The organism is Actinomadura sp. NPDC047616, from assembly GCF_040642915.1.
Classification (GTDB): domain Bacteria; phylum Actinomycetota; class Actinomycetes; order Streptosporangiales; family Streptosporangiaceae; genus Spirillospora; species Spirillospora miaoliensis.
The window spans coordinates 1-115343 of sequence record NZ_JBEYTB010000002.1; the positions used below are offsets into that span (position 1 = coordinate 1).

Consider the following 115343-nt stretch of genomic DNA (forward strand, 5'->3'; position numbering starts at 1 on the left):
CGAAGGGGCCTTTCCGCTCGACTTGCATGTGTTAAGCACGCCGCCAGCGTTCGTCCTGAGCCAGGATCAAACTCTCCATCAAGGTCCAACGACCCACCACACGGACGGGCCAAACCTCAGAGAAAATCCCGGCAATGCAATCCCGAAAGACTGCCTGCCTCAAAGAAATCCCCACCCCGAATCCTCACGGACCAGGGCAACGGGGGTGGCCGGACACTCACGTCCAGCCAACTAAAGGCACTGGCTTTTAACACGCTGTTGAGTTCTCAAGAAACGGACACCCACCGCGTGGTTCCCGCTTTCGCGTTTCCCGCCCCCGGGGCGACTCTTCTAATTTACCTGGCCTTTTCCTCCTGTCAAACTGACCGCTTCTGGGTCAATTCGACAATGGATGTCCAGACCAGGAGTCCCACAAATCGAACAAGAGCCTTGATCGGCTCAACTTCGACTCGTGGAGGTTGCCCACCGGGTCGGCCGCCTCACCGGCGTCCAGCACCCCGCTCGGGCTGACCAGATCAGTCTACAGCACACCGAGCGCCGCTCGGAGCCGTCTCCAGATCTGGTCCCCGGGGCCGTCCGCCTCGCGGCGTCCCGCATCCCTCAGGTGCGGAAGACTTTAGGCAGGCAAGATCGAGGCAGTCAAATCGAGGCGGCCGGGGGACGCCGGCATCTCAGTGGTCCAGGGCACGTCCGCATGAGGGTGCCGCCTGCGGAGCCCATGACAGCGACAAGGCGTGGGAGGGCATGGTCGGCGGCGTCATAGCCGTCCGTATGCGTCGATCACCGGCGTTCACGTCTGCCGTTTCGTTCCACTTGCCGAGGCGTTGCGAGTTTGCGCTGGTCAGCCAGTTTTCAGGATTGAACGATCTGATCGAGCGCTGCGGCCTCTGCAGCAGAGAGTCCAGCCGTCGTCGTGACGACGCGGTGGGAAGACATCGCCCATCTCTGTCTGGACGCGTTTGCCAGCTTCCGCGCCGGGCGATGACGGTGTGTCTCACCGTGGTGGAGCCGGTGAACGACTTCGCGTCCGCTCCGGGATGGCCGACGATCGCTGAGCCGGCCTCGCGCCTGCCGAACTCGACGGAGGGGCGGGGAGCGGGTGGCACAGGGTCCTGGTCAAAAGCGTCGGTGCAGTGCGAGGCGGCGTCGCGACGGTCAGATCGGAGGGCCGGCCGTCGCGAGCTTTGAACGCAACGGCGATGGCGGCGTTGCCGGGTGGTCTGGCTGGTGGCGGCGGTGACCGTGCTGGCTGTAGACGGGGCCGCCGCCGGAGGGCCCTGCGGCGAGCGGGCCCCGCACCGACACCGCCCGCTCGACGAGGCGCAGCAGGACGGCGCGCTGCTTGCCGACGCCGAAGGCCGCGTCAACGAGGCAACCGACAAGCTGATCGCCGAGCCGGACTTCAACGCAGTCATGACAACCCAGAGCAGCGACAGCGGACTGAGCGATGTCGCATGACCCCCGCGCGAAAGTCGATGATCGCCGCCTCCGCGCCGGTCTTCCTGACGGCCCTGGCCCTGGGCATCACCGCGCCGACCACCCGCTGCCAGCTACTCCGCTACTGCAGCAATGGCCTGTGGACGACGGCTTCGGGCTGCTGTTCAGGTCTCCCGCAGCTGCGTCGCCACCGCTTGCCCCACACCGGCTGCGGCCGAGGAAGCAGGAACCCGTCATTCGCGGCCCGTTTCATGACCGCAGCGCCCGGCCTCGACCGTCCTCGCCGACGCGGACCTGTAAACGCGTCGCCGAGCAGGCCGCACTCGGCGCGTTCGACTCCACCGGCCAGAAGTGCACGGCCACCTCACGTCTGATCACTCACACGCGAGTCAGCACAAGTGGAAGCAGCACAGCCCTGTACGACCGCCGCACGAGGCCGGCACCTGGCCCTGCTGCTCATGCGGGTCGTCGCCGTGTCGCGGGTGGAGCCGGTGCTGCGTCGGGTCGACGCCTGGATCGACGACAGGGTGCAACCGCCACGGCGTGGTTGCTGGCCATTGCGGGGTTCCTGGTGGCGCGGGACACGGGCACCGACCCCTCCGCCCCCGCTCAGGTGCCGTCCCAACGCTCCGAGGACGCGCAGACGGCAGGCGCAGTCAAAGCACCCGCCCTCTGGCGCCGTTCAGTGTTGCCCGGCATCGGCGCCGTCGGGAACGGGCTCATCCGCGCGCGTCATCCGAGTCGGCGGGCGCGCCAGTGAACGCGGCCGAGGCGGCAGTGACCGCGCGCATGCTCACCCTGACCTGGCAGTCACCGACCTTGCCCAGCGTGCCCGCGTACTGCCGGGCCGCCCTAGAGACGAGGATCCGTACCTGGGCGAAGCCGGCTTCGCCCGCCCACCGGTGTCAAGATCCCCGCGACCGCGCCACCGTCATGGTCGCCGTCGACGACTCCCTGTCGATGATGGCCCGCGACGTCACCCCCACCCGCTTCGAGGCCGCCAAGGCCGCCGCCAAGAAGTTCACCCGCGACCTGCCCGGCCGCTTCAACGGTGTCATCGACTACTCACCCGCCGGAGCGTCCACCTGGTCGATCATCGCCGCCGACCGACGCCGTACCGCAGCCAAATCCCAGGTCGAGGACGTCAGGACCTGCTGCAGCCGCTGATGATCGACGCCAAGCCGCTCCGCCATCGGCTGCATCGACTTGCGGCGCGCGTCCAGCAACAGCCCCGCGCATACGACTCGCCCGTGCGCGCTGGTCCGGCTGCGGAGACCCCGCGAACACTCCGGCGGTGTACTCCTCTAACCGCGACCGGACCGCGGCGCCTCGGCAGACCTCACAAACCACCATCGTCACCGAGATCAGAAACGTGGCGAAGCATTATTAGGGCTGTTGCGAGGTCGGATCAGATTGTTCGGCCGGCCTGGCCCGGGGCGCTCAGGTTGACGCACCGGGATTGCGGATGGGCCAAGACCGCCCGGCTCCATATCCACCAGGCGACCGCACACGGAAAGCGGGCACGCGCAACGACTCGCGCATGCCCGTTTCCCCCCTCAGCGACCAGGCGCTCAGCTATGTTTCGCCTTGAGTGGCGACGACACCTGCTGCTCCGCTCCCATTCCACCGCGGAATCGCCGGGGGACAAGCAGGGTCGCTGATTCACGCCTTGACCTTGATTGGCGACAGCTTGAGGGTTCCCTTGTTGCAGACCGGACCGAAGGTCCACTCGACCACGTTCCACTCCGGCTGGGGCTCGGCATTTCCCGGGAGGTCGACGTCCACCGCCGCCGGCTCGGGCTGGCACCGACCGTCATCGGGCTCGTCACCGGTGGGAACGACGACCCATTCCATGGGGATGACAGCCGTCTCGAACGGCTCCAGCGTCACCGGTTCCGGAGTCTCGGACGGATAGACGACACGAGTGGGGAGCTGGTTTCCTTCGGCGTCGAGCAGCCTCAAGCCCACCTTCGTGCTGACGCTGCAGTCGTTGTCTGAGTCGTTGTGGATGAGCATGTCGGCATACCGATGCCCGGTCGCCGCGCCGCCCGGCTCGATCGTCACGTTGACTTCCCAGAACTGGCACCAGCTCGGCTCCGCGGTCGCCGGGGCGTCGGCGAGCGCGGCCGTCTGCCCGGCGATCAACATGGACGCTCCCACCGCACCGCCTACGATCGCACGGCGAATACCGTTCACCACTCGCATACCGAACTCCTTGTCGAGATCCCAGTGCCACACAGGGCTGCCTCGCACCTGAGTGAAACAGGACACGGCGACCTTTCGCTTTCCTCTCGCTGACACGATGCGCACTGCGCCTTTACTCGCCCGCGAGACAGACGGCGCCCAGGACGGGGCCGATGATCGATGAGGCGTTGTCGGACTTCCGAGGCACCGTGACGTGGTCGTCGTCACCCACAACCGCCGCATGCGGCCGCGCTCGCGGCCGAGCGGCGGGCGGCCAGTGGCAGCACGACGGCGCCATGCGGGGGGGAGATGATGGAATGACAGGTGCCGTTCGCCGCGCGTGCAGGTGCGGACCAGCCCATACCCAGCAGGCTTCACCGGCTCCCACCTGACGCTGCGCGACAGGCACGTCGCCGAGTTCACCGCCGCCCCGGTGCGTCACCCCGAAATCGAGGGCGAGGCGTTCCGGTCCCCGCTGGTGCCTGGTGAAGAGAGCCACGGCCGGTTTCGCAGCGGGGGTGGACTCCACGATCGTGCGCGCCCACCAGCACACCGCAGGCGCCCGCAAAAGGGGCACGGGCGGGGACGAACCCGGCATCGCGGGCGGCCGGGCAGGCGCTCGGACGGCGTGAGCTGTCGGGGGCATCGTGGCTGGCGAGGCTGGGGAGCGGTCTCGCCGGTCGCTCCGGCAGCCGAGGCCGATCGCTGCACCCAGCGGTGTCGGCCGCTGTTGAGGGGCCGTTCGGCCGGGCAGTTCCTCGGCAGACCGCCGTGCCTCTTGCCGGTCCGCGGCCTCGAAACACCCCTCACAAACGTTCGCCGATGGGGCTCGGCGAGGGTGGTGGCGGGTCAATCCGCGCGGCCGCCGGTGCCGGTGAGCTCGGCGCGGAGGTCGGGAGCGAGGTTGGCGCCGGTGATGATCGTCGCCAGTCCGTCCCCGGAGATCCCGTGCTGGAGGGCGGCGGCGATCCCGGCGGCGCCGGCCGGCTCCACGAGCAGGCCGAGCGTGTCCCGCACCACACGGACGGCCCGGCGGATGTGCTCCTCGTCAACCAGCACGACAGCGTCCACACAGTTCAGCATCCGGTCCACGGCGATGGGGACGGGCTCGCGCACGGCGATGCCGTCGGCCGCCGTCCGGGGTGAGGAGGAGGCGACCGGCCGGCCCTGCCGCCAGCTGTCGGCCATCGCGGGCGCCCCGGCCGCGCAGACGCCGATGATCTTCGTGCCCGGCGAGACCTCCTTCAGCCAGCGGCCGACGCCGGCGATGAGCGCGCCGTTCCCGACCGGCACCAGCAACGTCCCGACGCCCAGTGGCGCCAGCTCGACTCCGATCGTGCCGGCGCCCTCGGCGATGCTCGCCTCGTCACCGTCCTCGACGAACAGCCGTGCGGGATCCTCGGCGGCATAGGCGCGGGCGGCGACCTTCGCGGCGTCGAAGTCGTCACCGGTCAGGATCACCTCGGCGCCGAGTTCCCGCATGCGCGCGACCTTGGCGGGGTTCGCGCTCGTCGCCGCGAACACGACGACCTCCACCCCGCGCGCACCGCCCGCGTACGCGATGGCCTGCCCGAAATTGCCGGCCGACGCGCAGACCACCGTCCGGCCGCCGGGCACCCGCCGCAGGTAGTAGTCCGCTCCGCGGCCCTTGAACGACCGGATGGGGTTCAGCGTTTCCACCTTGACCAGGGTGTCGCCGCCGAGGCGGCGGGACAGGGCGGCGTCGACGAACTGCGGCGTGTTCAAGAACGTGGGGTCGATGAGGCGAGCGGCCTCTTCGATGTTGCCGAGCGACAGATCGGTCATTTGCGTATCGTATACGATAGGCGAATGACGATCAGACCGACGCTTCAACTCGGCGACCCGGCGCTCCGGACACCCGCCCGGGAGATCGACCCGAAGTCGCCGGAGCTCGACGGCCTCGTCGGCGACCTGGCCGACACCCTCGCGGACTGGGTGCGGCGCACCACGTACGGACGCGGCATCGCAGCACCCCAGATCGGCGCGCCCGTCCGGCTCGTCTACATGTCCATCGACGAGCCGTGGGTGCTGGTGAACCCCCGGATCACGAACCGCTCCGCCGAGACCTGGCAGCCCTGGGACACCTGCCTCAGCTTCTCCGTCGAGTTCTTCGGCCGTGCCGAGCGCTCAACGTGGATCGACGTCTCGTGGCAGTCCCGCGACGGAGAGCACCACGCCATGCGCGCCGAGGGAGAACTCGCCGAACTCCTCCAGCATGAGATCGACCATCTGGACGGGATCCTCGCCGTGGACCGGATGCCCGCGCTGGATACGCTCTGCATGCGCTCGGAGTTCGAGCGCCGGCACCGCGAGGAAAGCCCCTATCGTCAATGATCCCGGCAGAGCCAGCGCAGCAACCCATCCCCCGGCCCGAACCGCTCCGCGAGGCGGTCTACGCCCGCATCGTGGACCTCATCCTCAACGGGCACTATCCGCCGGGCGCCGCGCTCACCGAGGCGTCCCTGAGCCGCGCGCTCGACGTCTCCCGTACTCCCGTGCGTGAGGCCCTGCTGCGGCTGGAGGCCGAGGGAGTCCTGTCGTCCTCGCTGGCCCGCGGCTTCACGGTCCGGCCCCTGGTCCGCCGGGAGGTCGTCGAGCTGTACCCGATCCTCGGCTCGTTGGAAGCCCTCGCCGTGCGCACGGCGCGTCCCCCGGATCCCGCCACGCTGGACGCCCTCCGGGAGACCTTCGGGGAGCTGGCACGCTGCACGGACCCGGTCCGGCGCTGGCGCCTCGACACCGAAGCCCACGGCGCGCTGGTGGCGGCGTCGGGCAACGGCCACCTGATGACCTTCGTCAGGCGCCTCCGGACCAACGTCTCCCGCTACGAGTTGACCTACATGCGCGAGGCCCGTTCCCGGGAGGACGCCGACCGCCAGCACGTGGAGATCGTCGACGCTCTGGCCACAGGCGACCCGTCCACCGCCGCCACCATCCTCGAACAGCACTGGCATGACGGCATGCGCGTGATCCTCAACTGGCTCGACCAACGCGACTCCTGACCCCCGGGGCCCAGGCGTTGTCGGCTTCGCGGCCAGGACGATGGCGCACGACCTACCAGACATGCCCGCGAACATGAGGTGCGTCCGCCCGGCTCGGCGCCCGCCGTCGCGCGGGTGATGGGCGTGTGAGGTCGCCTCTGTGGAAAGCCGATCGCCGATGCCCGTCGTCGCCTTCCGCAGGGGCCCGGCCGGCCGCTCGCATCTGACAGGGGCGTCGCCCCCACCGGCCATACGCGACCCAACGTTCTTCGCCCCGAAGCCCGTCGCGTACTCTGCACGGCCGCAGCGCGCCGCCCCGCTGGCGCCCGAGTGACGGCGCACGCCCGGTCTTGCGCGCACGGTCACTGGCCGACGCACGCCCCGCGTCCTCAGCGGCGCCATGACCGGCACCCGGCAGCAACCGGCCTATCCGGCTGGCCTGCTGCGCCAGGCGCCAGCCATGGCAAGACGCTCGCTCCTTTCTTCAGGGCCGCCGATGCTGACTCGGCCCGGAGGGCGTCGCCGCGATAGTGGCTCGCTGGGGTCCTCCCCCGGCGACGATGCGGAACCCGCATCCATCCGCGCTGCCGCGGATTTCCGTGAGCAGCCTGGCCGAAGGGCTGCGCGTGCGGGGTGCAGGCTGCTACGGGGTGGAACGGAAGGTGGAGATCACGAAGGAGAGTGGGGTGGTGACCGGCGCGGGGAGGGCGGTCAGGCGGCGTCGGAGTTCGTCGGCGGGGACGTGATGGGCGCTGGGGCCCATGCCGACGAGTGCTTCGGTCTCCGTGTGGTCGAGGGTCGCCTGGTACTCCAGAGTGCGCCGTGCCTCCAGGGTGAAGTGCTCGCCGAGCGTGGAGTCGACGCGTTCGTTCTTCTGCTCGTCCACCGTCACCAGGCCGAGGGCTTCGACGAGGGGGCCGAGATGCCGGGGCGAGGGGGTGACGGTGATCAGGAGGCCGCCGGGGCGCAGCACCCTCTGGAACTCCGCGGCGTTGCGGGGCGCGAAGACGTTGACGATCGCGTCCACCGAGTCGGTGCGGACCGGCAGGGGGCGCCACAGGTCGGCGACCACGGCTCCGATCCGCGGATGGGCGCGGGCCGCGCGCCGGGCGGCGTACTTGGAGAGGTCCAGCGCGATGCCCACCGCGTGCTCCAGCGGCTTCAGCACCGCGCTCAGGTAGTAGCCCGTGCCGGCGCCCGCGTCGAGGACGCATCCGGTCTCGGGTCCGGTGGTCACGATCTCGGTGAGGGCGTCCGCCATGGGGGCGAAATGGCCGGTGGCCAGGAAGTCCTCGCGTGCGCCCACCATCTCGGGGGTGTCGGCGGTGCCGGGGCGGGCGTTGCCGGGCAGCAGATTCGCATAGCCCTGGCGGGCGATGTCGAACGCGTGTCCTCGTGCGCAGCGCAGCGCCTTGTCTTCGAGGAGCAGCGGTTCCCCGCATATCGGGCACGCCAGACGTTCGACCACATCAGCCAACACGTGTCCATGGTCTACCACGCCCAGGGGCGCCGGGTCAGCGGCGCGGCCGGTTGCCGGGGACGGCGAGGGCGATCTCCAGGACGCCGTCGGCGTAGTGGGTCGTGAGGGTGTCGCCGTCGGCGCCGTGGGGCAGCGTCACGACCCTGCGCAGCAGACCGTAGGGGATCTCGGTGTGGTTCCGGTTCCTCAGGTCGGCCCGCCGGACGGCCCTGATCTCCAGGGTGCGGTCGTGTACGGACACGCGGACGTCCCGGGACGGGTCGACGCCGGGCAGGTCGGCACGGATGATGTACCGGCCGTCCTGGACGTAGTCCTCAGCCCGTATGGGACGGCCGGCCTGAAGGAGACGGGCGAGCGGGCCGTACCGGGCGACCCGGCGCAGCACCGCCCGAGGCCAGGGCAGCATCCGAGGCCGGGGCAGCAGTGGCGCGGGCATCACCGGCTCTCCTCCCTGACGGTCGCCGGACGGTCGTGCCTCCATCCGACTCCCGCCGAGCGGATCCGTCCAGTCCGCGCCACCGAACCCGAACCCAAGGCGTACACGAACCTCACCAGGCCCTGGGCAGGGCCCGGGCCGTGAGGTCCGTCAGGACTTCAGGCGACGCCGCACGTCCTCCATGTCCAGGCCGCGGACCTGCTCGATCACGTTCTCCAGCACCGCGTCCGGCAGGGCGCCGGGCTCGGCGAACACGATCACGCCGTCGCGGATCGCCATGAGGGTGGGGATCGAGCTGATGCCGAAGCGCTCCGACAGCTCGGGCTGGTCCTCGGTGTCGACCTTGCCGAACACGATGTCGGAGTGCTTCTCGGCGGCCTTCTCGAAGACCGGGGCGAAGCGCCGGCACGGGCCGCACCAGGCCGCCCAGAAGTCGACCAGCACGATCCCGTCGCTCTGGGCCACGTCGTCGAAGTTGTCAGCGGTCAGTGTGACCGTCGCCATGTCGGTTTCTCCTCGGTCGGGGTATCAGCCTGGGTAGCGGTGGACAGCCCCGCAGTATTCCCGACGTGGGAATCACAGAGCGGTAATTGGCGTTCTCCTTCTAGGGAGATCGCACCGGAGAAGGGTCAGGATGGCTGCAACCCGTAGCAAGGGCGACAGGATCGACGCCCTCGACAAGGACCTCGTCGGGGCGTACCTCGACCGGATCGGCCGAACCCCCCTGCTGGACGCGGAGGAGGAGGTCGACCTGGCCAAGGCGATCGAGGGGGGCCTGTACGCCGAACAGCTCCTGGAGGAGGGCCCGATCCCCGACGGGACCACCCGCGAGGAGCTGCAGGAACTCGTCGAGGCCGGGCTGCGCGCCAAGCAGCGCTTCGTCGAGGCCAACCTGCGCCTGGTGGTCTCGATCGCCCGCAAGTACCCCACCGACGCGCTGCCCCTCATCGACCTCATCCAGGAGGGCAACCTGGGGCTGATGCGCGCGGTGGAGAAGTTCGACTACCGGCGCGGCTTCAAGTTCTCCACGTACGCGACCTGGTGGATCCGGCAGGCCATCGGGCGTGGCCTCAGCCACACCGCCCGGACGATCCGGCTGCCGGTGCACGTGGAGGAGGAGCTGTCGCGGCTGCGGCGGGCCGAGCGCCAGCTGGGCCGCGACCTGGGCCGCGATCCCACGCGCGAGGAGCTGGCCGAGGCCGTGGGTGCCGAGCCCGAGCACGTCGACGAGCTGCTGAGCTGGCGCCGCGATCCCGCCAGCCTGGACGCCACGGTCGACGACGCGGGCGAGACCGCCATGGGCGACCTGCTGGAGGATCCCGACGGGGTGACGCCGGAGGCCGAGATCCTGGCGCTGGACGAGACCGAGGGCCTGGGCCGCCTGCTGGAGCGGCTGCCCGAGCGCGAGTCGGCGATCCTGCGGGCCCGGTTCGGCATGGACAACGGCCAGCCGCTGTCGTACGCGCAGATCGGCGCCCGGTACGGCCTGAGCCACAACCGGGTGCGGCAGATCACCGACCGGTCCCTGCGGCGGCTGCGGCAGATGGCCGTCGAGGCGGACCTGACCGGGCAGCGCGGGCCCGCGCGTGCGGCGGCCGTCCAGGCCGCGGCGACGCCGGCCCCGCAGGGCGTGCCGGAGCGCAAGGTCGCCGCGGCGGCCGTCCGCGCGGCCACCGCCGGCAGCAAGGCGGCGTGACATCCCGTAACGCGGTGTGAACGCGACGGCCGGGCGGACCGCTCTCCGGTGGGCTCCACGTCCGCCCGGCCGGGACGATCTTCCGTTTTTTACCCTCCCGCAAGGCCGCGGCTTGGGCGGCGTCCGGAAGTTTTCCGGTTTTCTACGTCGTGGACGTCATGCCGGGCCTGCCGGAGTGCCATAGCCTTGATGCCCGTGAGTACATCTAGCGTCACGGGGGAGCTCGACGCCTGGCGCGCCCTCCCGGCACTGCAACAGCCCGAATGGGACGACGAGGCCGAGCTGCGCACGGTGGTCGAGGAGCTGGCCAAGCAGCCGCCGCTGGTGTTCGCGGGCGAGTGCGATCAGCTCAAGGAGAGCCTGGCGGCGGTCGCCCGGGGCGAGGCGTTCGTCCTGCAGGGCGGCGACTGCGCCGAGACCTTCTCGGGTTCCACGGCCGACGCCGTCCGAAACAAGCTCAAGACCCTGCTGCAGATGGCCGTCGTGCTCACCTACGCCGGCCGGGTGCCGGTGGTGAAGATCGGACGGATGGCCGGGCAGTTCGCCAAGCCGCGGTCCAAGCCGGCCGAGGTGCGCGACGGGGTGGAGCTGCCCGCCTACCGGGGAGACGCCGTCAACGGCTTCGAGTTCACCCCGCAGGCGCGGCGCAACGACCCCCGGCGGCTGCTGCAGGCCTACTACTGCTCGGCCGTCACGCTGAACCTGTGCCGGGCGTTCACCACGGGCGGGTACGCCGACCTGCGGCAGGTGCACGCCTGGAACCAGGACTTCGTGGCGGGCAGCCCGGCCGGGCGCCGGTACGAGCGGCTCGCCGGTGAGATCGACCGGGCGCTGGCGTTCATGAAGGCGTGCGGGGCCGATCCCGAGGAGTTCCACGGCGTGGAGTTCTACTCCAGCCACGAGGCGCTGCTGCTGGAGTACGAGCGGGCGCTGACCCGTATCGACAGCCGCAGCGGGCGCCCCTACGACGTGTCGGCGCACATGGTGTGGATCGGTGAGCGGACCCGGCAGCTCGACGGCGCCCACGTGGAGTTCCTGCGGCACATCCGCAACCCGATCGGGGTGAAGCTGGGCCCGACGACCACCGCCGACGACGCGCTGGCCCTGATGGAGCGGCTCAACCCCGAGGGCGAGCCGGGCAGGCTGACGTTCATCACCCGGATGGGCGCCGAGAAGATCCGCGACGCGCTGCCGCCGCTGATCGAGAAGGTGCACGGCAGCGGGTCCCCGGTGGCCTGGATCTGCGACCCGATGCACGGCAACACCTTCGAGGCGCCCAGCGGGCACAAGACCCGCCGGTTCGACGACGTGCTGGACGAGGTCACCGGGTTCTTCGAGGTGCACCGGGCGCTCGGCACCCACCCCGGCGGCATCCACATCGAGTTCACCGGCGACGACGTCACCGAGTGCGTGGGCGGCGGCCACGAGATCGTCGAGGACGACCTGCACCAGCGGTACGAGACGGCCTGCGACCCGCGGCTCAACCGCGGCCAGTCCCTCGACCTGGCGTTCATGGTCGCCGAGCTGTACCGGGAGACCCAGTGACCCTCCGGGTCACGCCGACGGGCTAGCCGGGCGCGCGGGGGCCGGGGTCAGATGGCGACCTCGGCCCAGACGACCTTGCCGCCGGACACGGGCTCGGCGCCCCAGGCGGTGGCGAAGCGGTCGACGATGAACAGGCCCCGGTGCGACTCGTCCAGCGGGCCGGGGACGGTCAGGCGCGGCATCTGCGTGGCGCGGTCGCGGACCTCCACCCGGACCCGGTTCTCGTCGCGCTGCAGGCGCAGTTCGAGGGCGGTGCCGGCGTGCCGGACGGCGTTGGCGACCAGTTCGGCGACGATCGCGGTGACCAGTTCCTCGCGGTCCATGAGGGCCCAGGTGCGCATGGTGCGGGTGGCGAGGCGGCGGGCGTACTCGACGGCCTCGGTCTGGGGGGCGGCGCGCAGCGTCGTCTCGGTCATCGCGGTGGCCGCCGGGGGGTTCGCGGGGTCGGCCGCCGGTCGGGCGTCCACGGGGCGAGGGTCCATGGGTCGGGGGTCCACGGGGCGGGGGTCCATGTGTCTGTGTCGTCGTCGCCGCGCATCACGCCCGGCCCTCGGAGCCCTCGCCGCCGCCCGTGGCGCCCGCCATCAGGAAGCGGTCGAGCCCGGTGGTGCGCAGCACGTTCTCGACGCGCCCGTAGGCGCCCGTCACCATCAGGGTGGCGTTCTGGGCGCGGGCGTGCTTGTAGGCGCGCACGAGCACGTTCAGGCCGGAGGAGTCGCAGAAGTCGACGGCGGTGAGGTCGACCACGACTTCCCGCTCCCCCGCGTCGACCAGCTCGGTGAGCCGTTCTCTGAGTTCCTCGGAGGAGTGCAGGTCGATGGAGCCACGCGCGGCGATCGTCGCGCGGCCGTCGTGTCGCGTCGTATGCAAGGCCAGCCCCACGTCACCCCACCTTACCGATTGCGAGTGCTGATGACGCCACCGCGGGGGCGCCCTTGGCCGGACGGCTCATGACGCCCGCAGGACGATGAGCGCGACGTCGTCGTTGGACGGCTCGGGCCCGAAGTCGCGCACGGCCCGCTGGATGCGGGCGGCGACGGCGCCGGCGCTCAGGCCGGTGCAGCCCGACAGCAGCCGTTCCAGGCCCTGTCCGTCGCCCAGCAGCCGGGCGCCGGAGCGCCGCTCGGTGACGCCGTCGGTCACGCACAGCAGCACCTGCCCGCGCCGCAGGCCGATGGTGTCGGTGTGGAACTCGACGCCGTCGAACACGCCCAGCAGCGGCTGCGGGCCGGCGGCCTCGCGGACGGTGCCGTCCGGGTCCAGGATCAGCGGCGGCGGATGGCCGGCACTGGTCAGGGTGATCGACACGCCGTCCCGGCGGGGCCGCGGGGTGATCTCGCCGTGCAGCAGGGTCAGCAGGCGGCCGCGTTCGCCCTCGCCGAGGATCAGCCGGTTGAGGCGGGCCAGCACGTCGGGCACGGACATGTCCTCGGCGGCCAGGATGCGCAGGGCGTGCCGGGCCAGGCCGGTGACGGCGGCGGCCTGCGGGCCGGTGCCGCACACGTCGCCGATGGCGAAGCGCCAGCGGTGGGCGGCGGCGGGCCCGGCGGACGGCTCGGGGCATTCGAACACGTCGTAGAAGTCGCCGCCGACCTCGCTGCCCTCGCCCGCCGGCTCGTACACCACGGCGACCTCCAGGCCCGGGATCTCCGGGACGCCGGGCGGCAGCAGGCTGCGCTGCAGGGCGCTGCTCATGGCGGTCTGGGCCGAGTAGAGGCGGGCGTTGTCGATGGCCAGGGCCGCGCGGCGGCTGAGCTCCTCGGCCAGCTCGATGGCGCTGCGCGGGAAGCGCTCGCCGGGCGGGCGGCCGATCACGATGGTGCCGATGCGGCGGCCCCGGGCGATCAGCGGGAACGCGTACGCCTGGTCGTGGGCGGTGCTTCCGGCGGCGGCGCGGACCTCCCTCGGGGCGGCGCCGAAACCGCTCCAGGGGCCGGGGGCGTCCATCGGCGGGGCGAGGTCGGCGTGGGCGAGCAGCTCGCGCAGCCCGTCGGCGTGGGTCTCGTCGGCGTGCCAGACGTAGGCGAGGCGGTCGCGGTCGCCGTCGGTGTCGGCGACGGTGTAGACGGCGCACCAGGTGGCCAGCCGCGGCACGACCAGCTGGGCGACCAGCGCCATGGTGCGTTCCTGGTCGAGGGTGCCGGCGAGCAGGTCGCTGGCCTCGGCGACGAAGCTGAGCCAGCCGCGCCACGAGCGTTCCAGCTCGCCGATGCGGGCCTTCTCCAGCGACAGCGACATCTCCTCGGCGAGCCGGCCGAGGCGGGCGGCGTCGCCCTCGGCGAACCGGCCGGGGGCGGACGCCACGGCGACGACCAGGCCGGTCAGGCGGCCCTGGGACAGCAGCGGCGCGGCGGCCAGGGAGCGGGCGCGCAGGGCGGCGGCGACCGGGTCGGTCTCGTCGGCGGCCACCCAGGGGGCGCCGCCGCGGGCGCCGGGGCCCAGGCCGACCACCGACAGCTCCTCCACCGGGGCCTCGGTGGGCAGGCCGGACGCGGCGCCCAGCACCAGCCGCCCGTCGCGTTCGGCGAGCAGGACGGCGGCGCCGTCGGCGTCCAGCACGTCGCGGACGGTGCCGACGGCCTCCTGCAGCGACTCCTTGGCCGAGGGCGAGCGCAACAGCCGGTCGCTGGCCACGGCCATGGCGGCGGGGTCGTTCTCGTCGCGCGCGGCGTCGCCGCCGAGGCGCCCGGAGGGGCGTGCGGCGCCGGACCGGGCGGCGCCCCGCCCGCCGGGACGTGCGCCGGGGCGCGCGGCGGCCCGGCCTCCGGGGCGGACGCCGGCGTCGTCGCGGACGCCGATGCCGCCGGACGGCTCGGCGGTGCCGGCCGTCGCAGCGGTCGTGGTGGCGGCGTCCTCGGGGTCGGGGCCGGTGTCGGTCTCGTCGCCGGCGCGGGGCAGGCGGAACCACACGCCCTTGCTGCGCCGGTCGTAGGTGACGCCCCAGGACGCCGACAGGGCCGCGATCGACGGCAGGCCACGGCCGCTGGAGGCCTCCATGCCGGGCATCTCGATGACGCGGGTGGGGTGGCGGTCGCGTACCTCGATCTGGATCTCGCCGTCGGTGAGATGGCAGACCACCTCGAACGAGGTGCCCGCGTAGGCGACGGCGTTGGTGGCCAGCTCACTGGTGGCGAGCACGGCGTCGTCGACGGCCTGGTCCATGTGCCAGCCGGTCAGCACCCGGCGGACGAACCGCCGGGCCTCCGCCACGGACGTGGCGGCACAGGGGAAGGTGGCCGACACCGTCTGCGCCGAGGCCGGTCGCGCCGTGTGCGCCGCCGCCGTCTGCCGATCCAACAGTCGTTCCTCACTTCGAGCTTTCACGGGGCCCGGCTATCGTGACAGACGGGTTCGCCGTCCGGCCAGGAGAGGTCCCGCCACCGGCGGGATCCGGACCGGCGGTCCCGACGGCGGGGCCCGGCCGCGGCACCCGGGCCGCCGGGGAGCGGGGGGACTTCCGGGACATATCCCGGCCCGGCGGACGGAAGCGGCCAGGCCGCCACAACACGACAGACCGTAACACGAAGACTACGAGGCAGCCCCCGCCGCGTCGTGTCATACCCCTGTCCGGACCGGCTACCGGGCCCGATCCGCGCCTGGCCGTGCGTTCTTGGCGGCGATACCGGCGGTGCGGAACGTAAAGTACAGGTGCGGCCACGCCAGAAGGTGTCCGTCGTTCCCGGGTACCCATATCGCGGGCCAGGAGGATGAAACAGCATGCCCCGAACCGCTCCCCGTTCGCTGAGCCATCGCAACGGGTCTCACGACACCACCCCGCGCTACAGCGACGCCGACCTGGCACCCCTGCTGAAAGCGCTGGCGGCGGTGCGGGACGGCAAGCTCCGCAACGAGCTGGACGTGCCGGGTGAGGGCGCCGTGGCGCAGGCCGCGGCGATCCTGGAGGAGATCCGCGAGAACGGCGAGCACATCGCCTCCGGCCTGTCGCGGGTGCGGCGCGAGATCGGCCGGGAGGGGCAGCTGCGCGGGCGGCTGCGGCCCGGGGCGCTCAAGGGCACCTGGGGCAGCGCGGTCGAGGACGCCAACGCGATCATCGACAAGCTCACCGACCTGGCCACCGGCATCCACAAGGTGGTGGAGGCGGTGGCGGCGGGCGACCTGAACCAGCGCGTGGAGCTGCGGGTCGGCGGGCGCCCGATGCGCGGGGAGCTGCTGCGCATGGCCCGGTCGGCCAACTCGATGGTGGAGCTGCTGGACCAGTTCACCTGGGAGGTCACCCAGTTCGCCCGGGAGGTCGGCACCGAGGGACGGCTGGGCGGCAAGGCCTCGGCGCGCGGCATGACCGGCCGCTGGCGGGACGTCACCGCGGCGGTGAACCTGATGGCCGACCGGCTGACCTCGCAGGTCCGTGACATCGCCGAGGTGACCACGGCGGTCGCCAAGGGCGACCTGACCCGCAAGGTCACGGTGGAGGCCACCGGTGAGCTGCAGGAGCTGAAGCTCACCGTGAACACCATGGTCGACCAGCTGTCGGCGTTCGCCGACGAGGTGACCCGGGTGGCCCGCGAGGTCGGCACCGAGGGGCAGCTGGGCGGGCAGGCCAACGTGCGGGGCGTCAGCGGGGTCTGGAAGGACCTGACCGACAACGTCAACGCCATGGCCAACAACCTGACCTCGCAGGTGCGCAACATCGCCCAGGTCACCACGGCGGTGGCCGAGGGCGACCTGGGCAAGAAGATCACGGTGGACGCGCAGGGCGAGATCCTGCAGCTCAAGCTGACGGTCAACCAGATGGTCGACACCCTGTCGGCGTTCGCCGACGAGGTCACCCGCGTCGCCCGCGAGGTCGGCACCGAGGGACGGCTGGGCGGCCAGGCCCGGGTGCCGGGCGTGAGCGGCGTGTGGAAGGACCTGACGGCGAACGTCAACGGCATGGCGTCCAACCTGACGTACCAGGTCCGCAACATCGCCCAGGTGACGACGGCCGTCGCGCAGGGCGACCTGACCAAGAAGATCACCGTCGACGCGCAGGGCGAGATCCTCGAGGTCAAGGACACCGTCAACACGATGGTGGACACGCTGTCGGCGTTCGCCGACGAGGTGACCCGGGTCGCCCGCGAGGTCGGCACCGAGGGCCGCCTGGGCGGCCAGGCGCGGGTGCACGGGGTCAGCGGGGTCTGGAAGGACCTCACCGACAACGTCAACTCGATGGCCGGGAACCTGACCACGCAGGTGCGCAACATCGCGCAGGTGACCACCGCCGTCGCGCAGGGCGACCTCACCCGCAAGATCACCGTGGACGCGCAGGGCGAGATCCTGCAGCTCAAGGAGACCATCAACACGATGGTCGACATCCTGTCGGCGTTCGCCGACGAGGTCACCCGCGTCGCGCGCGAGGTCGGTACGGAGGGCCGCCTGGGCGGCCAGGCGATCGTGCCGGGCGCGGGCGGCATGTGGAAGGACCTGACCGACAACGTCAACGGGATGGCGTCCAACCTGACCACCCAGGTCCGCAACATCGCGCAGGTCGCCACGGCGGTGGCGCACGGCGACCTGACCCGCCGCATCGACGTCGACGCCCAGGGCGAGCTCCTGGAGCTGAAGACCACGCTGAACACCATGGTCGACACGCTGTCGTCGTTCGCCTCCGAGGTGACCCGGGTCGCCCGGGAGGTCGGCACGGAGGGCCGCCTGGGCGGGCAGGCCGAGGTCGAGGGCGTGTCGGGCACCTGGAAGCGGCTCACCGAGAGCGTCAACGAGCTGGCCAGCAACCTGACCACGCAGGTGCGGGCGATCGGCGAGGTGGCCCGGGCGGTGGCGCGCGGCGACCTGACCCGCTCCATCACCGTGGAGGCGCGCGGCGAGGTGGCCGAGCTCAAGGACAACGTCAACCTGATGGTCGCCACGCTGCGCGAGACCACCCGCGCCAACCAGGAGCAGGACTGGCTGAAGACCAACCTGGCGCGCATCGGCGGGCTCATGCAGGGCCACCGCGACCTCATGCAGGTCGCCGAGCTGATCATGAGTGAGCTGACCCCGACCGCCAGCGCCCAGTACGGCGCGTTCTACCTGGCCGAGGACCCCGAGGACCGGCCGGACGGCGCGGACGCCGACGACGCCGGGCTGGTGCTGATCGCCGGGTACGGGATCCGCCGCGACCGGATCGGCACGGTGCGGTTCGCCAACGGCGAGGGCCTGGTCGGGCAGGCCGCGCGGGAGCGCCGCACGGTGCTGCTCACCGACGCGCCGCCCGGCTACGTCAAGATCGGCACGGGGCTGGGCGAGGCCGCCCCGGTCAACATCATCGTGCTGCCGATCGTGTTCGAGGACACCGTGCTCGGCGCGATCGAGCTGGCCTCGTTCGGCCGGTTCACCGACGTGCACCTGGCGTTCTTCGACCAGCTGATCGAGACGATCGGGGTGACGCTGAACGCCATCCGCGCCAACACCCGCACCGAGGCGCTGCTGGCCGAGTCCCAGCGGCTGGCGCAGGAGCTCCAGGAACGGTCCGACGAGCTGCAGCGCCAGCAGGGCGAGCTGCGCCACTCCAACACCGAGCTGGAGGAGAAGGCGGCGCTGCTGGCCCAGCAGAACCGCGCGATCGAGATCCAGAACTACCAGATCGAGCAGGCCCGGCGGACCCTGGAGGAACGCGCCGAGCAGCTGGCGATCTCCTCGCGGTACAAGTCGGAGTTCCTGGCGAACATGTCGCACGAGCTGCGCACCCCGCTCAACAGCCTGCTGGTGCTGGCCAAGCTGCTGACCGAGAACGCCGAGGGGAACCTGACCGACAAGCAGGTCGAGTTCGCCCGCACCATCCACGACTCCGGCACCGACCTGCTGGAGCTGATCAACGACATCCTGGACCTGGCCAAGGTCGAGGCCGGGAAGATGGAGGTGCACCTGCAGGAGCTCGGCGTGTCCGCGCTGGTCGACTACGTCGAGGCGACGTTCCGCCCGCTGTCGCAGGACAAGGGCCTGCGGTTCGGCGTGGAGATCGCCCCGGACGTCCCGGCGACGCTGTACACCGACGAGCAGCGGCTGCAGCAGGTGCTGCGCAACCTGCTGTCCAACGCGGTGAAGTTCACCGCCGAGGGCGAGGTGCGGCTGCGCGTGGAACGGGCCGGCGACATGGACTTCACCGTCCCGGCGCTGTGGAACACTCCCGACGTGCTGGCGTTCCGCGTGATCGACACCGGGATCGGGGTGAGCCAGGACAAGCTGCAGGCGATCTTCGAGGCGTTCCAGCAGGCCGACGGCACCACCAGCCGCCGCTACGGCGGCACCGGGCTGGGCCTGTCGATCAGCCGCAACATCGCCCGGCTGCTGGGCGGGGAGATCCACGTGGAGAGCGAGGTGGGCCGCGGCAGCGTGTTCACCCTCTACCTGCCCGTCCAGTTCCCCGCGCAGGACGACCGGCGGCGGCCCGCGCCCGAGGAGCAGGGCGCGGCGGCACCGGCCGTCCGCACCGTCCAGGCGGCGGGAGCGGCCGCGCCGTCCGCCGCGTCAGCGCCGCTGGAGGCCGTGCCGTCCGGCCGCGGCGACGACGTCCCCGCCCGTGAGAGCGCCGGCGACGAGGGCCCGCTGAACGGGGTGCTGCCCGAGCCGCCCGCCGACTTCCTGGACACCGCGCTGTCGGGCCGCAAGGTGCTGATCGTCGACGACGACGTGCGCAACGTGTTCGCGCTGACCAGCGTCCTGGAGGGCTACGGCATGGAGGTGCTGTACGCCGAGGACGGGCAGGCGGGCATCGACCTGCTGCACCGCAACCCGGACGTGGCGCTGGTGCTGATGGACGTGATGATGCCCGGACTGGACGGCTACGCCACCACCGCCGCGATCCGGGAGATGCCGCAGTTCGCCGAACTGCCGATCATCGTGATCACGGCGAAGGTGATGAAGGGCGACCGGGAGAAGAGCCTGGCCGCGGGCGCCTCGGACTACGTTCCCAAGCCCGTGGACGTCGACCGGCTGCTGGACGTGATGCGGCGCTGGCTGCAGCCGTCGGTGGTTCGCTGACCCGTTCGAGAACATGTCCGCTGAGGGGCGCGGGGACCCGTGGGATGATCGGGGCGGCGGCCGGGCGCGGCGGGGCGGGGCACGCGCCGGCGGCCGGCGCCGTGACCGGGGCGCCGCGGCCCGGCCGGGGGATCGGATCGAGGAGAGAGGCCACGCGTGGACGACAAGGCGAAGATCCTGCTCGTGGACGACCGCGAGGAGAACCTGATCGCGCTCGAGGCCATCCTCAGCTCCCTCGACCAGGACCTGGTGCGGGCCCGCTCCGGCGAGGAGGCGCTCAAGGCGCTGCTGACCGACGAGTACGCGGTGATCCTGCTGGACGTGGTGATGCCCGGCATGGACGGCTTCGAGACCGCCCGCGACATCAAGCGCCGCAAGAAGACCCGCGACGTGCCGATCATCTTCCTCACCGCCGTCGACAGCGACCCCGACTACGCCTTCCGCGGCTACGCCGCCGGGGCGGTGGACTTCATCTCCAAGCCGTTCGACCCGTGGGTGCTGCGCGCCAAGGTGTCGGTGTTCGTGGAGCTGCACAACAAGAACAAGCAGCTGCGCGAGCAGACGGCGTTGCTGCGCGAGCAGGCCGCGATGCTGCGCGACCAGGCCGACCTGCTGCGGGCCCGTCGCGAGGGCCTCGCCGGACGGCTCACGGCCGTCCAGGACCAGCTGGAGGTCGTGGGCAAGCGCCTGCCGCAGAACATGCGGGCCGAGTTCACCGAACTCGAACGCCGTTTCGCCGATCTGCGCTCCGTCCTCGACGCCCCCGGGGAGACCGCTCCCTAGGCCGCCCACCAGGCCTTTCCTGGGCCGATCCCCGGGCGGACACTGGGCTCCGCGGCGGTGGCGCGCGTTTCCTGTCCTTCCCGCCACTGACAGGTGCCCTCCGGGCCAGGCTTGGCGACGGCCGGTGCCGGGGACGGTACGGCTGCGGGAGGAGATGCCCATGGACGCTCCCGCGCTCTTCGCCGCCGGCGCCGCCACCGGCCTGCTGGCGGGCGTCACCACCTGCGCGGCCGTGCAGCTCGGCCTGCTGACGGGTGCGATACGCGACACCGAACGGCCGTCCGGGCCCGTGGCCGCGTTCCTGACCGCCCGGCTCGGCGCCCACACCTGTCTGGGGGCCGTCCTGGGCATGGTCGGCGGCGCGGTCCAGCCCGGCCCCCGCGTACGCGGCGCCCTGCTGGCCCTGGCGGCGGTGGCGCTGCTGCTGTTCGCCCTCGACCTGCTCGGAGTCCGCCCGGTACGGCGCCTCCTCCCCCGTCACGGCGACACGTGCCACGCCCCTGCGGCCGGCGCCGCGTCCGCCGAGGTGGACAGGCCGTCCTGTCACGCCGCGGGCTCCCCGGGCACCGCCGCGCGGCCGGACGGGTCCGCGCCGTCGACGCGGCGCCCTGGAGGCGGGTCGCGATGGCGGCCTGCGGCGCTGGGGGCGGCCACCGTGCTGCTGCCCTGCGGCCTGACCCTGTCGGCCGAGCTGATGGCGGTCGCGTCCCGCTCCCCCGTCGGCGGCGCCGCCGTGATGGCCGGGTTCGTGATCGGCGGCGCGCCGGTGTTCGGCCTGGTGGGCGTCGCGCTCGGCCGCCTGCGCGGGCGCCTGACGCCCCTGGTGGCGGTGGCGCTGCTGGCCGTCGCGGGCTGGACGCTGCTGTCCGGGCTGCGCCTGGGCGGCTGGATGCCCGCGGGCGGGGGCGGTGACACGGCCGTGGCGGACGCGTCAGCGGTGCACGTGGACGCCTCCGGCAGGCAGATCGTCACCATATGGGCGCTCGACCGCGGCTACCGCCCCGCCGTGGTGGCGGCACGCGCCGGGGTGCCCACCGTGCTCGTCCTGCGCACCGCCGACACGCGCGGTCACACCCGCGCCTTCACCATCCCCTCCCGCGACGTGGACATCGTGCTGCCCGTCAACGGCGACACCCGTGTCGACCTGGGCGCCCCCAGGGCCGGACGGCTCAACTTCGTCTGCGCGTCCGGCCACTACCCGGGCTCGATCACCTTCCGCTGACCCGACAGGAGATCACGGCGGCGGCTGCGGTCGTGATGCCATGGGGCAGGCATGCGCGACCGGCGGGCGGGCTGGGCCCTCCCGCCGGGACGCCGGGCGCCGGGGCTACGAGCCGGACTCGGCGGCGAGGCGGGCGCGGGCGGCGGCGATGCGGGCGAGGGTGCGCTCGCGGCCGAGGATCTCCAGGGACTCGAACAGCGGCAGGCCCACGGTGCGACCGGTGACGGCGACGCGGACGGGCGCCTGCGCCTTGCCGAGCTTGAGGCCGTGCGCCGCGCCGACCTGCTCCAGGCGGGTCTTGAGCTCGTCGGTCTCCCAGGGCGCGTCGCGGTAGGCCTCCTCGGCGGCGGCCAGGATCTCGGCGGCCGGGCCCTTCTTCATCGCCTTGGTCCAGGACGCCTCGTCGAACGCCGGCTCGTCCAGGAACGCGAAGTCGACCATGGGCACGATCTCCGCCAGGACCCCCACCCGGGTCTGGGCCAGCGGCGCGAGCTCGGCGAACACCGCCGGGTCGACCTCGAACGGGGCGTCCTCCAGGAACGGCAGGCACGCGGCGGCGAACTCGTCGGCCGACAGCGCGCGGATGTACTCGCCGTTGAACGCGCGCAGCTTCTTGACGTCGAAGAACGCCGGGGAGGTGTTGACGTCCTCGATCCGGAACTCCTCGACGATCTCGTCCCAGGGGACGATCTCGCGGTCGCCCGACGGCGCCCAGCCCAGCAGCATCAGGTAGTTGCGCATCGCCTCGGCCAGGTAGCCCTCGGCGCGGTAGTCCTCCAGGGCGACCTTGTCGCGCCGCTTGGACAGCTTCTGCCGCTTCTCGTTGACGATCACCGGGACGTGCGCCCACACCGGCGGCTCGGCGCCCAGCGCCTCCCACAGCAGCTGCTGCTTGGGGGCGTTGGGCAGGTGCTCCTCACCGCGCACCACGTGGGTGATGCCCTGGCTGATGTCGTCGACGGCGTTGGCCAGCAGGAACGTCACCGACCCGTCGCCGCGGGCGATGACGAAGTCCTCCAGCACGGCGTTGTCGAACTCGGGCTTGCCGCGCAGCAGGTCGACGACGGCGGTCTGGCCCTCGTCGGGCGTGCGGAACCGCAGCGCCCGTCCCGGCCCCGGCTCCAGTCCGCGGTCGCGGCAGTACCCGTCGTAGCCCCGGGACTGGCCGTCGGCGCGGGCGACGACGTCCTCGCGGGTGCAGTCGCAGTAGTACGCCCGGCCCTGCTCGCGCAGCCGGGTGGCCGCCTCGCGGTGCCTGTCGGCGTTGGCGGACTGGAAGTAGGGGCCCTCGTACTCCTCGCCGTCGATGCCCAGCCAGGCCAGGGCGCGGATGATGCCCTCGGTCCACTCGGGCTTGTTGCGGGAGGCGTCGGTGTCCTCGATCCGCAGCACCAGCGTCCCGCCCGACTGTTTGGCCATCACCCAGTTGAACAGTGCGGAGCGGGCCCCGCCCACGTGGAACATGCCGGTGGGCGACGGTGCGAAACGAACACGGATCGAAGAGGCGGAAGACATGCCTCCAAGCCTAGTGGGGCCGCGGCGCGCCGCCGACTCGAGCACAGCCCGCCGTTACGACCGCCGCGGTTCCCAGTGCGGATCGCGTCCGGTCAGGCCGAGCAGCCGGTCGAACAGCGGGGCCGTGCCGGGGACCGCGACCTCCGGGCCGAACGCCCCGTACTTGCGGCCGGTGTCCGCCGTGCGCTCGATGTGCTCGTAGGCGGCGCGGACCACGTCGTCGCGGAAGGCGGTGCGCTGCCCGGTGGCGGCGGCCAGGTCCCAGCCGTGCAGCACGCACTCGACGAACACGATGCCACCGACGAACGTCGCGGGCATGTCGCCCTGGCCGGTGAGGTTGGTCGTGCCCTCCCACGCGGCCGGTTCCGACCACGCCTCGGCGGCCTTGTGGACGTGAGCGGCGTACATCTCGGCCCAGTCGCCGTCGGCGGTGAAGTCGTGGTCCGGGCCGGGCTCGGCGGGGGGCGGCAGCTTGTGCGCGGCGCCCTCGGCCCGTCCGCTCCAGAAGATCATGTGGTTGACCAGCGCCCGGACGTCCCAGTCCGGGCAGGGCGTCGGCGCGTCCAGCCGGTCGGCGGGCACGGCCCGCATGACGCGGGCGGCCGCCTCGGCGGCGGGCACCATCAGCGTGCGCATCGTCATCGAGGTCTCCTTCCGAACAGGCGTCACCACGTTAGACGGCGGCACCGACGTTTTCTTGGAGGAATGCGACACGATCACGGCGGCGCCCGCCCTGTCGCCCGGCCTATCATCCGGCCTGTCGCCCGGCACGAGTCGCCTGGCACGATCGGGACATGAGCGATCCACTCGGCGACCTGACGGCCTTCCGGGAGAGCGCCGCGCCACGGCTGCGGGGCTTCTCCCACACGACGGTCCCCGACTCCCCCGGGCTGCGGCGCGCCGGGGTGGTGGTGTGCGTGCTGGAGCACGACGGCGCTCTGTCGGTGGTGCTCATCAGGCGCGCCTACCGGGGGCGGAACGCGGGTCAGTGGGGCCTGCCGGGAGGAGGTGTGGACGCGGGCGAGACCCCGGTCGAGGCGGCGTTGCGGGAGCTGCGCGAGGAGGTCGGCCTGGAAGCGGAGCCTGAGGACGTCCTAGGCAGGCTGGACGACTTCCCGGCCACGTCCGGGTTCGCCATCACGCCCGTTGTCGTGGCGTTGGACTCCCCAGGCCCCCTGCGACCCGACCCGGACGAGGTGCACTCGATCCACCTGGTGACGTTGCGGAGGCTGGCCGCGGACGACACCCCCCGCTGGGTCCCCCAACTGGACGGCGGGCGCCTGCTCCAGATGCGCCTGGGGCCCGACTGGGTCGTGCACGCGCCGACCGGGGCGATGCTCTGGCAGTTCCGCGAGGTGGTGCTGCTGGGGCGGGAGGTGCGGGTCGCCGGCCTCATCCAGCCCGACTGGACCCGCACCTGACCCTCATGGCCGCGGCGCCGCCTCGACGGGAGCCGCCTCGATGATCCGGTAGGTGGTGGGCTCCAGCCGGTCGGACACCGACACCGGCCGCAGCCCGGCCGCGGCGAGCAGGTCGCGGAACTCGGCCTCGGTGCGTTCCCGGCCACCGGTGGCGACGAGCATGTTCACGTCGCTCATGAGCGCCCCGCGGAACTCGGGCGTGACCAGGGGCGGCAGGACCGGCTCCACGATCAGCACGCGCGCGCCGGGCGTCATCGCGGCGCGGCAGGTGCGCAGGACGTCGGCGGCCTTCTCGTCGTCCCAGTCGTGGATCACGCTCTTGAGGAGGTAGGCGTCGGCGCCCTCGGGGACGGCCTCGAAGAAGTCGCCCGGGACCACCTCGCAACGGTCGGCGACGCCTGCCTCGTCCAGGGTCCGCCCGGCTCGTTCCAACGCCGCGGGCAGGTCGAACAGCACTCCTCTGAGGCCGGGCACGGCGCTCATGATCTCGGCCAGCAGCGTGCCGTCACCGCCGCCGAGGTCGGCGATCGTGCGGTAGCGGCCGAAGTCGTGCGCCTTGACGACGGCGGGGGCGACGTCGCGCGTGCCCTCGGCCATGGCCGCGTTGAACGTCGCCGACAGTTCGGGGTTGCGTGCGAAGTACTCGAAGGGGGTCCCGCCGGTCACCCGCTCCCAGGCGTACTCGCCGGTGCGCACGGTCTCGGTCAGCTCCCCCCAGGACCGCCACACCTCCGGAGCGCAGAACAGGCCGACCAGGCCCCGGATGGAGTCGGGGGCGTCGCCGCGCAGCCGCCGGCCCTCGTCCGTCAGCGCGAAGCGGTCCGGTTCCGTCTGCCGTACGGCGCCGAGCACGGTGAGCGCGCGGAGCAGCCGCAGCAGCGACGGCGCGTGCGCGCCGGTCCGCTCGGCGAGTTCCCCGGCGGTGCGGGGGCCGTCGGCGAGCGCGTCGGCCAGACGCAGCTCGACGGCCGTGTAGATGATCTGCGCGGGCATGAAGCCGAACGCAATGTCCAGCAGCGGCGATCGCGCCATGGTCGTCTCCTTGTTCCCCGGTGACTTTGTGTCTTCCCAGGTCGGGTAGGCGACACGGAGGTTAGGGGCGCGGCGGGCGCGGCGTCTTGGACGAATGGCACCCGCCGCGTCGCGGGGCCGTGCACGGCGACATATCCGGCCACGACGGGCGTCCGCCCGAGGGTGCGGAGCGAACATTTCCTCCGCTTGGTGTCAATGGCGGACTGTCACCGGATCACCGCCGGGCTCGTTACCAATCAGACAATCACTGTTTTATCGCCTTAAATAACACTAGGGGTGACTCCAGTCCCTGACACCAGGAGAACCCCATGCGCCGCAGAAGGCCCTCTGTCACCGCCGCCACCGTCGCCCTCGCCGGGGCCGCCGCGTTCGTCACCGCGTTGCCCGCCCCGCCCGCCTTCGCGGCGCCGCCGCCCCCGCCCGACAAGAGCACCTCCGTGTCGCACCTGGCCGCGCTGCGCGTCGCCTCCGAGGGGTCCTCCAGCGGCTACAGCCGTGACAAGTTCCCCCACTGGACCACCGTCTCCGGCACCTGCAACACCCGCGAGGAGGTGCTCAAGCGGGACGGCAGCAACGTCCAGGTCGGCACGAACTGCTACCCCACCTCCGGGTCGTGGGTCAGCCCGTACGACGGGGCCACCTGGACCAACCCGTCCGACATCGACATCGACCACATGGTGCCTCTGGCCGAGGCGTGGCGGTCGGGGGCGAGCAACTGGACGACCAGCCTCCGCCAGCAGTTCGCCAACGACCTGACCAGCTCGCAGCTGTGGGCGGTCACCGACAACGTCAACCAGGAGAAGGGCGACAAGGACCCGGCCGAGTGGAGGCCGCCGCTCACCTCGTTCCACTGCATGTACGCCCGCTCCTGGATCGACGTGAAGTACCGCTACGACCTCAGCGTCGACAGCGCCGAGAAGTCGGCCCTGACGCGTCTGCTCGACACCTGCTGACCCCCCAGGCGAGGCCCCGGCCGCACCGTGTGCACTCCCGGCCGGGGCCTCGCCCCTTGTCCGGGGTCAGCGGGGCGGTGTCGGCCAGGGAGCGTCAGCGGGGCAGGGCGTGCAGCCAGTCGCGGGCCTGGTCGAGGTGCTCCTCGGAGAGCCCCCGCCTCGGGTCGACGGCGACGAGCAGGTGCTCCCCCACGCCGGGTTCCGCCGCGATGCAGTCGGTGGCGTCCGGCTCGTCCTCGAACCACACGAAGGGCCGTCCCTCCACCCACCGCGCCACGTGCCGGGCCTTCCACGAGCCGAGCGTGACGCCGTTGCCCGCGCCCGGGAACGGGGGGATCGGTACGAACGGCAGGTTCGGCAGCCCCACCCTGGGGGCGATCCAGACGTTGGCCTCGTCGCACCAGTAGCTCGCCCATGCCAGTTCGGCGCCCGTGGCGCGGGCGAGGTCCCGCAGCATGGGGCCGTGACGTGAGTTGAGCCAGAGCCGGTAGGTGACGCCGTTGGGCGAACAGCGGTGTCCGCGGTAATCGCGCGCGGGTCGCTCGAACGGGTTCAGCACACCGTCCACGTCGAGCAGCACCAGAGGCGTCGCCATGACAGGACCGTAGGGCATCGGCGTCCCGGCCGTCGACGAAGCGTCCCAAGAACCGATCTTCTGCACCTTCCCGGCATTTTCGGCAGCCCGTTTTGACATGTTTGGGTCTCTTATCCGAAACTGCACCGGGTCCGACGCGGAGACGACCCGTGGGAAGGCGGTAACGACGCGTGAGCGACAACGATCCGCGGGCGGCGCACCCGTCCGCCCGTACCCGGCCGGACACCGCCGCGGCGCACCCCCGCCCCGGCGCCCCGGTGGACGCCGGCGACCTGGGCTACCGCAAGTCCCTGCAGACGCGGCACGTCAACATGATCGCGATCGGCGGGGCCATCGGCACCGGCCTGTTCCTCGGCGCCGGCGGACGGCTGGCCAGCGCGGGCCCCTCCCTGGCCATCGCCTACGCGGTCTGCGGGTTCTTCGCGTTCATGGTGGTGCGCGCACTCGGCGAGCTCGTCCTGTACCGGCCGTCATCGGGGTCGTTCGTGTCCTACTCGCGAGAGTTCATGGGCGAGAAGGGCGCCTACGTCGCCGGATGGATGCACTTCCTCAACTGGTCGACCACCGGCATCGTCGACATCACCGCCATCGCCCTCTACATCCACTACTGGGACGCCTTCACCCCGATCCCCCAGTGGACGCTCGCCCTGATCGCCCTGGCCGTCGTGCTCACCGTCAACCTGATCTCGGTGCGGATCTTCGGGGAGCTGGAGTTCTGGTTCTCCATCGTCAAGGTGGGCGCGCTGGTGGCGTTCATGCTCATCGGCATCGGCCTGCTCGTCACCGGGCACCACGTGGGCGGCCACGACTCGGGCCCGGGGCTGATCTTCCAGCACGGCGGCGTGTTCCCGCACGGCGTGCTGCCCATGCTGGTCGTCATCCAGGGCGTGGTGTTCGCCTACGCCTCCACCGAGCTGGTCGGCGTGGCCGCGGGCGAGACCCAGGACCCCGAACGGGTCATGCCCAAGGCCATCAACTCCATCGTCTGGCGGATCCTGCTGTTCTACGTCGGCTCGGTGGTGCTGCTGGCCATGCTGCTGCCCTGGAACGCCTACTCGGCCGACGAGAGCCCGTTCGTCACCGTGCTGGCGAAGCTGGGCGTCCCCGCGGCGGGCGACGTGATGAACCTGATCGTGGTGACCGCGGCGCTGTCGAGCCTGAACTCCGGGCTGTACTCCACGGGACGGATCCTGCGCTCCCTGGGCGCGGCCGGGTCGGCGCCGCGCTTCACCATGGCGATGAGCCGGTCCCAGGTCCCCTACGGCGGCATCCTGCTGACCTCGGCGATCTGCGTGCTGGGCGTGGGGCTCAACTACTGGGTGCCGTCGCGGGCCTTCGAGATCGTGCTGAACCTCGCGGCCATCGGCATCCTGGGCACCTGGGCGATGATCATGCTGTCCCACCTGCAGTTCGTGCGGCGGGCCCGGCTGGGCCGGGTGCGGCGGCCCGCCTACCGGCTGCCCGGCTCGCCCGTCACCCAGCCGCTCACCCTGGCGTTCCTGCTGGCGGTGGCGGTGCTGATGTGGTTCGACCGGGACGGGGCCGGGCACATGACCGTAATGGCCGTGCCGGCGATCGCCGCGGCGCTGCTCGTCGGCTGGTTCTTCGTCCGGCGCGGGCACCGCGGGCACCCCGGGACGGCGGGCGCGGTGCGCGACCCCGACGCGGCCGAGTGACCTCCGGCAGGGTGAGACCATGTGCCGACTTTTCGGGATGACCACCGGCGGCCCCCGCGTCCGGGCCACGTTCTGGCTGCTGGACGCCCCGCAGAGCCTCAAGGCACAGAGCCGTCGCATGCCCGACGGCACCGGCCTCGGCTGGTTCTCCCTCGGAGACGAGCCGGTGCGCGACCGGGCGCCGATCGCGGCGTACCAGAACGCCGACTTCGCCTCGCACGCCCGCAACGTGGTGTCGCACACCTTCGTCTCGCACGTCCGGTACGCCTCCGGCACCCCCGTCTCGGTGCACAACGCCCACCCGTTCGACATGAACGACCGGCTGTTCGCGCACAACGGCGTGGTGAAGGGCATGGACGTGCTGGACTCCTGGCTGACCGACGTGGACAAGGCCCTGATGGAGGGGGATACCGACTCCGAGCGGGTGTTCGCCTACGTCACCGCCGAGATCCGCAGGCACGGCGACACCACCGCCGGGCTGGTCGCGGCGATCCGCCGCATCGCCGCCGAACTGCCGGTGTACTCGCTCAACCTGCTGCTGGCCGAGGCGTGCAGGCTGTGGGCGCTGCGCTACCCCGAGCAGAACGAGCTGTGGGTGCTCAAGCCCCGGCTCGGCGGCTTCCGGCACCTGCAGTCCCCGCACGAACCCGGCAGCCTCGACGTGGTCGGCCCGAACGGCGACGGCCGTCACACCGCGCCCGCGTACGTGATCGCCAGCGAGCGGATGGACGACGACCCGGGCTGGCGGCTCCTGGAACCCGGCGAGCTGCTGGTGGTGGACGGCCTGAAGGCCACCTCCATGTTCCCCTTCGCCCCTCTGGCGCACCCGCTGACCAGCGCCGACCTGTCCGCCAGCGAGGCCGCCTCGCAGGCGGAGACCGGGCCGCCCCTGAGCTGACACGCGGCCGCGGCGCCGGACGACGGGCGGCGCCGCGGGCTGCGGGCGGCGAGCGGCGGGCCGGGAATGTCGCAGGCACCGCCTACAGTGGCCCGGGTGAGTGACGAACTGACCCTGATGGCCGTCCACGCCCATCCGGACGACGAGGTGCTCGGCACCGGCGGCGTGCTGGCGCACCACGCCGCCGAGGGCGTCCGCACCGTCCTGGTGACCTGCACCAACGGCGAGCAGGGCGACGACGACAACGGAGCCAAGCCCGGCGAGCCGGGCCACGACGCCGACCGGGTCGCCCGGCGGCGGCTCGCCGAGCTCGACGAGTCCGTGGGCCTGCTCGGTGTCCAGCACCTGGAGCTGCTGGGCTACCGCGACTCGGGCATGGTCGGCTGGTCCACCAACGAGCACCCCGGGGCGTTCGCCAACGTGCCGGTCGAGGACGCGGCGCGGCGGCTGGCGGCGCTGATGGAGCGGTACCGCCCGCAGGTCGTGGTCACCTACGACGAGAACGGCGGCTACGGCCACCCCGACCACATCCAGGCCCACCGCATCACGATGGCCGCCGCCGAGCTCAGCGGCGTGCCGGACAAGCTCTACTACACGGCCGTGCCCCGGTCCGGCGTCGCGCAGCTCACGGAGCACCTGCGGGCGTCCGGTCTCGACATGCCCGACATGGAACTGCCCGACGACTTCGGCACCCCCGACGAGCTGATCACCAGCGTGGTGGACGTCTCGGCCTACGCCACCCGCAAGCGCAAGGCGCTGGAGGCCCACGCCAGCCAGGGCGAGAACATCTTCCTGCTGCGCCTGCCCGAGGAGGTCCAGCAGGTGGTCTTCGGCACCGAGGCGTTCGTCCGCCGCTCCAGCCGCGTCGAGGCCCCCGCCCGCGAGGACGACCTGTTCGCAGGACTCCGCCCCGCCTGACCGTTCGCCGGGGCGCCCCCGCGGGCGCAGGCGGCCACCCAACGCCCGGCCGTCGGCTCAAGGCCCCGCGCGGTCGGCCGTGTCCTCGCGGCGGCGCGCCCTCAGCGGCGGCGGGCGGCCGGCCGCTGTCCGGAGGCGGGGGTGCGGGCCTGGGCGCGGAAGTGGTCGAGGACGTCCTGGCGTAGCAGGTAGCCGAAGCCCGCCCGTTCCAGGCGCAGCGCCAGCGCCGCCTCGTCCGTGCCGAGGGCGGCGGCGGTGGCGCGCAGGTTCCAGTCGTACTCGGCGAGCCGGGTGAGCAGGTAGCCCCGCCGGGTCTGGGTCTCCGACAGCCGGAAGGTCTTCAGGTAGGCGACGCGGGCGTCCCCGTCGGTGATCACCTCGCCGATGTGGTTCTCCCGGCGCGGGGTGAACGACGGCAGGAAGCGCGTCAGCTCGAAGTCGTGCAGCGCCTGGACCGATTGATACCGGGACATCTGGCCGAACAGCCCGGCCGCCATGACCTCGTCGTGGAAGTCGGCCCACTCGCGGCGGCGCAGCGCGGCCTGGGCCCGCAGGTCCGCCGGCGACCGCACCGCCGTGTCGTCGATGCGGACGGGGAACGGCGCGGCGGGCGCGGCGAGCAGCGCGTAGTGGTAGATCAGCTCCCCGAACAGGTCCTCGACGAGCGTGGCGTGCAGCGCGCGGTAGTCGTCGGGGTGCGGCACGACGAACGCGCTGGCCAGGGCGTCGGCCACGTAGACGAGCACACCGCACTGCCCATCATGGATCTCGAAGATCCGCAGGGCGTCGCGGACGCGGCGGTTGTTGATCCCGGCGCGGCGCACCTGGCGGAACAGCCGGTAGACGCGCTGCGGCGGCAGCAGTTCCAGGCGCCGGGCGATCAGCCGTCCCTCGATGCGGCGCCGCTGCGGCCCGACCTCGGCGGCGTGCGCCAGCAGGTTCCGGATGATCATCACGGCGTTGTGGTCGTTGACGTCCAGCGCCAGCGCCGCCGCGTACACCTCGCGGTAGTTGGCGAGCATGTAGGCGTGCAGGAAGTCCAGCGACAGCCGCTGCTCGCCCGCGTCGTGGTGGAACTCCCGCTGACCGGTGGAGGTGATCGCCGCGTTGACGAACATCAGCGCGTCCTCACACGCGATCAGGTCGGCGTGGGTCTCTTCGGTCATGGGCCACCGCTCGGGGTCTGGAGGGCGCCGACCGGGGAATGAGGGAGCGAGTTGCGAATCATCACTGCAAAGGTGGTGGTCCCGGAAGTCGCACCGGAGTCCCGCGGCCGGCATGCGGCACCGTAACATCACCGCTTGCGCGGATGCGCCCGCTTTTCGGCGCCCGCCGAGGACCCGGGGAAGGACACGTCGTGCAACAGCCCGAGCAGATCGATCCCACGCTGGTCGACTTCGCCGCGCTGGCCGGGTGGATGGACGCCGCCGGGCTGCCGGGCGGCTCGTTCGAGGACGTGGCGCAGCTGACCGGCGGCACCCAGAACGTCCTGGTCCGGTTCCGCCGCGGAGGGCGCGACTACGTTCTGCGGCGCGGGCCCCGGCACCTGCGGTCCCGCACCAACGAGGTGCTGATGCGCGAGGCCCGGGTGCTGTCGGCGCTGGACGGCACCGACGTGCCCGCCCCGCGCGTCATCGCCGCCTGCCCGGACGAGGTGCTCGGCGGTTCGGTGTTCTACCTGATGACGCCGGTGGAGGGGTTCAACGCCTCGGTGGAGCTGCCCGAGCGGCACGCCGCCGACCCGGCGGTGCGCCACGAGATGGGGCTCAACGCGGCCCGCGCGCTGGCGGCGCTGGGCGCCGTGGACCACGTCGCGGTGGGCCTGGCCGACTTCGGCAGGCCGGAGGGCTTCCTGGAACGCCAGGTGGGGCGGTGGATGGCGGAGCTGGAGTCCTACGCCGCGCTGGACGGCTACCCCGGGCCGGACATCCCCGGCCTGGGCAAGGTCGCGGGCTGGCTGGAGGCCAACCGTCCGGCGACGTGGCGGCCGGGCGTCCTGCACGGCGACTACCACCTGGCCAACCTGATGTACTCCTACGACGGGCCCCGGGTGGCCGCGATCGTCGACTGGGAGATGTGCACGATCGGCGACCCGCTGCTCGATCTGGGCTGGCTGCTGGCGACCTGGCCGCGCCACGGCGACGCGAGCGCGGCGCTGGCCGGGCCGCTGGGTGCGCCGGGCGGGCTGCCCGGCACCGACGAGCTCGTCGCCGCCTACGCCGAACGCGCCGACGCGGTCGCCGGCCGCGACCTGGCGTCGATCACCTGGTACGCGGTGCTGGCCTGCTTCAAGCTCGGCATCGTCCTGGAGGGCACCCACGCCCGGGCCTTCGCCGGCAAGGCGCCGAAGGAGACCGGCGACCTGCTGCACTCCATCACCCTGGGCCTCTTCCGGCGCGCCCATGCCTTCATCGCCGCCGCCTGACCCGGCGCGGCCGCGGACCGTCGTGGGGGTGGCCGGATGGTTACCTTAATGTTTCCGAAATCGGACCGCTCCACAGGGTGACACGCACCTTCCGGAAACCGCGTTCGGATGTCAGCATGAAAGCGTCCGGCGGGACCACATGGCCGACAGAACGCCCTTTCTCTGGACACCTGAGCCAGGCATCGCGCCGTCGCCACTGGCCCCGCCGGACGCTCGCGCCCCGCAGCGTGACGTCGGATTCCTGCCAGCGCGACCGCGCGTCCGAAAGCCAGCATGGGGCGCATGAGCACCGGAGAACGACGCCCCTTCAGATTCGGCGTGGTCGTCGAGAGCGCCCGGTCGGCCGACGAGCTGACGGCCGTGGCGCGACGGGCGGAGCGCCTCGGATACGCCACCGTGACGCTGCGCGACCACTTCCTGACCGAACCGTTCGGTGACCAGTTCGCCCCCATGGTGGCGCTGACGGCCGCGGCCTGCGCGACGAGCACGCTGCGCGTCGGCACGCTCGTCCTGGCCAACGACCACCGGCATCCGGTGCTGCTGGCCAAGGAGGCGGCGACGCTCGACCAGGTCTCGGGCGGCCGTTTCGAGCTGGGCGTCGGCGCGGGCTGGCTGCGCGAGGAGTACGACCGGGCGGGCATACCGTTCGATCCGCCGGGCGTGCGGGTCGAACGGCTGGAGGAGTCGCTGCGGATCCTGCGCGGCCTGCTCGGCGGTGAGAAGGTCTCCATGACCGGCCGGCATTACAGCGTGCGCGATCTGGAGGTGTTCCCGCGTCCGGCGTCCCGGCCTCCGCTTCTGGTGGGGGCGGGCAGCAGGCGCATGCTGGGGCTGGCGGGCCGCTACGCCGACATCGTGGGCATCCTGCCCCGGGCCCTGCCGGACGGCACGATCTCCGACGAGATCACCGAGCGGCTGCCCGGCACGATCGCCCGCAAGGTCGACCACGTGCGGGCCCAGGGACGCGACGTCGAGCTGAGCATGCTGGTGTCGCCCACGTTCGGCCCCGGGCCGCGCGAGGCGGCCGCGCGCGTGGCGGTGCTGCGCGGCTGGGGCGCCTCGTCGGCGGAGCTGGTGCTGGACATGCCGTCGCAGTTCGTGGGCCCGCCCGACCACATCGCCGAGCAGATGGCCGCGCGCCGGGACACCTACGGCTTCTCCTACTACGTGGTGTCCGACACGCAGATGGAGGAGTTCGCCCCTGTCGTGGCCGCGCTGGCGGGCCGCTGACGCCGGCCCGCCAGCGGCCGGGCCGTTGACACCGGCAGCCTCTGACGCTGGGGCCGCGGCGCCCTGGGCCGTTGACACCGCGGGCCGCCGGCGCCGGGGGCCGTTGACACCGGGGTGCGCGAACGCCCCGGCGGTCCGTAGACCACCGAGGCGTTCTTGCCGACTCCGCGAGGGACGTCTGTGGACGGCGCCCTCCACGGCTCCCCAGGGCGTGCCGTGTGGGCGCGCCCCAAGGGGTCCCCTAGGGGGCCGCCCCCTTACAGAGGCCGGGGCGCACCCCTGGTGCCGGGGCCGTCGCCCCACTCCAGCACCTCGTACTTCACACCTCGCAGGTGGCCCTCGCCGGTGCCCGCGTTGTACTTGCTGGCGGGCTTCCCGCCGTCCAGCAGGTAGCGGAACGTGTAGGTGTCCAGGTCCAGCATCACGCCGTTGTGGGACGGCGCGCCCGGCCCGCGGTCACCGATGAAGCCGACGCGACTGCGGCCGTTGTAGGTGACGCGCACCTTGGTCATCAGGGGCCAGCTGGGGCTGGCGAACAGGCCCTTCTGCATGGGCCTGCCGCTGGCGGGAGCCCCGGTGTCACCGTTGATGCCGGACCCGTCGTCCCAGAAGTAGGACGCGGTCGTGCGGCCCGTCAGCAGGGCCTTCTTCTCGGGCTTCTTGGCGGGCTGGGAAAGGGCGTCGGCCTGGGCGGCCTCACCCTGGGCGGCCTGGTTCTGCCGCAGGCTCAGAACGTTGTTCTCCTGGGCCGCCGCCAGCGTCTGCTGGGACGGCATGGTCTTGGGCGCGGCGGCGTCGTCACTTGCGGCGGCCACTCCGGCCACCAGCATGCCGGCCAGGCACGAGCCGGTCACGGCGGTCATGACGACATTGAGCGCACGCTGCTGCATAGGAATCCTTCGTTCGGCGGACAGGGAGCAGCCGTCTCCTGCGGGCACGCCACGGCGGCGCGTTGTCGGTGCAGGGAAACGGCTCCGAGACACAGCTCGGATGGGCCGTCGGGAAAAAAGAGACCCGTGCGAAGTGGGCCGCCCGTTGGGCAGGGTCGGCCGCGTGCGCGCACCTGAGAGCGACCCCCGGTGGCCGCGAGCGTGCGCGTACGGAATGAAACGGGTGAGATGCCTGCCGGTCGGAGCTCCAGTGCCCCCGTTGGATACGGCCGTTGCATGGTCGGCCGCGAACCGGCGAAGGGGGGTCCCGCCTGGCGGGCGGGAGGCGACGGCTATGCGATTGGCCAGGTCAATGGCTGGTTGACCAGGACAGGACTTGAGTATAGGACGATTTACCCAAGGGATGCAAAAACGGACCCGATTTTACCCTTGTGCAGGTAGATCGTCGGTTTAGCGATCTTTCAGACGAGCGAGACGGAAGTCCGCGAACCCTTGCGCCGCAGGCGATCCCGCCGCCCGGGGCCCTACCGATCTTCGCACGATCACGAAGAGATCAATATTGACGTTGGCATTGCCTTGCTCACATCACGGCGCGTCCATTGAGGTGAATGTGACGACTGCGCACATGGGATGCATGTGGGACGATGATCTCCATGACCGACCCCGCCGGCCTGCGGACGGCCGACGACGATGATCTCCTTCCTCCCCCGGGCTGGGCTCCCGGCCGGCCCGTGGCGCCCGGCACCCGCGCCGCCTGGGGATTCGCCGCGCTGGCCGCGGTGCTGGTCGCCGGACGCCTCTGGGTGGCCCCGGCGGTGGACGGCCGCGCGCTGCACGCCTGGACGACGATCTTCGTGGCGATCTGCGTGCAGGCGCTGCCGTTCCTGGTGTTCGGGGTGATGCTGTCGGCGGCGATCACGGCGTTCGTCCCGGCGGCGTTCTGGAAGCGGGTGCTGCCGTCGCGGCCGGGGGCGGCCGTGCCGGTGGCGGGGGCGATGGGTGCGGTGCTGCCCGGCTGCGAGTGCGCGTCGGTGCCGGTCGCGGGCGGGCTGATGGCGCGCGGGGTGGCCCCGGCGGCGGCGCTGACCTTCCTGCTGGCCGCGCCCGCGATCAATCCGGTGGTGCTGGTGGCCACGGCCGTGGCGTTCCCGGGCAGCCCGGAGATGGTGGTGGGGCGGTTCGCCGCGTCGCTGCTGGTGGCGGTGCTGGCCGGCTGGACGTGGCTGCTGGTCGGCCGGGGCGACTGGATCCGCGTCCCGTCCCGTCCCGAGACCGCGGGCGCCGGCCGGTGGGAGGCGTTCCGCCAGGCCATGCGGCACGACATCATGCACGCGGGCGGCTTCCTGGTGGTGGGCGGCGCCGCCGCCGCGACGATCAACGTGGCGATCCCGGCCGGCTGGGTGGACGGCGTCGCCGACGCCGGCTGGCTGTCGGTGCTGGTGCTGGCGCTGCTGGCGGTACTGATGTCGATCTGCTCGGAGGCCGACGCGTTCGTGGCGGCCAGCCTGTCGCAGTTCTCCCCCACGGCCCGGCTGGCGTTCCTGGTCGTGGGCCCGATGGTCGACCTGAAGCTGGTCGCGTTGCAGGCGGGATTCTTCGGACGGCGGTTCGCGGTGCGGTTCGTCCCGCTGACGTTCGCGCTCGCCGTCGCCGTGAGCGTTCTGGTGGGAGGGGTGCTGCTGTGACGAGGGCCGCGCAGAACCTGCTGCTGATCCTGCTCGGCGGGGCCGTGTTGTGGATCACATTGGCGACCGACGACTACCTCAACTACGTCCGGCCGGGGTTCCGGTACGTGCTCGTCCCGGCGGCGCTGGCGCTGCTGGTGCTGGGCGCGGCGGGCCTGCGCCGAGAGTGGACGGACGACGCCGCTCCGGAACACCACCGGCACGACGGGCATGACGGGCATCACGGGCATGACCATGCGCGCGGGCCCCGGGTGGCGTGGCTGCTCTGCCTGCCCGTGCTGGCGATCTTCGTGATCGCGCCGCCCGCGCTGGGGTCGTTCACCGCCGCGCGCGGCGCCGACCGCCCGGCCGCCCCGCCGCCGAGCCCGGCCGCCGAGGGCTTCGGGGCGCTGCCCCGCGACCGCGGGCCGATCCCCATGACGATGGGCGAGTTCATCGGGCGGGCGTGGCAGGCGCAGACCGGCGACCCGGCCTCGTTCGAGGGCGTGCCGGTGCGCCTGACCGGGTTCGTCACGCCCCGCCGCGACGGCGGCTGGCAGGTCACCCGGCTGCGGATGGCGTGCTGCGCGGGCGACGCCGTACCGTTCCCCGTGATCGTCAAGGGGCTGCCCCGGCCTCCCGCCGACGCGTGGGTGCAGGTGGAAGGCACCTGGCGGCCGCTCACCCCACAGGCCGCCGAGAGCGGCGTGCACCTGCTGCAGGGCACGTCCGTCCGGCGCATCAAGAAGCCCGCCAACCCCTACGAGTGACCCGGGCCGTTCCGTCGCCCGCCGCCGATACGGTGGCCGACGGAACGGTGAAGGGAGCGGGCATGGGCGGCACGGCGCTGGTGCTGGGCAGCGGGGGCGTCACGGGCATCGCCTGGCAGTGGGGCGTCCTGGCCGGGCTGGCGGACGCCGGTGTGGACCTGACGACGGCCGGCCTGGTGGTGGGCACGTCGGCCGGTTCGATCGTCGGCGCGCAGGTGGCCTGCGGCGTGCCGGTCGAGCAGCGGTACGCGGCCCAGCTGGCCGCCCCCGACGGCGAGCTCCCGGCGCGCGTCGGCCGGGCGGTGCTGGCGCGGTGGGCGTGGGCCGCGCTGCGTTCCCGCACGGCGGCCGAGCTGGGCGCGCGGGTCGGCCGGCTGGCGCTGGCGGCGCGCACGGTGCCCGAGGCGGAGCGGCGGGCCGTGATCGCGGCGCGGCTGCCCGTCCACGAGTGGCCGCGGGACCGCCGGCTGCTGATCACGGCGGTGGACGCGGCGACCGGCGCGTTCACCGTCTTCCACCGCCATCGGGGGGTGCCGCTGGTGGACGCGGTCGCGGCGAGCTGCGCGGTGCCGTGCGTGTGGCCCCCGATGACCGTCGGCGGCGTCCGCTACATCGACGGCGGGGCGCGGTCGCCGGTCAACGCCGACCTGGCGGCCGGTCACCGCCGCGTCGTGGTGCTGGCGCCGTCCCCCCAGGGGTTCGGGCCGGTCGTGAGCCTGGCCCGGCAGGTCGCCGAGCTGCGGCGGCAGGGCGCCCGGGTCGCGGTGGTCTCGCCGGACGCGGCGGCTCGCGAGGCGTTCGGCGGCAACTCGCTGGACCCGGCACGGCGCGCCCACGCGGCACGGGCCGGACGGGCGCAGGCGCCCGCGGTGGCCGATGCGGTGGCGCAAGTGTGGAAATGACCGCGGCGACGTCACCCGGAGCGTCGGTCCACCATTCCGTGCTGCGCGGCGGACGGCGACCCTCACGCGGGCGGGAGATACCAACGCGCCCGGGGCTCTGGCCCCGGGCGTTGGTGGAGACCGCGTCGGTGTGCGCTCGGCGAGCCGCCGGGGCTCAGCGCGAGGGGAAGACCGTGGGGAGCAGCGGGCCGCCCGGTGCGGGGACGGCCGGTGCCGGGGTGAACGCCGGCGCGGGGGGCAGCGAGGACATGTCCGGCCGCTGCGGCGGCGGGGCCGTCGGCGGCGGAGGGGCCGCGTGGGAGCCGTCTGCGCGGCGCGGCTCGGCCGGGAACTGCTGCTGCGGCGGCATGGGCGGTTGCGCCTGTGCCTGGGCCGCGAGCCGGTCGCTGAGCACCGCCATCAAGGCGCGCGCCGTCTCGTCGTCCATCCGCATCAGGACGCTGGGGCGTCCCGAGGGATCGACGAACGGCGACACCGAGGGCGCGGCGCTCTGCTGCGGCAGTGCCAGCCTCATCTGCTCGCGCAGGTCCTGGGCAAGGCGCAGCGCCTGTCGGTCGCTGTCGCTCAAGTGTGCGGTCATCGCGATCTCCGGGGAGTTCACGTGCGGGGGGTCCGGGGGCAATCCTGCTAGGAATAGCGTGCAGGTGCAAGAGCCGATGCACGTGCAGATCAAGAAAAGATCGCCGCGCACCGGCGCCGTCCCACTCGCCGCCGTCCCGGTTTCCACGTCCTGACCTGCGGCGGAAGCGGGGGTCCAGCGGCGGGGAGCCGGGAGTGTGGCGCACGCCTCATTTGGCGCCGCTTTCCCGAACGTCCCACCGGCTGCACCAGCCAGCGCTACGCCGCCATCGTGACGCGGCGTCCGTGATCAGTCCATGCCCGGGAGGCGGCCGGCCGGGCCCGCCTCGGCGCGCGCCACGGCGACCGCACCGCCGCATCGCGCCGACCTCGCACAAGACCCGCGGCCGTCTCTCCGGAGCCCGGTTCGGACGGACGGGAGAGCCCGTGATCGACGGAACCCGCGCCCGCCGGTTCGCAGCCGTGCGCGCAACATTCGCCGACATTTTCGCGCGACGCGACGAGATCGGCTGCGTGACCGTGGCCGGTCGCACCGTCGTCTACCTGTGGGCGGGCACCCCCGCGACGGCCGCCCGTGGCGGACCGGCCCGATGGTGAACGTGTCAGCCGTCGGCAAGGGACTGTCCGCGCTGGCCGCCGCCCGCCTCTTCGAGGACGCCGGCTCGCCCTGGACGCCCCCGTCGCCTGCTACCGGTCGGGCTTCACCGGGCGCGGCGATGCGTCACGTGCTCAGCCGCCAGGCGGGCCGCCCACCGCCGAGCGCCGCCGCGTCGCCGGCTTCCACCGGCCGGGCGACCCGCCCGAGAACGACCGGCTGACGGAGCACAACCGCGCCCACTACTCCTGTCTCTTCTCTGAGGCGCTCCTCGGCGGAGCGCCGTCCTTACTCCTGTACGCGCCGGTGCGGCGCTGGAGTGTCGGTGGCCGCGGATAGGGTTGCCGCCTCGGACGGGGATGGAGGTCGCGCGTGGGGGAAACGCTCGATCGGCGTGCCCTGAACCGGGCCACGCTCGCGCGGCAGCTCCTGCTGCGCCGCGCGGAGACGGACGTCGTGGCGGCGGTCGGGCGGCTGGGCGGGATGCAGGCCCAGGAGCCGAAGCCGCCGTTCCTGGGGCTGTGGTCGCGGATCGCCGGGTTCCGCGCCGAGCAGCTGGCGGCGGCCCTGCACGACCGGCGGCTCGTCCGGGCCACGATGATGCGCGGCACGCTGCACCTCGTGACCGCCGCCGACTACATCTCCTTCCGCGCGACGCTGCAGCCGATGCTGACCGACGCCCTGCGCGCCCTCGGCTCACGCGCCGAGGGCCTGGACCTCGACGCGGTCCTGCCGGTGGCGCGGGACCTGCTGGCGGACCGGCCCCGCACGTTCAACGAGCTGCGCGCCCTGCTCCAGCCTCATTTCCCGGAGGTCAACGAACGGGCGCTCGGTCACGCGGTCCGGATGTGCCTGCCGCTGGTGATGGTGCCGAGTGACGACCGCTGGGCCTTCCCTCGCTCCGCCGAGTTCGCGCCGGCCGACCAGTGGCTGGGCGACGCCCCGTCCGGCGCCCCGGCCCCCAGGGGCCTGGTCCTGCGTTACCTCGCGGCGTTCGGCCCCGCGACGGTGGCCGACGCGCAGACGTGGTCGGGCCTGTCCGGGCTGGGTGAGACGTTCGACGGGCTGCGTCCCGCGCTGGACGTCTTCACCGACGAGAACGGCCGTGAACTGTTCGACCTGCCGGACGCGCCGCGCCCCGATCCGGGCACGCCCGTCCCGCCGCGTTTCCTGCCCGAGTTCGACAGCCTCCTGCTGGCGCACGCCGACCGCAGCCGGGTGATCGCCGACGCGCACCGTCCCCGGCTCACCACCAAGAACCTCCGCGTCCGCGCCACGTTCCTGTGGGACGGCTTCGCCCTCGGCACCTGGGAGACGCAGCGCAGACGAAGGGCCGTCACCCTGCGCCTGCACCCTTTCGAGGAGCTGCCGGGCCGGGCCCTGGACCAGCTGGCCGCCGAAGGCGAGGCCATGGTGCGCTTCGCCGAACCCGACGCCACCGACGTCACCGTCACCCTCCCGTGATCGGCATGCGCGGCGGGCCGGAATGCCCGCCGGTTATTGCGACGACGCACAGACCGGCGTTCTGGTTTACCGCGAACGCGTAACAATGCGGAATGCCGACGCCGTGCCCTCGTCACAAAGCCGTGATCTGCGCGTCGAACGTGGCGGGTCTCATATCGCGGACCGCGCAACGGCGCCATGCCGCCGCGTCTGGGCTGGTCAGCGGACAGGTCTCCGCAGGACACCAAAAGAACTACCGCAAATCGGACCATCCCGGCGACCCGGCGGTGCAATGGCCGCACGGAACGCCGTTCGCCGAGTTCATCGCGGGCGACACTTGATCTGGAGGCCGCGGAGGCATAACTCTGTGAAGGTGCGCCGCCCCGAATAGTGATCAATCCGAGACCTGCGCTGATTGAAAGTTCCATCAAATCGGCGCAAGCTATCCCGCAGACCGGTTAAAGTCCCCGCACCCCCAACCCCGACCGCCGACAGGAACGCGACCATGTTCGAGATCTGGGAGACGAATGAGCCCGCCCGGCTCATCAGCGACGCGGGCACCCTCAAGGTCGCGCTCGAGAAAGTCGACACCATGTGCCGGCTGCGCCACGACCAGGCGGTGGCCCAGGTCGGCGAGCGCAGCGACGAGGGCTACCACTTCGAGATCAGGGACCGGGACGGCCGGGCGCTGGCCCGTCTGACGTACGTGCCGGACACCTCCCGCGCCTACCAGAGCGTCGTGGTGGAGGAACTGCACGGCGAGGACGCCACCTGAGCCGTCCGCCGGCCGGGCCGGCACCGCGGCCATGTTCGCTACGGGGGATGACAGATGGTCGACGCGCTGATGACGCAGGCGCTGCGCGCGCTGTCACGCCTTGACCTGCCCGCGTTCCGCGCCTGCGTCGCCGAGCTGGCCGGGTGCCGCGAACGCCTCGTCGACCGGCTGCTGCTGGCCCGCCTGCAGGAGGCGGTCACGGCCGCCTGGCACCGCGGCTGGCAGCCCGCCGACGTCGCGCGCTTCACCGGCCGCACGTTCGGCGACCGGCACCGGCGTCTGGTCGTGGACGTGATCGCGGCCGAGTCGCGCGCCTACCCCGCGGCGACGACGGACGACGCGTGGCTCGGCCAGTTGTCCGCGCTGGACGCGCGGGTCTGGTGGACGCATGACCACGAACTGCCGCGCGGCTGGTGCCGCCGCGAGGGCGTCGACCGCGCCGTGTTGCTCGCCTGTGCGCTGGAGGTCCTGCACCTGCTGGGCACCCTGCCGCGGCTGCCCAAGATCGCCCCGCTGCCCGGCGAGCCGTCGTCGGCGTCCGCCGGGCCGGTCGACGAGCGGATGCTCGCCAAGGTCCGGGCGCTGCTGGCCAAGGCGGAATCGACCGAGTTCCCCGAGGAGGCCGAGGCGCTCAGCGCGCGGGCGCAGGAGCTGATGGCCCGCCACAGCATCGACCACGCGCTGCTGGCGGCCCGCGCCGACGGCGCCGAGGCGGCCGTCGGTCCCGCCGGGCGGCGCCTGGCCGTGGACGCCCCGTACGAGTCGCCGAAGGCGGCGCTGCTGACGGTGGTGGCCGAGGCCAACCGGTGCCGCGCCGTCTGGCATCGCGAGCTGGGCTTCTCCACCGTGCTGGGCTTCCCGGCGGATCTGGCCGCCGTGGAGATGATGTTCACCTCCCTGCTGGTGCAGGCGACCACGGCGATGGTGCGCGCCGGAGCGCAACGGGACGCGGGGGGACGATCCCGTACGCGCTCGTTCCGGCACGCCTTCCTCAACGCCTACGCCGCCCGCATCGGCGAACGGCTGCGCGACGCCGCCGACCGGGCCGCCCACGCCGCGAACCGGGCCGCGCACGCCGACCGGGCCGCCGCCCACGACGACGCCGGGGGCGGGACGCCCTCGCAGAACGCGGAGGACGAGCTGCTCCCCGTCCTGGCAGCACGGGACCGCGCCGTCGACCAGGCCGTCGACGAGCTGTTCCCGAACCTCACCAGAGGCCGCGCCCGCGCGGTCTCCAACTACGAGGGCTGGGTGGCCGGACGCGCCGCCGCCGACCTGGCGGGGCTGGGCTCGCACTGCGAGATCGGCGACCGCCACCGGTGACATCGCGCCGGGCCGCGTCTCCGCGGCCGTGCGCGAGCATCCCGGCACCGCCGGTGCACCGGCACCGGCGACCGCGCGGCCGGCGCCCTGCCCCGAGATGGAGCCGGCGCCGGGTCAGCCCTTCCTGCGCCGTGTGTTGCCGCCGCGTCCGCGCAGCGGGACGCCGGCCTCCTTGAGGATGTTGTAGATGAATCCGTACGACCGGCCGGTCTCGGCGGCCAGGTCGCGGATGCTCTCGCCGGACGCGTATCGAGGGGCGAGCTCGGCCGCGAGCTTGGTGCGCTCGGCACCGGTCACGCGAGTGCCCCTCGCCAGGGTGCGGGCCACGGGTACCTCCTGAATCGACGTGTATGTCGGCTGCCCGGCGGGACGTCCCCCCGCTGTTCAGCACGCTGTTGATCTACCCAACCTACACATTCCCCGCAAACAGGCCGCCAATGCCGCACGAATCGTCACATGAACGGCCGATGGTGGACTTTTCCATGGCGATCGGCAAGTCGCAACCGCCGCGCCGGTGACGATCGCCACGTCCCGGCCCCCCGACCCCGCGCGGTCCGGTCCCATCCGGCCACCTCCGTCCACCCGGCGAACGCCGCTCCCACCCTGTACGGACGAAGCGGCACGGACAGCTCGATCATCACCAAAAGACGCGAACCGGCGACCGACCGTGACCTGGGCGAACACCCCTCGAGCCGTCCCTGCCCACCAGCGCGCCCGGCCCACGCACCCCCTTCGCCCGCGCCCCCTCGCCGCCGGGGCGGCGGTAGGTGGCCAGGACCCGCCGGCGGCGAGCAGGCCGGGGGGCGGCTGGGAAGGCGCACCACGCAGATCGCGCCGTTCGGCGCCTGTTCGCTTTACCCCCCTCCCGCACCGACAATCGGTCGATCACCGCAGGGAAATGGCCAGGAAGCGTTTACCTGACGGCGTCATAAACGTGCCGTGGATCGATTTTTGCCGCATGTGACCTTTCACTCGAGGAGGTAACGCTGATCACATCTCGCCGCGTCCCCCTCATGCTCCGAGGCGCGTGTGGTCTTCGCCTCAGACGACGATGCCGAGGTGAATCGGAGCCAGAAACCGAAGCCGTCCCCGCCCCGTCTGAGTCGGAAAGTGAATGTCGGCAAAGCCGCGCCGCTACTGCGCCAGGCGGGGTTCTTACGAGGCCGGGAGAGTCCGTCGCCGCGCTGGTGACGACCGACCTGAACCTGCCCCCGACCAGCCAACTCGCCGTGACCGCGACGCACATCCCGGCCTTCTCGGACGCGGACGTACTCTGCGAGAGCCGCAAACTGCGGGTGCGCGCTGTCGAACATCCGGTCCGCCGACATCCGGCCGAGTTCGAGCCGCCCGGCATATCTGTCGTGACCCTTCATTCCGGAGAGGCGCTCGATTTCGGCACGGTCGACGGTCAGGACGTGACTTTCTGCTCCCGCTCCCGCCACCGTCCGCTCCCGCACCGAAAGCACCCGAACCACAGGCCCCCGCGCCGCCAGCACCGGAACCCCGATCCCCCAGCCCACAGGCCCCGCCCCACAGGCAGCCGCGCCTCCGCCCGCGTCCACACCGCCCGCCGCGCCGGACACGCCCCGCGCCGCCGACACCGCAACCCCCAGCCCACAGGCCCCGCCCCACAGACAGCTCCGCCCGCCGCCACAGCGCCCGCCGCGCCGGAGACGCCGCCTATCGGATCACCGGCGCCACGTTCAATCCGCTCCCCAGACCGGCCGGCGCGCCGCCGAGGGCTGGACACCCCGGGCCGCACAATCTGATCCGGCGTGGCCTCCGCCCCCACCCGGCTGCTCGGGCGAGCAGCCGGATCGAGGCGCGCGTCTTCGGCGCCGGGGCAGGTCCGAACGAACGGACACGCCGCACAACACCTTCACCCCCGGCTTCGTCGCCGCCCGCCAGACCCACCGCACCGCCGGAACGATCCGCTTGCCTCCGGCACCGGCGCCTCCCGCTTCCCCACCGCGTTCGTCGCACGGGCTTCTCGGCGCACGCCGACGCGCCGCCGAGCTGGAGGCGGAGAACGCGCGGCTGCGCGACGCGCCTGCAGGGAATGGACGCCCTGGAACTGACCGCCGAGTCCGGACGGCACGCGACGAGGTCGCCGCCCCGGCAAGCCAGGCGACCGAAACGAGAGCGAACCCGGCGCAGGCCCGCCGCAAGATCCCGGGGTCCCGGCAGTACGGGCCGAAGACGGCAACGGATACCTCTGACCTGCACCGATACGGGCGGACGGTTGGTGATCGCAGACTCAGGAGGAACCGCACGCCGCGCTGGAGGCGCCGGCGCGGGATGCCGTCGTTCGCGCCGATCGCCCCGCTGGTGGTCGAACTGGGCGAGGAAACCTGACAGAAGTCGTCAGGTTTCGGGTCGAGCATGGGTTCACCGGTCGGCGCCGATGGCGGACGTGGACCGGGACCTCACGAACAGATGGATGGATGGGAACGACCCTCAGTGCGCGAAACACCAGAAGAACTCAAAGAGCTCCAGGCCCTCCTGGACGCCTCCCTCTCCCGCTCCACCTCGCACCTCCGCTCGATCATCAACGCCGAGAGCACACTGACGGCAGAGCAGCTCACCGGGGTCCTCACCGGCATGTGCACCCTCGCCCTGTCGACCGTGACGGCGAAGGGCGAACCGCGGATCAGCGGTGCGGACGGGCACTTCCTGCACGGCAAGTGGCACTTCGGGACGGCGCGCGGCGCCGCCAAGGCCCGTCATCTGGCCGCCCGTCCCGCCGCCAGCGTCGCGCACATGCGCGGTGAGGATCTGGGCGTGTTCACTCACGGCACGGTGGAGATCCTCAATCCCCAGGACGGCGAGCCGGCCGCGGACTGGCCGTACCTGCTCGCGTACTTCAAGGACTTCTACGGCGACGACTCGTTCGACTGGGACAACGACGTGGTCTACTACCGGCTGCATCCGCACTGGATGAGCGTCTACGCCCCCGACATCTCCAAGCTCACCTCCCTGTCCTGATCCGCGGCACGGGCCGCATGGGACCGGCCACGTGCTGATGGACGGAAGGACTCGGCGAAGCGGCCGCTCTGCGCCATTGATGACGAGCGGCCGCCGCATAGAGATCGGTTTGTTCGGCATGGGCGGGGCCTCTCCCGCCCATGCCCTGCTGCGTTACGAGAAGGCGGACGAAGGTTGACGGCATTCGTACGGGACGTCGCGAGCATGGGGCTCGAGACCATCGACGTGGTGGGCGCTCGTACCAACAATCTGCGGGACGTGTCGGTGAGCATTCCCAAGGGGCGGCTGGTGGCGTTCACCGGAGTGAGCGGCAGCGGCAAGACCTCGCTGGCCATCGACACCCTGCACAACGAGGCCCAACTGCGGTATCTGGAAGGACTTTCGCCGTTCGTACGGCAGTACATCACCCAGCGCAATCGGCCGAAGGTCGATCGCGTCCGGGGACTCGGCGCGACGCTCGCGGTCGACCAGCGCCGCCTGAACCGCAACCCCCGCTCCACGGTCGCGACGATCACCGGCATCGACGGGCACCTGGGGCTGCTGTACTCGCGCCTTCCGAGGATCGGCGCGGACCCGGCGGCGGACAGCGGGGACGGGCATCTGACGACCGCTCACTTCGACCGCAATACGCCCGAGGGCGGCTGTGCGGACTGCCACGGGGCGGGCGGACGCTGGCGGGCGCAGGAAGACCTGATCATCACCCACCCGGAGCTTCCGCTCTTCGAGGGCGCCTCGCCCTGGTACGCGAAGTGGCGGTCGGGGGAGCACCTGTTCGTGCCGGCGCTCGCAGAGAAGCGGGGCGTGGACCTCGCCCTGCCATGGCGGTCGCTGCCCGAGGAGTTCCGTCACTGCGTGCTGTACGGCACGGGTGACGAGGCGATCGAGGCGAGCGTCGACATACCGAACAAGAATGAGACGGCCCGGATGACCTACACCTCGAGCCGGCCGCTGCGGGGCGCGCTCGCCGAGGTGGAACGGGTGTTCGTGAACGCCCAGACCGCCGGCGCCAAGCAGCGCTACCTGCCGTACATGCGCAAGCAGCCCTGCGGAACCTGCGGCGGCAGCGGCTACGACCGGGTGGCCCGGTCCGTGCGCCTCGGCGGGCTGACCTACCCCGACCTGCTCGAGGTGGAAGTACGGGAGGTGCGCGGCTGGGCCGAGCGCGTGGCGGACGACCTGGACGCCCGGGAGCGCGAGGTGGGTGAGCCGCTGCTGCAGGACCTGGGCCGCAGGCTCGCGATCCTCGACCGGCTCGGCCTGGCCCATCTCCAGCTGTCCCGGGGGGCGGCGACGCTGTCGGGCGGTGAGCTGCAGCGGACCCGGCTCGCCGCGCAGCTCAGCACCGAGCTGAGCGGCATCATCTTCGTCCTGGACGAGCCCGGAACCGGACTGCATCCGGCCGACAAGGCGCACCTGCTCGACATCGCCCTGGAGCTGCGCGAGGCCGGCAACACGGTGCTCCTGGTCGAGCACGACCCCGAACTGATCGCCCGGGCCGACTGGGTGATCGATATGGGCCCCGGCGCGGGCCGCCTCGGCGGTGAGGTCCTGGTGTCGGGGCCTCCCGCCGACGCGGTCGCCCACCCGACGTCGCTGACCGGCCGCTATCTGGCCGGTGAGGGGCCGCGGCTGCGCCGGGCCCGCCGCCCGGTCGGGGAGGACACCGGCTGGGTGGAGTTGCACGGCCTGCGCGCGCACAACGTGACCGCGGAGCTGGTGCGTTTCCCCGTCGGCCGGCTCACCTGCCTGACCGGGGTGAGCGGCAGCGGCAAGAGCAGCCTGCTCGGCGCGCTCGGGACGAACGCGCAGGCCGCCCTGAACGGGACGGCGACCGACACGGCGCGGAAGGTGACCGGCCTCGCGGGGTTCGGCTGGGTCGCCGTCGTCGACCAGGAACCGCTCGGGCGGACGCCGCGGTCCAACCCGGCCACCTACAGCAAGGCGTTCGACATCGTCCGCAGGCTGTTCGCCGAGACCGACTTGGCGCGCGGGCGCGGGGTCGACGCCTCCTGGTTCAGCTTCAACACCGCGGGTGGCGGCCGCTGCGAGACCTGCACCGGTTATGGCCGCAAGCTGGTCGACATGCACTTCCTGCCGGATGTGTGGGTGGTCTGCGACGCGTGCGAGGGGCGGCGTTACAAGCCGGAGGCCCTGGAAATCGAGTATCAGGGGCTGGCCATCGATCAGGTGCTGGAGCTGACCGTCGCCGAGGCCGCGGAGCGGTTCCGCGCGCCCCGGCAGCTCGCGGAGATCCTGGGAGCCCTGAACCAGGTCGGGCTCGGCTATCTCCAGCTCGGCCAGAGCGCCACCGAGTTGTCCGGCGGCGAGGCGCAGCGGCTGAAGCTGGCGTCCGCGATCCAGCGTGGCGCCGCGAGCCGCAGGGCCGGCCTCGTCGTTCTCGACGAGCCCGTCTCGGGCCTGCACCCGTCCGATGTCCAGCGTGTGGTGGACGCGCTCGATGTGCTGCTCGACTCGGGCAACACCGTCGTCGTGGCCGAACATGACGTCCCCGTCGCCGCGTCCGCGGACTGGGTGATCGACCTGGGGCCGGGTGCCGGTCCGGACGGAGGTGCGGTGGTCGCTGAGGGCACCCCGGACGTCGTCGCGGCGGCGGACACCCCGACCGCCGGTTTCTTCCGCCGTTACGCGGCGGGCCTGCCGCTCCTGGAGATGCGGGAAGGCGCGCCCCGCTGAGGGGCCGGAGCAGGCCACCCGGAAGCTCGCCGAGGGCGGGGCGGCATCCGCGCCGGTGACGTCTACGTCATCTCCACGGGGGCGCCTTCGGCGAGCGGGACGGTCGAGATCGGCATGACGCGGCGGCTGGACCCGACGGACCGGGTTCGCGGGCTCGGCGACACCGCGATTCCGTGACCGGGCGAGGTCGAGCGGAGACCGTCAAGCAGGTCGGTCAGTGTGGCCGATGCCGGTCGCCCTTCTGAGGCGGGAGCGCGCATGTCGGCCATCGCGGTAAATGTCAGAGGCCGGTGTCGACTTCGGCCGGCGACGTCACGGCACCCGCATCCCCCGAAGAGAGGTGTCACTGATCGTTTCCAATGCCGATCACGAAGCGGGATCACACGACTACCCGCTCGGCCGGCTCGCGCTCGAGCGGGAGGGGGAGCAGGCCGCCCACCGGGCACTCCAGCGCGTCGAGGCGGAGGACGTGCGCCGGGCCTTCCTGCGCTATCCCGCCGAGTTGCGCCGAGCGATCCTTGACGTCGTCGGCCTCCCGGACCTGCGGAAGGTCAGCGGACGGGCGGCCGGCACGGTCCTGGCCCGGCTGCGCGGCGGACGGCACAGCTCCCGGCTGCGTTCGCGGGTCGCCCATCCCCTGACGCACGGATACCGCAACTGCGACGGCCTGACGGCGGACGAGTGCGTCGGCCTGCTCGGCGGTGACGAAGACGTGCTCCGGCGGGCCGGTTGCCTGACCTTCAACCTGCTCGTCCAGTCGGCCGCGCCACGGTCCCTCACCCGCTGGGCCCTGGCAGAGGTCATCGCGCACGACGCCCAGCTGGCCCCCGTGGCGCTGACGCAGCTGCTCGGCATGGCCGACGAACTGGACGAGCAGACGGTCGCCTGGCTGCACGACACCTGGACGGCCCTGCGCACCCGCGAGCCCCGCCTTCCGGAGCATCCGCGGCTTCCCGACACCCCTCCCCTGGCCCGCGCCAAACCGCACTCGCACCCTCCCGAACCGATGGAGACCCCGATGAAGACGCCCCCGTCGCAGCCGCGGTCATCCGGTGACGGCGATGCCCGGCGGCTGCTGGACGACGTCGAGGCGGCCTTCGACGAGGCCGTCTCCGCGGCCGACGCGGTGCGGGACGCCGTGACGGCGCGGCGCCGTCCCGGCGACACCGATCTGCGACGGCTCACCGAAGCCGCACTCGCCTTCGACCGCCTCCGCACGGCGCTGCCGGGCGACGCCGCCGTCCCGTCCGAGCCCACCCTGCACGACATGCGGGCCGCGCTGGACGAACGCGCCGTGACCGAGGGCAACGCCGCCCTCATCGGAAGGCTCACCACCGTCACGGGCCCGTCGGCGGTCGAAGAGGTCCTGGCCGAGATCCGCACGGCCGCCGCGCGTGGCGAGCCGTCCGGGCTGGCCGTGCTGACCCGGCTCATCGACGCCGCCGCCGGGGACGTCGACGTCGACGAGGTGGGCGCCCTGTCCGGACAGGCGCACGAACACCTGCCCGGTCACTGGAGCAAGGCCATCACCTACGCCGCCCTCGGCCGCCTGACCCTTGCCGACGTCCCCGGGAGCGCCGGCGCAGAAGACGACGTCCCCACCGTCGAGCGGTCACCCTCCAGCCCGGCGCAGAAGGCCGTCTCAGCCTCGCTTGAGCCCACACCGCCTTCTCCCTCAGCCCCGGCCCCCGCATCCGAACCCGACGCCGTCTCCACACCCGAGGACGCAGCCGCAACATCCCAATCGGCTGAGGCGGCATCGCCCTCCGAGGCGCCGGACGACCTGGACGCGCTGCTGATCGCCGATGGTGAGCAGCGGGCGGCGGCCGCCCGGGTGTCCGCCGCCTCCGCCGACGCCGTCACCGCTCCGTCCGGCACGCGGGACGTGACGACGCAGCCGCAGGCACCCATCACATCCGCAGACGAAACCGACGAAACCACGGATGGCGGCTCCGAGCCGTCCGACGCCGCCCCCGAAGCCATCGCCGGCGACCCCGGGCGGCGCCGGGCGCCGGCGGCCGAGGCCGCCGCGCTCCGGGCGGGGCGTCCCGCGCTGGCCGGCTGGGTGCGCCTGGCCGGCGGCGCGCCCGAGGCACAGGCGAGGGTCCGCTGGGCGGCCGCGTTGGCGCAGGAGACGAACGCCTCGGGCGGGCGCCTGTCGTCGGCGTACGTCGAGATGGTCCGCGGGCTGGACGCCGCCGCGCTCGACGACGACTCCGCCGGACGGCTGCTGGCCTGGGCGTCGGCGATCCGGGCGGGCATCGTCCGGCCGAGCCCCGAGTCCGCGGAGCTGCTCAGGCGGCACGCCCCGGTCGTGGCCGCGCACCGGGGCCTGGCCGCGCTCGGTGACAGCTTCCTGCGCGCCGCCAATCGCGGCGACTACCTGGTGCCGGGCGTGTCCAACGAGCTGCGCGACACCCAGCGGGCCGAGGAGCAGCGGCGGCTGCGCTCCGCGCAGGCCCGCCAGCTGCTGGCGGAGGGCCCGCGCAAGAAGATCAAGTACCAGCTCGCCACCGAGGTGTGGAAGCACCTGCTGCAGGACGACGGGGAGGTCGGGCGGCTGCTGGCCCTCGCCGCCGCCGACGCCGAGGACCGCGCCGGGCGGGCCGGCGCCGACGTCGAGCGGCTGCGCGCGGCCGGCGCGGTCGAGCGGCTGATCGACGACACCACGGCCGACCTGCGGGGCGGCCGGTCCAAACGGCGGATCGAGGCCGCCGCCCGACGCCGCCTCGGCGAGCTGGTCGACGAGGCCCTCGACATCGTCCACGACTGGAGCCGTGCGGCGCGCGAGGTGCTGGTCATCCGCGACGCCAAGCCGGAGCACCTGGGGATGCAGCAGCGGCTCGCCCAGCTGCGCGGTGAGGCGTTCGAGGTGCGTGACGACTGCGTGGCGGAGCTGGCCGAACTGGAGCGGGACGCCCCCGACCCGGTGCTGGGCGCCGCCGCCCGCACCGCCGGCTCCCTCCTGGAGGACACGCTGCGGCTGCTGAGCGGCGCCCCGCTCGGCGCCGAGCCCCGCACCCCCGACCAGGTGACGGGGCAGGACCTGCTCCTGGCCCCCGGTATCGCGCTGCGCCCCGGGTCGTTCCAGCCGCGCGGCGTCCCCGCGCTGTCCCAGCTGCTCCCCCTCTGCGACGGCGGCACCCCCGACTGGACGGCGGCGTTCGACGCGCGCGCCCAGCGCGACGACCACGTCGGCACCGAGGCGATCGTCCGGGCGCTGCGCACCGTCGACGCCGACCTGGCCGCCGCCCTGGAGCGGCGCCGCGGCACCCTCAAGGAGCAGGCCCGCAGGGAGATGGGCGAGCTGCGCGAGAAGGTCGGCGACAAGCTCGCCCAGATGCGCCGCGACGGACAGCTCGACGAGAGCGCCGCGACCCGCCTGCAGACCCGGCTGCGGCCGCTGAACGACCCCGACCGCGACGACTTCGACCGGCTGCGCGCCGTCGCCGAGTCCGTCGCCGCGGAGGCCGACGAGATCGCCGCCCGCCAGGTCGCCGGCGTGCGCGCCGACCTGGAGGCGCACCTGGGCGAGCCGTCGGTCGCCGCCGCGGCCGACCGGATCCGCGAGTACCTGGACCGGGGCGACCTGACCACCGCCCGCGAGTCGCTGGTGCAGGCCCGGCAGGGCCGTGAGCTGCCCGAGCCGTCGCGTGAGCGCGGCCACCTGGCGCGGTTCTTCCCCGCCTTCCCCGACGCGTTCGAGGCGCTGGGCTCGTCGCGGCGCAACGAGCAGGTCAGCACCGCGATCAACACGCTCATCGACGCCATGGAGCACGGCGGACGGCTCGACGACGACCGCCTCCGCCGCCTGCTGTCCGGCGCCGGTCTCGACCTGACCGCGCTGCGCCGTCCCGGGGTGAGCCGGGAGGGCCTGCGCAAGTGGCGCACGGTCGCCCAGGGCCCGAAGGCGGCCGGCAACCTGCTCACGGCGATCGAGCCGGTGCTGCGGATGATCGGCCTGGAGGCCGCGGCCCGTCCCGGTGCGGCCGAACGCGCCCGCACCTGGATCGAGCTGACCGGGGTGCACTGGCGGGGCCCGGCGCTGCTGCCGCAGTTCGGGACGGGCATGAGCCCGTCCGGCGACACGCTGCGGCTGCTGCTGGTGTGGCAGCGTCCCCGCCCGCAGGAGATCGTCGAGTGGTTCAAGGGCGAGCCCGCCGACCAGACCGTCCTGGTGTGGTACTTCGGGACGCTGTCGGCGGCCGACCGGCGGCGGCTGGTGCGGGCCGCGCGCCGCCGCCCGCACCCCGTGGCCGTGCTGGACGACGCGGCCATCGGCTACCTGGCCTGCCTGCCCGAGTGCGACTGGACCGACACCGTCGAGGTGCTGGCCCCGTTCACGTCCTTCAACCCGTTCATCCCCACCGGCAACGTGCCCGAGGAGATGTTCTACGGGCGGCAGGAGCAGTTGCGGCAGGTGATCGACCGCAAGGGCGGCTCGTTCGTCTACGGCGGACGCCAGCTGGGCAAGTCGGCGCTGCTGCACGCCGCCCGCCGCCAGGTCGACCGCGACCCCAACCGCATCGTGATCTTCAAGAGCATCTCGGCCGTGGGCCGCACCGACCCGGCGGACGCGGTCTGGGCGAGGCTGCGCCGCCCCCTGGCCGACGTGGGCGTGCTGTCCCCCGCCCACACCGGCGGCGACGCCGAGGAGATCCGGGAGGCGATCCGCGCCTGGCTGGCCGGCGATCCGCAGCGGCAGCTGCTGATCCTGCTGGACGAGGCCGACGAGTTCCTCAACCGCGACGCCGACAGCGCCCGTTTCGCCAACGTCAGCGCCCTGCGCGACCTGATGAGCGAGACCGACCGGCGGGTCAAGGTGGTGTTCGCCGGGCTGCACCAGACCGCGCGGTTCAAGAGCCTGCCCAACCAGCCGCTGGCGCACTTCGGCGAGCCGATCTCCATCGGCCCGCTCCAGCCGCAGGACGCCTTCGACCTGCTCACCAAGCCCCTGGCCACGCTGGGCTTCCGGCTGCCCGAGACACTGGCCGCCCGCGTCATCGCCGAGGCCAACAACGCGCCCGCGCTGATCCAGCTGTTCGCCGACGCCCTGCTCAAGCACCTGCAGCGGCAGACCGCCGACGAGCACCCCCTGCCGTACGAGGTGACCCGCGCCGACGTGGACGCCGTCCGCGAGGACGCCCGGCTGGCCGAGGGCTTCCGCGAACGCTTCGACTGGACCATCAACCTCGACCAGCGTTACAAGGTCATCGCCTACGTCGTGGCGTTCCGCGCCCTGACGGAGGCCGCCGACGCCACCGCCCCGGCCGGTGACCTGTTCGGCGAGTGCCGCCAATGGTGGCCCCAGGGATTCGCCCAGTGCACCCGCGACGAGTTCCAGGGCCTGCTGGACGAGAGCGTCGAACTGGGCATCCTCCTGGCCGAGGACGGACGGTACCGGCTGCGCACCCCCTACATCCTGGACCTGCTGGGCGGCGAGGAGCAGGTCCAGGAGTCCCTGGACCAGGCCGAGGAGTTCGAGCTGCCGGACTCCTTCGACGTCCACTCCTACCGGTCGGTCTATCCGAGCGGCCCGGAACGCTGGGAGCGTTCACCGCTCACCAGCGGCCAGGTGTCGCGGCTGCTGCGCAGGGCCAACCTCGTCCACGTCCTCGCCGGGTCGGCGGCGCTGCGGCTCGAACACGTCCCCAACGCGCTGCGCGCCGAAGAGGACCACAACCCCCACGTCAAGGTGCACGTGCTCCAGAGGGGCGGCACCTTCGACGCCCTGGTCGCCAAGGCCCGCACCCGCCGCGGCCACACCCTGATCGTGATGGACCTGCGCGAACGCACCGCCGAGCAGGCCGCCGCGCAGATCCGCGAGGCGTGCGAGACCGTCACCCGGCACCACTCGTCCCACGAGGGCACGCTCGGCGTCGTCTTCACCGCCCCACCCGCCCTGGCCCCCTTGTGGCTGGCGGCCCGCACGGGCGGCGAATCCTCCCTCGCCCCGGGCGGGAACGCCGAACTGATGGAACTGCGCCGATTCGACCCGCCCTCGATCCGGCAGTGGATGCGCGAGGAGGCGCACGCCTTCCAGACCCCGCACAGCCAGCAGAACCTCCTGGCGGCCACCGGCGGCTGGCCGATGCTCATCAGCAAGGTCCTGGACGGCGGCGCCGTCGCCGACCCCGACGCCGCCCTGGACAAGTGCCACCGCCTCCTGCGCGACACCCCGCAGGCCCTCGTCTCCGCCGCCGGCGTGCACTGCCGGCCGCCCGTGCAGGCCGCCTGGCAGGCGCTGGTCGACATCGACGAACCCGGCACCCCCGCCGACCTGGCCGACCTGCTCGCCCCCGGCGAGGAGGCGGACCACCCGCTGGGACCCGACGCGCTGCGCCGCCACCACTTCCGCTCCATCGCCGACGTGATCGAGGTGCTGCGCATCCTCGGCGCCCTGATCCCCGCTCCCGGCAACCCACACGAACTGGTCTGCGAACCGGTCCTGGCCGGCGCCACCCGCGGCGAGCAGGCATGAACGGTCTCCCACTGGACGCCGCGCTGACGGCCGCCGCGACCGTCGTCCTGGCCCGCGACACCTATCAGGGCCCCGACCGCACCCCTGCCGACCTGCTCCGCAACCGCCGCTCCTGGCTGCTCGGCCTGATCGCCAAGTCGTCCGCCCTCCGCGCCGAGGCCCGCACCCTGCTCCCCGACGAGCACCCGGCCCGGCTGCTCCTGCATCCGGACACGGACGTCGCCACCGCCGCGACCCGGTTCGCCGCGCTGTCCACGACCGCCCTCGAACGCCGCGCCCGCCAGCTCACCGAGCGCAGGAACCAGCTGCAGCAAAAGCTCGCGTCCACCCGGCGAAAACTGGAGTACGAACAGAAGGACACCGCACGCCTGCGCTCAGAGCTGGCCGTCGCCCGGCAGGCCGCCGCCGACGCCGAGCAGGAGATCACCGACCTGCGGGCACGCCTGACCGCCCACCACAACCGCCTGAAAGACCCCCGCTCCCTGGCCGCCGCCCTCCTCACGGCACTACCGCAGGACGCCGACGACACCCTCCGCACGAGCCTGCACAACCTGATCGCCCCACCCCGCGCCACCGCGTCCGTCCACTCACGCGACCTGCGCGTCACCCCCCTCGGCGGCGACGACCACATCGGCGGCTCCTGCCTGCTCGTCGAGTCCGGCGACACCCGTCTGCTGGTGGACGCGGGCATCCGCCCCGGCGACACCCCCGAGCCGCCCCGCGACATCGCCACGGCGCTCCAGTCCCGCCCGGAGGCGGTGGTGGTCACGCACGCCCACGCCGACCACTGCGGCTACGTCCCCGCCCTCGCCGCCCGGCTGCCCCGCCTGCGCGTCGTCGCGACCCCCGAGTCGTGCCGCCTCATGCCCGTCATGTGGCAGGACTCCCTGAAGGTCATGCGGCGGCGCGCCGACATCCGCACCTCCTACGGCGGCTCCTGGCAACCGCTCTACGACCACACCGCCGTGGACGACGCGGTCGCCCGCCTGGAAGAACTGCCTTTCGGCGCCCCCCGCCGCATCGGCGACCTGACCGTCGAACTGTTCCCCGCGGGCCACATCCTCGGCGCCGCCGGAGCGGTGATCCGCGCCGGCGACCGCCGCGTGGTCGTCACCGGCGACATCTCCGGCTTCCGCCAGGAGAGCGTCGACGGCTACCGCCTCCCCGACAGCGCCCGCGGCGCCGACCTGCTGGTCCTGGAATCCACCTGCTGCGCCGAAAAGCACGACGACCGCGAAACCCGCGTCACCGACCTGATCTCCACGGTCACCGACGTGTACGGGGCCGGCGGCCGCGTGCTGATCCCCGCCTTCGCCCTGGGCCGCGCCCAGGAACTGGCCCTGCTGATGCGCACCCGGCTGCCGCACGTCCCCGTCCTGGTCGACGGCATGGCCAAGGACCTGACCAGGACGTTCGAGTCCGTCACCGACCTGTCGATCTTCGGCGGCAACGTCGCCCCGGCCCCCCGTCCCCCGGCCTTCGACCGCTTCACCGAGGGCGTGGTCATCGCCACCTCCGGCATGCTCACCGCCGGCCCCGCCGTCGAATGGGCCGCCCGCATCCTCCCCGACCCGCACAGCGCCGTCCTGCTCTCCGGCTACCAGGACGAGGAATCCGGCGGCCGCCGCCTCCTCGACGACGCCCGCCACGGCGCCCCCGACCACGAACTCCCCGCCCGCCACGGCACCCGCTCCGTCCCCCTACGCGCCCGCGTAACCCAGATCCGCCTCTCCGCCCACGCCGACCGCCACGGCCTCCTCGAAATAGCCGACGAGACAAAACCAACCCAGGTCATGCTCGTCCACGGCCTCCCCTGGAAACAACACGCCTTCCGCCAGTCGCTCCACATCCACGGCCACACCACCACCCCCACCGCCCCCTGGCAGACCACATAGCCACCCACCAAAAGCCGCCGCATCCCCCGGGCGCCAATTCCGCCCACGCAACGCCTACGGAAGGGCCATTCCCAGTGCACGGGTGTGCCGCAAGACTGGCACGGCATCGCCGTGCCAGTTCGCCGGATCGCCCGCCCAGGAGCCAGGAGAGGGTATCGGCATGCTCGCAGTGAAGGCTTGTCGCCGATCGCTGCGCAGGTCTGCGATCCGGTTCAGCCGTGCAGCAAAGGATCCCTCGAGAACCCGCCGCGCCGCTACCCCGTTCCCTCCTCATCCTGATCAAGCTCATCCAGCCAGCGCTCGAAAAGATCCTGTACCGATCGAATTTCCTCGAGCTTAAGGCTGGAGAGCGAGCGAAGGGCCAGCAGAGAGATATCCGGCAATCCCAAGCGTCCCGAACCCTGGGCGGTAGCTGTGGAGCGGCAACCCGAAGGGGCCAGAGTCCACCCCCCTCAGGCCGATCCACAATATTCCGACGCTCCACAGGAGCCCAACATACGTTCTGTTGGGACACAGGCCCTCCCAGACCGCGATTCGGATTTGGATTGCACTGCACTCCAACCGTCGGCACCTGACGTCACGAGATCGCGACCCAGCCGACGGCCTGCGCTCCCGGATGCGGTCGACAGGCGCGACCGGCCGGGATGCCGGGAATGGACCGGTCCTCCACGCCCTGCGCCAGGGCAGACCGTGATTCCAACTTTGGCGGTCGCGGAGCTCCTGGAAGATCTACCGACAAATAGTTGACAACCCGGCCGGAGTCGTGAGGCGGAGCAACGCGAGCCCACAGGGGTGCCCCATCGAGCCCCCGGGGCGGACAGGATGCGCTCCGCTCAAGGCCATGACACGTCCGGTCAACGAATTGTTCGCCACTGCATCACCGTGATCGGTCCAGTAAGCCCGTTCTCCCTATCCATGCAGAAGGTCACACGGCGAACAGTACGCCGCCGGCTTCGGGCTCGCGTCGAGGGCCTTTGCGCTGCACGTCCGTCACCTGAAGAACGCCTGAGTCATGCAACTCGGAGAGCGAAATCAAGGGGCCGCTGCATATCTCCTGAAGAAGTTCTCGCTGCAACGGTTCGAGCCGAAGGCATCCGGTCAGCACGGAGAGCAAAGCAAGGAACTCGTCGGTGAAGCGACGGTTCCAGCAAGTCACTCTGATCTCGTCCAAAGCCGACGTACGCCGCTTGCTGCGCGGCAAGATCATGCGTTCGTTCAACCAGTGCCAGACAATCCTGCGTCCCCCTACGTCGGCGTTCAGGACTTCCGGCGCCACTGGTCCGAACTCACCTCCACCGATCCGAAGAGTAGACGTGAGCTCATCATATTCAAGGCTGTCCGGAAGCTGCTCCGGAAGATCGATCACTGGAGCGAGGCAGCGTACGCCATACTTTTTTACCACCCCGAAGTCGCCACGCTCTTCCTTCCATCGACTCAGGCGGCGAGACCCGTAGGTGTGCAGCCACACAAGCTCGTCGCCGATATCGAAGCTCTTCCGCCAAAGTCGCGGATCGGCGCTCAACGGCACACGAACGCCTGGAATCCTCAACTCGTCCTGAAACCGCCGAGTGTAACCGGGATGGGCGATGACGGCGGCGACATATGCCAGTAGATCAGCGGCTGAGATGTCCCGACCGAGCCGTCGCCCGAGTTCACTCAGAAAGCCCGGCGCGATGTTCGGTTCACTTCCTCTTCCATCACGCCACAACGGATGCACCCCGCCCGCACGACCATTGAAATGATGCAGATCGGGAACGAGGCCGGTGAAAACCACCGCCGGACCGCTTTGTACGTGATGTGCGTCCTGCTGGCACACGTAGATCTGATGCTCCGAGCGGACCTGCCAGAGCGGGGGACGTGCCATGACCAGCAGACGGTTGTCCGGAATCAGCCACTGTCTGTCAAAGGACCGGTAGGACACCTGGACGGGTTCCGGGCAGGATCCATGCTCGCGGGAGAGCGGTCTAGGCATCGAGGGAAATCCTGGAAGCGGCCCGACCACCTTGTCGACGGTCCGATCGCGGGACTCACGGAAAAGGGTGCGTTGCTCCTCACGGTCGGCGCTGACGAATCGCTGCCATCGGCGTCGCAGTATCTCTGGAGTGGGTGCGTACACCCATGTACGGCCGGGCGTCACGCCGCGCGAGCGCCAGGGCATGATGTCGCTGAGGGCGGGCATCTCCTCCCACTCTTCGTTCACGACCGGCAGGAACGGGGCCTCCCAGCGACAGGCACACGGCAGCCAACTGGGATCGGACGGGGTCACCGACGTCAGACGGGCGAACTTCTCGTCGCGGGTTCCCTCAAGAGCGAGGTAACGGACGTCGGCGGGTTGTTCCGCCTTGGCGTCGGCACACCGTACGAAGACCACAACGGAAAGTTGCCTGCCCACCTCTGGGCCGAATAGCCGGGTGGGCGTCGGCGGGCGGTCTCCCTCCGGGGACAGGTCGATGATCCAGCCGTAGTCGCACTTTCTGCGCAGGTACTCACGCATTCCGGCGAACGCCTTGCCGGTGAGGAAGCTCGACGGGGTGATGAAGGCCACCACGCCGGCCGACGTGTCGGGATCGGCCTCAAAAACCTTCCACGCCGCCCAGCGCCAAAAGTACCAGGGCATGCCGTGCAGGTCGGATTCGTACCTGCCGCCGCCCGGCGATCTGAACTCGTCCAGCGAAGGCCGCTCGGCGAACGCCTGCCAGCCCACCGCTCCACCGCGCCGCCGCTCGATCCACGGCGCCCTACCCTTGGCGTTCTCGACGTGCGGCGGGTTTCCGATCATCGCGATCACAGGAACCTCGCGCTTGATGCGGTTGGCCTCCTCTCTCGACTGCTCGATGATCCGGTAGGGGGCGCCCAGCCGTTCCTGCCGCTGCTTCGGGTCCGCCAGCGCGTCGGTGAGGAAGCGCAGCTCCCTGGCGGGGACCTCGATCCCGAAGTGGTGCTTCAGCGCCTGGTGGATGCGCAGTTCGGCGACCGCGTACGGAGCCACCTGGATCTCGAATCCGATGAGCCGACGATCGATCAGATCCTGAAGGTAGTCGCGACGGGCACCGTCGCCGAGCAGGGAATCGGTCTCCGCGGAGACCCGACGGATCACCTCGACCAGGAAGGAGCCGGTTCCCATCGCCGGGTCCATGGTGATCACGTCGTCGGAGAAACCTCGTGGTCGATCGAGATGGCTGCGGAGCAGCCGGTCGACGAAATCGACCAGGAAGCGCGCGAGCCGGGTGGGAGTGTAATAGGAGCCGGTCGTCTTTCTGAGGTGCGGGTCATAGACGGCCAGGAAGCGCTCATAGAGTTCGGCGTAGGCATCGCTCTGGTTGTCGTTCAGTCCTACCCAGTCCACCGCGCCAATGACTCTGCGCAGGGTCTCTATGGTACGGAGCTCCTCGGCGGCGGACCCGTCGACGAGCACCGCGAAGGCACGCCCCATGAGGACGTGCTTCTTGGTCAGCAACCGTGCGATCTCCTGGACGGACGCACCGTCGAAACTGATTCCGTCGACGCGGGCGAGGAGCATGGCGAAGGTGACCGTCTGGGCGAAGGCGTCCGCGAAGCCTCGGTTGTCCAAGCCCGGGAACAGCAGGTCGCGCCAGTCGTCGGCGAGAAGGATGAGATGCTCATGGGCTGCGTGCTCCGGTCGCCCGGTGAGGACCGAATACACCTCCTCGTTCAGCAGGTCGCACAGGCCCGCCACGACTTTGATCAGTTCGGGCAGGCTTCTGGGCTGCTTGGGCACCCACAGAAGAAAATCCTCGATGAGCCGGGTGAAGTCGTCACCGGATACCGTGAGCGGCTTCCGCCTGTCGTGCAGACTGCCTTCCAGGCGCACGACCGGTCCGGCCGGATCACCATAGGTGTAGCGACACCAGATGAGACCATTGGTGTAGATGAGGTTGGGCAGGGCCGTCAGTTTCTCCCATTGCTTTCGTTCGCGCGCCGTGGGTTTCCAGCCCGGTTGCAGCGGGAGCTTCTTGTGCGGAGCCTTCAGTTCGATGTATCCGACGCGCACACGGCCCACGTCGACCGCGAAATCCGGCCTGGCGCGCAAGTCTTTGAGGGCGACCTCGCCATATGGCACGGCCTGCAGGCCGATCATGTCTCCCAGCCGTCGCAGCAGGTTCTCGAGAGGGCCTCGTAGCTGATCCTCGGCCGAGCCGCCCAGGCCGCTCTTCTCGGCGACCAGGTGTCCGAATTCGGCCACGGCCGCGGCGACGGTGTCCCCCGAGGGGGCCGTTCGCCGCTGACTTCGGTGCGGTCTCCGCCGAGGCAACTCAGCCATAAGCGCTCCAGAATCCGTTCGGCCACCGACTCAACCGTGACCGCGAAATTCCGTTTCATCAAGAGGCGCGCACTGGCAGGTCATGGCCTTTTGCCGTTCCGGCCAGACGAAATTAATTTCGGCCTGCCCGCAACACCAGATTGATGCGGGCCGCACAGAACATCACTGAGACTACTGGGATTGTCGCGATACAGACGGCCTTTGAGTCCGCCCATGCGCTGATGCGGCCGAGATCGTGAAGGCACGCGCACGTCACTGCGGATCGCTTCTGCTAACGCCGGTCGTCGTCGCGGGAGAGGACGCGACGTCTCGGCGGCCCGCGCTCGCCTTTGCCCCTCCTCACGATCTCGACATTGCCGGGACTCCGGCCCCACAGCCCACGGTCGGTGGCGGCAACCATCCAGCCCCCCCCGCGCGGGCACGCCTGCGAAGTGCACCTGACAGCCGCCCCGAAACCGGTGATGTCGGGGCAATCCATCGACCAGCCCGCAAGGTGTTGCCCCATGCCCCAGAATGTCAGGACCATCGTCTCCCCGCTCGTAGCAGAACGGCATGCGGCATCCAGTGCCGCCCGTACCAGAAAGGTGTCCGGATGAAGGCCGGCGAGACGACGCTCCGCGAGCTCATCAGAGGGGAACAGCAGTTCGTCATCCCCCTCTACCAGAGAACCTACTCGTGGGGTTTCGAGCAGCTCGACAGGCTCTGGACGGATGTGGTGAACCAGGCCGGCGCGCTGGCCGCAGGTGGATCGACCACGCATTTCCTGGGATCGGTCGTACTCGCCCCCAGCCCGAACCTGTCCCCCACGACGTCGCAGTGGATCGTCGTCGACGGCCAGCAGCGGCTGACCACGCTCATGCTGGCTCTGTGCGCGATCCGCGACCACCTCGCCGCCGAGGACCCGGTCCACTTCGCCCGTATCAACGAACTGCATCTGATCAACAAGTTCAAGCAGGGCGACCTGCGGTACCGACTGCTGCCCACCCAGGTGGACCGTCCCGCCCTGATGGCCTGTGTGGACGGCACTCACCACGGACAGGTCAAGGGTGCGATCGGGGACGCCTACCAGTTCTTCCGCAGCAGACTGAGCGCCACGGAGGACCCCGCCGACCCCCATGACGTCGAACGGCTTGAGAGCGTCGTGCTGGACCGGCTGGCGCTGGTGCAGGTCGTCGTGGAAAAGGACGACAACGCCTTCCGCATCTTCGAGTCCCTCAACAACACCGGTATGCCGCTCAGCCCGGTGGACCTCATCCGCAACTACGTGTTCATGTGCCTGCCGAACCGCGGCGAGGAGGTCTACCGGCACCACTGGACGCCGCTGCAAGAGGGGCTTCGCGCCAAGCACGGCAACAAGGCCCTCGAAACGCTGATGTATCTGGTTCTGGTGCTGAACCGCGGCGAGGACGCCACCTACTCCGACGTCTACCGAGGTCACCAACAATTGCTGGACGAAACCGGCGGCGACGAGAAGAAGGTCGAGGAGTACGTCGCCGATCTGGCACGCCGCGCCCGGCACCTGGAGCTGATCCTGGACCCGAAGGACGAGCCCGACGAGCGGATCCGCGGCGCGCTGGCCTTCCTTCACGAATGGCAGGCCCAGACCGCCTATCCGACGATCATGCGACTGCTGGAGCTTCGCGAGGACGGCGAAGCGTCCGACGACGAGGTGGCGCGGGCTCTCACCTACATCGAAAGCTTCCTGGTCCGCCGCATGATCGCCAGTGTTTCCACCAAGAACCTCAACCGGATCTTCCAACGGCTGACCGGGCGGCTGTCACCGGACGAGCCAGTGGACGAGACGGTGCGCTCGGCCCTGTCCCCGGCGCGGCTGTACTGGCCCACGGACGAGCAACTGCGGGCGGCCATCCGCACGGGCGCGTTCTACTGGCAGGGCCGGGCCGTGCAGCGCAAGCTCGTGCTGCGGCGACTCGCCGAGACCTTCAAGCAGAACGAGCCGGGCTGGCTCAGCTCGAAGAAGATCACCATCGAGCACGTCATGCCGCAGCACCTCACCGACGCCTGGCGCGCCGAACTCGGCGCCGACGGCGACGATCCGGTCACGGTCCACGACGAGCTCGTGCACACCCTGGGCAACCTGACGCTCACCGCGTACAACTCCGAACTCGGTGACATGCCGTACTCCGACAAGCGCAAGCGTCTCGGCCAGACCGGCATCGCGATGACCCACGCCATCGTGGAACAGCCGCACTGGCGCAGGACCCAGATCCTCTCTCGCGCCGACGATCTGGCCGATCGGGCCGTCACAATCTGGCCGGGCCCGGACGAGCAGGAGCGCGGCGAGCCTCCCCAGCGTGACTGGACGCCTCTGCACGACGCACTCGCCGCCATCCCCACGGGCACGTGGACCACGGTGGCGGCGCTGTCCGAAGTGATCGGCTCGGCGCCGATCCCCGTCGCGGTCCACCTGTCCTCGGTACCGCTGCGCAACGCTCACCGCGTGCTGTCCGCCGAGGGAACGCCGCCGCCGGAGTTCCGCCACCTGGACGACCGCGACGCACGAGAGCTGCTCACCGAGGAAGGCGTGGTCTTCGATGACGACGGCCGGGCCGACAAGGCCCGGCGTCTGACGGCCCGCGAGCTGGCGCAGGAACTGAAGCTGCCCGGCGCCGAGGACATGCAGGACGCCGAACCGGCCGACATCGACCTGAGCAAGCTGTCCGAGCACGAACACCGCTTCCACCGTCAGGTCGGGGACCGCAGCGGTCCAGATGTCGCCCGCGCCGTCTCCGAGCTGATCGACCTGTGGCGCGCCAAGTTCAACACCTTCTGGTTCGGCACTTCCACGACGGCCCGGTGCTCGCCCTACCTCCGGCACGGCGGCACGGACTACTGGATGCTGAACATTTATCCCGACTCGGTGGAAATCCCGTTCACCGCGTTGAGGCGGCGCCCGCCGTTCGACGATCCCGCCCTACGCGACGAGCTGCGCCAACGCCTCAACGAGGCACCTGGTGTCGAGATCCCCGAATCCAAGCTGGGCCTCTACCCGAACTTCCCCATCGCCGTGCTCACCGACCCGGCCGCATGGGACGTGGTCGTCGCGACCCTCGAATGGTTCGTCGCCCAGGTCCACAAGCACTCCGCTCCCTGAGCGGCGCGCCGCATGCACATGGCACGACGGCGTGCCCATCGAACCCGGCACGCCGTCGGCCCCCGCAAGCTGACCAGCCGGAACGCTTCGCACTGGCCGCACTGGGGGCCGAGGGCATCGCCGAGAGAGTCAGCCGTCGGAGAGTGGCAGGCGGGTGAGGGCGGTCGTGTAGAGGTGCGCGGGGTCGGCCGGATCGGACTTGACGTAGCCGGGTAGGGGCGGGACGTCCTGCGCGTAGGGCAGCAAAGCCGCGAACACCTCGGTGCTGCTGCCGGGGCGCGCTGCGGGGTCCTTGGCCAGCAGGGCGTGGACGAGGTGCTCCAGTGGTCGTGGCACGTCGTCGCGGTCGGTCACCAGGGGTGGGGGCGGCTCGTCGCGGTGCCGGGCGATCTCGTCCATGACGGAGGACGACTGGAACACGCGCTTTCCGGTGAGCAGCTCGAACAGCACGCAGCCGACCGCGTACAGGTCGCTGCGGACGTCGGCCCTGGTGTGGCCGTCGATTTCCGGGGCCATGTAACGCAGCGAGCCGGGGGCCTCGCCCGGGCGGGTGATCTCCGAGAAGTCGCCGGAGTCGAGGGCGGCCGCCACCCCGAAGTCGAGGATCTTGACGGTTCCGTCGCGGGCGAGCACCACGTTGGCCGGGGTGAGGTCGCGGTGGATGAGCCCGGCGCGGTGCGCGGCGGCCAGGGCCGCGCACATCTGCGCCCCGATCACCGCGGCCCACGGCACGGGCAGCAGCGCCGGGGCCTGCTCGGCCACCAGGTCGCGCAGGCACACCGCGTCGCGGACGAGTTCCATGACGATGAACAGGTCCGCGCCGTCGACGCCGAAGTCGTACAGCGCGGGAATGCCCGGGTGGCGCAGGCGCCCGAGGACGCGGGCCTCCCGGTAGAAGCGGCGGCGGGCGGCGGCGTCGTCACCGTGCCGGTCCGGGCGGATCAGCTTGAGCGCCACCTCGCGGTTGAGCCGGGCGTCGGTGGCCTGCCAGATCTGTCCCATGCCGCCGACGCCCAGCGGCGGCCCGATGACGTACCGTCCGGCGACGCGGTCACCGGGCGCGGTCATGAGGCGGGCAGGAACGGGCTGGCGGTGCCGTGCCAGGTGATCAGCAGGGAGTCGCGGGCCCGGGTGGCGGCCACGAACAGCAGGGACCGGGCGCGCTGCAGCTCACGGCGGTACCGCAACGGGTCGGTCGTCTTGTACTGGCGCACGTACGCCTGCGGCACCAGCCCGTCCCGCACTCCCGCGATGATCATGTGCTGGTACTCCAGGCCCTTGAACCGGTGCATGGTGCCGACGTGCACGACGTCGTCGAGCTTGGGGCCGTCGGGTCCGATGGCTGCGGCGGGGATACCGGCCTTGGCGAGCCGCTGCTCCACCTCGGCGACCATGTCGCGTTCGGGCACGCAGACGGCGATCGACGGGGCGTGGTCGCCGATCCGTTCCGCGACGTGCTCGGCGATGATGTCGAGTTCCTGTTCCCAGGAGTCGGCGCGGCGGAAGTCCGGTCGCGGACCGCGCAGCACCGAGCGGTATCCGGCGAGGTCGTCCCGGCCGTCGTCGAGGTCGTCCCAGGACTCGTCGCCGAGCAGGCCGAGGGCGGAGCCGAGGATCTCGTGGGTGGTGCGGTAGCTGAGCGTCAGCCGTGAGGACCGGCCGCGGATGTTGATGCCCAGGCTGCCGAGGGAGACGTAGTTGTCGTAGATGCGCTGGTGGGTGTCGCCGACGAGGAACATGTCGTTGGGACCGGGCGGGACCATGGCGCGCAGCATCTTCCAGTGCGCGGCGCTGAGGTCCTGCGCCTCGTCGACGACGACGTGCCGGTAGCGGGGACGCATCAGCGCGACGGAGCCGTCGGCGGCGTGGACGTTCGTCTCACCTGACTGGTAGTCGGCGATGCGCCGGGCGCGTTCGATCTCCAGGCGGGCGGCGCGTTCGGAGACCTGCCGGTAGGTCCACAGGTTCTTCTCGTCGAGCCGCATGGTGTACTTCTCGACCAGCTTCCAGATCTCGGCGCGCTGCGCGCGGCCGATGTTGCGGCCGCGTCCGGCGCGGCGGGCGCGGAAGTAGTCGGTGCGCGAGTTGACGGCCTGGCCGAGGATGACGTGGGTCCACTCGGCGTGCAGGAACTCGGCGTCCCAGGCGGTCTCGCCGAGCTCCATGAGCAGGTCGCGCCATTCCTGCAGCGCCTTGGCGTCGTCGATCCAGCGGCGCTTGCCGCCGGGCTCCGCCTCGGTGACGATCTTGGTGGCGAGCTTGTCGATGTTGACGATCTCGACGCGGGCGACGGTCTCCGGGCCCCCCAGGTCCAGCAGCCGCTTGCGCAGGTCGGCGGCGAGGTTCTTATTGAAGGTGGTGAGCAGGACCGGTTTGTCGTCGCCGGGCGGCAGCCGGTCGACGAGGTACTTGACGCGGTGCAGCGCGACGATCGTCTTGCCGGTGCCCGGGCCGCCGCTGACCCGGGCGGGGCCGGAGTACTCCCGGTCGACCAGCTTGCGCTGGGTGGGGTGCAGGAAGACCTTCCAGCGGCCGAAGTCGGCCTCCAGCACCGTCTGCAGCTCGATGTCGTCGGTGGTGACGGTGGTGGGGCGGGCGAGGGCCGCGGCGTAGTCCTCGGTGTCGACGTCGGTGTAGGTGACGGGCCGGGTGACCTGTTCGAGCACCTCGTCGAACGTCTTGCCCGAGTACAGCTCCAGCAGCACCTCGCCGGTGTGCGCGGGGGCGTACTCGATGAGCCCCATGAGCTCGTCCTCGGTGGTGATCTTGAAGATCAGCGGGAGGAGCGGCTCGGCCACGCCCAGCTCGCGCAGCTGGGCGGCGGTGTGCGCGGCGAACAGCGGGACGGACTCGGCCGCCTCGGCGCCGGGCGGCGCGGCGTCCTGGCGGGACGCCGCGCCATCGCGCGGTGCGGTCTCCTCGGCCGGTGCGACGGTTTCGGACGCGGCGGGTTCGCTGCGCCGCGGCGGGACGGGCCCAGTGTCGGACGGGATGCCGGGCGGGGCGGTGATGCTCTGCTCGACCGATACCAGGTCCACGAACTCGATGGCGCCGGTGACCTCGTTGATCTGGTACCGGTAGCGGTCGAGGTGGTCGTAGGCGTCCTTGCGGTGCCGGACGCCGACGAGGATGTAGTCGCGGTTGCCGGCGTGCAGGAGCAGCGCCCGGTACTCCTGGGTGATGCGCGCCGAGTACAGCCGGGTGTGCCCTTGGAGCTGTTTGAGCTGCAGTCCCGGACTGTCAGGGTTCTTGCGGAACTTGTGCTGGAACTCGTAGATGGCCCCTTTGACCACGCGGGGGAACTTCTGGATCTCCCGGTCGGCCTTGTCCAGCAGACGCAGCGTCGCGTCGCCCTGCATGCTCACTCGCTCCTCATGATCCGGGCGGCCAACTCGTCGGTGTCCCACCGGAGCGCCGTACGGGTCTCCCAGCCCGCCTGCGCGTACGCACGGTACCGGTCGGTGGCCTCCTGGTCGTTGCCGCTCAGCACGACGGCGACCTTGGCGTGGGGCCAGGCAAGCTCGGCCTGCCACGCCTGTTCGCCGAGCTCGTAGCCCACCTCGGGGGCGGGGACGCCGCGCGCCATCAGCTCCCGCGCGAGCTCCGCCAGCCCGGTCTCGTCGGGGTCGAGCAGGTCGAGCGCCTCGGCCCACTCGCCGTCCGCGGCCGTTTCAGCCGGCACCGTCCGTCCCAGCACGGGGGTCGGGTCGGACGTGGTGGCGTCCGGATCGGTGACCGGGGCTCGCGAACCCGCCTGGCCGCCGTCGCCGGGGCCGGCGTCGGTGGCCCGCCCGTCCCCGTCCCCGTCCTCCTCCTCCAGATCCAGCGGGAAGCGGCTCAGGACGCTCCGCAGGCCCTCTCCCCCGGTGACGGCGAGCGTCGCCGGGTCGAAGCCGTCCAGGTCGGTGAAGGCGAGCTGCCCGCCGTCGCCCGCCCCGAACGACAGGAACTGCAGCAGATTCCCCCAGTACAGCCACGCCTTCCAACGGCGCTTGTGGCCGGGGTCGCCAGCGACGGTCCGGGCGCGGTCGTCGATCATCGTGAACGCCGTCCACGTGCTGGTCCGCGCGTTGAGGACGACCGTCAGCGGGCAGCCCGCACGGTCGTGGGTGCGGACGACCGCAAGCTCCTGCCCCGGCGGCATCGACGGCAGCGGGGCTCCGCGCAGCGCGGCCATGATCAGCTCACCGAGCCCCGGCGCGTCGGGGGCGGTGCGCACCATCTCGACGCCGGGCATCAGCAGGCCCGTCACGGCCGCCTCGGCGCGGTGCAGCCAGCGGTCGTTGTCGGGGTCGGTGAGGAACGCCAGCAGCGTGCGCAGTGGGTTGACCCAGATCAGGTCGGCCAGTTCCGCGGGCTCGCCGCCGAACTGTCCGTATCCCTGCCGTGCCCGTGCCTGCGCGTTGCCCTGGTACGGCTGCCACACCGGGTCGGGCGGCTCCTCGCCCGTCTCCCATTCCCTGATGTCGTCCCAGGTGAGCTGGAACACCACGCGGCCGTGGGCGCGCAGCCGCGCCCGTTTCGCGGCGTCGTCGGCCAGGCGGTTGGCCTCCGGGGAGGCATGGTACTCGTATCCGTCGAGGAAGACGGCGACCTCCAGCGGGGTCGCGTCCAGCCGCCGGAACAGCACGTCGGGCCTGGTGCGCTTGATGGTGTTCTGGAGAATGACCTGCCAGTGCACCACCGTGCCGTCCGGTCCGGTGATGCGCAGGTCGGCGGTGCGGCGGTCGTTGACCCGCCCGGCCAGGCCGAGGGCTCGCCCGGCTCCGGGAGCGCCCGCCCACTTCTTCAGCGCGGCCAGGAAGCGGGCCTCCAGCTCGCTCTCCACCTGGTCCCAAAGGGAGATGTCGTCGGTGCTGGCCACGGACGCTACCTCCCAGGTGTCCAGGAGGTCGCGCAGCATCTCGACGGCCAGGCCGCGGTCTGCCTTGTCGAACTCGCTCTCGTCGGCGTGGGCGAGCAGGCAGCGGTGGCAGGCGGGTTTGCCTTCGTCCTCGGCGCACGGGCAGTTCTCCACCACCGCCAGCGCGTGTTCCAGGACCTCCTTGAAGCCCTCCTCGGTGGACATGCGGTGCAGGTAGCCGGTGCCGCCCGGCAGGGTGTCGTGCAGGACGAGGAAACGCCGTTCGTGGCCGCTGTGGTGCAGGTGGTCGGGCATGGTGGCGGTGACCACGGCGAGGTGGGCGGGGTCGCCACCGTACTTGCGGGCGACGCCGGCCATCAGCGCGGTCTTGAACGTGGCGGTGCGCTCGGGGATCATCGTCGTCGCCACGGGCACCAGGATCCGCAGCGCCTCGGTCTCCAGCTCCCGCGCCAGGATGAGCCGGACGGGTTCGACGCGGTCACCGCGCCGCTGCGGGCACCAGGGCCGGTGGTGGTTCTCCGAGGTGTCGTAGCCGGATGTGGTGCCGCCGCCGAGCTGCTGCTGGCCGGGCCGTTCCTCGTCGGCGGTGGCGCCGCCGCAGGCCGGGCAGACGGAGAACGGGTTGAGGCTCCGCAACTCCCCGGCGAACTCGTCCCCCGCCGGGCGGTCCATGCGCAGGGCACCGAGGTTGAACTCGCGGATCATGGCGCGCCGGGTGAAGTCGACGCCGAAGGTGCGGCGGGCGTGCCGCCACGAGCCCCGCTCGATGGTCTCGTTGGGGACGTCCACGACCGTGGCGGTCTCGTAGTAGCGGCGTTGCCGCTCGTCGTGGTCGTCGCGGATGCGCACGTCGTCGCGGCGGTCGTGCGCGGTGACCTTGGTGGGGACGAGCACCGTGTGCAGGGCGGCGCCGTCTCCGATCTTGGGGTTGCGGCAGCGCGGGCACGGCTCGGTGTTCTCGGCGGCCGCGGTGGTGCGCACGTAGCCGCACTTCTGGCAGACGCGCCACTGCCGCCAGGCGGGACGCTGCCGCGAGCCGATGTCCAGGCCGTCGATCTCGTGCTGGTAGCCGCGGATGTAGAAGTGGTTGCCGGGGGCGAGCTCTGTCAGCACGCTCGGGGACGAGCGTTCGTAGGAGCGAAGCTCGCTGTGGTAGCGGCGGGCACCTCGGCCGTCGCCGGCGTCTCGGCCGGGCGGCTGCCGGTCGCCCAAGCCGTCGTCAACGCGCTCCTCCCACGTCACCGTGGCCTCCAGCGCGACGGGATCACCGACCAGCGAGTAGTTGGGCAGCAGCCCGAGCTCGACGAGGGTGCCGTGGGCGTCCGCGCGGCCGATCTCACCGATGCGGCGCCGCACGGCGCGCAGCTCGGCGTCCAGTTCCCGGCGGCGGATCCGCTGCTGCGGGTCGGACTCCACCATGGCGGCGACCGCGGCTTCGATCACCTCGATGCGGCCGCGCAGGTCGGCCAGCCGCTCGTCCCAGATTCGCGCCGCCCGCCGCACGGCGTCCTTGATGCCCGCCGTGGCGAAGTGCCGCAGCCGTTCGGCGGCCTCGGCGGTGACGCCGCGTTCGGGGTCCCCGGCGACCGGGCCGAACAGCGCCAGGAACTCCTCGGCGAGCGCCGCGCCCTCGGCGACGGCCGCGTCGGTGAACGGGGCCAGCCAGCCGGAGTCGCCGAACAGCGCCGAGGCGAGGCGCGGCAGCGGCAGCACTCCCGGGAAGCGGTCGCGGGCGGCCAGGTCGATCAGATGCGCGGTGTACTGGCGCTGCAGGATCTCCACGGCCGACAGGAAGCAGCCGGGCGGGACGATCTCACCGGCGATCATGTCGCGGGGTTCGGCGAGGTAGTAGCGGTCGCGGGCGCGGCGACCGAGGAAGGTCAGCAGCAGCGCGTTGCCGCTGCGACGGCCCGCGCGTCCGGCCCGCTGGACGTAGTTGGCGGGGCCCTGCGGCAGCGAGGCCAGGATCACGGCGGACAGGTCGCCGATGTCGATGCCCAGCTCCAGGGTGGGCGTGCAGGCCAGCACGTTGGGGTTGTTGTAGCGGAGGTGGCTGTCCTTGAAGGACTGCTCGACCGTCTCGCGCTGCGCGCGGGTGAGGGCGCCGGTGTGCTCGGCGGTGATGACGCGGAACGGCTCGGCCCTGCGGTACAGCCGCCGGTAGTAGTCGTCGGCGAAGCGGTCGTCGTCGTTGATCTCCAGGTGCCCGCCGCACCGGTAGCGCGGGCAGGGGGCGCCCACCCACTGGTGGGCGGATGCCGGATGGACGGTCTGTTTCCAGTTGCAGACCGTGCAGTGCACCCCGGCCCCCTCGACCACGTCGTCGTCCAGCGGACGCACCTGGATGTGGCCGGGCAGCAGCCCGTACACCTGCGTCGCGCCGTCGCCGGCGGTGCGTCTGGCGATGACCTCCTCGTCGACGAGCAGGTCGAGCAGGCGGCCCAGGTACCCGGTGACCGCGCCCGCGTCCAGGCCGAGGCATCGGGTGGTCCAGTCCTGGTACCAGTTCTGGCGGCCGGTGATGCCGTCGAATTCACTGCGGTCCTTGCGGCGGTCGAGCACGAACCGGGGTGCCGACAGCCCGCGGGGGAAGGCGGGCATGCCGTCGGGGCGGCGCCCCCAGATGGTGGTGAAGCGTTGGGTGCCCGCCTTGTCGATCCACGGGTCGAGCCAGTGGTGTTTGATGCCGCCGCGCATGCGCATGCGTTCCAGCAGACCCCGGATGTAGCGGACGTAGGTGTCGTGGTCGGGCAGACCGCCTAGCGCGGCGGCGGTGCGCAGGTGCAGGTCCCTCGCCAGCTCGGCGATGCGGTCGGGGTTGTCGAGGACGACCTCGGCGGCGGCGGTGCGGGTGAGTTCGAGAGTGCGGCCCTGGCGGGACCGCAGTCCGAACTCCATGACGGTGGCGAACGCGAGCCGTTCGCCGATCAGGTTCCACGTCCTGGCCGAGCCCTCGGTCTCCCCCGCCAGCAGCGCGTCGACGTCCTCGCGGTCGTGCAGGTCGGGCGGGACGACCGACGGCAGGTACTTGGGGTCGCTGGCCTCCTTGACGACCTCGGCGATCAGCTCGTTGAGCGGCATGGGCCGTTCCGGGTCGAGCCGGGAGGCCAGCAGCAGCCGCAGCGAGAAGCCGTACGAGCGGTTGGCGACGAACCCGGCGCGGTGCGCGGCGTCCTGTACCGAGTCGTTGAACAGCAGGGTCTTGCGCTGCTCGACGGGCAGCCGCCCGCTGCTGAACAGTTCGGTCACGGCGACGGAGGCAAGCGCCGCCAGGCCCGCGCCGAGGAAGCGGGTGCCCTGTTCCATGCCGCAGGCCGGGCACCGGTCGATCCCCGCCGACCGCCACGCCTCGCGGTCGTGGCGCAGGTCGGCCAGGACGTACACGTTGCGGATGTCGCCGCCGGCGGCGTCGGGCGTGTCCCTGGCCGGGTCGACCGGCCGGAGGTGGTGCCCGCCCGACTCCAGCACCAGCACGGGAGCGGCGCCGGACTCCCCTGCCAGCTGCGCCTCGACCTCGCTGCGCGTCGCTGTGATCATCGGCCGGACGAGGCGCTTGTCGGCGATGGCCGTCCGGTAGATCCGCGCCGGGTCGGTGATGAGATTCTGCGCGTCCTTCTCCGGCGAGATGGCGGCCCATCCGGCCCGCCCGCAGTGGCGGCAGTAGACGGCGGGCAGCAGTTCCCGGCCGCCTCCTGCCATGGTGGAGTCCGCATCCAGCGACGGCGGTGCCTCGCCGAACCACCCGAACGCGGGCTTGGGGCCGACGGCGCGCAGCAGCCGCGACACCGACCGTACCCACAGATGCGTTTCAACGTGCAGGAACGGCGCCTTGCCCGCGGGGTCGTCCGGATCACGGGCGATCGACAGCAGCGCCACGAACCGCGCCAGGGCCTGGGCGGCCTGTTTCGGCGACAGGCGGATGGCGGCGCCCCAGTTGTAGGCGCCCTTGCGCGGGAGAAGGTCGAGGATCTCCTCAAGCGTGTGCGGCCGTCCGTCCAGTACGTCGAGGACGGCGCTGGTGAGGATGTGCTGCCGCAGCACCGTGGCGAGCTCCTGCGGAGTGAGCGACTCGCGGCCGGTGACCGCCGCCATCACCCGGCCCATCGCCGAGTCGTCGCCGTGCGGGTCGGGGATCGCCGCGAGTTCCTGCGCGTCGGGCAGCGGCAGGGTGTAGTCGATGTCGTCGATGAATTCCTCGGGCGTCAGCCGTTCTTCCCCGATCACCGAGTCGGCGCGGAACGGCGTGCCGAACACCGTCTCGGCGACCGCCCGGATCTGGTCGCCGTCGCCGCCCTCCCCCAGCGTCGCGCTGGTCGCGACCGGGCAGATCCGCCCGAGGGGCCGCCCCGGCTCACTGTGCCCGGTGGCGGCGGCCAACCGCCGCAGCAGCATCGCGACGTCCGTGCCCTGCGCGCCGTCGTAGGTGTGGAACTCGTCGACGACGACGTAGCGGATGTCGGCCCCGTCCCACAGCGGCAGGTCGTCCGCCCGCTGCAGGAGGATGTCGAGCATCTTGTAGTTGGTGATGAGGATGTCGGGCCGCGTCCGCCGGATCTCGGCGCGGGCCGTCAGCACGCGCGGGTAGCCGGCCGCCGGGGTGTCGCCGATGTAGAGCGCGGTGGACACCTGTCCGAGCCCGCTCGTCTTGAGGTAGTCGTCAATGCGCTGGGCCTGGTCGGTGGCCAGCGCGTTCATCGGGTACAGCAGGACGGCCTTGACCCCGGTAGTGCCGCGCTCGCGCTCGCGGCGGCAGTGGTCCAGCACGGGAATCAGGAAGGACTCGGTCTTCCCGGACCCGGTGCCGGTGGTGATGAGGGTCGGCTGCGGTTCGTGCCGGTGGCTGGTCAGCCGCTCGAACGCCCGGACTTGGTGGCGGTACGGGTTGAAGTCGGCCGGAGCCCACTCCAGCAGCCGCCGCCAGCCGTCGCCGGCCCGCCGGAACGGCGTGCGGATCCGCAGGTAGGGGCCCCGGAAGATGCCCAGCTCCGGGTGGTTGAGGAACTTCTCCAGCCCCTCGCGGACCTGGTCGTCCGCGAGCGCGAAGGTCGTGGAGAGATACTGCGTGAGATTCCGCCGCACCTCATCGGCAGCAAGAGTCGGTCTCACCTGCGCCCCGCCTTCCCGTCCGTCCCGGCATCCTATAGAGATGACCTTGACGCCACCAAGGCGCGTCATGACGGCCATTGACGCTGCACGTCAGGCGGGGAAGAGATCTGCTTACCATCACGGCGCCGCCGCCGCGTGACGGTGAACAAAGAACAAGGGCCGAATCAGCCCTATTTCGGTTAGTTTAGCCACTACGGCCTCAAGCCCGCAATGAGTTTCGGCCAGCCGGCCGGTTCCACACCTCGACCAGCCGACCCCGTCCCCGGCACGGCGGGCCTCTCGTGTCGCCACAGCGCGAAGCCGCTCGACGGCGACACGAACAGCCGACGCGAGTCGCAGCCGACACAGCAAAGGACATAAGGATCCAGATCCCCATCATCATCGCGACCACTGCGACGACGTTTCGATCGCTTTGGCACGCTTGAAGTCGTGTCGTCCATCACGACAAGAGAGTGATCACGCGAAGCGCTGGTACGACAACGGCGGTAGGCGTGGAAATATCAAGGAAGTCCGGCATGGCCGAAACTGTCCACGACGCTCACCACCATGCGGCTTGACTTGGATAACCGCCCACGAGACGCTTGGCCACACAGCCGCGTCGATGTGCCCATGGAGGGGATCATGGCACTGCGATTCATCGGAATAGACCCGAACACCAATGGCGGCAATTGCCCGTCGGTGTGGATCGATCCGGCGACCGGCGACTTCCTGTTCCAGGGGTGGGAGGTCACCGATCAGGCCGACCTCGCCCAGATCACGACGCGCAGCCCGATCGCCGGGCACGAGAAGATCGTGCGGCTGCCGGCCCGTATGCGAGAGATCATTGCGGAGGCATGTGGTGACGGAGCGGCCGACCTTCGATGAACTGTTCGCCGGATGCAAGCGGTCGGCCGTGCATCTGGAGATGCGGGACATGTACACGCCCGATGACCCGCTGTATCTCGACTGGAAGGCGGGCGTTCAGATAGACCCGCTGAGGGAGTTCAGGGACTGGTACGACCTGATCATGTCGGTCGTCGAGCGCGGAGTCGAGGTGCGGCGCGCGCGAATCGTCTCCGAACCGATCACAGATTTCATCCGGCATGAATACGAGGTGACCCCCGTCCTCAACATTCCGGCCGGGGAGCGTGTCCGCTGGCTTCCCCGCCGCCGGGCCTCTGATCTCGCCCTGCCCGGAAACGACTTCTGGGTGTTCGACGACCGGCTCGTCCGCTTCGGCCATTTCGCCGGAGACGGCGCCTATCTCGGCCAGGAGATCGTGGACGATCCCAAGGTGGTCCGACTGTGCTCGACCGCCTTCGAGGCGGTATGGGAACGAGCGATCGACCATCAGGACTACCGCCCCTCCTGACCTGCGAATCGGCGGTTGCAGCAGGATGACGGAGCGGCCGGACGAGGCGAACGAGTTCTCGGGCGAGGCGCGGAATGTCGTGCAGGCGCGCGTCGTGCACGGCGGGATCAGCCTGTCCGCGTCTCGGCGTTCTTCTCCACCGCCGCATCAGCTCCCGATGAGTCCGACCGGCTTCGTCAACCGCGACGCCGGGATTCGGGAACTCGACAGACTCCTCGCCGCCGCCGACGGCCGGGGCGAACGCGGCCCGGTCGTGCTGTCCGCGGTCGCCGGCGCGCCCGGCGTCGGCAAGACGGCGCTCGCCCTGCACTGGGCGCACCGGGTACGCGAGCGGTTCACGGACGGCGACCTCTACATCGACATGCAGGGGTACGGACCCGGCCCTCCGGTCACACCGATGCGGGCCCTGGACGCCTTCCTGCGCGCTTTGGGCACCGAAGGCGACGCGATCCCTGAGGCGCTGGAAGATCGGGCGTCGCTCTTTCGTTCGCTTCTTGATGGGAAGCGCGTGCTCGTGGTCATCGACAACGCGTCGTCGTCCACGCAAGTGCGCCCCCTGCTTCCGGCATCGCGCGACTGTTTTACGGTGGTCACGAGTCGCAGCGCGCTTCCCGGGTTGGTGGCGAGAGAAGGAGCGGCACGCGTGACACTGGACGTCCTGTCACCGGGAGAATCCGTGGAACTCCTGGCCGAACTCGTGGGGCGATCCAGGATCGACGCGGCCCCCGCCAAGGCGCGACGGGTGGCCGAACTGTGCGGATATCTGCCGCTGGCGCTGCGTGTCGTCGGTGAACGCGCCGCCGCCCGGCCCCGGCTGTCCCTGCCCGAACTCGTCGACGAACTGGTCGGCGAGAAGAACAGGCTCGACGCGCTGGCCTCCGCCGAGGATGAGCTGAGCGACACCCGAGCCGTCTTCTCCTGGTCATATCACGCACTGACCACCGAGCTCCGGCAGGCATTTCGACGGCTCGGCCTGCACGCCGGCCCGGAGATCGACCCGGGCGCCGCCGCCGCGCTCATCGGCACGGACACGACGACGGCGAAACGCCGATTGCGGGCACTCGCCGATGTCCACCTCGTACAGGAGCCGTCCACGCAACGCTTCCGGATGCACGATCTGCTGCGGAGATACTCTTTCGAACGCACCACTGCCGAGGACTCGCAGGAGGAACGCACTCAGGCCGTCCGCCGAGTGCTGACCTGGTACCTGCTCACCGCCGACGTCGCACGGCGCGCCATGCTGCCCTATTCCGCGGCGGTGCCGCTGGTCCCCGCGCGCGGCGTCGAACTGCCGGGCGAGTTCGACGATCGTTCGCAGGCGATGGACTGGTTCGATCGCGAACGCGGCAACATCCTCGCGGCCTTGCGGCAGGCGAGCGCATACGGCCAGTTCGATATCGCCTGGAAACTCGCTATCACCGTGAGCGGATTCCTCGAACTGCGGTCGCACTGGTCGGACTGGGAGGACAGCGTCCGCGCGGGCCTGGAGGCCGCACGCACACTGGGCGATTCGTTCGGCGAGGCCGTATGCCGGCTCATTCTCGCGGACGCCGACTGGCGCGCCGGACGGGCCGAAGCCGCCGCGGAGAATTACGAGGCCGCCGCGCGGACGGGCCGGCTGCTGTCCGTCGGCTGGATCGAGGGGTTCGCCTTGCGCGGCCTCGGCCTGCTGCGCAAGGAACAAGAGGATTTCGTCACCGCGCAGCACCTGTTCGAGGAATCGCTGCGCGTCTTCCGTTCCAACGGCCCACATCGCGGCGAGGGAATGGCGCTGCTCAGCCTCGGAGAATGTGCTCGAGCGCTCCACGACATTCCACGGGCGGTGGCCTTGGGACAGGACGCTCTGGCGATATTCCAGGAGATCGGCGACGCCTGGACCGTCGCCTGGGGACGGCTGTCGCTCGCCGAGAGCCTGGCCGAAAGCGGCCAGGCGGCCGAGGCCGTGAGCCGGCTGCGCGAGGCGGCGGAGGCCTTCGCCGAGTTCGGCGACCGCCGCAGCCAGGCAAGGGCCCTCGCCTCGGCCGGTGACACGCTGCACCGGTCGGGCGGCGACCTGAGCGAGGCCCGCGCCCACTGGCGGGCGGCGGCGGAGCTGTACGAGGCGCTGGGCGATCCCCAGGCCGAGCAAGTCCGCGAACGCCTCGAAGATTCGCCTGGCTGATCAACAGGGTCTCGGCATCCGCGATGCGCATGACGCATCCATCAACGCAAGCGCCATGCGAGGTCGGCCCGGCCGGATGCGGGTCAGCCTACGGAGATGGGCCGGCCCGGCTCGGCGGTCAGCAATTCGATGGTTCGCGGGAGCCGGCTCTGCAGGTCGTAGATGCGACGCCTGCGGCCGGTGGCGACGTCGTAGCAGGTGCTGAAGCTGCGGGCGACCGGGCCTTGGACGATGAGCGTGCACGTCCGTGGTTCGACCCGATCCACCCGGTGCACGTCCTCGTGGGTGAGAAGCATCGTCTCGCCTTCCCAGACGGTACGGGTTCGCGAGACGCGTATCCGTTCGTCTCCGCCGATGGCGAAGTCGGAGACGTGCAGGGCTCCGGACAGCACTCGCGAGCAGAATCCGTACCGGTGGTTGTGCACCGACGCGGCGAAATCCATGGCCTGTGCGAAGACGTCCGGCGCTTTGTACTCGTGCAGCCAGACGGTGTACTGGCCGGGCTTGGCTCCCAGGAACCATTTGAAGTGGGTCGTACGCTCCAGGGACCGGTCGGCGATGCGTTCGAGTTCCCGCTCCGGTTGCGCGGCCAGCCATGAGGCCAGTTCCTGCGGCACCGTGGCGGACGCTAGGAGGTCGCGTGCCGCCCGCAGCGCTTCGTGGCCCTCTTCGCCGCCCCATGAGAGCCGGTCGAGAACCGGGAAACCACTCTCCGGGCAGGCTCCAGCGAACAGGTTCATTGCCTGCGCTCCAGTGACAGGAGAAAGATACGGATTTCGACGGCTCAGCGGGTGGTCTGACGATCCGTCCCGTCGGAGGAGCCGTGGTTCTTCTCGTAGAAGTCGACGGCGCTGTTCACCAGCCCCATGGTGAATTCATCGATCTTGACGGGTGGGTCGTCTATCCGGTCGATGGGCAGCCACATGTGATCCATGTTCGATCCGTCGCGTAGCTCGACGTCCGGACGGTCCGCGGCGACGACGAAGTTGAACTGGATGTGCTGAAGGGGCTGTTGGTAGTACACGCTCTCGAACCATGTCATGCCGAGGTTGCGCAGCACCCGGCCGCGGATTCCGGCTTCTTCCCACAGCTCCCGCAGTACCGCCTGCTCCAGGCTCTCCTCACGCGGCTGGATCTTCCCCGCGGGAACCGACCACTCCCCCGGCATGAACTTCTGGTCCAGGCTTCGGCGAAGGAGGAGGATGCTGTCGTGGTGGAAGGTGGCAGCGCTGACCAGCACGCCGAACACCTTGTCCTTGAGCGGCCCGATCACCACGTCCCGGGAGGACGGCGGCGGGGACTCATAGCCGTTCGAGGAATCTTTTGAAGTCCGCAACGTACCTGGCATGCTCTTCGCTCCATCTCCGCACGTCGTCCGACGTGACCGGTCGGCCGGCGAGCTCTGTCAACTCCTGCAGAATGTCCGATTCGGGCATGCTTCGAGTAATCTTGAGCGGATTTGCCAGCCCGTACCGGCCGAGCAACTCCTGGGACTGCACCTCGTAGAGGAAGGTACCCCGAGCGAACTTCAGAGATTCAGGAAACGGCTTATTGGCCGAGTCCGGCCCCTGATACCAGGAGATGTAGGCCGCATCATCGAACATCTCAATCCGGGTAGCCGCGACATCCTGCACGAATGCGATTTCCGGACTGCAGAAATTACGGCATTCGTACAGCGCCACCACCGACATCAAGATCTCTTCCTTGATCTCCGCGGCGAGATCTTCCACCTTTTCCGTACTGCCGGTCTGATCCTTCTTTATGGCGGCTCGCGCCTCAAGGACCTCGCGGTTCCTGGGATCCAGCATGATGATGCGCACGTCACGGAGGTTGCCGCGCGGCGCTCTGTGCAGGCGCGCGGGGACGTACTTGGCGCTGGTGCCGCGGAAGTAGTAGGAGCGGGTGTTCGCGAGGCTGTCGGTGACGTGGCGGTTGTACTCCTTGTCATACCGGTCCCCGGCGCCATAGGTGCCCGTGGGCATGTAGCGCTCGTCGTAGCCGTCCAGCTTGCCGAACAGATCGTCGGAGAGCTTGCCGATCGTCCCCTCGATCCGTTCGAGCAGCAGCCGCTCCTGCACCTTTCCGCTGAGGTGAGAGAAGATGCCCGCGAACACCACCGAGGCGATCAGGTTGAGCCCAACGGCCGAGGCGATCTCGCCACCGCCCAGATCGTCGTCGAGAAACAGCAGGAACACTCCGATGCCGATCACGACGGCGCCCGCCAGCAGCATCGCGTACTGCGTCAGCGTCCTTCTCGCCCAGTGCGTCCCCGTCTCGGACACCTCACGCCTCCCCGTTTGACCCCGCCGGACACAACTCACCGGCGATCAGCGGGCACGCACCCCCGGCCACGCGGACACACCGGCCCCGCAATCATTATGCGCCGATTTGCTGAAAAATCAAGCATATTGTCCATCACAAGACAGACGAAGATGGCGCAAGGGTGCGATGTGGCCCGTTCCAATCACCCTTCACCTGCGACCGCCCCCGCCAATCACCAGTTCAGCAGCGTCCCCGACCGCATCCTTTGAGATGCAGCACAACCCCACTCAGAGTCACCTCTCGACGCCACCCTGCAAGCAAGATCATGCGAAATGTGACATAAAGGATGCCTAGTGTCCTGAGTCGTTAATTTGCTGGCAGTAGGCGGCGAGGGTCTCAAGGATCTCGTCGGCGGGTTTGGTCCAGACGAACGGCTTGGGGTCTTTGTTCCACTCGTTGACCCAGCGGCGGACGTCTTTCTCCAGCTCAACGACGCTGCGGTGGGCCGAGCGGCGCAGTTTGCGGCGGGTGAGCTCGGCGAACCAGCGTTCCACCAGGTTGAGCCATGAGCTGCTGGTGGGGGTGAAGTGCAGGTGGAAGCGGGGGTGGCGGATCAGCCACTGCTTGACCTTCTCGGTCTTGTGGGTGGCGTAGTTGTCCAGTACCAGGTGCAGGTCCAGGTCCTTGGGGACGGCGGCGTCGATCAGCTTCAGGAACCGCAGGAACTCCTGATGGCGGTGGCGGCGGTAGTGCTGGGCGATCACCGAACCCGACGACAGATCGAGTGCGGCGAACAGGCTGGTGGTGCCGTGCCGCACATAGTCGTGGGTCATCCGGGCCGGGGTGCCCGGCATGACCGGCAGGATCGGCGCGGTCCGGTCGATCGCCTGCATCTGGCTCTTCTCGTCGACCGCCAGGACAAGGGCGTTCTCGGGTGGGTTCAGGTACAGGCCCACCACGTCGCGGACCTTGTCGATGAACTGGGGATCGGTCGACAGTTTCCAGGTCTGCACGGTGTGCGGCTTGAGGCCGAACGCCCGCCAGATCCGCGAGATCGCCGACTGCGACATCCCGGTCGCCGCCGCCATCGACCTGGTCGACCAGTGCGTGTCCGCGCCCGGCGTCTCCTCCAGCGTCCTGACCACGACCCGCTCGACCTGATCGTCGGTGATCACGCGAGGCCGGCCCGGACGCGGCTCGTCCGACAGGCCCTCCAGTCGCCCGGCCAGGAACCGCTTACGCCAGCGGGCCACCATGTCCCGCGAAACGCCCAGCTCAGCGGCGACCGCGGTGTTCGAGGCGCCCCGGGCGCACGCCAGCACAATCCGCGACCTGACCGCGAGTGCCTGCGAGGTCTTCCGGCGACGCGCCCACGCCTCCAGCGTCCGCCGCTCATCATCGGTCAACACCACGGGCTCAGACTTGGGGGTCGGCACCCACCCACGATACCGACTGCAAGAACATTAATGACTCAGAACACTAGTAGTGTCCTGAGTCGTTAATTTGCTGGCAGTAGGCGGCGAGGGTCTCAAGGATCTCGTCGGCGGGTTTGGTCCAGACGAACGGCTTGGGGTCTTTGTTCCACTCGTTGACCCAGCGGCGGACGTCTTTCTCCAGCTCAACGACGCTGCGGTGGGCCGAGCGGCGCAGTTTGCGGCGGGTGAGCTCGGCGAACCAGCGTTCCACCAGGTTGAGCCATGAGCTGCTGGTGGGGGTGAAGTGCAGGTGGAAGCGGGGGTGGCGGATCAGCCACTGCTTGACCTTCTCGGTCTTGTGGGTGGCGTAGTTGTCCAGTACCAGGTGCAGGTCCAGGTCCTTGGGGACGGCGGCGTCGATCAGCTTCAGGAACCGCAGGAACTCCTGATGGCGGTGGCGGCGGTAGTGCTGGGCGATCACCGAACCCGACGACAGATCGAGTGCGGCGAACAGGCTGGTGGTGCCGTGCCGCACATAGTCGTGGGTCATCCGGGCCGGGGTGCCCGGCATGACCGGCAGGATCGGCGCGGTCCGGTCGATCGCCTGCATCTGGCTCTTCTCGTCGACCGCCAGGACAAGGGCGTTCTCGGGTGGGTTCAGGTACAGGCCCACCACGTCGCGGACCTTGTCGATGAACTGGGGATCGGTCGACAGTTTCCAGGTCTGCACGGTGTGCGGCTTGAGGCCGAACGCCCGCCAGATCCGCGAGATCGCCGACTGCGACATCCCGGTCGCCGCCGCCATCGACCTGGTCGACCAGTGCGTGTCCGCGCCCGGCGTCTCCTCCAGCGTCCTGACCACGACCCGCTCGACCTGATCGTCGGTGATCACGCGAGGCCGGCCCGGACGCGGCTCGTCCGACAGGCCCTCCAGTCGCCCGGCCAGGAACCGCTTACGCCAGCGGGCCACCATGTCCCGCGAAACGCCCAGCTCAGCGGCGACCGCGGTGTTCGAGGCGCCCCGGGCGCACGCCAGCACAATCCGCGACCTGACCGCGAGTGCCTGCGAGGTCTTCCGGCGACGCGCCCACGCCTCCAGCGTCCGCCGCTCATCATCGGTCAACACCACGGGCTCAGACTTGGGGGTCGGCACCCACCCACGATACCGACTGCAAGAACATTAATGACTCAGAACACTAGGACTTGCCTTCTCTCCCTTGACGAATACGCCCGGCGCTATCGAACGATTGATCACCCAGGGAAGGAGGGATCAGTCGATACGCCGCATCACGCCACGATGCAAAGCGACGGGCCGAGTCGGCCTCTCCGGATAAACGCACAGCTCAGACGGTCAGACGGATTCAACGCGACCGCGACCGACGCGAACGGCGGCCCGCCTGACGATTCCCAGAGATCTCCCGATTCACTGAGATTCTCAACATGAAACTTCGGGCGAACCTCGCGTCCGCCCGGAATGTAAGCGCCAGTGAACATGCTGCCGGCAGGACACAGCCGCCCAACCAGGCTGTAAGTAAGCAAGACCATGGGGTGAAGCGCTTACGAGAGCTCAACGGCCACCGCAGCGCCGCTCGCCTCAGCGCTGCCGACCACACACCGCGCCGAGCGGACGAAGATAGATGTCCCAGTAGGGCGGGATGACGCCCGGGATCGGCCCCTTCCTGCCGACCAGGCGCCATCCCGTCTCCTCGTACAGGGCGTGTGCCGCGCTCGCCGAAGGCTGCACCGACAAGACGGCCCGTTCTTCGTCCCTGGACGTCAGCAGTGTCTCCACCAGCCGCCGTCCGATGCCCCGGCGCCGCCACCGCGCCGCGACGGCCAGATCGATCAGCGCGAAGGTGCGCCCCTCCCACTCCGCGACGATGTCGTCGGGAAGGGGTTCGGGAAAGCGTGTCCACCACCGATGGTCGGGCGGCAGCCGGTGACCGTAGGCGAAGCCGACAAGGTCGTCCGGGCCCGTGCCCGCGACGGCGATGCCGAACGTCGGGTCCTCACGGATCTCGCGCAGCGTCGCGTCGTGGTCCTGCGGCGCCGTCGGCGCGTACTCGAACGGCGGCCGCAGGAAGACGTCGTCGTGCAACGTCCGGATAGCGTCGTGACAGGCCACGGCCAGGTCGCGACCGCCGACACGCACGCTGACGCGAGAATCCATGGTGACTCCTCAACGAAGGCGGACGTTCACCTGACGCGGGGCCCGGCTCATCCGTCGCCGCCGTCGACGTCCAGCCGTTCCGCGCGCTCACGCAGGTCGGCCAACTGGGGATCGTCGAGGGAGTCCAGAATCGTGAGCGCCTCGGCGGACGCCCGCCGGACCTCGTCGAGTCTGCCGAGCGCCTGCTGGGCCTCTCCGATGCCGATCAGCGCCCGCGCCTCGTTGCGTTTGTTGCCGAACTCGCGGAACACCGCCAGCGCGTCCTGGTTGTGGGCCAGCGACTCGGCGTATTCTCCGGCCTCACCGAGGGCGAGCCCGAGCGCGCACCGGCCCCAGGCGATGCTCCACCGGTCGCCAATCTCGGTGAAGATGGTCACGGCCTCGCGGCAGCGTTCCACCGCGGCGGCGTGATCCTGCCGGGCCCGGAGGCAGTCACCCAGAGTGATCAGGGCCATTCCCCGGCCTCGTTGCTCACCCGAGGTGCGGAACACCTCGATAGCGCGCTCGATCGCGTCCACGGCCTCGTCGATGCGCTTCTGTTCGTAGAGGATGACGCCGGTCTGCCGGAGGGAGAATCCCTCGATCCACGGATCTCCCACCTCCTGGGCGAGCCGCGTGCTCTCCCGGTAGCACTCCAGAGCGCCGTCCCTGTCGCGCAGCAGCCACTTCGCGTCGCCCAGCCCGAGGTAGTTGCACGCCTCGCCGTAGCGATCGCCGGCGTGACGGGCCGCGGAGAGCCCCGTTTCGTGGTTGTCCCGCCACGCCGTCCAGTACCCGCGCAACTCGAAGAAGCCGCACGTGACAGCCGGTAGCCGCCAGGCGATGTCGTACTGCTCTTCCCGCATCGCCGTTTCCAGCGCCGACATCAGGTTCGTGCGCTCGAGCTCGAACCATTCCATCGCGGCGTCGACGTCAGGGAAGGTCAGCGGCTCGACCGGCAGATCGTCGTCCGGCAGCGGCACGTCGTGAAAGTTCGGCAGGACGACCTTGTGCCCGTTGTCGACGGTCCGCAGATACCAGACCAGCCCACGCCGCCGCGCGGTGGTGACCTGGTCGGCGGCCTCGTCGGCACGCGCCTGTTCGAGTGCGTGACCGCGCAGCAGCTCGTGAAGGCGGTATCGGTCGCTTCCCGTGAACTGGAGCAGGTCGGCGTCCACCAGGACGTCCAGTTGCCGTCTTGCCGCCTGGTCGTTCATCCCCACCAGCGCCGCCGCGACGGGCAACGAGAACTCCGGCCCGGGATGCAGCCCCAGCAGGCGGAACGCCCTCGCCGCGGACTCATCGAGAGCGCGGTAGGACGCGGAGAAGTTCATATCCACGTCGCCATTTCACCATGAAAATCCAAGCCGTCAAGCCCTTTGTAGCACCCTTTAAATTACCCACAAATCCGACAAGCGTGCACATTATTCAACAGACTGACGGTGATTAAGTAGGATTTTCTCTCGCCAGTCAGTCAATGAAAGTGGCGTTGTTTCCAAACCACCGGAACCGGTTTCTTATCAACGCCCTTCGACCCGTAACGAAACCACCGCGTCACTGCTTGATCGGACGTCGTGCTTCGGAACGGCCGTTGTAGACGAGGTCTGGTGGATCTGCCCGCCGCAAGAGGCCGGCAGGCATCCAGAGAACGTGAAGAACTCCGCCCGCCTGACCCGCCAGGGGAGGCATTATCGATCAAACAGATCTTCCGTTCTCCGGCGAGGCTTCATAGACACCCGCACGCAACATGGCTTGAATCCACGAAAAAGATCTCGGCCCTGGCAGCCGTCATCGTGCGGACTCCACCGGATCTGGGTCCGTCAGGGCGCCCGCACCTCACCCCGAGTCGCGTGCCGCGCACTGACGGCGGGCCCGGCCGCATGCGCAAGCAACGCGGACCTACCGTACCTGACGCGCCGGAGATCCCCCGCATCGGGACGGTGGGTGACCTACGCGCCTGACCTCACCCCGACAGAGAGCATTTGGCCGCTGGCCAAGCGGGATATCGGCAACCTCGCAGCCGCCCATATGGGCAAGGTCACTCGCGCGGTCAAGCACCGGATGAAGACGCTGCAGTACCGCCATGAGGCGATCAACGGGCACCTGGCCGGCACCGGCCCGTCCCTTGCGGCGCACTCGTCAGAAGTAGCCGAAGAAGCGAGCCCACCAGGTGGGCCGCTGGACGTGCGAGGGCAGCAGGCTCGGTCCGTCGTAGTCGCGCTCCAGTAGTTCCTCTGGAACGATCGCATACCCGAGGTCGGCCAGTGCCTGATTGACCTTGCTGAGATCGGCGGCGTCCAACGCGCCATCAGCTTGCGCTTCCTCGGTGCCGAGGAAGGCTCCGGGGTTGTCGGCGCAGACCAGGGCCAGTGACCCGAACTTGCTCACGCAGACGACGATCCGAGTCCCGCACACGGTCGCCTCCGCCGGGACGGTGACACGCCCGTACTCACTGGAGTCCTGCGTGTCCCGCTCGGTGGCACAGCGCGCGGCGAAGTCGTCCTCAAGCCGTGCCACCAGGCGGTCGAACAGCGCACCGCTCTCCCTGCGATCGTAGTCACGGGGCCACTCAAGCCACTCGGGATCATCGAGCCCGCGCAACAAGGCCAGCAGATCCGCGTCGCGTTCCGTCACCCGCACATCTTGGCGCCGCAGCAGCCGAGCTCGCGAGCCCGACAAGACTCATCGAAGTTCAGTAGCCCACGAGATGTCAGACCAGATTCGCCGCTCTCAGCACTCGGCATGCCGGATGTCGACAACTGGCGTTGGAACGTCTAGCCACTGAGCGAACCGCGCTTCGCCCCAAGGACGGCAGTTGCTCAGCGGTGCTCGCGGTAGCGCTCGATCGCACCAAGGATCACTTCCGGGGCGATACGCACTGCGGTCTCACCTGGGAGGACATTCTCCAGTTCGTTGGTGGTCGCCTGGTCGAGCTGGACCCCTTGGACGACGAAGTCCCCGTTCTCGGCCAGGTAGACGGTGGGGCACCCCTCGCCGCCAGAAGCCGGATCCTTGTACAGCTTGGTGAGCTTCATGACACCCACTCCTCTCCATCCGCCTCGCACTGCGGATCACGCGATGATCACGAACAGGAAATCAAGATCGATTGTCTCGGTCAAGATCCACAGGTGCGCGATCATCCATTTAGGGCATGCCGAAATCCAGGAAGCGCGACAAGCGGCATGCCATGACGAGGGACCTCAGACGTCCCGACCACGCATGCCACTGGGCGAGGTGGTACGACAAGTCGACGGAACAATCGATGCTGGAGCGAACCATTCAGCCGCGTCCCCCGTCTGCCAGGATGCAGACGATGCGAAGCGCGGCGTCGAAGATCATTGGCGCTTTGACAGTGACGAGCCCAACTGGTTCCCGGGCTGTGTCTTGCACCTGCACAGCCCGCCACAGGACATAGATCACCGACTCTTGGTCACTGACCGGCCCGGGGCATCGCAACCTCGACCTGTGTACTGAACCGCTGGAATCGTCCATGCGCTGATGGATCTTCATGCACGTCATCGACCTCCCCATGACGCAGGGCCGCATCCGTGTGCTGCACCAGCCATCCCGCACCAACGCAACGCCGCCTCCCCAGTCGCCCGGCCCCCAGCATCGGTCGCACGCCGCGTCGGCCCTCCAGAAGTCCATCGCGAGGCCTACGGTCAGCCCGCAGTGACGTAGGGGCTCAACAAAGTAAGGAGCCTCGGCCCGCTTACGGACCGAGGCTCCGAACTTCCGAGCTTCCTAGCCGAGGTCAAACTCGCCCTGCTTGACCTGCTGAGCGAACGCCCGCCAACCGTCCGCACGGACGATCAGCTTCGGCCCCTCCGGATCCTTGGAGTCCCGCACGGCGACCACCATGTCCCGAGACGCCACCTCAACGCAATCGCCACCTGTGTCGCCACTGTGGCTACTCTTCCGCCAAACAAGGCCCACTTCGACGCAGTCTCCGCCCGTATTTGTGCTCCAACTACTCTTCCGCCACAACAAGGTAGCTGAATCCGGTGTTGTCATAGGCACTCCAATGCCGCCTGAACCAATCTCAAAGACGCATCAGCAGGTTCGGCCACACCTCTGATCAGATCGAAGCGTCGGGCGTACTGTCGAACTACGCTGGGTTGCGTGATGAGCTGGCCACCCACATGACCGTCGATATACACCAGATCGGAGCCATCGTCAAACCCCAACAAGGTCATGGAGCCCATCACTCCGGCATAGGCACCCTTGCTGAAGGGGACGACATGCATAGTGATGTGGGGCAGTTCGGCCAGGTCAACCAGGCGTTCAAGCTGAGCCCGCATGATGGTGTCGCTCCCGACTGGCCGCCGAATCACAGCTTCGTCGAAGATGGCGACGACCCCAGGCGGGTCCTCGCCGGTGAGGATCTCCTGCCGCGCCAGTCGGGTTGCAACGAGTTGTTCCGCCTCCTCGCGTGTCCTGCCATTCTTAAGCACCTCAAAGGCGTAGTCCCACGTCTGAAATAGCCCGGTCACCGCCATGGCCTCGAACTTGTACATCAGAGCAGCCTCGGCCTCCCTCTCCAGGAACTCCGAAAAGCCGGGCGGCAGTATCTGAATCTCGTCGATCTGCTGCATCCATTTCCAGTTGCGGTGAAAGCTCCCGTTGGTCTTGAAGAAGGTGTCGCAGTCCTTGGCGAACGCCTCTGACGGTGTGGCCTGACGCTGCTCGATCTGGCCGATCCACTGGGGGGTGTAGCCGAGGAGTTCCGAGAGCTGGGGACGCGAGAGGCCCGCCGCCTCGCGGTAGGCGCGCAGTTCCGAGGCAAAGTAGTCGGCGGGCGACTGGGGAACACCAAGATCGCGGGGGCGACGAGGCATCGGGACCTCCAGACGTTCGAAACCTCGATGGTTTCTAACAGCATCGAGGGGTTTTCTCGACCTGGGCTTCTGACTCTTCCAGGGCCCAGATTGATTACAGCATGCTTGTGGGAGGTAACGCAGCGAAATCACGACACAAGGTCGCCCACATGACGAACCCGCCCAGCCACCCGAGAGATCAGGAACTCATCGAACTCAGGGTCGACTTCCCCGGACACCGCATCTGGAGGGCTGTCGGACACGACGGTCGACTCGGCGAATGGGTCGCCACCCTCCGAGACAGCAGCGCCGGCGTTGACGCGACGTGCATCTGCCCCACCGCGGCCGAGTTGCGCGAGGCCCTGAACGAGGAGCGCGAGCGGGCGCGGAACCGGAGGCCTTGGTGACGGCGCGACACAACCGTCACCGCGAGGGGCCACGGCTCAGGATCGCGTGGACCCGTAAGGAGAGGGACGACCGCGCGGACGATGGGCGTCCCCCCGGGCACATCGCCCGCGCGGTGCCTCCCCAGACCCACCTCGACAACCTCGCCGCTGTGCTCACCCGAGCGGGCTGGTCGACTCGGACCCGCTACTCGGAAGCCCAGCCGATGCTTCACGTCTTCGCTGCGGCGGCCCCGCAGATCGGCGAATGCATCAGCGTCGCGCCAGGGCCCCCGACCGGTCGCGCCTGGTACCGATCCAGCAGGGGCGTGCTGCTGACCCCGTGCAGCGATCCAATGACCGCCGCGCGAAAGATCGCGGCCCTCCTCACGCCGTACGTCAAAGCCGCGCTGCCATCAAGCCCGCGAGAGTCCGAAGGCAACGTCCCCTGCTGGTGGGGCCACCACACGCGCCGATGGCGGGGCCTCATCGGCAAGGGCCGGTCCGCGCGGCTGATCTCAGCGGAAACGCTGGAAGAACTCGCCAAGATCATCGCCCAGACCAACAACCAGAGATAGCGCCACCGCGCGCGGCCGGGACCTGCTTCCCTGGCCGCGCGCCATCGTGAGGGCAACAACGAAAACCAGAGGCGCAACGATGTCGACCAAGACCGACTACATGCTGATCAGCATTCCCGCTTCCCCGGCCGCTCCGGGCCTCGCCCGCACCCTGACCCAGGACCAACTCAATGAATGGGACTGCCTACACATATCGGACGACGCCGCTCTCATCGCATCAGAACTGGCCACTAACGCGGTCGAGGCGGCGCCGAACACCCATATCCGATTCCAACTCAGCCGCCGCCCCCTCGAAATCCTGATCGCGGTTTGGGACACCAGCGATCGGCTCCCCCAGATGAGGCCGGCCCCCGACCTGACCCCGGACGCGTCCGCGCTCTCCGGCTCACCCGCCAACGGCCTTGGTGGCTGGGGGCTGCCGATCGTCTCCACGCTCGCCGTCAACTGTGGCTTCATCCCCGAGCCCATCGGCGGCAAGTGGGTCTGGGCCACCCTCAAGCCCTAACTCGTACCAGCCCTCAGACGCCTCCCGCCCGTGTCCCAGCCCCTCATCTCCGAGCACTCCAAGAACGCGCAAGGCCACGACAGCGAAGGCTCGGCACGCCACCACCCGCATCCGCGAACAACGCCCACCGCGCCGAGGCTCCGCCTTCAGGCGTCCCCCTCGCCCATGCGCTGCTCATAGGCGGCCGCGTTGGCCGCCGCGCCCTCCACGATGCACCACGCCCCACCGCTGCCCGGTGTGAGGCATTGACATACAGGCGGGCAGAGGCTTACCCAGACGAGTTACCGTCTGCGGGCGTCCACCCCTCAGCCTTCGCCTGCTCCAAGCGCTCCGAGAACACGGCATGCGCCTGCCGATACTCTGCCTCCCGATCCGCCTTGTAAAACGGCGGCGTATACCCCTCCGGCGGCGGATTCTCTTGCGGATCAGCCAAGTACCTAATCAACTGCTTATAATCTTCTTTATTTTGGCCATGGCCATAGGCATTGAAGTTTTCGGCAACTCTTCGCCCTTTGCGATCAAACCACATCGCACTCTCGTATATGGCCATTTGAGGAAAGCGCGAGCGATAGAGCACAGTCAGCTCTTGGACGCCGATGCCCAACATCAATGCCGCAAGGACATCAAGTTCGACCATCGCCGCACGCCGGGCGAGTTCTGTTCGGAGAGGCGTTCTAGGCGTCCAGTCACCATCTATCTCATGGAGCGGGTCAATTCCATCCCACCTACACGTCCACGAATCAGAGCGCCAATCTACCGAGAAGAGCTCGCGCCAGAGAGGGGCATATGCTGCAGTAAGGCAGTTTAGACGCAGAGTTCTCAGCAGCAGTGCTTCCATGAGTGGATGGTTCATATCAGGACAAGGCAGAGAACAAGCGTCCGCAATTCCTAGGTGGCCGCGTCCCGTGACACGCAGAATGTAGTCAATCGGAATTGACGTCCAGAGTCCCGCGACCGCCGCGGTCTCCCGCTTACTCGAAAGCGCCATTGAGCGCACCCCAAGAATATGTGTGGGACCGGGTGGCATGAGAGCAGCGTAAACACTACGCTCCGTATTGTTTGGAATCATTTCGCGCCAAAAGACGCGATAGAATTCCGCATAGCGCTTTCGGGATTTTTCTTCGAGACGAGCATCGATGGCCTCGGTTGTCACGTCTCTGAATGGAATACCTTCAGATAGCGCAATAGCTTTGCGGGCATCTTCGAGTTCCTCAGGCGAGTTGCGTAGAGCAGCAAGTAGGTGTCGATCCACCCACCTGTCCTGCGCCCGCTGAAAACGATCCAGATCAGTTGCACGCTGATAGCTTGTCGAGGGAACTGCATCTGGACTGAGTGTGGCAACATTTATCTGTGGATCATTCCTGCCCATCTTGGGAGGCTGCTTAGCGAAGGGAGTGGCGGCAGCAAACTGCGGGCCCCGGACGATCACTTCCGACCAGTCTCTAGGGAATCCAACTTTCCACTCGATCAGCCCTTCCCTTACTGCACCAGTTTCATCATAGCCTGCGGTGATTTGCGGCTGCAGCTCCCCCAGCCTTCTCTTCACGCTAGATATGGCCGATATTGCTGCACGCTCCGCCGTAGTAACAGGATAGAGAAGCTTTGTTTCGACTACAGAAACATCTGACGAACCAGTAAGCAAGCGCCACTCTTGGAGCGTCTCCTCGTCCACCCATGTCAGGCGATCGCGGTGAGGTCGCAAGTCCCAATATCCTTGGTATTTGATACCAGGATGTTCGCCCGCACCATCGTGCTCGAACGAATTGATCAAGGCGTCGACATCGTATAGCCAACTTACGTGAACAAACCCGATGGCTCGCTCTGCACCGTAGACCTGTACGCCAAACTCGATATTCCAGTCAATATCAGCAAAGAGGAGGCGCCGATTCTGGAAGTGTGCATGCATGCGCAACCGCCTGTACGCCGCAGCACGCAGCCTTCCTTCACGCGCACCAGTAAAGTGAGAGTCTGGATGAATTAGGCCAGCTATGCCAAATCGACCAAGGTTTTCCCATACGCGAATCATGAAGGCGCGATACAGATTGGGTGCCAGGCCAACCATTAGTGGATAGCTAGCCACAGAGCACAGGAACAACGAGAACGCCACGTTTCCAGCGTATTCATGCAGAAAAAACTGTCGCGATTCCCCTTCATTCAATGCAATAGTTTTGCGTTTCCTCCATTCAGTCGCCGACGGCTTTTCTGCAAGCTCAAACCAGGGCTCCAGTTCGGCCAGGATGGGAGATTCTTCCCAGCGGGGACGAACCCAGGGTGGGTTGCCTACCTGCAGGTCGAAGCCGCCCTTGTTGAAGATTTGGGCGTAGTGGAGTTCCCAGTGGAAGAAGCCTTGTTCCTTCGCGATATCTTCGGCTGTGTCTAGCCAGGGGAAACGCTCGCCCAGGTGCCACGGATCTTCCATGCCCATCCAGGCGGGGAGTTCGTCCTCTAGGTCGTCCATCTGAGAGAGAAGGTCGAACTCAGGGAAGAGCATCTCCTTCGAGACCTCGTCGGTGCCGAGGAGGGCTTCGGCGAAGTCGAGCCAGTCGTCCAGGTCGGCGAGCGGGATCACCTGGCGGCGGACGATGCGCTTGGGCTTCGGCTTGGGCCTGGGACGGGGCTTGGGGACGGTGATTTTCTCCTGGACTGGAGACTCACCGAACAAAGACTGCGCTTCCCAGGTTTCGGGGAAGCCGGTCGGTTCCGGGTCGGGGGCCTCCAAGGGCTCAGGAGCGGGCGTGGGGAGCGCGTTGGGCTTCAGGCGTTCATAGATTTCGTCCGAGCCGTCGAGGAGGCCGACCTTGTCCAGCGGCCAGAACCACAGGGCGCACCAGGCGTCCATCACCGTCTTGAGGCGCCAGTACGGCGTGCCGGGGAGGGTGAGGTTCTTCAGGACGTCTTCGCGGCTGATGGCCTCCTTCGATTGGGGCAGATCCTCCGCGCCCCACACGTCGATGCGGCGGCTGATTTCGCGTTCGGACAGCTCCAAACGCTTGATGACCAGGGACCACAGGTATTCGGCGCGGCGGGACAGGCCCTGGAGGCGTTCGACCTGGCTGCGCGACTGGCCCTGCTTCTTCTTGGGCGCCGGGTCCTTGAGGAGGGCCTTGCGCCAGTTGGCCAGGGCCTTCGCCTCGTCGGGGGCGAGGTTCTTGGCTTCCTTTTCGCCGGCGACGGCGCCCCAGCCCTGGGCGGGCAGCAAGAAGTGGTGGATGTGGCCGCTGGGGATCGTGCCTTCGCGGAAGGGGTGGTCCTTGGGGGCGGTGGTCAGCCACGCCTTCTTCTTGAGGTCGGCCGGGGCGTACAGGCGGCGGCCCGCGCCGATGAGCGAGTTACCCCGGCGCAGGTGCAGGCCGAACCACGGCGCTTGGAGGCCGGGGTACATGACGTTCAGCCACAGCGACACTTCCGCCAGCTCGACGGCGGTTTCGTTGAGGTCGACGCCGTAGGAGTTGTGCAGGGCGATGTACGCCTTGACCTTCTGCAGCTCGTCCGGGTACCGCTCGGCGGGGATCTCCTCGTTCAGCTCGGCCTGGCGCCGCTTGAGGTACTCGGCGGCGACCTGGTTGATGGCCTCGTTGAGGAACGCGCCGGAGCCCAGGGCGGGCTCGCAGATCGTCCAGTCGAGGATCTCGCGGGCCCGGGTGGTGGTTCCGTCCTGGTCCAAGCGTTCGCGGAGGGCGAGCTGGACGGTGACCTGGGTCAGCGATTCGGGCGTGTAGTACGAGGCGCTGGTCTGGCGGTCGCGGCCCGCGAGGCGGTAGACGAAGGCGCCGGGCTTGTACCGGACGCGTTCGTCGGTCTTGATGCCGTTCTCGTCCGTGCGGCGTACGAACACCGCGTCGTCATAGTCGTCGATCTTGGAGGCCGGGATCATCCAGGAGCCGTCCTTGGGGTCGCCGTTCTTGGCGACCTCGTACAGCTCCTCGTTGGCGATGAATCCCGTATACGACATGAGTCCCTCGTACACGGCGCCGAGCTGGTTGATGCCGAGCTGCGCGTACGAGATGAAGCCACCTCGCTCCTTGCGCTTGCCCTTGGCGAGCATGAGCAGGCGCAGAACCTTGTAGAGGGCCTCGTTGCGCAGGCGGGTGTCGAGACGCTTCGGCTCGGGGTCGTCCTCGTCGAGGACGATCTCTCCGATGAGGCACGTGCGCGTGGGGTCGAACAGGTCGGCCTTGAGGGGCTCGAAGCGCAGGCCCTCGTCGTCCGACTCCACGTCGACGCCGCGGCGGGGGTTGTGGCCCTCGTTGACCATGCGGAACAGCAGGTCCAGCGACTCGTACAGGTGGAAGCCGCGGCGGGACTCCTCGGACACCAGGTCGCGGACGATCAGGTCGCCAATGCGGGCCATGCTGTAGCCCTTGACGTACGCCTCGTCGTCGGTGGGCAGGATGCCCAGCTCGGGCCGCGCCTCGGCGTACAGCAGGAACAGGATGCGGTACAGGTAGCGCAGGGACTCGCGTCCCAGCTCCTTGGCGAGGGCGGCGGGCTCCATGATCTGGTCGGGCCGCACGTTCTGCTCGCGGATGCGGTCGAGAACCTCGTTGGCGATGATCTCGACGGAGTCGCGCAGGCCGTCGCGCAGGTCCTTGGAGACGCCTACGGCGTGCTGGCGGGAGCCCGCGAGAAGCTCGGCGAGCTTCTCCGTTCCACCTTCTTCGGGTGGGAGGAGAGAGTCTGCGCCGAAGAGGGCGGCGATGGTGTCGAGCTCGGCGGGCAGGGCGTTGCTGCGGCCGAGCGCCACGTCCAGGCTGACCGCCAGATACCGCCCTTCGCCCCAGGTCATGCGGTCGGCGAGGACGATCACGCCGCCGGCGAGGATGAGGACGTAGCGGGGCGGCTCGTCGCCCGCGAACAGCCACGACGCCAGGCGGTCGCCGGTCTCGATCGTCTCGCGGTTGTCGAGCTCGACCGGGGTCAGCAGGAGCCCGGCCTGGTCGGGGTCGAGGGCGGCGTCCACGTCGGGCGCCCAGCCGCATTCGATCGCGACGACGGACGGGCGGTCGTGCGGTTCGGCGTGGGCGACTGCCACCTCGTACTGTTTGTCGGCGCGTTCGACGAGCAGCGTGCGGGGCTCGGCCTGGAAGCCGAGGGCGCGCAGGACGTCGCCATGAAGCTCGTGCAGTGCCTTGCGCCAATCCTCCGGGTCCTGGCGCACGGTGCCGCCTTCGCGGATGTTCTCCAGGAACTCGGCGAAGAACGCGCGGTCGCGGAAGTATGGCTTCCTCAGGGCGCGCAGGCCGCTGCGCGGCGTCTGCTCCCCCGCCTTCTCACGTTCGGACCAGCGGGCGAGCAGGCCGTCCTTCTTCTTGAGGTCCTTGGGCAGCACCTCGGCCAGGTAGTGGGCCGAGAAGTAGTCGCCACGGTTGACCAGAGAGTCGTACGTCATGCTCCCCACTCCGTCCGATAGTCGGGATGGTCGAGATACACCTCGGCGAGCAGCCTGAGCGTCGTGCAGGGAGATTCGTCCGAACAGGTGGGGCACCGGCCGTCGGGTCCGCCCTCGTGCAGCCGGAGAATCTCCCGCTTGGCCTCGATGTCGGCCAGCACGCGGCCCGGGGAAAGGCGGGACAGGTACGCGGCGATGTTCTTCTCCAGCGGGGCCCGGCCAGGCTCCTCCCCCGCCTTCCACGGCCCGTCCGGCTCGTACTGGCTCGCGACCTGTTCGTCCTCGCTCATGCGGGCGCGAAGGAACTCGACCAGATCGTCCATGGGGGGTGCCGTGAACATCGTGTGCGGCACGGGGCGGATGCCCAGCGCCGGAGGATGGGACTTGCCCGCCGGGACGACCGGGTCGCCGAGGAAGGCGACGGGCTGGTAGAGCGGCAGCGATTCTCGCTGGCCGACGAGTTGGTCTCTGGAGACGTACCAGGCCCGTCCGGCGGTGTCGGTGATGAACCCGTAGGGCGACCCGTCCTCCCATCTGCTGATGCTGCCGTGCCGATAGCCGTCCGGCCCGATCTCGCTGCCGTCGAACTGCGCGTCGAGCCAGATGAACGGGTACGTCAGGTCGTAGCCGGGTTTCAGCGCCTCCTCGAAGAGGTGCTCCCAGGCCGGGGCGTGGTCGACGGCCTGGATGAGGGCGCGACCGCACTTGATGTCCTGTTTTTTACCGGCGTCGTCGAGGTACGTGGCCACGATGTCGGGAATGACGACCCAGACGTCGAGCCGGTGGAGCCGCTCCACCAGCGGGACGAAATCGGCGTCCCCGGTGATGAGGACGGCGATGTCGTAGGCGCCTTCGAGGGCTCGGTGGAACGCCTCCAGAGCCAGCAGGACGTCGGCGCCCTTCTCGCCGTGGCGGTTGTAGCGGACGTCGTGGCGGTGGATGCCCTCACGTTCCAGCACCGCGTCGAAGGTGGACGACGGGTCGGCCCCGCGTCCTCTGACGTAGTGCTTCTCGGTGACGACGATGTCGTGGACGTCCTGGTCGGCCACGCGGCTCACGTACCAGCGCATCAGGTCGTGGATCCCCGCGAAGGAGGGACGGGCCTTCCACTGGGAGTGGCGGCTGAAGTACTGGCCGAGGTGGTGGAGCCATCCGCCGTCGTAGAAGACGCCGAGGCGGGTGGGCGGCGAGTCGGGTGGGCGGTTCATGTCTCCGCCTCCAGCACCGCCAGGATGCGCAGCAGCGGCTCGCCCGTGGTCTCCAGGCTGCGCAGCAGGCGTTGCTGTTCGGCGACCGTGCCCTCGACGGCGCCGCGTTTGCGGGCGCCGCGCCAATCGTCCGGCAGTCCGCTGAGCGTCATCTGCTCCCAGTCGCGGAGCCGTTCACGGTGTTCGCGCAGCGGCGCGGTGACGCGCTCGGCGTACTCGTCGCGTTTCCTGTCGAGCCACCTGCGGGCCTCGGCGACCGCGGGACGCACGAGGGCCTGCAGCCGCGGCAGGTCGACGGGACGCATCGTGTTGATCATGTCGGGCCCGACGCCGGCCTCCTCCAGGACCTCGGTCATGTCGCGGATGACGGGGGCGTCCGGCAGGCCGCTGACGGCCATCCACTCGACCACGGTGGGCTGGCCGAGCGCGTTGGAGTAGATGCCCTGCACCAGGAACACCGGCCCGTCCACCCTGGCGGTGAGCACCGGGGCCTGCTGGCGGACGAGCTGCACCTGCACCTTGTCGACCAGCCACTCCACCATGGGGTGCAGGTCGGAAAGATAGGCGATGTCCGGCCACAGCGTCTTGGTCTTGCGGGCCTCGTCGAGCTTGCGCTGGGCGAGGCCCCGGTCGAAGGTGACCTTCATCCGTTCGGTCACCTTGTGGGTCTTCAGGTACGAGGCGGGCAGGGCCGACAGGCGATGCACCAGGTCGCGCGGCGGTTCGAACGCCAGCAGTTCACCGTCGTCGTCGACGCGCAGGCCGGGGCAGACGGTGTTCAGCGCCTCGCGGACGAACGCCTCGGTCGAGGCGAACAGCCGGGGCACCTTCGCGCGTCTGGGTTCGGCGATGGCGTCCTGCTTCTCCACCGTGCCGAGCAGGTCGGCCAGGAAGTCGGACTCCGGGGCCGCGGCTTCGAGGGACTCCTCGACGGTCTTTCCGGCGAGAAGGTCCTTGATGAGCCGGTCCTCTTCCTTCTTGGCGGTGAACTCGCGGGTCACGCCCTCGGCGGTGCCGAGGCTGCGGTGCGCCTGCTCCTCGCGTTCGAGCAGCTTCTCGGCGACGGTGGTGTCGTCCTTCGCGCCCTCGGTTCGGGACGTGAGGATGAGCGCGCGGAACTGCGGCTGGTGCTGCTGCCCGTACCGGTCGATGCGGCCGTTGCGCTGCTCGATGCGGATCAGGCTCCACGGCAGGTCGTAGTGGATCAGGTGGTGGCACTGCCGGTGCAGGTTGACGCCTTCGGACGCCACGTCCCCGGTGAACAGCAGCCGCACCTTGCTGTCGGCCAGGGAGAACTCTTCGACGATCTCCTGTTGCTGCTGGTCGGAGCAGCCTCCGTGCATGAGCCGCACCTGGTCCTTGGTGAGCCCCAGCTCGCCCGGGACGGTCTCCACCAGCCACTCAAGGGTGGGGATGCTCTCGGAGAACACCACGGCGCGGGTGGTGCTGCCCTCGCCGACCCCGATCTCGCGCAGCTGGTCGACGAGCGCGCGGCGCTTGGCCGAATCCTTGTCCTTGATGGCGTCGACGAGGCGGGCGAGCTCGTTCAGCGCCTCGATCTCGCGGGGCTCGGTGGCCTTCTTCAGCCGCTTGGCGACGGTGGAGCCGAGCGCCTTGTGCGACGACAGGAACGCCTTGAGCAGCGTGTAGGGGAACAGGCGGCGGTCCTGGCCGACTGGTGACGGGCCTGTGCGTTCGGGGCCGTCCAGCCACACCTTGGTGAGCTCGCGGAAGATCGCCTCTTCCTTGTCGGTGGCGGCGCAGCGGATCGGGACCGACGGGCCCCGGTCGGGCCACTTGGTGCCGATCTGGTCGCGCACCTCGTCGGCGATCTTCGTGCGGCGCAGGTAGAGGTGCTTGATCTGGTCGGCGGTGTAGTCGTCCGGGTCGGCGATGGCGGTCGGGTCGAGCAGGCGGATCAGCTGGGCGAACGACCTGGCGTCGCCGTTGTGCGGGGTGGCGGACGCCAGCAGCAGCGCGTCGGTGTGCGCCGCCAGCAGCTTGGCCAGCTTGTTGCGCAGGTTGCCCTCGTTGATGAGGTTGTGGGACTCGTCGATGACGACGGCGTCCCAGTGCATGTTCTCCAGGTGCTGCCCGTACCGGCCCTGGTTCTTCAGCGTGTCGACGGAGATGATGACCCGCTTGTAGTACAGGAACGGGTTGCGTCCGGCGGGGATGTCGCGCTGGATGCGCTCGATGCCGACCGAGTCGAGCCGCACGAGCGGGATGGCGAAGCGCGTCCACAGCTCATGCTGGAACTGTTCGAGGACCTGCTGCGGCGTGACCACGAGGATCCGCTCGCCGCGTCCGCGGCGGATCAGCTCGGCGAGGATCAGGCCGATCTCCAGGGTCTTGCCGAGGCCGACGACGTCGGCGAGCAGGATGCGGGGTCGCAGCCCCTGCAGCGCCAGCTCGGCCGGGCGCAGCTGGTAGGTGAGCGAGTCGAGCAGGAAGCGGTCGGCCAGCGCCAGGCCGCGTTCGGTCTGCGGCAGCGGCGTGCGCCGCAGCACCGACTCCAGGAACAGCCTGCTCTTGGCGAACGCGGAGGTGGTGTCGGGCACCAGCTCGGTGTCCTCGGGGCGCAGCGGCCGGACGTCGTCGATCTCGGTGAAGAACACCGCGTCCTCGTCGCGGACGAACTCCGAGACCCCCACCGCTTTGATCATGTAGCCGTCGCGGCGGGTGGGGGCGCAGGTGCGCACCATCCACTCGGCGTCGCGGACCTCGATGCGCGCGCCGGGGGCGAAGGGAGTCGCCTGGTCTGCCGCGGACGCCCCGGTGGGGGCGGTCGCCTCGGCGGTGGTCACTCCTGGAACTCCTTCGTTGGCGGGGACGGTGGGGGGCTGCGGGGGCCGGGGGTCAGAGCCTGACAGCTCGCTGGTAGACGTTCTCCAGCCGCTCGGCCAGGGCCTTGACCATCGGGGTGGCGGGCCGTGTCTCCCGGCGGGCGGACCGTGCGGGCCGCGGCCTGGGCGGGTCCAGGTCGGTGGGCGGGTCGGACGGCCGCGCCACGTAGGTGAGCGTGGCGAGGTGGATGCGCGCGTCGCGCCGGCTCAGCCCGGCGACACCGTAGACCTGCTGGAACTCGTCGGCGGCCTCCGCGAGCGTGGGACGGGCCTCCGGGGCGAACGCCAGCATCGCCGCGATGACCGGCTCCAGCGTCGGCGGCACCCCGGACAGGTCCGGGGCGGTGTCACGGTCCGTGATCGCCCTGAGCAGCGCCGGGACGGTCGGCCGCTCGTATGGGTAGTGGCGGGCGAGCGCGTACAGGAGGGTGGCGCCCAGCGAGTAGACGTCCGCGGCGGCGCCCGCGTTCTTCGGGGACTCCACCTGCTCGGGCGCCGAGGTCAGCGGGGTGCCGAGCATCATGCCGGTCGCGGTGAGATGGTGCTCGGCCTCGGCGAGGGCGACGAGCCCGAAGTCGATGACCTTGGGGCCGTCGAGGCCGAGCAGAATGTTGGCCGGCTTGAGGTCGCGGTGGAACAGCTTGGCGGCGTGGATGGCGGCGACCCCCTCGGCGAGGAAGTCGCCCAGGGCGGCGCCCATGTCGGCGGTGAGCTCGCCGTGCTCGTCGACGAACTGCCTGAGCGTCAGGCCGCGCACGTACTCCATGGCCAGCCAGGGCTGCTCGTCCCCCGGGTCGGAGGCGGCCACCAGCGACGCCACACGGGGCCCCTGGACCGCCTCCATGGCCTCGATCTCCCGGTCGAAGCGCTCGCGCAGCTCCTGGTGATCCGCGAAGTCCTTCCTGATCACCTTGACCGCGACCGGCTGCCCTTCGGCGGTGATCCCGAAGTAGACCGCGCCCATGCCGCCCTCGCCCAGCCTTCCGTGCAGTGCGATGCCCCCGATATCGCGGGGGTCGGACGGACGGAGCGACTCCATAACCACCTGCCCAGTCGCGACGGTGCGGACCGCGCCGACAGAGATGATCAAGCTGCCGGGCAGCCAGGATATGGCGTTCTCCACGGTCATGCGGCCCCTACCGGAGGGTCGCCGAGGGCGCGCGGTGCGTGACCGAAGCGGCCGGACGCGTGGCCGCACCGCGCTTGACCTCCGCGGGTGGGGTGTCCGCGCAGGTCGGTGGGGTGCGCACCGGGGGCGAGGTATCGCTTGAGGCGAGGTCATCCGGCCTCCGCCGGGTCGCCGTGCGGAATGGCCGTTTTCGGACGCAGGCTCGTGTCAACCAGGCCGTCACCGATGAGCCGAGCCAGCTCGGTGCCGCGTTCGGCGGCGCTGCGCAGCCGGGTGTCGAGTTCCTCCAGGCGGCGGAACACCTCGCCGTACCGGCGCTGGTCCGCCAGTGGCAACAGGGACACCTCCGCGCGCTGGACCTCCACCCGGTAGCTCGACGACATCACGGAATAGTGCCGGAGGTTGAACGAGCTGCGCAGAACTCCGGCGAGGTAATGCGGGTCGAGCCGCCGCGGGTCGGGGCGCAGCAGGTAGAGGTTCCGGCCGAGCAGGGCGCCCGCCCCGGTGCCGTGGTCGGTGACGACGCGTGCGGCCGGAGCCCTGATGATGGATGGGACCACCACGTCTCCGGTGCGCAGTTCCACCGCGTCGTCGGGGCGCTCGCCGTCCAGCACGGCGGACGGCGGGCCGCCGACGACCACGTCCTTACCGGTCAGCACGGCGGTCGGTGCGGCGGATCGCTGGGACGCCGGGACCTCGTCGGGCTGGACGGCGGCGAGGTGCGGCGGAGCCCGGTGCACGGTGACCAGGCTCATCCGGGCCAGCTCCGCCACCGTGACCAGCGGCGCGTCGGAGGGCGCATCCCCCGGCTCCACCTCGGGCACCAGATCGGTCAGCCCGGCGAGGAGCGCGGTCACCTCGGCGCGTGCCTCGGTGACCCGTTCGATGGCGGGCGCCGCCGCGGGAGCGGTGATGTACCGGGCCGGGGTCAGGTCGACCTCCTCGTCCAGCAGGTCGATGATGCGGACGGCGCGGCATCGGCCGGGGGCGTCGAGTTCGTCCTCGGGTGCGGCGGCGAAGCGGCGCCAGCATTCCACCGCCAGGGCACCGAAGTCGTCCATGGTGGCCGGCGACGCGTCGACCATGAGCACCTGGCTGGGCAGCCGGTCGTCGGAGACGGGCCGCCGCAGCACCCAGAGGGCCAGCGGAACGGCCACATTCGGCACGGCCTTCAACGGCAGAGTGACGACGGCGCGCAGCGCGCCGCGTCGAAGGAGCTGCGCGCGGATACGGCGACCGGCGCTGCGGGACGCGACGGCCGGGGCCATCAGCAGCACTGCCCATGCGCCCGGTTTGCAGTGGGACAGTGCATGCTGGACCCACGCCAGCTCCGACTCGGTGCGTGGCGGCAGGCCGTACTCCCAACGGGGATCGGCGGCCAGCTCGTCGTGCCCCCAGTTGCGGTCGCCGAACGGAGGCGCCGAGACGACGAGGTCGGCCTGAGCGGCCGGGAACGCATCATGACGTAGGGAGTCACCCGCGTGCACCTGCGCGTTGGGGATGCGCAGAGCAAGGCGTAGGGCGGTCAGGCGGGCCACCGCGTCATCGATGTCCTGCCCCATCAGGCCCTCGGGCGGGCGGGGGCGGTCGAGCGCGCCGAGCAGGAACGCGCCCGAGCCGCAGGCCGGATCCAGCACGGTCCGCGGGTGCTCGTCGATCAGGTCGAACGCCAGCCGGACCACCTCGCGGGGCGTCTCGTACAGGCGTCTTTTGTGCAGGTCGAGGTAGCGCTCGCGCAGGAACTCGAAGATCTCGAGCGGGCCGCGTTCAGCGGCCATGGCCGCCAGGCTGCGGAGAGTCGGCACCTGCTCGGGCCGCAGCGCCTCCGGAAATGTCGTGTCGCCCGGAAGCTCGGCGAGGGTCGCGCGGATCTCGCCGGGCAGTTCGGCGGCGATCTCATCGTCGGCACGCGTGGCCATCTCGTCCCAGTGGCCCGGAATGCGGTGGCGGTAGAGCAGGAAGGCGCCGGCGAACGCCAGGACGTCGGCGAGATCCACCTCGTCCGCCGCCTTGCGCAGCTCCTGCCACAGATGCTCGTCCGCCGTGGAGGCCTTCAGTTTGCCCTGTGTCCGCAGCCACTCCAGCACTTCGGCGAGAGAGAAGGACGGGCTGGTGGCGGTGCCGCCGACGGGTTGCGGGAAGTCGTCATGCCGTTTGCGCCAGTTGCTGACCGCGGCCCTGCCGACGCCCGCCAGGCGGGCGATGTCGGCGGCGGTGACCGTCGCGTCGTCTGCCACTGGGTCTCCCCGGCTCGGGCGCCACCGGACGGCGGCGCGGACGTTCACACGCTAGCCCAGCCCTGGTGACGACTCAACACACAGAAGCTCGGTTGATTGAATTCACATTTTTCCCAAGGACGTGACCTGCGGAGATACATAGAAGACCCTGTCGTCGCATCGTTGGTCGATTGCGTTCACACTCTTCCTTTGGTTGACTGTGAACACGCCAGCCGTCACGCCCCCTGTGAACGGAGCCGTCCATGTTGCTCACCACCATGCCCCTCCGGCAGTTCGACGCCGAGGTCGCGCTGCTGCCGCCCGTCCTGGCGGTCCGCGTCCAGCGGATGCGCGCCTGCGCGACCCGCGCGTACGGCTGCGACTGCTGCGGGGCGGCCCGGGAGGCACTGCGGCTCGGCTTCGCCGCCGTCCGCGACGGCGCCGTCGTCCGGGCGGAGGAACTGATCACCGAGGCCGAGCGGCGGACGGCGACCGGTCCCCATGCGGCCGGCTGTCCCCACCTTCCGCCCGCGCCGCGGCCGGTCCGGGCCACCGACCCCGCGTCGCACGGGCAGGTGCGCGCCTGGGCGGAGCGCGGGGGCAGGCTGGTCGCGGCGACGGACGCCAGCTGGAAGAAGGGCGCGTTCGGCACCGGATACGTGACCAGCGACGGCCGGTGGGGCATGCACGGCCGCCGCCTGGGGCCGACGGAATCGGCCGACCGCCGCGCCGTGCTCATCAGCGAGCTGCGCGCCGTCGCGCTGCTCATGTCGCGTCTGGAGAGGGAGGCCGCGCCACTCCTGCTCGTGGACAGCCTGCGCGCGGTGCGCATCCTGCGGGCCTGGCAGGAGGGAGACGTCGCCCGCATGCCCGACGGCTACAGCCTCCGTCCGCGCCGTGACGGCGCCCCGACGCTCGTCCGGCTGGCCCGACACGTCGCGGCACGCCGCGGCCTGCGCGTCGAGCATGTCCGGGCCCACACGGGCCACCCGCTCAACGAGGCCGCCGACTCGCTGGCGTCCATCGCGCGACGCCGCATCACCGACCCTCTCGACTCCATCGGCCGCGCTCACGGCCTCGTCGACGCCTTCGTCCGCGCTTGGCACGACGGCGGCTGCCCTGACGCCAACGCGGCCTGACAACACTCCTTTCCGAACCTCGAGCGAGGACATCGCCATGCAGACCAACACTTCGCACCGGACGCGCGCGCTCATGGGCGGCGCCTACGCCTTCCTGGTCGGCGCCGGACTGGCGGCGGTGACCGCCTGCGGTCCCGTCCCGGACACCACGGAGGCGCGCTCCTCCGACTCCGGCGGCCGAGCCACCGCGACGTCCAGCAAGAAGCGGGACGCCGAGAAGCCGGTGAACGGAATCGGGAAGACCTATCGCGACGGCAAGTTCTCGTTCACGGTCACCAAGGTGAGGAAGGGCGTGCGGCGGGTCGGTGACGAGTACCTCGGCCAGACCGCCCAGGGGCAGTTCGTGCTGGTGCACGTCACCGTGCGCAACACCGGCGACCGGGCCCGCACGTTCGACGCCGGCAACCAGAAGCTGATCGACACCTCGGGCCGCGAGTTCCAGGCCGACAGCGAGGCGGTCATCGCCATGGGCGAGGAGTCCAGGTCGTTCCTGGAAGAGATCAACCCGGGGAACGGCGTGAAGGGCATCCTGGTCTTCGACGTGCCGCGCGGCGTCAAGATCAAGGCCATCGAACTGCACGACTCGATGTTCTCCGGCGGCGTCACCGTTCCCCTCGGCGGTGACTGACCGAACAGATCGGCGGCGACCGAAAATGGCCGGGCGCATCGGTGAATTCGCGTTTCCTCCGCCCATCGGCGGAGCCTCGCCTACGATTCCGGCATCCGCGCACCTGGTGAAAGGCGGGCGCATGGACCCCCTGTTCGGCGATTCCCCCGAACCCGAAGACGAACCACTCCCCGCTTTCGAGCTCCCCTGGGACGGCCCGGAGGAGTTGAGCGTTTACGACCCTTCGTTCTCAGCACGGGTCGCCGCGTTCCTGCGGTTCTCCCCCGTCGTGGAGATGGCCGAGGGCGCCCGGCGGAGGGACTGGCCCGCCGACACCTACGACATCGTGACGTTGGCGCTGACCGCGATCGACATGGTGGTGGCACGGCAGGGCCTGGAACTGGAGGCGACGCGGGAGGACGTGCTGGGCGCCCTGCGCGAGCTCGCCGCCCGCGCCGCCCCTGGCCGGTCCTCCGAAGAGCACGGCCAGGTCGCGGCGTTCGTGGTGGACTCCCTGCTCAACCGGGGCGCCCGCCAAAGCGACTTCCGGTATGCCACCAGCGACTACGCGGGTGTGGAGGGGCACCGGCGGCGCGCGGTGACGTTCTCGCTGCTGGTCGAGCACGACGACCCGCGACGCGACGAGAACGTGTTGCGCGCCACCCCGGACGCGGTCAACGCGCTGATCGGCGGCCTGGACTTCGACGTCGAGGACGAACAGGTGGCCACCGAGCTGGTGCTGGAACGCCAGCTGGCCCGCAACGCCTTCGAATCGGCGCGCAAATCCGCCGAACGCGCCCGGCTCCTTTCCGTACGGCTGGCCGACGATCTCGACCGGGTCATCAAGCAGACGCGGCGTGACCTCCGTTCGGTGGAAACCGAATGGGACTCCCTGATTCCGGACCGGCTGGAGTCGGCCCGTGATCATATTCGCGAACGATTGAACGCCGAGCGTCGGCTGCTGCGAAAAGTGGGCGAGGCCCTGGAAAGCGCTGAGCCGAAAATCCTGGCCGCGGCCGTCCGCATCGACCGGTTGCTTCGCGAATGCCGGCGCCGTCACGAGGATCTGCACCGCCGCGTCATCACGACCCGCGGGGTGTTCCTCGACGAACAGGAACGCCAGTCGTTCCGCCCGCCCGCCGTGATCACCCTGCCGGACCCGCAACGGCAGGTGCTGGAGCCGCTGCTCGAACTCCGCCGCACCGACGCGCTGACCCTGACCCAGCGGTTCCTGGTCGACATGTGGGGGCCACGGGTTCCCCGGCTTCCCCGGCTGTACCGCCTGATCAACGACCTGTGGGATCGTCCCGGGCGCGACGGCGGCGCCCGTCCCGACACCGAGGAGACCGAGTTCGCCGAGCCGCGGCCCCCGCTCATCGGCCCGCTGGTCGTCGAGGCCGCCGCCCGGGCCGTCGAGTCGGTGGGGCTGCCCGCGCGGCTGTCGACGCTCATCGACGCGTGCCTTCGCGACACCGTGCCCCCCTCCCCCGCCCTGCGGCGGCGCGCGGCGCAGGTGCTCGCCCTGGCCGTGCTCTGGGCCTACTCCCCCGAAGACCTCGACATGGAGGAGGTCATGACCGACGACCTGATGTGGCGCGTCCTCGGCCCCCGCACCGCCGTCGGCGCCGACGGCACCCGGCTTTCCCTTCCCGGCTGGGACGGCGACGACGTGATCGTCGCGCCCGACGCCGATGCGCTCGCGACCGCCGCTCCCGTGCCCACCATCGCGTTCACCCACGTTCCCGAGGACGCCGCATGAGCCTCACCCAGCACGACTACACCGACATCGGGACGCTGGTGGCGTACGCCTTGCGCCCTGGCCGACGCCCCGGCCGCAACCCCGAGTACCAGCGTGTGCTGGTCCGGTACCGCACGGAGCAGGAGATCAGGTCCGCCACCGACGCCGTCCTGCACGGCCTCGGCAGCCGCGTGCTGTCCGACGGCGACCATGGGCTCGTCCTGGGAGTGGAACCCGAGTCTCCGCTGGCGTTCCGCGTCTCCGACCTGGCCGGCGTCTCCGACGACCGGGGAAAGCTGCTCGCCGGACTCGTGCTGACCGGTCTGGTCGCCTACGCCTACCCCAGCGCGGAGGAGCTGGCGGACGACCGCGTGCGGCATGTGTCCGAACGCGACTTCGACGCTTGGCTTCGGGAGCTGTGCGAACGGCTACGGTCCCATGACGCGGCCGGTGAGGTGATTCCGGAGCAGGGGCTCGACGACGCGTGGCGGGTGTACCTCGACATGCCCTCGGTCGTCCACGGCGAAAGAGGACGCGGAGCCAACCAACTGTTGAGGTCCTGCACTCGGTACTGGGTGCGCGCCATGCTCGGGTGGCTCGCCTCCCAGGGGATGGCGCGTCAGGACCAGATGACGGATGACAGCTGGACCATGACCGAACGCTTCCGCGTCCACGCGCGGGAGGTCGCGCTGGAAGGCGCCTACCGATTCCTCGCAGAGATCCAGCGGCGTCCCGGCCGCGAACCGGGCGCGGTGCCTTCCGGCGCCGCGCCGGAAGGGGGTTCTGCCCGATGACCTACCAGCTCAGCGCGTTGCGGTTCCGCTCCGTCGGCGAGCGCTCCGCCCGGTTCACCGACGTCACGCTCGACCTGACCGCTCCCGCCGACGACTGGACCGTCCTCCCTCGGGACTCGGTGGTCTGGCTGCGCAACGGCGGCGGCAAGTCCAGCATCCTGTCGCTTCTGTACGCGATGGTGCTGCCCGCCGCGAACGACTTCATGGGCCGGGCCGTCAAGCGCAGCATCACCGACTACGTCGACTCCGGTGACACGTCGCACGTCGTCGCGGTGTGGCAGCCGGGAGAGGGAGCCCGAACCCTCACCGGCGAACCGGAGGAGACCCTCATCACCGGAGTCGTCCACGAGTGGGAGGGGCTTCGCCGCCCGGTGGAGGCGGCCCGGTCCCGAGACCGGCTCCACAGCCACTTCTACGCCTGCTACGTGGTCCCCGGGGTGATCGAACTCGGCACGTTGCCGTTCACGGACACCGAGGGGCGTCCGCGGCGTCTCACGGCGTACCTGGACGCCCTCAAGGAAATGGCCCGGCCGCACCTGCGCCGCGCCGACCTGGCGATCACCGACAAGCAGTACCTCTGGGACAGGGCGCTGCGCGACCGTCACATCGATCCCGACATCTACCGCACGCAGAAGCAGATGAACCACGTCGAGGGCGGCGTGGAGGACCTGTTCAAGTTCGCCTCCGCCAAGGAGTTCGTCGATTTCCTTCTCGACCTCACCACCCCCCCTGAGGAGGCCGCCGGGGTCTCCCAGCGCCTGAAGGACGTCGCGGCGCTGCTGGCGGCCAAGCCGAAGAAGCTCGTCGAACGCGACTTCTGCGTGGCCACCGCGGGTGAGCTCGACACGGTCGCCGCGCGACACGAACGGCTGGAGGAGGCGCGTGCGGATCATGCGGCGCGTGTCCGGGAAGCGGCGTCGCTTGCGGCGTCCTTCCTCGGCACGATCGAGCAGGCACGCGTCACCGCGTCCAACCTGGCGCAGGAACGGGAAGCGGTGCGGCAGGAGCTCACCCGTGCCAACAACAACCGCTCCCAGGCCGGCGACCTGGCCTATCTCTACAGGCGTGAGGCCGCCCGGATGCGGGTGGGCGAGGCCGAGGAGGCCAAGGCGACGGCGGAGGAGCGCGCCGCCGCGGCACACCGGCAGGTCCGGGCATGGGAGGTGGCTCAGCGGCTGGCGGCCCTGTCCAGAGTGCGCGCCGAACTCGAACAGGCCGAACTGGACGCCGCCGCCGAAGAAGAGGAGATCGCGCCGCTTCGGGCCGAGCGGGACCGGTACGCGGCGCTGCTTCACCGGCGGCTGGTGCACCTGGCCGAGCGTGCGGCCGCCGATGCCGAGCAGGCCGAGGCCGCGCGGCGGGCCGAACTGGAGACCGCCGAGGGGCACCGGTCCCTGGCCGCCTCGGCCGACGAGGAAAAGGCCGCCGCCAACTCCGACGCGGCCCAGGCCCAGGCCAAGCTCTCGCTGATCTCGGAAAGGCTGCGCACCGGGGTGGATCGCGGCCACCTGCCCGCAGAGGACACCGACCCGGCCGCGCACCGCGAGGCACTGACACGCGAGCTGACCGACTGCGAGGCCGAACTGGCCGGGCTGCGGGAGCGGTACGAGCAGCGCCGCCTGCGACGTTCACAGATCGCCCAGCGGGAGAACGAACTCGCCCAGGCACGCGGAGAGGCCGCCCACGACCGCACGAAGGCCGCCGACCGGCACACCGAGCTGTCAGAGCGGCTGTCGGCGCTGACCACGTGCCCCCGGCTGCGCGACCTCGCCGAGGCCACCGCCGACGAGCCCCTCGACCTGTGGGCGGAGGCTCCGACGCTCCTGCGCCGGCTCGGCGACGCCATACTGGCGGCCGACAACGAACGCGTCCTGCGCATGGCCGAGCGGCACGCCGACGAGCGGACGATCACGGCCCAGGAACGCGACGGCGTCCTGCCCACCGGCCTGGACGCCGAGAGGGTCGTGCACGAGCTCGTCGCGGCGGGGATCCCGGCCGAGTCCGGCTGGGCTCACCTGCGCGGCGTGCTGCCGCCGGACCTGCTGATGACCACCCTGGACGTCCCCGCGATCGCGCGGCTCGGCTGCGGTGTCGTCGTCCCGACCGGATCGGTGACAGACGCGGTCAGGCTGCTGGACGCGCACGGCGTCGTCACCACGTCGCTGGTGAACCTCTACTCGACGCGGGACGCCGACGATCTGGTGCGCGCCTCCACGGCGCCCCGCGAAGGCGTCGCCCCCGCGTGGAGCCGTCTCGAACCGGGCCTGGTCGACGCCGGTCTCGCCGAGGCCGCCGTACGCCTGCTCAAGGAGCGCGCCAAAGCCCACCAGCTGCGCGACAAGGAGCTCATCGCGCAACGGTCGGCAGACGACGACCTGCGTCGTTCCCTTGAGGGCTTCCTGGGGGACTGTCCCCGTGGCCACCTGGACGTCCTGGAAAGCGAGGTCGCGCGCCTGGACTCCCTGCTCGCGGACATCGAACGCGAGCAGAACGACCTGCGCGCCGAGGGCACCGGCCTGGACGAGGCCGACCGGCTGGACGACACCGACCGCGAGCGCCTGGAGGGCCTGCGCCGCCGCCTGAGCGCCTCGGTCGGCTGGCTCGGTGAGGTCATCCCCATCGTCGCCGAACGAGACATCTGGCTCGAACGTCTGGACGCTGCCGACGCCCGCGTCGAGGCGGCGAAGGACCTTCAGCGGCGCCATGCGGCCGCGGCGCTGCGAGCCCGCGAGAACGCGGAGTCCCACCACACCAGGGCGGTGCTCAAGGCGGAAGAGGCCAAGCGCTACCAGATCGAGGCCGCCGAGCTGTCCAGCCCGTCGCTCGCCGACATCGACGTCACCGACGACCCGTCCACTCCGCTGGACGCCCTGCGGGAGCAGTGGCGCAGGGCCGACCGCGCCGTCGAGCAGCGCGCGTCGCAATCGGTCCTCGCCGACCGTGTCGCCACCCTGACCAGGAGAGTCGCGGACACCGAGGGCGAACTGGGCGGCGTTGACTCCGACCTGAGGACACACGCCGAACAGGTTCTCGCGTCGCCCGACGGCCAGGAGCCGGCCCTGCGGACCGCCGCCCTCGAACGCGCCCGCACCGCATACGAACAGGCCCTCGACCAGCGGGGCCGGGCAAGCCGGCAGGTCGACGTGTGCAAGACGGCACTGGGTGAGGTCGAGCGGCGATACCGCCAGCCGCCGAGGCGAGTGCTGCCCGTCGCCCCCGGCGACTCGGACGAAGCCGACGCGCTCGCCGCGGAACAGGAGGCCCTCGCGCTGGAGGCGTCCGAGCGCGCCACCAACGCCGAGGCCGTACTGGCGGAACTCGAACGGCAGATCGACCGCGCCAACGGCCGCGCGACCGACTTCGAGACCTACCTGGAGCTGCTGCCGCCGACGCAGACGCCCCCGGCGGCTCCGTTCGACGGAGACAACCTCGCCGCACGGGCCCAGGCGCGGAAGGTCAACCTGGCGCTCAACGCAGCCGACCAGCGCCGCGCGGACGAGGAGACGGAACTGGCCGGCGCCGTCGACGCCGTCCGCCGCACGGCCTCGGGCTTCGCCCACATCAACGGGCCGATCAAGGACCGGGTGGCCAACGACCCGGCCGCGGTGCTCGCCCCGCACGCCGTCGACCTGGCCGGCAAGCTGCGGCTGCGCGCTCAGACGCTCACCGGGGAACTGGAGGCCATCGCCAAGGACCAGGTCATCATCGGCGAGGCCCTGGCGCATCTGGTCCGGGAGAGCCTGGACACGCTCGGCAGGGCCGAACGGGCCTCCCGCATGCCCACCTCCCACGGTTCCTGGGCGGGGCGAAAGGTGCTGCGCATCGCGTTCGACCGTCCGGGCGACACCGACCTGATCGCCTACGCCGAACGGGTCATCGACCAGGTGATCGCCAAAGGGCTCAGTCCCGAGGGGATGCCGCTGCTCAAGGCGGCGGTGCACGAGTCGGTCGGGCCGCGCGGGTTCACCGTCAAGGTGCTCAAGCCGGCCGAGGACCAGGGCGCCGTCACCGAGGACATCAGCCGCCTGGCGAAATGGTCCGGCGGCGAGAAGCTCACCGTCTGCGTGGCGCTCTACTGCACGCTGGCGGCGCTGCGCGCCACGGGCGCCGGACGCAGGGGCCGTTCCGGAGGGGTCCTGCTGCTCGACAATCCGATCGGCCGCGCCTCGTCCGCTCCGCTCGTCCGGCTGCAACGCGACGTGGCGGCCGCGCACGGCGTGCAGCTCGTCTACACGACCGGCGTGAAGGATCCCGCGGCCGTCATCCAGTTCCCCAACATCATCCGGCTCGACAACAGGGAAGGACGCAGCCGGGATCGCCGGTACATCGTCCCGGACGTCCCCGCTCCCGGTACCGCCGGCTCGCCCGACGCGGAGGCAGGCGGCGAGGTCGACGGCGTCCGCGTCGCCCATGCCGACGAGGTATGGGACGAGCCCGAGGCGGAGGGCGCCCCGTGACGGCGGATATCACCGGGGAGCTGTCCCGGCTCGTCGCCGCGTCGAAGAGAAGGAGAGTACTGGTCGACGATCTTCTGGATGGGGTGCTGTCGCTTCACCCGGCACTCGTCGGCGCCCCGGAGCTGCGGTCCGTCGTGCGCACGGCTCTGCAAAATCTGGCGGCCGCCGGACAGGTGACCCTGCCGGCCGCCGGCTCCGCGACGGGCTGGGACCGCCGCGCCGTCCCGGCCCTGCCCCGCTGGGTGACGAAGGCGGAGAGACCCGCCCCGCCACCACCGCGGGCGGCGCCGCGGGTGTGGCCGCACGCCCTGGAGGAAGCGGGCCGCATCGCCACTCGGAACGACGAATTCGAAATCCTCGACCGAATCGCCGCCTGGCTTCGGGACCACCCTGACCCCAGCGTGGTGCCCGTTCAGGAGCGCTCGGCCGAACTGTTCGGCGACGAGAAGGCCATCGACACATATTCGAAGAGCCGTCTGTTCACCTCAGGGGCGCTCTCCCTGGACCTTCTCGCCTGCCACCAGCCGCCGCTCCCTTTCGCCTCGCAGCACGTACCGGGAAAGGGACCGACAGGACTTCTGGTGCTGGAGAACCTCGCCACGTACACCTCGTTTCTCACCGCGCTGCGTGAGATGCCCGCAGCCGACCGACCTGACCTCCACATCGGCTGGGGCAGCGGCAACGGTTTCGTCCGCAGCGTTCTCAGCGTGCCGCTTCTTCGACCTGAACCGCGGACGACGCACTATTTCGGAGACATCGACGTCCTCGGCCTCCAGACGGCCGCCGGCGCCGCGGCCGTGGCCGCCGAGCACGGCCTGCCACGGCTCCGTCCGGCCGTCCCCTGCTACGCGTACCTTCTCACCAGGCGGGAGGAGTGGGCGATGCCGGACCCCAGCAACAGGGGGGCGGGCACACGTCATGATGACCTCCTGCACTGGCTTCCGGAGCCGCACAGGTCCGCCGTCCGTGACCTGTTCACCCAACGGCGCCGCGTACCGGAGGAACGCCTGGGACTGGATGCCATACGGGGCAATCTCGAAATCTGGCGAGCACTGACGTCGTTTAACGTTTATTGACCAAGACGCGGCCTTCACGCAATGCCGCACCAAATGAGTAAGGTGCGGCCTGTGAATCGCCGTCGACGCATCGCGTGCCGGCGTATGAGGAGCGGTCCGTCGGCACGGCGAAGAACGAAGATCAAAGTCGATGAGGAACCGTGGGAATGGCGAAGTTGCAAGGGTTGGGTGCCCTGCTCCCTGGCCGGGTGTGGCGGGCGCTGCTGGAGGCGGGGACGGACCGCCGGTTCGCGGCCGGTGAGGTTCTGGTGCGGCAGGGCGATCCCGGCACTCACGTGCTGCTGCTGACCGCGGGCATCGTCAAGGTCACCCGGTTCGAGCCGAACGGGGAGGAGCTGCTGCTCGCGCTCCGCGGACCGGGTGAGGCGATCGGCGAGATCGCCGTGCTCGACGGCACGGAGCGGTCGGCGAACGTCGTCGCGGCCGGCTCGTGCACGACCCGGGTGGTCGGTGGAGCGCGGTTCCGGCGGCTCGTCGACGAACTCGGCGTCCAGGACGTTCTGATGCGGCACATCCTGGGCCGATTCCGTGAGGGTGAGGACGTTCGCGCGGAACTGGCCGAACTGCCCGCCGGAGCCCGCCTCGCCCGTGTCATGTGCCGCTTGGCCGACGCCGTGGGCGGCGACCGGCCCGTCCTCGCCCTGTCACAGGAGGAGCTTGCGCGGGCCACGGGCCTGTCGCGTTCGGCGGTGGCGGCCGAGCTGGCCCCGCTTCGCCGGAACGGCGTCGTCATCACGGGACGGGGACGCCTGACGGTGCGCGACATAGCCGCGCTCCGCGCCCTGGCCGAGAAGGGGTAAGGCGATTCGACCGTCGTTGCGTCTACTTCTGGACAAGGCGGGCGCCCCGTTCGGCTGATGCTCGGCACCGGACCAACGACAGGAAGGGGTACGGATGGTGGTCACCCGCAAGATGCCGCCGATGCGCGGCATCATGGCCGTCGACGCGGTCGGTTTCAGCAAGAATCCGAGCAGGCCGCAACCGGAACTCAGCGCGGCCATCCCACAGGTGCTCGCGGAAGCCTTCGACCGCTGCGATCTGTCGGAGGTGTGGTCTGCGCGACGATTCGAGGAGGGGACCGGCGACGGTTACCTGTTCGGGGTGCCGCACGAAGACGTTCCCTGCCTGCTGCATCCGCTGCTCGACACGTTGCAGGAGGTCCTGGAGGAGCACGACGAGCGGCTGCGCGCGCGGAGCCGGACGCTGCGGCTCCGGCTGCGCGTCGCGGTGAACATGGGGGCGGTGCCCGATGACGGCGGCGACCCGCGCGACGGGATCGGCACGCCCACCAATGACACCTTCCGCCTGCTGGACTCTCGCCCGATCAGGGAGGTGATGGCGAACAGCAACCCCGACGTGACCCTGCTCGGCGCCATCGTGTCGGAGCGCGTCTTCCAGGAGGCGGTCGTCGCCGGGCACACCGAGCTGCATCCCGACCGGTTCGAGCGGGTCACCGCCGAGGTGAAGGACAAGGCCTTCGCCCAGCCGGCCTACCTGTACGTGCCCACGCCGTCCCGCAAGGCCGGCGGCGACGAACCGGACGCGGAGCCGCCCGGCCGGTCCGCTCCGCCGGTGGCGTCGTCCATGACCAGCATCCATGGGAATGTCGGCAACTCCATCTCGGGAGGAACGTTCACCGGGAACGTCCAGCAAAGCGGAGGCGCCCTGTCATGACCACGATCGACGGGGACGTCGGGAACTCCATCTCGGGCGGCGAGTTCCACGGCGACGTAAGGCAGTACTTCGTCAAGTCCCTACCCGAATCCCTCGAGGCCATGGCTCTCGACGCCGAGACGGTCAGGCGCATTCAGATGCTGCACGTCGCGACGGGTGCGTCCACGGCCGCGCGGCAAGCGCTGCTTCGGCAGGGCGCCGTCACGCTCGTCGGCGAGACCGGCTGCGGCCGCCGCACCACCGGCATCGCCCTGCTGGCTGGCCTCGGCGTCACCCCGCGCATCGTGCTGCTGGACGAGGAGAACACCGGCGTTTCCCTGGACGTGGAGAAGGGGCACGGTTATCTGCTCGACCTGGACGCCTCCCGCGAGGCGACCAGGTCGGACGGCGCCGCGACCCGTGTCGGCGATCTGGTCGCCCGCCTGCGCGCGGCCAGGGCCCCTCTGGTGGTGCGGGCACGCCAGTACGACTGGGCCGCGTTGGACATCGATCCTCATGCCGTCCCCACCGTGGAACTCACGGAGCCGGAAGGGCTGGCGGTGTTCCACGCCCATCTGCGCAGTCTGGCGGGCGACAGGGTCGCTGTGGACTGGGCCGGACGGGGACGTATCGCCCAGCGGCTCCTGAGGGCTCGCCCACCCGACGCGGTACGGCTCGCGCG

79 protein-coding genes, 1 rRNA gene and 2 pseudogenes (1 of these 82 running past the window's edge) are annotated in these 115343 nt (G+C 70.5%); 44 read left to right on the forward strand and 38 right to left on the reverse strand.

Annotated elements, in window-relative coordinates; all coding sequences use genetic code 11:
• Positions 1 to 82: ribosomal RNA gene (locus ABZ801_RS04480) — 16S ribosomal RNA — on the reverse strand; the annotation flags it as partial.
• Between the two features lie 1133 nt (positions 83 to 1215).
• On the opposite strand from ABZ801_RS04480, the gene ABZ801_RS04485 reads away from it, so the two are divergent.
• Together ABZ801_RS04485 and ABZ801_RS04490 are read left to right on the forward strand one after the other, a co-directional pair.
• Positions 1216 to 1458 carry a hypothetical protein gene (locus ABZ801_RS04485; protein ID WP_360692730.1) on the forward strand — a complete coding sequence of 81 codons (243 nt, stop codon included), beginning with the start codon at positions 1216 to 1218 and terminating at the stop codon, positions 1456 to 1458.
• 912 nt (positions 1459 to 2370) lie between these two features.
• Entirely contained in the window at positions 2371 to 2604 is a 234-nt protein-coding gene (locus ABZ801_RS04490; RefSeq protein WP_360692733.1) for a VWA domain-containing protein, read from the forward strand.
• Here ABZ801_RS04490 and ABZ801_RS04495 read toward each other — a convergent pair.
• Positions 2580 to 2663: pseudogene (locus ABZ801_RS04495) on the reverse strand (hypothetical protein); the annotation flags it as partial. The gene ABZ801_RS04490 and the pseudogene ABZ801_RS04495 sit on opposite strands and share 25 nt — an antisense overlap.
• A 436-nt stretch (positions 2664 to 3099) precedes the next feature.
• Positions 3100 to 3642, reverse strand: a complete 543-nt coding sequence (locus tag ABZ801_RS04500; RefSeq protein ID WP_360692736.1) for a DUF4232 domain-containing protein — start codon at positions 3640 to 3642, stop codon at positions 3100 to 3102.
• Between the two features lie 497 nt (positions 3643 to 4139).
• On the opposite strand from ABZ801_RS04500, the pseudogene ABZ801_RS04505 reads away from it, so the two are divergent.
• Positions 4140 to 4235 (forward strand): annotated as a pseudogene (locus ABZ801_RS04505) (IS5/IS1182 family transposase); the annotation flags it as partial.
• A 235-nt stretch (positions 4236 to 4470) separates the two neighbouring features.
• Here the strand turns inward: ABZ801_RS04505 and ABZ801_RS04510 are convergent.
• Complete coding sequence (locus ABZ801_RS04510) at positions 4471 to 5427, reverse strand: pyridoxal-phosphate dependent enzyme (RefSeq protein ID WP_360692739.1); 957 nt, start codon at positions 5425 to 5427, stop codon at positions 4471 to 4473.
• 24 nt (positions 5428 to 5451) lie between these two features.
• On the opposite strand from ABZ801_RS04510, the gene ABZ801_RS04515 reads away from it, so the two are divergent.
• Positions 5452 to 5976 (forward strand): peptide deformylase, encoded by a 525-nt coding sequence (locus ABZ801_RS04515; RefSeq protein ID WP_360692742.1) that lies wholly within the window; start codon positions 5452 to 5454, stop codon positions 5974 to 5976.
• Positions 5973 to 6644: a GntR family transcriptional regulator gene (locus ABZ801_RS04520; RefSeq protein ID WP_360692745.1), complete on the forward strand. Its 672-nt coding sequence runs from the start codon at positions 5973 to 5975 to the stop codon at positions 6642 to 6644. The genes ABZ801_RS04515 and ABZ801_RS04520 overlap by 4 nt, the downstream gene beginning before the upstream one ends.
• A 622-nt stretch (positions 6645 to 7266) precedes the next feature.
• Here the strand turns inward: ABZ801_RS04520 and ABZ801_RS04525 are convergent.
• The 3 genes from ABZ801_RS04525 to trxA all read right to left on the reverse strand — a co-directional run bounded on the left by ABZ801_RS04525 (position 7267) and on the right by trxA (position 9043).
• The gene (locus ABZ801_RS04525; protein ID WP_360692748.1) at positions 7267 to 8103 is read right to left on the reverse strand and encodes a putative RNA methyltransferase; all 837 of its coding nucleotides are present in this window, start codon (positions 8101 to 8103) and stop codon (positions 7267 to 7269) included.
• A gap of 34 nt (positions 8104 to 8137) precedes the next feature.
• Positions 8138 to 8539 carry an Hsp20/alpha crystallin family protein gene (locus ABZ801_RS04530; protein ID WP_360692751.1) on the reverse strand — a complete coding sequence of 134 codons (402 nt, stop codon included), beginning with the start codon at positions 8537 to 8539 and terminating at the stop codon, positions 8138 to 8140.
• 150 nt (positions 8540 to 8689) lie between these two features.
• Positions 8690 to 9043 (reverse strand): thioredoxin, encoded by a 354-nt coding sequence (gene trxA, locus ABZ801_RS04535; RefSeq protein ID WP_344950622.1) that lies wholly within the window; start codon positions 9041 to 9043, stop codon positions 8690 to 8692.
• 130 nt (positions 9044 to 9173) lie between these two features.
• On the opposite strand from trxA, the gene ABZ801_RS04540 reads away from it, so the two are divergent.
• Both ABZ801_RS04540 and ABZ801_RS04545 read left to right on the forward strand, forming a co-directional pair.
• Positions 9174 to 10235 (forward strand): sigma-70 family RNA polymerase sigma factor, encoded by a 1062-nt coding sequence (locus ABZ801_RS04540; RefSeq protein WP_360692754.1) that lies wholly within the window; start codon positions 9174 to 9176, stop codon positions 10233 to 10235.
• 189 nt (positions 10236 to 10424) lie between these two features.
• Positions 10425 to 11780, forward strand: coding sequence for a class II 3-deoxy-7-phosphoheptulonate synthase (locus ABZ801_RS04545; RefSeq protein WP_360692758.1), 1356 nt, complete (start codon positions 10425 to 10427; stop codon positions 11778 to 11780).
• Between the two features lie 47 nt (positions 11781 to 11827).
• Here the strand turns inward: ABZ801_RS04545 and ABZ801_RS04550 are convergent, their stop codons facing one another.
• From ABZ801_RS04550 to ABZ801_RS04560, 3 genes are all read right to left on the reverse strand, one after another.
• Entirely contained in the window at positions 11828 to 12247 is a 420-nt protein-coding gene (locus ABZ801_RS04550) for an ATP-binding protein (protein WP_360692761.1), read from the reverse strand.
• Positions 12248 to 12317: 70 nt separating this feature from the next.
• The gene (locus ABZ801_RS04555) at positions 12318 to 12662 is read right to left on the reverse strand and encodes an STAS domain-containing protein (protein ID WP_360692764.1); all 345 of its coding nucleotides are present in this window, start codon (positions 12660 to 12662) and stop codon (positions 12318 to 12320) included.
• 66 nt (positions 12663 to 12728) lie between these two features.
• Positions 12729 to 15077, reverse strand: a complete 2349-nt coding sequence (locus ABZ801_RS04560; RefSeq protein ID WP_360692767.1) for a SpoIIE family protein phosphatase — start codon at positions 15075 to 15077, stop codon at positions 12729 to 12731.
• A 420-nt stretch (positions 15078 to 15497) separates the two neighbouring features.
• Between ABZ801_RS04560 and ABZ801_RS04565 the strand changes: the two genes are divergently transcribed.
• The 3 genes from ABZ801_RS04565 to ABZ801_RS04575 all read left to right on the forward strand — a co-directional run bounded on the left by ABZ801_RS04565 (position 15498) and on the right by ABZ801_RS04575 (position 21762).
• Positions 15498 to 19757: a HAMP domain-containing protein gene (locus ABZ801_RS04565; RefSeq protein ID WP_360692771.1), complete on the forward strand. Its 4260-nt coding sequence runs from the start codon at positions 15498 to 15500 to the stop codon at positions 19755 to 19757.
• A gap of 156 nt (positions 19758 to 19913) precedes the next feature.
• Positions 19914 to 20540: a response regulator gene (locus tag ABZ801_RS04570; RefSeq protein ID WP_344950640.1), complete on the forward strand. Its 627-nt coding sequence runs from the start codon at positions 19914 to 19916 to the stop codon at positions 20538 to 20540.
• A gap of 160 nt (positions 20541 to 20700) precedes the next feature.
• The gene (locus ABZ801_RS04575) at positions 20701 to 21762 is read left to right on the forward strand and encodes a sulfite exporter TauE/SafE family protein (protein WP_360692775.1); all 1062 of its coding nucleotides are present in this window, start codon (positions 20701 to 20703) and stop codon (positions 21760 to 21762) included.
• A 105-nt stretch (positions 21763 to 21867) separates the two neighbouring features.
• Here the strand turns inward: ABZ801_RS04575 and gltX are convergent, their stop codons facing one another.
• Together gltX and ABZ801_RS04585 are read right to left on the reverse strand one after the other, a co-directional pair.
• A complete protein-coding gene (gene gltX / locus ABZ801_RS04580) occupies positions 21868 to 23277 on the reverse strand; it encodes a glutamate--tRNA ligase (RefSeq protein ID WP_360692778.1) in 1410 nt (469 codons plus the stop codon).
• A 54-nt stretch (positions 23278 to 23331) separates the two neighbouring features.
• Complete coding sequence (locus ABZ801_RS04585) at positions 23332 to 23919, reverse strand: TIGR03086 family metal-binding protein (RefSeq protein ID WP_360692781.1); 588 nt, start codon at positions 23917 to 23919, stop codon at positions 23332 to 23334.
• Between the two features lie 152 nt (positions 23920 to 24071).
• On the opposite strand from ABZ801_RS04585, the gene ABZ801_RS04590 reads away from it, so the two are divergent.
• A complete protein-coding gene (locus ABZ801_RS04590; protein WP_360692784.1) occupies positions 24072 to 24698 on the forward strand; it encodes a CoA pyrophosphatase in 627 nt (208 codons plus the stop codon).
• A 3-nt stretch (positions 24699 to 24701) separates the two neighbouring features.
• Here the strand turns inward: ABZ801_RS04590 and ABZ801_RS04595 are convergent, their stop codons facing one another.
• A complete protein-coding gene (locus tag ABZ801_RS04595) occupies positions 24702 to 25730 on the reverse strand; it encodes a methyltransferase (RefSeq protein WP_360692787.1) in 1029 nt (342 codons plus the stop codon).
• A gap of 308 nt (positions 25731 to 26038) precedes the next feature.
• Between ABZ801_RS04595 and ABZ801_RS04600 the strand changes: the two genes are divergently transcribed.
• Positions 26039 to 26683 carry an HNH endonuclease family protein gene (locus tag ABZ801_RS04600; RefSeq protein WP_360692790.1) on the forward strand — a complete coding sequence of 215 codons (645 nt, stop codon included), beginning with the start codon at positions 26039 to 26041 and terminating at the stop codon, positions 26681 to 26683.
• Between the two features lie 94 nt (positions 26684 to 26777).
• Here ABZ801_RS04600 and ABZ801_RS04605 read toward each other — a convergent pair whose 3' ends face one another.
• Complete coding sequence (locus tag ABZ801_RS04605; protein ID WP_344950662.1) at positions 26778 to 27278, reverse strand: HAD domain-containing protein; 501 nt, start codon at positions 27276 to 27278, stop codon at positions 26778 to 26780.
• 170 nt (positions 27279 to 27448) lie between these two features.
• Here ABZ801_RS04605 and ABZ801_RS04610 point away from each other — a divergent pair, with 170 nt between their 5' ends.
• The 3 genes from ABZ801_RS04610 to ABZ801_RS04620 all read left to right on the forward strand — a co-directional run bounded on the left by ABZ801_RS04610 (position 27449) and on the right by ABZ801_RS04620 (position 30770).
• Complete coding sequence (locus ABZ801_RS04610; protein WP_360692793.1) at positions 27449 to 28954, forward strand: amino acid permease; 1506 nt, start codon at positions 27449 to 27451, stop codon at positions 28952 to 28954.
• 19 nt (positions 28955 to 28973) lie between these two features.
• On the forward strand, positions 28974 to 29852 hold the full coding sequence (locus ABZ801_RS04615; protein ID WP_360692796.1) for a class II glutamine amidotransferase: 879 nt from the start codon (positions 28974 to 28976) through the stop codon (positions 29850 to 29852).
• Positions 29853 to 29948: 96 nt separating this feature from the next.
• A complete protein-coding gene (locus ABZ801_RS04620) occupies positions 29949 to 30770 on the forward strand; it encodes a PIG-L family deacetylase (RefSeq protein WP_360692799.1) in 822 nt (273 codons plus the stop codon).
• A 101-nt stretch (positions 30771 to 30871) separates the two neighbouring features.
• Here the strand turns inward: ABZ801_RS04620 and ABZ801_RS04625 are convergent, their stop codons facing one another.
• Positions 30872 to 31936: a hypothetical protein gene (locus ABZ801_RS04625; RefSeq protein ID WP_360692802.1), complete on the reverse strand. Its 1065-nt coding sequence runs from the start codon at positions 31934 to 31936 to the stop codon at positions 30872 to 30874.
• Between the two features lie 191 nt (positions 31937 to 32127).
• Between ABZ801_RS04625 and ABZ801_RS04630 the strand changes: the two genes are divergently transcribed.
• The gene (locus ABZ801_RS04630; RefSeq protein WP_360692805.1) at positions 32128 to 33195 is read left to right on the forward strand and encodes a phosphotransferase family protein; all 1068 of its coding nucleotides are present in this window, start codon (positions 32128 to 32130) and stop codon (positions 33193 to 33195) included.
• A gap of 282 nt (positions 33196 to 33477) precedes the next feature.
• Complete coding sequence (locus ABZ801_RS04635) at positions 33478 to 34425, forward strand: TIGR03621 family F420-dependent LLM class oxidoreductase (RefSeq protein WP_360692807.1); 948 nt, start codon at positions 33478 to 33480, stop codon at positions 34423 to 34425.
• A 257-nt stretch (positions 34426 to 34682) separates the two neighbouring features.
• Here the strand turns inward: ABZ801_RS04635 and ABZ801_RS04640 are convergent, their stop codons facing one another.
• Positions 34683 to 35315: a hypothetical protein gene (locus ABZ801_RS04640; RefSeq protein WP_360692810.1), complete on the reverse strand. Its 633-nt coding sequence runs from the start codon at positions 35313 to 35315 to the stop codon at positions 34683 to 34685.
• 644 nt (positions 35316 to 35959) lie between these two features.
• Between ABZ801_RS04640 and ABZ801_RS04645 the strand changes: the two genes are divergently transcribed.
• The 3 genes from ABZ801_RS04645 (at position 35960) to ABZ801_RS04655 (ending at position 38651) form a co-directional block, all read left to right on the forward strand.
• Entirely contained in the window at positions 35960 to 37000 is a 1041-nt protein-coding gene (locus ABZ801_RS04645; protein WP_360692813.1) for a permease, read from the forward strand.
• Positions 36997 to 37749, forward strand: coding sequence for a TIGR03943 family protein (locus ABZ801_RS04650; protein WP_360692816.1), 753 nt, complete (start codon positions 36997 to 36999; stop codon positions 37747 to 37749). Before ABZ801_RS04645 ends, ABZ801_RS04650 begins: the two co-directional genes overlap by 4 nt.
• A 62-nt stretch (positions 37750 to 37811) precedes the next feature.
• Positions 37812 to 38651 carry a patatin-like phospholipase family protein gene (locus ABZ801_RS04655; protein ID WP_360692819.1) on the forward strand — a complete coding sequence of 280 codons (840 nt, stop codon included), beginning with the start codon at positions 37812 to 37814 and terminating at the stop codon, positions 38649 to 38651.
• Positions 38652 to 38805: 154 nt separating this feature from the next.
• Here the strand turns inward: ABZ801_RS04655 and ABZ801_RS04660 are convergent, their stop codons facing one another.
• On the reverse strand, positions 38806 to 39231 hold the full coding sequence (locus tag ABZ801_RS04660) for a hypothetical protein (RefSeq protein WP_360692822.1): 426 nt from the start codon (positions 39229 to 39231) through the stop codon (positions 38806 to 38808).
• 425 nt (positions 39232 to 39656) lie between these two features.
• On the opposite strand from ABZ801_RS04660, the gene ABZ801_RS04665 reads away from it, so the two are divergent.
• The 4 genes from ABZ801_RS04665 to ABZ801_RS04680 all read left to right on the forward strand — a co-directional run bounded on the left by ABZ801_RS04665 (position 39657) and on the right by ABZ801_RS04680 (position 43366).
• Positions 39657 to 39827, forward strand: coding sequence for a hypothetical protein (locus ABZ801_RS04665; RefSeq protein WP_360692825.1), 171 nt, complete (start codon positions 39657 to 39659; stop codon positions 39825 to 39827).
• 370 nt (positions 39828 to 40197) lie between these two features.
• Positions 40198 to 41289, forward strand: a complete 1092-nt coding sequence (locus tag ABZ801_RS04670) for a winged helix DNA-binding domain-containing protein (RefSeq protein WP_344950695.1) — start codon at positions 40198 to 40200, stop codon at positions 41287 to 41289.
• 484 nt (positions 41290 to 41773) lie between these two features.
• The gene (locus ABZ801_RS04675) at positions 41774 to 42043 is read left to right on the forward strand and encodes a hypothetical protein (RefSeq protein WP_344950698.1); all 270 of its coding nucleotides are present in this window, start codon (positions 41774 to 41776) and stop codon (positions 42041 to 42043) included.
• Between the two features lie 54 nt (positions 42044 to 42097).
• On the forward strand, positions 42098 to 43366 hold the full coding sequence (locus ABZ801_RS04680; RefSeq protein ID WP_344950702.1) for a DUF2786 domain-containing protein: 1269 nt from the start codon (positions 42098 to 42100) through the stop codon (positions 43364 to 43366).
• Between the two features lie 114 nt (positions 43367 to 43480).
• On the opposite strand, the gene ABZ801_RS04685 is transcribed toward ABZ801_RS04680, so the two are convergent.
• Positions 43481 to 43693, reverse strand: coding sequence for a helix-turn-helix domain-containing protein (locus ABZ801_RS04685; protein WP_067911029.1), 213 nt, complete (start codon positions 43691 to 43693; stop codon positions 43481 to 43483).
• Between the two features lie 2133 nt (positions 43694 to 45826).
• On the opposite strand from ABZ801_RS04685, the gene ABZ801_RS04690 reads away from it, so the two are divergent.
• From ABZ801_RS04690 to ABZ801_RS04705, 4 genes are all read left to right on the forward strand, one after another.
• Positions 45827 to 46351 carry a pyridoxamine 5'-phosphate oxidase family protein gene (locus ABZ801_RS04690; RefSeq protein WP_360692830.1) on the forward strand — a complete coding sequence of 175 codons (525 nt, stop codon included), beginning with the start codon at positions 45827 to 45829 and terminating at the stop codon, positions 46349 to 46351.
• 204 nt (positions 46352 to 46555) lie between these two features.
• On the forward strand, positions 46556 to 49045 hold the full coding sequence (locus ABZ801_RS04695; protein WP_360692833.1) for an excinuclease ABC subunit UvrA: 2490 nt from the start codon (positions 46556 to 46558) through the stop codon (positions 49043 to 49045).
• A gap of 340 nt (positions 49046 to 49385) precedes the next feature.
• The gene (locus ABZ801_RS04700; RefSeq protein ID WP_360692836.1) at positions 49386 to 55526 is read left to right on the forward strand and encodes an ATP-binding protein; all 6141 of its coding nucleotides are present in this window, start codon (positions 49386 to 49388) and stop codon (positions 55524 to 55526) included.
• The gene (locus ABZ801_RS04705; protein WP_360692839.1) at positions 55523 to 57421 is read left to right on the forward strand and encodes an MBL fold metallo-hydrolase; all 1899 of its coding nucleotides are present in this window, start codon (positions 55523 to 55525) and stop codon (positions 57419 to 57421) included. Before ABZ801_RS04700 ends, ABZ801_RS04705 begins: the two co-directional genes overlap by 4 nt.
• Before the next feature lie 925 nt (positions 57422 to 58346).
• Here the strand turns inward: ABZ801_RS04705 and ABZ801_RS04710 are convergent.
• Positions 58347 to 61625, reverse strand: coding sequence for a type ISP restriction/modification enzyme (locus ABZ801_RS04710; RefSeq protein ID WP_360692842.1), 3279 nt, complete (start codon positions 61623 to 61625; stop codon positions 58347 to 58349).
• 670 nt (positions 61626 to 62295) lie between these two features.
• Here ABZ801_RS04710 and ABZ801_RS04715 point away from each other — a divergent pair.
• Entirely contained in the window at positions 62296 to 64818 is a 2523-nt protein-coding gene (locus ABZ801_RS04715; protein ID WP_360692845.1) for a DUF262 domain-containing HNH endonuclease family protein, read from the forward strand.
• 129 nt (positions 64819 to 64947) lie between these two features.
• Here the strand turns inward: ABZ801_RS04715 and ABZ801_RS04720 are convergent, their stop codons facing one another.
• Genes ABZ801_RS04720 through ABZ801_RS04730 form a run of 3 tightly spaced genes read right to left on the reverse strand, consistent with a single transcriptional unit; the run spans position 64948 to position 74788 of the window.
• A complete protein-coding gene (locus tag ABZ801_RS04720; protein ID WP_360692848.1) occupies positions 64948 to 65886 on the reverse strand; it encodes a serine/threonine-protein kinase in 939 nt (312 codons plus the stop codon).
• The gene (locus ABZ801_RS04725) at positions 65883 to 68177 is read right to left on the reverse strand and encodes a UvrD-helicase domain-containing protein (RefSeq protein WP_360694128.1); all 2295 of its coding nucleotides are present in this window, start codon (positions 68175 to 68177) and stop codon (positions 65883 to 65885) included. Before ABZ801_RS04725 ends, ABZ801_RS04720 begins: the two co-directional genes overlap by 4 nt.
• A 2-nt stretch (positions 68178 to 68179) precedes the next feature.
• Complete coding sequence (locus ABZ801_RS04730) at positions 68180 to 74788, reverse strand: DEAD/DEAH box helicase (protein WP_360692851.1); 6609 nt, start codon at positions 74786 to 74788, stop codon at positions 68180 to 68182.
• 621 nt (positions 74789 to 75409) lie between these two features.
• Between ABZ801_RS04730 and ABZ801_RS04735 the strand changes: the two genes are divergently transcribed.
• The 3 genes from ABZ801_RS04735 to ABZ801_RS04745 are packed head-to-tail and all read left to right on the forward strand — an operon-like array spanning position 75410 to position 78300.
• Positions 75410 to 75652 carry a hypothetical protein gene (locus tag ABZ801_RS04735; protein WP_360692854.1) on the forward strand — a complete coding sequence of 81 codons (243 nt, stop codon included), beginning with the start codon at positions 75410 to 75412 and terminating at the stop codon, positions 75650 to 75652.
• Positions 75627 to 76139, forward strand: a complete 513-nt coding sequence (locus tag ABZ801_RS04740) for a DUF6879 family protein (protein ID WP_360692857.1) — start codon at positions 75627 to 75629, stop codon at positions 76137 to 76139. The genes ABZ801_RS04735 and ABZ801_RS04740 overlap by 26 nt, the downstream gene beginning before the upstream one ends.
• A gap of 25 nt (positions 76140 to 76164) precedes the next feature.
• Positions 76165 to 78300, forward strand: coding sequence for a tetratricopeptide repeat protein (locus tag ABZ801_RS04745; RefSeq protein ID WP_360692860.1), 2136 nt, complete (start codon positions 76165 to 76167; stop codon positions 78298 to 78300).
• A gap of 83 nt (positions 78301 to 78383) precedes the next feature.
• Here ABZ801_RS04745 and ABZ801_RS04750 read toward each other — a convergent pair whose 3' ends face one another.
• From ABZ801_RS04750 to ABZ801_RS04800, 11 genes are all read right to left on the reverse strand, one after another.
• The gene (locus tag ABZ801_RS04750; RefSeq protein WP_360692863.1) at positions 78384 to 79040 is read right to left on the reverse strand and encodes a hypothetical protein; all 657 of its coding nucleotides are present in this window, start codon (positions 79038 to 79040) and stop codon (positions 78384 to 78386) included.
• 44 nt (positions 79041 to 79084) lie between these two features.
• Positions 79085 to 79576, reverse strand: a complete 492-nt coding sequence (locus ABZ801_RS04755; protein ID WP_360692866.1) for an NUDIX domain-containing protein — start codon at positions 79574 to 79576, stop codon at positions 79085 to 79087.
• A 25-nt stretch (positions 79577 to 79601) separates the two neighbouring features.
• On the reverse strand, positions 79602 to 80582 hold the full coding sequence (locus ABZ801_RS04760) for a hypothetical protein (protein WP_360692869.1): 981 nt from the start codon (positions 80580 to 80582) through the stop codon (positions 79602 to 79604).
• Positions 80583 to 80912: 330 nt separating this feature from the next.
• On the reverse strand, positions 80913 to 81998 hold the full coding sequence (locus tag ABZ801_RS04765) for an IS630 family transposase (protein ID WP_360692872.1): 1086 nt from the start codon (positions 81996 to 81998) through the stop codon (positions 80913 to 80915).
• Between the two features lie 43 nt (positions 81999 to 82041).
• Complete coding sequence (locus tag ABZ801_RS04770; protein WP_360692875.1) at positions 82042 to 83130, reverse strand: IS630 family transposase; 1089 nt, start codon at positions 83128 to 83130, stop codon at positions 82042 to 82044.
• A 441-nt stretch (positions 83131 to 83571) separates the two neighbouring features.
• Entirely contained in the window at positions 83572 to 84147 is a 576-nt protein-coding gene (locus ABZ801_RS04775) for a GNAT family N-acetyltransferase (RefSeq protein ID WP_360692878.1), read from the reverse strand.
• Positions 84148 to 84194: 47 nt separating this feature from the next.
• Positions 84195 to 85460 (reverse strand): tetratricopeptide repeat protein, encoded by a 1266-nt coding sequence (locus ABZ801_RS04780; RefSeq protein ID WP_360692881.1) that lies wholly within the window; start codon positions 85458 to 85460, stop codon positions 84195 to 84197.
• Between the two features lie 805 nt (positions 85461 to 86265).
• A complete protein-coding gene (locus ABZ801_RS04785; RefSeq protein ID WP_360692884.1) occupies positions 86266 to 86760 on the reverse strand; it encodes a hypothetical protein in 495 nt (164 codons plus the stop codon).
• A 185-nt stretch (positions 86761 to 86945) separates the two neighbouring features.
• A complete protein-coding gene (locus tag ABZ801_RS04790; protein ID WP_360692886.1) occupies positions 86946 to 87161 on the reverse strand; it encodes a hypothetical protein in 216 nt (71 codons plus the stop codon).
• Positions 87162 to 87870: 709 nt separating this feature from the next.
• Positions 87871 to 88140, reverse strand: a complete 270-nt coding sequence (locus ABZ801_RS04795) for a DUF397 domain-containing protein (protein ID WP_360692889.1) — start codon at positions 88138 to 88140, stop codon at positions 87871 to 87873.
• Positions 88137 to 88964: a helix-turn-helix transcriptional regulator gene (locus tag ABZ801_RS04800; protein WP_360692892.1), complete on the reverse strand. Its 828-nt coding sequence runs from the start codon at positions 88962 to 88964 to the stop codon at positions 88137 to 88139. The genes ABZ801_RS04795 and ABZ801_RS04800 overlap by 4 nt, the downstream gene beginning before the upstream one ends.
• Positions 88965 to 89113: 149 nt before the next feature.
• Between ABZ801_RS04800 and ABZ801_RS04805 the strand changes: the two genes are divergently transcribed.
• The 3 genes from ABZ801_RS04805 (at position 89114) to ABZ801_RS04815 (ending at position 90409) form a co-directional block, all read left to right on the forward strand.
• Positions 89114 to 89350, forward strand: coding sequence for a hypothetical protein (locus ABZ801_RS04805; protein ID WP_360692895.1), 237 nt, complete (start codon positions 89114 to 89116; stop codon positions 89348 to 89350).
• 113 nt (positions 89351 to 89463) lie between these two features.
• The gene (locus ABZ801_RS04810; protein ID WP_360692898.1) at positions 89464 to 89904 is read left to right on the forward strand and encodes a hypothetical protein; all 441 of its coding nucleotides are present in this window, start codon (positions 89464 to 89466) and stop codon (positions 89902 to 89904) included.
• Positions 89905 to 89983: 79 nt separating this feature from the next.
• Complete coding sequence (locus ABZ801_RS04815) at positions 89984 to 90409, forward strand: ATP-binding protein (RefSeq protein ID WP_360692901.1); 426 nt, start codon at positions 89984 to 89986, stop codon at positions 90407 to 90409.
• Between the two features lie 268 nt (positions 90410 to 90677).
• Here ABZ801_RS04815 and ABZ801_RS04820 read toward each other — a convergent pair whose 3' ends face one another.
• From ABZ801_RS04820 to ABZ801_RS04840, 5 genes are all read right to left on the reverse strand, one after another.
• The gene (locus ABZ801_RS04820) at positions 90678 to 95798 is read right to left on the reverse strand and encodes a class I SAM-dependent DNA methyltransferase (protein WP_360692904.1); all 5121 of its coding nucleotides are present in this window, start codon (positions 95796 to 95798) and stop codon (positions 90678 to 90680) included.
• Entirely contained in the window at positions 95795 to 97006 is a 1212-nt protein-coding gene (locus tag ABZ801_RS04825) for a DUF6221 family protein (protein WP_360692907.1), read from the reverse strand. Before ABZ801_RS04825 ends, ABZ801_RS04820 begins: the two co-directional genes overlap by 4 nt.
• Positions 97003 to 99813, reverse strand: coding sequence for a DEAD/DEAH box helicase (locus ABZ801_RS04830; protein WP_360692910.1), 2811 nt, complete (start codon positions 99811 to 99813; stop codon positions 97003 to 97005). Before ABZ801_RS04830 ends, ABZ801_RS04825 begins: the two co-directional genes overlap by 4 nt.
• A 52-nt stretch (positions 99814 to 99865) precedes the next feature.
• Complete coding sequence (locus ABZ801_RS04835) at positions 99866 to 100981, reverse strand: serine/threonine-protein kinase (protein ID WP_360692913.1); 1116 nt, start codon at positions 100979 to 100981, stop codon at positions 99866 to 99868.
• Between the two features lie 149 nt (positions 100982 to 101130).
• Positions 101131 to 103218 (reverse strand): N-6 DNA methylase, encoded by a 2088-nt coding sequence (locus ABZ801_RS04840; RefSeq protein WP_360692915.1) that lies wholly within the window; start codon positions 103216 to 103218, stop codon positions 101131 to 101133.
• Positions 103219 to 103460: 242 nt separating this feature from the next.
• Here ABZ801_RS04840 and ABZ801_RS04845 point away from each other — a divergent pair, with 242 nt between their 5' ends.
• From ABZ801_RS04845 to ABZ801_RS04885, 9 genes are all read left to right on the forward strand, one after another.
• Positions 103461 to 104336 carry an RNase H family protein gene (locus ABZ801_RS04845; protein ID WP_360692918.1) on the forward strand — a complete coding sequence of 292 codons (876 nt, stop codon included), beginning with the start codon at positions 103461 to 103463 and terminating at the stop codon, positions 104334 to 104336.
• 37 nt (positions 104337 to 104373) lie between these two features.
• Positions 104374 to 104964, forward strand: a complete 591-nt coding sequence (locus ABZ801_RS04850; RefSeq protein WP_360692921.1) for a DUF4352 domain-containing protein — start codon at positions 104374 to 104376, stop codon at positions 104962 to 104964.
• 121 nt (positions 104965 to 105085) lie between these two features.
• Entirely contained in the window at positions 105086 to 106702 is a 1617-nt protein-coding gene (locus ABZ801_RS04855) for a hypothetical protein (RefSeq protein WP_360692924.1), read from the forward strand.
• Positions 106699 to 107475: a hypothetical protein gene (locus ABZ801_RS04860; protein WP_360692927.1), complete on the forward strand. Its 777-nt coding sequence runs from the start codon at positions 106699 to 106701 to the stop codon at positions 107473 to 107475. Before ABZ801_RS04855 ends, ABZ801_RS04860 begins: the two co-directional genes overlap by 4 nt.
• Positions 107472 to 111932, forward strand: a complete 4461-nt coding sequence (locus ABZ801_RS04865; RefSeq protein ID WP_360692930.1) for a hypothetical protein — start codon at positions 107472 to 107474, stop codon at positions 111930 to 111932. The genes ABZ801_RS04860 and ABZ801_RS04865 overlap by 4 nt, the downstream gene beginning before the upstream one ends.
• A complete protein-coding gene (locus tag ABZ801_RS04870) occupies positions 111929 to 113008 on the forward strand; it encodes a hypothetical protein (RefSeq protein ID WP_360692933.1) in 1080 nt (359 codons plus the stop codon). The genes ABZ801_RS04865 and ABZ801_RS04870 overlap by 4 nt, the downstream gene beginning before the upstream one ends.
• Before the next feature lie 146 nt (positions 113009 to 113154).
• Entirely contained in the window at positions 113155 to 113808 is a 654-nt protein-coding gene (locus ABZ801_RS04875) for a Crp/Fnr family transcriptional regulator (RefSeq protein WP_360692936.1), read from the forward strand.
• A gap of 94 nt (positions 113809 to 113902) precedes the next feature.
• On the forward strand, positions 113903 to 114682 hold the full coding sequence (locus ABZ801_RS04880) for a hypothetical protein (protein ID WP_360692939.1): 780 nt from the start codon (positions 113903 to 113905) through the stop codon (positions 114680 to 114682).
• Positions 114679 to 115343 carry the start of a hypothetical protein gene (locus tag ABZ801_RS04885; RefSeq protein WP_360692942.1) on the forward strand. It continues 1276 nt past the right edge of the window, so only the first 665 of its 1941 coding nucleotides appear in the window; it begins with the start codon at positions 114679 to 114681; its stop codon lies off the right edge, out of view. Before ABZ801_RS04880 ends, ABZ801_RS04885 begins: the two co-directional genes overlap by 4 nt.

Coding starts and splice junctions, on each gene's coding strand:
- ABZ801_RS04815 (WP_360692901.1), top strand. CDS start 89,984: ATGTCGACCAAGACCGACTACATGCTGATCAGCATTCCCGCTTCCCCG.
- ABZ801_RS04595 (WP_360692787.1), bottom strand. CDS start 25,730: ATGGCGCGATCGCCGCTGCTGGACATTGCGTTCGGCTTCATGCCCGCG.
- ABZ801_RS04790 (WP_360692886.1), bottom strand. CDS start 87,161: ATGAAGCTCACCAAGCTGTACAAGGATCCGGCTTCTGGCGGCGAGGGG.
- ABZ801_RS04565 (WP_360692771.1), top strand. CDS start 15,498: ATGCCCCGAACCGCTCCCCGTTCGCTGAGCCATCGCAACGGGTCTCAC.
- ABZ801_RS04660 (WP_360692822.1), bottom strand. CDS start 39,231: ATGACCGCACACTTGAGCGACAGCGACCGACAGGCGCTGCGCCTTGCC.
- ABZ801_RS04640 (WP_360692810.1), bottom strand. CDS start 35,315: ATGCAGCAGCGTGCGCTCAATGTCGTCATGACCGCCGTGACCGGCTCG.
- ABZ801_RS04805 (WP_360692895.1), top strand. CDS start 89,114: ATGACGAACCCGCCCAGCCACCCGAGAGATCAGGAACTCATCGAACTC.
- ABZ801_RS04735 (WP_360692854.1), top strand. CDS start 75,410: ATGGCACTGCGATTCATCGGAATAGACCCGAACACCAATGGCGGCAAT.
- trxA (WP_344950622.1), bottom strand. CDS start 9,043: ATGGCGACGGTCACACTGACCGCTGACAACTTCGACGACGTGGCCCAG.
- ABZ801_RS04615 (WP_360692796.1), top strand. CDS start 28,974: ATGTGCCGACTTTTCGGGATGACCACCGGCGGCCCCCGCGTCCGGGCC.
- ABZ801_RS04850 (WP_360692921.1), top strand. CDS start 104,374: ATGCAGACCAACACTTCGCACCGGACGCGCGCGCTCATGGGCGGCGCC.
- ABZ801_RS04600 (WP_360692790.1), top strand. CDS start 26,039: ATGCGCCGCAGAAGGCCCTCTGTCACCGCCGCCACCGTCGCCCTCGCC.
- ABZ801_RS04655 (WP_360692819.1), top strand. CDS start 37,812: ATGGGCGGCACGGCGCTGGTGCTGGGCAGCGGGGGCGTCACGGGCATC.
- ABZ801_RS04695 (WP_360692833.1), top strand. CDS start 46,556: ATGGGGCTCGAGACCATCGACGTGGTGGGCGCTCGTACCAACAATCTG.
- ABZ801_RS04515 (WP_360692742.1), top strand. CDS start 5,452: ATGACGATCAGACCGACGCTTCAACTCGGCGACCCGGCGCTCCGGACA.
- ABZ801_RS04720 (WP_360692848.1), bottom strand. CDS start 65,886: ATGACCGCGCCCGGTGACCGCGTCGCCGGACGGTACGTCATCGGGCCG.
- ABZ801_RS04625 (WP_360692802.1), bottom strand. CDS start 31,936: ATGACCGAAGAGACCCACGCCGACCTGATCGCGTGTGAGGACGCGCTG.
- ABZ801_RS04605 (WP_344950662.1), bottom strand. CDS start 27,278: ATGGCGACGCCTCTGGTGCTGCTCGACGTGGACGGTGTGCTGAACCCG.
- ABZ801_RS04845 (WP_360692918.1), top strand. CDS start 103,461: ATGTTGCTCACCACCATGCCCCTCCGGCAGTTCGACGCCGAGGTCGCG.
- ABZ801_RS04820 (WP_360692904.1), bottom strand. CDS start 95,798: ATGACGTACGACTCTCTGGTCAACCGTGGCGACTACTTCTCGGCCCAC.
- ABZ801_RS04855 (WP_360692924.1), top strand. CDS start 105,086: ATGGACCCCCTGTTCGGCGATTCCCCCGAACCCGAAGACGAACCACTC.
- ABZ801_RS04750 (WP_360692863.1), bottom strand. CDS start 79,040: ATGAACCTGTTCGCTGGAGCCTGCCCGGAGAGTGGTTTCCCGGTTCTC.
- ABZ801_RS04875 (WP_360692936.1), top strand. CDS start 113,155: ATGGCGAAGTTGCAAGGGTTGGGTGCCCTGCTCCCTGGCCGGGTGTGG.
- ABZ801_RS04575 (WP_360692775.1), top strand. CDS start 20,701: ATGGACGCTCCCGCGCTCTTCGCCGCCGGCGCCGCCACCGGCCTGCTG.
- ABZ801_RS04540 (WP_360692754.1), top strand. CDS start 9,174: ATGGCTGCAACCCGTAGCAAGGGCGACAGGATCGACGCCCTCGACAAG.
- ABZ801_RS04880 (WP_360692939.1), top strand. CDS start 113,903: ATGGTGGTCACCCGCAAGATGCCGCCGATGCGCGGCATCATGGCCGTC.
- ABZ801_RS04835 (WP_360692913.1), bottom strand. CDS start 100,981: ATGACCGTGGAGAACGCCATATCCTGGCTGCCCGGCAGCTTGATCATC.
- ABZ801_RS04780 (WP_360692881.1), bottom strand. CDS start 85,460: ATGAACTTCTCCGCGTCCTACCGCGCTCTCGATGAGTCCGCGGCGAGG.
- ABZ801_RS04865 (WP_360692930.1), top strand. CDS start 107,472: ATGACCTACCAGCTCAGCGCGTTGCGGTTCCGCTCCGTCGGCGAGCGC.
- ABZ801_RS04545 (WP_360692758.1), top strand. CDS start 10,425: ATGCCCGTGAGTACATCTAGCGTCACGGGGGAGCTCGACGCCTGGCGC.
- ABZ801_RS04775 (WP_360692878.1), bottom strand. CDS start 84,147: ATGGATTCTCGCGTCAGCGTGCGTGTCGGCGGTCGCGACCTGGCCGTG.
- ABZ801_RS04725 (WP_360694128.1), bottom strand. CDS start 68,177: ATGCAGGGCGACGCGACGCTGCGTCTGCTGGACAAGGCCGACCGGGAG.
- ABZ801_RS04860 (WP_360692927.1), top strand. CDS start 106,699: ATGAGCCTCACCCAGCACGACTACACCGACATCGGGACGCTGGTGGCG.
- ABZ801_RS04585 (WP_360692781.1), bottom strand. CDS start 23,919: ATGACGATGCGCACGCTGATGGTGCCCGCCGCCGAGGCGGCCGCCCGC.
- ABZ801_RS04500 (WP_360692736.1), bottom strand. CDS start 3,642: ATGCGAGTGGTGAACGGTATTCGCCGTGCGATCGTAGGCGGTGCGGTG.
- ABZ801_RS04745 (WP_360692860.1), top strand. CDS start 76,165: ATGACGGAGCGGCCGGACGAGGCGAACGAGTTCTCGGGCGAGGCGCGG.
- ABZ801_RS04520 (WP_360692745.1), top strand. CDS start 5,973: ATGATCCCGGCAGAGCCAGCGCAGCAACCCATCCCCCGGCCCGAACCG.
- ABZ801_RS04510 (WP_360692739.1), bottom strand. CDS start 5,427: ATGACCGATCTGTCGCTCGGCAACATCGAAGAGGCCGCTCGCCTCATC.
- ABZ801_RS04680 (WP_344950702.1), top strand. CDS start 42,098: ATGGTCGACGCGCTGATGACGCAGGCGCTGCGCGCGCTGTCACGCCTT.
- ABZ801_RS04800 (WP_360692892.1), bottom strand. CDS start 88,964: ATGCCTCGTCGCCCCCGCGATCTTGGTGTTCCCCAGTCGCCCGCCGAC.
- ABZ801_RS04635 (WP_360692807.1), top strand. CDS start 33,478: ATGAGCACCGGAGAACGACGCCCCTTCAGATTCGGCGTGGTCGTCGAG.
- ABZ801_RS04705 (WP_360692839.1), top strand. CDS start 55,523: ATGAACGGTCTCCCACTGGACGCCGCGCTGACGGCCGCCGCGACCGTC.
- ABZ801_RS04645 (WP_360692813.1), top strand. CDS start 35,960: ATGATCTCCATGACCGACCCCGCCGGCCTGCGGACGGCCGACGACGAT.
- gltX (WP_360692778.1), bottom strand. CDS start 23,277: ATGTCTTCCGCCTCTTCGATCCGTGTTCGTTTCGCACCGTCGCCCACC.
- ABZ801_RS04590 (WP_360692784.1), top strand. CDS start 24,072: ATGAGCGATCCACTCGGCGACCTGACGGCCTTCCGGGAGAGCGCCGCG.
- ABZ801_RS04675 (WP_344950698.1), top strand. CDS start 41,774: ATGTTCGAGATCTGGGAGACGAATGAGCCCGCCCGGCTCATCAGCGAC.
- ABZ801_RS04795 (WP_360692889.1), bottom strand. CDS start 88,140: ATGACAACACCGGATTCAGCTACCTTGTTGTGGCGGAAGAGTAGTTGG.
- ABZ801_RS04530 (WP_360692751.1), bottom strand. CDS start 8,539: ATGCCCGCGCCACTGCTGCCCCGGCCTCGGATGCTGCCCTGGCCTCGG.
- ABZ801_RS04715 (WP_360692845.1), top strand. CDS start 62,296: ATGAAGGCCGGCGAGACGACGCTCCGCGAGCTCATCAGAGGGGAACAG.
- ABZ801_RS04490 (WP_360692733.1), top strand. CDS start 2,371: ATGGTCGCCGTCGACGACTCCCTGTCGATGATGGCCCGCGACGTCACC.
- ABZ801_RS04825 (WP_360692907.1), bottom strand. CDS start 97,006: ATGAACCGCCCACCCGACTCGCCGCCCACCCGCCTCGGCGTCTTCTAC.